This window comes from Streptomyces sp. NPDC046939 (genome assembly GCF_040644575.1).
In the GTDB taxonomy this organism is placed as follows: domain Bacteria; phylum Actinomycetota; class Actinomycetes; order Streptomycetales; family Streptomycetaceae; genus Streptomyces.
In genome coordinates, this window is the sequence record NZ_JBEYWV010000022.1 from 1 (window position 1) to 115343 (window position 115343).

Sequence of the window (115343 nt, forward strand, 5' to 3'; positions counted from 1 at the left end):
GCAGTCGGGCCTGCTGCTCACCGCGGGCAGCACCGCCGACCGGTACGGGCGCAAGAAGATGCTGGCGGCGGGGCTCGTCCTGTTCGGGGCGGGGTAAGAGCCGGAGTCGGCTACTCGGCCCAGTGCGGGACGTCGGTCACCGTGACGACGGCCGCGCTGCACAGCCAGCCAGGCCCCTGCGACACCAGCAGCACGTGGTCGCCGGGGCCGACCTGGCGGGTGCGCACCAGGTGCTCCAGGGTGATGAACACGTCGGCACCGCCCACATGCCCCACCGACCTGCCGAACTCCCAGCTCGACCGCTCCATCGTCAGACCGAGCGGCAGCATGATCGAGTACTCGATCATCCGGCCGTCCATGTTGATCGGCACGACCTTGGCCAGATCCGAGGCGTTCAGACCGGCGTCCACCAGCGAGCGCTGGATGACCTCCAGGTCGAACAGCGTCAGCTTCTCCATCGTCTCCGACAACGGCATCTCCCGTTCGGTGAACCGCTGGGCCCGCTCTGCCATGTCCGCCATCGAGCCGGTGTCCTCGCGCAGCAGGAGCGGCCCGTCGCCGCGATGCCACTTCTCCAGCTCGTGCAGCACCCCGGAGTTCAGCGACCGCACCTCGGCGAAGCCGCCCTCGTCGCTGATCAGGGCGGCCGCCGCGCCGTCCCCGAGGATGTACGCCTGCCCGAAGCCCTTCCAACGGTCCATGGTGGGGGAGGAGAAGTTCTCGCCCGTCGTCAGGAGCACCGAACCGGCCCCGGCGGCGCCGGTGAGCTTGCCGATCGCCACGTCGAGGGCGCTCAGCATGCCGTCGCAGCCCTGCTGGAGGTAGAGCGCGGGCAGCCGTCCCAGGCCGAGTTCGCGCAGCACGTACCCGGGCGGGTAGGCGCCCTCCGGGGCCTGGTAGTGGACGGCGGAGTGAATGTGCGCCCCCAGGTCCTCCGGGTCGACCTTCGAGCGGTCCAGGGCGATCCGGGCCGCCTCGACCGCCATGTCCATCGCCGGTGTGTCGCCCGCGATGTGAGCGCCCGTCAGGCCGTTGGCGGCCTGGATCTCCGCGTCCAGCTTCCCTTCCGCGACCGCCTGCTCGGCGCTCGCCCACGCGGGCAGCACCACGCCGAGCGACTCGATGTGGACGTTCTCGACACGCATCAGTTCCTCCTCCTGACCAGGTGCGACCCGGCCGTCGACGACGGCGGACACGGCACGGGCGGTACGCCACCGCTCGGTGCCGTACCGCCCGTGCCGCGAACCGCCGGCCCGCCTCAACCGGCGAGCAGTTCCTTCCTGAGATGGCGGGCGAGGCCCGCCGGTGTGGCGAAGTCGAAGACGACGGCCGCGGGCAGGGAGAGCCCCGTCGCCGACTCCAGCGCGTTGCGCGCGGTGAGCGCGGTCAGCGAGTCGAAACCGAGGTCGCGGGTCTCTTTCTCCTCCGGGACCTGCCCGGCCGAGGCGAGACCGAGCGCGGTCGCGAAGTGCGTACGCACCAGACGCAGCAGCGTCTCCTCCTGCTCGGCCCCCGTGAGCGCGGCAAGGCGGTGGCGCAGCCCGCCGGGATCGGCGACCGTGTCGCGGGCGCGCCGCCGGACCACCCCGCCCGTCAGGTCGCGCAGGAGCGCGGCCGAACCGGACAGGGGCCCGGCGGTGCTGCGCCCGGGCAGCTCCGGCCGGTCGGCGAGGAGCGCGGGCCTGCCGGTCGCGACGGCCGACGCGAACAGGTCCGCCGCTTCGTCGGCGGCCGTCCCCGGCCCGCGCACCGACACCGCCGCCACACCCGCCGCGCGCAGGGCACGCGCCCACACGTCGAACACGGCGGCCACGGCGGCGTCCGCGAGCCCGGCCGTGGCGGGGGAGGGCGTCGCGAACACGACGGAGGCCACCCCGCGCGCGGGCGCGGAGCGCACCAGCTCCAGCGCGGGGTCGATCAGCGGACGCAGCGCGGCGTCCACGTCGGCCCGCGCCCCGGCCGTCGCCCCGTCGGTGCGTACGGCGGCGGTGAACAACACGGTCCGCGGGCCCCTTTCGAGCAGCGTACGGAGCGTGCCGGCCGGGTCGACCGGCTCCCAGCGCACCGGTTCGGCCGCCCGCGAGGCGTCCGGCAGCCGGTCCGCCACGTTCTTCGCGTGCGGGCCCGCAAGAAGGGTCTCACCGGCGTCCGCCCGTGCGAGGAGCGTCTCGGCGGCGGTCGCTGCCTCGTCCCCGGCGAACAGGGCGGTCCGCTCGCCGGACGGCGCGGCCGGGGGAGCGGCGGGCACACGCACCGCGCGCGGCGTACGGGCCTGCCCCGACCGCAGCGCGACCCGGGGCTCGCCGCCGGCCACCGCGGACTCCACCCGGCGCCAGGACCGCTTGACACCGTCCGTGTCGATGAGCACGAAGCGTCCGGGCGCCCGGTCCTGGGCGGCGCCGACCAGCCCCCACGCGGCGGCGGCGCCGACGTCCGCAGGGTCGTCGTCCGTGGTGGCGACCGCGCCCCGGGTGAGCACGACGAGCCGGGTCTGCGCGAGCAGGGGGTGGGCGAAGTGCCGTACCCAGTCCAGCGATTCGGCGACGGCCGCGCGGACCGCCTCGGCCGGGTCGGTGTCCGGACCGGCCTGGGCGGGGGAGACGACCACGACGTCCGGGACGGGCGTGTCCTCCTCCGTCGCCGCCGTCAGGAGCGTCGGCAGGTCGGGATGGGTCTCGGCGTAGCGGCCCGCCGACATCAGACCGGCCCGGACGCCGTACGGGTCCGCGCCGACGACGGCCCACCGGCCCTCGCGCGACGCGACCCGCGGCAGGTCCACGTCCGCCCATGACTCCTCGAACAGACCGTCCTGCTGGGCCGCCGACGCGGTCCGTACGTCCCCCGTCACGAGCGGGGCGCAGACCACCGCACGCGCGTCGAGCACCGGGTCACCGGCGCCGTCGGCGGCCTCGACGTCCCAGGTGCCGTCCGCCGCGCGCCGCAGCCGTACCCGCAGCACCGACGCGCCCTCGGCGTGCAGCGACACGTCGCGCCAGCGCACCGGCACCGCGTCGTCGGCGCCGGTGTGCCGCACCGCGCCGGCGAGGGCCGCGTCCAGGAGCGCCGGATGCAGTGCGGGGCGCTCCTGCCCGGCCGCCCAGTCGGGCAGTGACACCTCCACGAACATCTCGTCGTCGCGGCGCCACACGCCGCGCGGCACTCGCGCGGTCTCTCGGTCCTCGTCGTCGTCCGCCTCGGTGACGCGGTGGGCGTCCTGCGGGGGCCACACCGCGAGCCCGGTCCCCGGCTCCGGCCCCGAACCGGCCGCGACCGTGGCCGTCGCGTACCGGGTCCACGGGCGTCCCGCCGCACCTCGCGCGTCCCGGCGTCCGTGCACCGTCACCCGCCGTACGCCCTCGGCGTCGGGCGCGCCGATGGACACGCGGAGCTGTACGCCCTCGTCGCGCGGCAGCACCAAGGGATCGTCGGCCGACAGCTCCAGGACCCGGCCGCAGCCGACGCGGCCCGCCGCGTGCAGCACCAGGTCGAGGAGGACGGCCCCGGCGACCACCGCCGCGCCGTCCGCGCGACGCGGCAGGGCCGGGTCGGCGTCGGCCGCCGTGATCCGCCCGGTGCACACCAGCTCGTCCCGCTCCGGCAGTTCGACCGCGGCGGAAAGGAGGGGGTGACCCGCATCGTCCAGGCCCAGGTCGGCGGCGCCCGTGTACCGGGCCGCCGTCTCGACGGGCTGCCGGGCCCTGCGCCACAGCAGCCGTGCGGGCAGCCCCGCGAGCAGCTTGCGGGCGACCTTCCCGGCCGGGTTGCGCGGCACCTCGGCGACCTCGTGGATCTCCTCGGGGAGCTTGAACGCCGACAAGTGCCGTCGGCACGCGGCCAGCACCGCCTCCACGTTCAACCCGCCCGGGGCGGGCACCACGTAGGCGACCGGGACCTCGCCGAGCGACTCGTGCGGGACGCCCGCGACGGCCGCGTCCGCGACCCCGGGCGCCTGCGCGAGCACCTGCTCCACCTCGCGGGGGTGGATGTTCTCGCCGCCGCGGATGATCAGCTCCTTGAGGCGGCCCGTGATCGTCACATAGCCGTCCGCGTCCTGCCGGGCCAGGTCGCCGGTGCGGTACCAGCCGTCCGACAGGACGGTCGCGGTCTCCTCCGGCTGGCGGTGGTAGCCCAGCATCAGGGCAGGGCTTGACACCCAGATCTCGCCCTCGGCGCCCTGCTCCACCTCGTCCCCGGTGCGCGGGTCCGTCAGGCGCAGCGTCAGACCCGGCAGCGGAACGCCGCACGAGCCGGGGACGTACGGGCCCTCGGGCAGGTTCGTGGTGATGGCGCCGCCGGTCTCCGTCGAGCCGTAGCTGTCGAGCAGCGCGATGCCGAACGCGGACCGGAACGACTCGTGCAGGGACTGCGGGCAGGACGACCCGGCGACCATGCACACCCGCAGCGGCGGCACCTCCGTCCGCCCGGAGCGCGCCAGCTCCGCCATCTGGTGGTACATCGTCGGCACACCCACGAGGAAAGTGGCGTCCTCTTCGACGGCCCGGCGCAGCACCTCGTCGGCCGCCAGGCCGTCGGTGATGCAGGCGGTGGCGCCGACCGCGACCACGCCGAGCACGCACACGTTGTGCGCCACGGCGTGGAACAGCGGCATCGGCCACACCACCCGGTCCTGCGGAGACAGGCCGAGCAGCGGCGCGTTGCAGGCGGCCGTCGCCCACAGCGACGTCCGCTGCGTGGAGACGACGCCCTTGGGCCGCCCGGTCGTCCCGGACGTGTAGAGCATCCAGGCGGGCTCGTCGAGGCCGAGGTCGTCGCGGGGCGGATCGCGCAGGGACCACGTCAGGGCGAGCTCCTCCCAGCGCGGCAGCTCCTCGTCGGTGTCCATGGAGACGGCCTCCGCGAAGCCCGGCTCGGACTCCTGGCCGACCAGGACCACCGAGACGCCCGGCCGTCCCGCGAGCACCCGGCGCACCTGCGGCAGTTGGGCGGCACCGGTGATGACGAGCCTGGCCGCGCAGTCGTCCAGCAGGTGGGCCAGCTCCGAGTCGGTCGACTTCGGGTTCAGGGGGACACCGACCGCACTGGCGCGGGTGACGGCGAGATAACTCTCCACCGTCTCCACCCGGTTCGGCAGATAGATCACCGCCGAGGCGCCCCGTTCGAGACCGAGCCCCACCAGATGTCCCGCGACCCGCGCGGTACGCCGGTCCAGCTCGGCCCAGGTGACCGAGCGGCGTGCGTCCTTGAACGCCGTACGGTCCGGCCGGCGGGACGCGTGCAGGGCGAGCAGTTCGTGCACCGGGCGGATCAGGTCGTCCCGGAACACGGCGTCCGTGGTCATGGGTTCCTCCTCACGAGCCCTCATGAGCCGGCCGAGCGGTAGCGGCGCACCGCGAGGGTCCGGCCCACGACGGCGATCAGCACCGACCAGCCGAGCGACACCAGGACCGGGTGGTGCGCGGGCCAGGCGCCGGTCGCGGTCAGCCCCGGGTTGCCGAACAACTGGCGGGCCGCCTGCACCGTGGCGCTCAGCGGGTTCCACTCCGCGGCCCACCGCAGCACGGTCGGCAGCGTCGAGGGGGCCACGAACGCGTTCGACAGGAACGTCAGCGGGAACAGCCACAGGAAGTTGCTGGTGGCGGCCGCCTCCGGGGCGCGTACCGTCAGGCCGATCACGACACCCACCCACGACAGGGCGTAGCCCATGAGCAGCAGCAGCGCGAACGCCGCGACGGCGCGCGGCAGGCCGTGGTGGATGCGCCAGCCGACGAGCAGCGCGCACAGGATCATCACCATCACCACGATGGTGTTCTGCACCAGGTCCGCGACGGTGCGGCCGGTGAGCAGGGCACCACGCGCCATGGGCAGCGACCGGAACCGGTCGACCATGCCGCTCTGCACGTCGTTGGCCATGCTGACGCTGCTGTTGCTCGCGGTGGCGAAGGCGATGGTCTGGGCGAAGAAGCCCGGCATCATGTACTCGCGGTAGGCGGTGGCGCCCTCCGCGCCGGGCAGGCTGAACGACCCGGCGAAGATGTACGCGAAGAGCAGCACGAACACCACGGGCTGCACCAGGCTGAGGACGAGCACCTCGGGGATCCGCACCATCCGGATCACATTGCGCCGGGTGACGACGAGGACGTCGCGCACGGACTTGGCGGCCGTGCCGGGCTTGAGGTCGGGTACGGGCGGTGCCGCTGCCGACACGTTCATCACTCCTTCTCGCTCGGCGCGCCGGCGCCGACCGCCGTGCGTGCGGTGGCCTTCGCTGTGCCGGTCGGTCCATCCGCCGGTGTGCCGGCCGGTGTCTCCTCGGTGAGTCCGAGGAAGACCTCGTCGAGGGTGGGGCGGCGCAGTCCGATGTCGGTGATCTCGATGCCGTCGGCGTCGAGCGCGGCGATGACCTCGGTGAGCAGCCGCACCCCGCCGTCCACGGGTACGGAGACGGTGGCGCGCGGCCGGTCCACGTCCGGGGCGCGGCTGCCGAACCGGGCGAGGAGGCTCGCGGCCGGGTCGAGCTGTTCCGGCCAGGCCACGACGACCTCGATGTGCTGGCCGCCCGCCTGCGCCTTGAGGTCGCGCGGGGTGCCCCGGGCGATGATCCGCCCGTGGTCGACGACGGCGATGTCCTGGGCCAGCCGGTCGGCCTCCTCCAGGTACTGGGTGGTCAGCAGCAGCGTGGTGCCCTGGGCGACCAGGTCCTCGATGGCGTCCCACAGCATCAGCCGGCTGGTGGGGTCGAGCCCGACCGACGGCTCGTCGAGGAACATCACCGAGGGCCGCACGACGAGGGCGCCCGCCAGATCCAGGCGGCGCTTCATGCCGCCGGAGTAGGTGCTCGACACCCGGTCACCGGCCGCGCTCAGATCGAACCGGTCGAGCAGCTCGTCCGCCCGCTGCCGGGCGGCCCGCGAGCGCAGCCCGTACAGTTCGCCGATCATGCGCAGGTTCTCACGGCCCGTCAGCCGGTCGTCCACCGCCGCGAACTGGCCCGAGAGCCCGATCGAGAGCCGGACCCGGTCCGGTTCGCGGACCACGTCGTGACCGGCCACGACGGCCGTTCCCGCGTCGGGCCGCAGCAAGGTGGTGAGCAGCCGCACGGTCGTGGTCTTGCCCGCTCCGTTGGGGCCGAGCAGCCCGAGCACGCCGCCTTCCGGCACGTCCAGGTCTACTCCGTCCACGGCCCGGACCTCGCCGAAGGTCTTGACCAGACCTCTGGCGTGAATGGCGCCCGGCATGGGCTTCTCCGTCCTCGTTCGTGTGCAGGGTGGGGGCAGAACGTTCGTGTGCGGGTGGGGGGCAGAACCGGAGGCAGGTGCGCGGGGCCCGGCAGGCGCGAGCCCCGGACACACGCCCGGGGCTCAGGTCGCGGCGATCAGCTTCAGCTCGGGGTGGGCGGTGCCGCCCGCGATCGCGGTGGAGGAGACGTGGGAGACGATCCGCTCGTCGACGGGGTCGTTCGCCGGGTCGTCGTGCACGACGAGGTGCTCGTACGTGGTGGCGCGCTGTGCGGGGACGCGGCCAGCGCCCCGGATCAGATTGAGCAGTTCGACCAGGTTGGAGCGGTGCTTGGCTCCGGCGGAGGAGACGACGTTCTCCTCCAGCATGATCGAGCCGAGGTCGTCGGCGCCGTAGTGCAGGGAGAGCTGGCCGACCTCCTTGCCCGTGGTCAGCCAGGAGCCCTGGATGTGCTGGACGTTGTCGAGGAAGATCCGCGCGATCGCGATCATGCGCAGGTACTCGAAGAGGGTGGCCTGCGTGCGGCCCTTGAGGTGGTTGTTCTCGGGCTGGTAGGTGTACGGGATGAACGCGCGGAAGCCGCCGGTGCGGTCCTGCACGTCGCGGATCATGCGCAGGTGCTCGATGCGCTCGGCGTTGGTCTCGCCGGTGCCCATCAGCATGGTGGAGGTCGACTCGACACCCAGATTGTGGGCGGTCTCCATGATCTCCAGCCAGCGCTCGCCGGACTCCTTCAGCGGCGCGATGGCCTTGCGGGGCCGCTCGGGCAGCAGCTCGGCGCCGGCGCCCGCGAAGGAGTCCAGACCGGCGGCGTGGATACGGGTGATCGCCTCCTCCACCGACACCTTGGAGATCCGCGCCATGTGCTCGACCTCGGAGGCGCCCAGGGAGTGGATGACGAGCTGCGGGAACTCCTTCTTGATCGCGGAGAAGTGCTCCTCGTAGTACTCCACGCCGTAGTCCGGGTGGTGCCCGCCCTGGAACATGATCTGCGTGCCGCCCAGTTCGACGGTCTCCGCGCAGCGGCGCAGGATGTCGTCGAGCTCCCGGGTCCAGCCCTTCTTGGTGTCCTTCGGGGCGGCGTAGAAGGCGCAGAACTTGCACGCCGTGACGCAGACGTTCGTGTAGTTGATGTTCCGCTCGATGATGTACGTGGCGATGTGCTCGATGCCCGCGTACTTGCGGCGGCGGATCGCGTCGGCGGCGGCGCCCAGCGCGTGCAGCGGCGCGTCGCGGTAGAGGGCGAGAGCCTCTTCGGGGGTGATACGCCCACCCGCCGCGGCACGGTCGAGGACGGGCTGGAGCGGATGGGGCGAGGGTCGGGACATGGGGTCCGGGCCTTTCCGGTGGCGAGGAACGGGTCAGGGGGCGGAGGGCTGGAGCAGACGGACGTGCACATCGGGCGGGAACCCCGCGTCGGCACCGCCCACCCGGCGTGCGAACTCGGCGATGCCGGCGAGCTGCTCGGCGCCGAGCGTGAAGTCGAGGGCCGTGGTGTAGTAGCGCTCCAGCGTCGCGGCGTCGAACTCCTCCCACTGCGACGCCTGTTCGCAGACCTTCGTCACCTCCGCCAGCGAGAGGTCACGCGAGGCGAGCAGGTCGGAGTGGACCCGGCGCACCGTCTCCGGCTCCCGCTCCAGATAGTCGCGGCGCGCGGCGAACACGGCGAACACGAACGGCAGACCCGTCCAGTCCTTCCACATACGGCCGAGGTCGTGCACCTCAAGACCCATCCGGGGGGCCTCGTGCAGCGCCGCCCGCAGTGCGGCGTCACCGATGACCACCGCCGCCTTGGCCTCGGACATCATGGTGCGCAGATCCGGCGGGCACACGTAGTACTCGGGCCGTACGCCGACCCGCTCGGCCAGCAGCAACTGCGCCAGGCGCACCGACGTACGGCTGGTCGAGCCGAGCGCGACCCGCTCCCCGTCCAGCTCCTCCAGCGGCACCTGGCTGACGATCAGGCAGGACATGACGTCGCCGTCGCTGCCGACCGCGATGTCCGGCAGCGCGACCAGGTCGTCGGCGTGGCGCAGGAACTCCAGGAGGCTGATAGGGCCCATGTCGAGCTCGCCCGCCGCGAGGGCGTCGTTGAGACCGTCCGGCGTGTCGGGGCGGAGGTCCATGTCCAGGAGGGTGCCGGTGCGGGCCAGCCCCCAGAACAGGGGCAGGCAGTTGAGGAACTGGATGTGGCCCACCCGGGGACGGCGTCGGCGCGCCTGCGCCGACCGCGCGGCCCCGGGGGCGAGTTGCTCGGTCATCGTGCACAACTCCCGGAACGGGTCGAGGGGGTCGAGGGGGGAGGAGGAGCGGCGGAGTGGCGGGGTGGGGGTCAGCCCTGGCGGGCGGGCGCGGAGAAGTGCTCGTCGAGGACGGCCAACACCTCGGCGGGCCGCTCCGAGAGGAAGAAGTGACCGCCGGGGAAGACCCGGACGTCCGACCCGGCCGTGGTGTGCTCGCTCCAGGCGTGTGCCTCCGGCAGCGATGTACGGGGGTCGGCATCACCGGTCAGGACAGTGATGGGGCAGCTCACGACCGCCCCGGGCTCGCACCGATACGTTTCCACCGCCCGGTAGTCGCCGCGGATCGCCGGCAGCACCATGCGCAACAGCTCCTCGTCCTGGAGGACCTGGGCGTCGGTGCCCGAGAGCGCCCGCAGCTCGGCGATGACCCCGTCGTCGTCGAGGGTGTGCACGTGCTCGTCACGGGTGCGGGACGGGGCCCGCCGCCCCGACGCGAACAGCCGCACGGGGCCGGACCCGGCGCGCTCCATGCGCCGCGCCACCTCGAACGCGACCAGCGCGCCCATGCTGTGCCCGAAGAAGGTCAGCGGACGGTCGTCGTCCCACGCCGCAAGGGCGTCGGTGACCTGGTCGGCGAGTTCGGCCACCGAGGCGGGGCCCGGTTCGAGCCGCCGGTCCTGACGGCCCGGATACTGGATCGCGGCGACGTCGACGCGGGGGCTGAGCGCGCCCGCGACCGGCACGTAGAAGCTGGCCGAACCGCCTGCGTGCGGGAAGCACACAAGGCGTTCGGCGGCGTCGGGGGAGGGCCGGAACCTGCGGATCCACAGGTTGTCGGTGGTGGAGCTCATGAAACGTACGTGTCCTTCCGGCGGAGGCGGCGGAGGCGGCGGAGGCGGTGGGGTCAGTTGTCGGCCTCGGGGCCGTACACCTCGACCTGGTCGGAGACCCGGCGCACGTGGATGCACTCGCCGGGGCACTCCTTGACCGAGTCCACCACGTCGGTGAGCAGCTCCAGCTTGACCGGAGTCGTCGCGCCCGGCGTCTGCAGCAGTTCGTCCTGCTCGCTCTTGACGTACGCGAGCCCGTCGATGTCCAGCTCGAACACCTCGGGCGCGTACTGGGCACAGATACCGTCACCGGTGCACAGGTCCTGGTCGATCCAGACTTCCAGGTCCTCGTCGTTCGTTGTCTGCGGGGACATACACACCTGCCTGGCAGTGTCGTCTTGAGTCGTCTCGGGGTCGTCTGGGCGGGTCGCTTCGGCGGTTGTCGACGGTCGCTTCAGCGGTCGCATCGGGCTACCGCGTTCCGGCGGCCCCGGGTCACACGCGCATCGGCTGCGGGGCCTCGCGGCGGGCCGGGTCGGGACCGTCGTACTCACGGATGATCTCGTAGCGGGTGTTCCGCTCGACCGGGCGGAAACCGGCGTCGCGGATCAGGTCGAGCAGGTCCTCGCGGGTCAGCTTGTTCGGGGTGCCGTAGTTGTCCGCGTCATGCGTGATCTTGTACTCGACGACCGAGCCGTCCATGTCGTCCGCGCCGTGCTGGAGCGCGAGCTGCGCGGTCTGGAGACCGTGCATCACCCAGAAGACCTTGACGTGCGGCACGTTGTCGAACAGCAGCCGGGAGACCGCGAACGTCTTCAGCGCCTCGGCGCCCGTCGCCATCGTGGTGCGCGCCTGGAGGCGGTTCCTGACCTTGCCGTCCTTCATGTCCACGAAGTCGTGCTGGTAGCGCAGCGGGATGAAGACCTGGAAACCGCCGGTCTCGTCCTGCAACTCACGCAGGCGAAGCACGTGGTCGACGCGGTGACGCCGCTCCTCGATGTGCCCGTACAGCATGGTGCACGGGGTCTTCAGACCCTTCTCGTGCGCCAGGCGGTGAATGCGGGACCAGTCCTCCCAGTGCGTGCGGTGGTCCACGATGTGCTGGCGGACCTCCCAGTCGAAGATCTCCGCGCCGCCGCCGGTCAGCGACTCCAGGCCCGCGTCGATCAGCTCGTCGAGGATCTCCGAGGCACTCATCCCGCTGATCGTCTCGAAGTGGTGGATCTCGGTCGCCGTGAACGCCTTCAGCCCGACGTTCGGCAGCGCCTTCTTCAGCTCCCGCAGCGAACGCGGGTAGTAGCGCCACGGCAGGTTCGGGTGCAGGCCGTTGACGATGTGCAGCTCCGAGAGGTGCTCGTTCTCCATCGCCTTCGCCAGCCGCACGGCCTCCTCGATGCGCATCGTGTACGCGTCCTGCTCACCCGGCTTGCGCTGGAACGAGCAGTAGGCGCAGGACGCCGTGCACACGTTGGTCATATTGAGGTGCCGGTTGACGTTGAAGTGCACCACGTCGCCGTTCTTGCGCGTGCGCACCTCGTGGGCCAGACCGCCCAGCCACGCCAGGTCGTCCGACTCGTACAGGGCGATGCCGTCCTCGCGGGACAGCCGCTCACCGGAGAAGACCTTCTCCTCCAGCTCGCGCTTGAGCCCAGCGTCCATGGCCGGGAACCTCCTCGTTCAGTGCCTGGCGGCACACGTAGTGGGTCTGCGCACGGGGCGCGGGATGCCTCTTCGGCGAGCCCGGGACGTCCCGGCGCCGGCGGACGACGGTCCCGGCCTTCGTGCCCGAAGAGGGGCGGGCACGACGGCCGGGACCGCACCACACGGACACTCCGTCGCGCCTGTGGACCATCGGGGGCCCGCGACACCGGCCAGCCGTCCGGGACACGAACCCCGGGCCCGTCGGCGGGCACCGACGCCGCGTCGGGTGGGGCTCCCTCATCCTCGCGGAGGTCAGTCTGGGGAAAACCCCACATCCGCAACGGCTTTGCTGAGGACATGGTGTTCGCCGCGTCGCGGGGACGTGGTTGCCGTGTCCGGCGGGGCTGACGGGTCGGACGGGTCCGGCGGGTTCGTCGGGGCCGCCATGTCCGTCGGGCCGCCGAGTCCGTTGGGTTCGGCGGGGCTGCCATGTCCGTCGGGCCGTTGGGTCCGTTGGGTCCGTTGGGTCCGGCGGGTTCAGTGGGTCCGCCATGTCCGTCGGGCCGTTGGGCCTGTTGGGCCTGTTGGGCCTGTTGGGCCTGTTGGGTCCGGCGGGCCCGCCATTTCCGTCGGGCCGTCGGGCCGTCGGGCCATCGGGCCGTTGGGTCTATTGGGTTCGGCGGGTTCGGCGGGGCCGCCATGTTCGTCGGGTCCGACGAGGACTCCCCGCATGTCCCACGCACACGGCCGTCACGTCTCACGAATACGTCCGCCATGTCCGCTCCGTGGACGCGCCCGGCACGTTTGACGAACGTGCCAAGCACGTCCCACGACTACGCCCGCCACGTCCCACGAGCACGCGTCCAGCACACCCCTTGGGATCGTCCCGCTGGCCCAACTAACACGTCCCGCACATGCGATGGATACGTCCGCTACGTCCCATGAGCGCTTCGCCAAGCCCCGCGAATACGTCCGCCAACACCCCCACCTACGCCCATCACACCGCCACGCACACCTCAGCTCCTCCCGCAAACACCTCCACCACGCCCCCAAGAAAGGGACCACATGTCCGCACCGCTGACCCTCGCCCACTCACCCTGCCCCAACGACACCTTCGTCTTCCACGCCTGGACCGAAGGGCTGCTCCCTGACGCCCCCGAGGTACGACTCAACTTCGCCGACATCGACGTCACCAACGGTCAGGCCCGCCGAGGTGAGTTGGACGTCCTGAAGGTGTCCTACGGCGTACTGCCGCACATCCTCGACCAGTACGCGCTCCTTCCCACCGGAGGAGCCCTCGGGCACGGCTGCGGCCCGCTCGTCCTGGTCGCCGAACCGGGCGAGCCCGCCGCCCTCGCCGGGGCCCGCGTCGCAGTGCCCAGCACCACCTCCACCGCCTACCTGCTGTTCCGGCTGTGGGCGGCCGACGCGGTGCCCGGCGGCGTCGGCGAGATCGTCGTCCTGCCGTTCCACGAGATCATGCCCGCCGTCCGTGACGGCCTCGTGGACGCCGGACTCGTCATCCACGAGGCCCGCTTCACCTACGACCGCTACGGCCTGCACTGCACCGCCGACATGGGCGAGGAGTGGGAGAAGCGCACCGGGCTGCCCATCCCGCTCGGCGCCATCGTCGCCCGCCGCTCCCTGGGAACACCCGTCCTGCGCTCCCTCGCCGAGACCATCCGCGCCTCCGTACGGGCCGCCCGCCGTGACCCCGACGCCTCCCGCGCCTACGTGCTGCGCCACGCCCAGGAGATGGAGCCCGACGTCGTCGACCAGCACATCGACCTGTACGTCAACGAGTTCACCGCCGGCCTGGGCGAGAACGGCCTGCACGCGGTACGCACCCTGCTAGACCGCTCCGCCGGACTCGGCCTGCTGCCCCGCATCCCCGAGGGCGCCCTCGACGCGACCCTGGCTCTGTGACCCGACTCCCGTGACCCGACCCCTGTGACCAGACCCGTCCGAGCCGGCCGTCCCCCGGACGACGGCCCTCCTCACGCCCGGCAACGCTAGAAGTTCTCTTAGAGCCCCCCGCCGACACCCCGTGCACCGGCCCGGCGCTTCCCATAATCGGCCGCAGGGACAGGCCCGGCACCGGGAGCGCCGCGGCCTGTCCCCACGAGGGCACCGGGTGGCACGCCCGCCCCCTCACCGGCCCTGACGCCCACCCGGGCGCCGGGGCCCGCCCGATGCCCCACGTGCCCACCGGCGAGCCAGCGCGCCCGCTGCCGAAGGGAGACCGCCCCGTGAGCGAGGACAAGCTGCGCGACTTCTTGACCCGTGTCTCCAACGACCTCCAGCGCACCCGCGCCCGGCTGCGCCACGTCGAGGGCAGGGCCACGGAGCCGATCGCCGTCGTCTCCATGAGCTGCCGCTACCCCGGCGGCGTCCGCACCCCCGAGGATCTGTGGCGCCTCGTCGACACCGGCACCGACGGCATCTCCGCGTTCCCGGACGACCGCGGCTGGGACCTCGACACCCTCTACGACCCCGACCCGGCGAATCCCGGCACCTGCTACACCCGTGAAGGCGGCTTCCTGCACGACGCCGCCGACTTCGACCCCGCCTTCTTCGGCATGTCACCGCGCGAGGCCCTCGCCACCGACCCGCAACAGCGCCTCCTGCTCGAACTCGTCTGGGAGTCCCTCGAACGTGCCGGACTGCGCCCCGCGGACCTGCGCGGCAGCGCCACCGGCGTGTTCGCCGGGGTCATGTACAACGACTACGCCACCCGCTTCCCCGAGCCGCCCCCCGGCGTCGAGGGCTACCTCGGCAACGGCAGCGCGGCGAGCATCGCCTCAGGACGCGTCTCCTATACCTTCGGCTTCGAGGGCCCGGCCCTGACCGTCGACACCGCGTGCTCCTCCTCCCTCGTAGCCCTCCACCTCGCCATGCAATCGTTGCGCCAGGGCGAGTGCGACCTCGCGCTCGCGGGCGGCGTCGCGTTCATGTCGACACCGGTCACCTTCCTGGAGTTCAGCCGGCAGCGCGGCCTCGCCCCCGACGGCCGCTGCAAGTCCTTCGCGGACGCCACCGACGGCACCGGCTGGGGCGAGGGCGCGGGCATCCTGCTGCTCGAACGCCTCTCCGACGCCCGCCGCAACGGTCACCCCGTACTCGCCGTGATCCGCGGCTCCGCCGTCAACCAGGACGGCGCCAGCAGCGGCCTCACCGCCCCCAACGGCCCCTCCCAACAACGCGTCATCCGCCAGGCACTCACCGCCGCCGGACTCACGCCGCAGGACGTCGACGCCGTCGAGGCCCACGGCACCGGCACCACCCTCGGCGACCCCATCGAGGCCCAGGCCCTCCTCGCCACGTACGGCCAGGACCGGCCCGCCGAACGGCCGCTCTGGCTCGGCTCCCTCAAGTCCAACATCGGGCACACCCAGGCGGCCGCGGGCGTCGGCGGCATCATCAAGATGGTCATGGCCATGCGCCACGCCAACCTGCCCCGCACGCTCCACGTCGACGCCCCCACCACGAAGGTCGACTGGACCGAGGGCAACGTCCGCCTCCTCACCGACCCCGTCGCCTGGCCACCCACCGACCGCCCCCGGCGCGCCGGAGTGTCCGCGTTCGGCGTCTCCGGCACCAACGCGCACGTCATCCTGGAAGAGGCCCCCGCGCCGGAAACCACGGAGACACCAGAGACAGGCGCCACCACAGGAACGGGGGAGGCCGGCGCCCCCGCCACACACCCGCTCCCGCCGCTGATCCCCTGGACCCTGTCCGCCCGCACTCCCGATGCCCTGAGGGACCAGGCCACCGCCCTGCTGGCCCACCTCGACGCCCACCCCGACACGGACTGCCGGGCCGTCGCCCACACCCTCGCCCACCGACGCTCCCTCTTCGAACAACGCGCCGTCGTCCTCGGAACCGACCGCGATAGCCTCACCGCCGCCCTCAAGACCCTCGCCGCGAACGGCACCTCCCCCGACCTCGTCACCGGCACCGCCCGCCGCGGAGGCCGGACGGCGTTCCTATTCTCGGGGCAGGGGGCGCAGCGGCTTGGGATGGGGCGTGAGTTGTACGACGCCTTTCCGGTGTTCGCGGAGGCCTTCGACGCGGTGTGCGCGGAGGTGGGGGAGGAGTTGCGGGGCGTCGTCTTTGGTGACGACGCTGAGCGCTTGGGCCGTACGGAGTGGACGCAGCCTGCGTTGTTCGCCGTCGAGGTCGCGCTGTTCCGTTTGGTGGAGTCCTTCGGGGTCCGCCCGGATCTGTTGATGGGTCACTCGATCGGTGAGATCGCTGCCGCGCATGTGGCGGGGGTGATGTCGCTGGAGGATGCGTGTGCGCTGGTGGTGGCGCGGGGCCGGTTGATGCAGGAGTTGCCTGCCGGTGGCGTGATGGTGGCCGTGGAGGCGGCGGAGGCTGAGGTGTTGCCGCTGCTCGGTGACGGGGTCTCGGTTGCGGCTGTCAATGGCCCGCGGGCCGTGGTGATCGCGGGTGCGGAGGCGGCCGTCGAACAGGTCGCCTCGGAGCTCAAGCGGCAGGGTCGGCGGACGTCGCGCCTGCGCGTCTCGCATGCCTTCCACTCGCCGTTGATGGAGCCGATGCTGGATGCCTTCCGTGAGGTGGCGGAGCGCATCACGTTTGCGGCCCCGTCAACCCCTGTCGTGTCGAATGTGACCGGACGGCTCGCTGTTGAGGGCGAGCTGGCGTCGGCCGAGTACTGGGTCCGGCATGTGCGGGAAGCCGTACGCTTCGCCGACGGCGTCGACACGCTCGCGTCCGAGAGTGTGACCCGTTTCCTGGAGATCGGCCCCGACGGCACCCTCACCGCCCTCGCGCGCACCGTTCTCGGTGACAGCGCCGACGACGCAGTTCTCGTCTCTGTCCTGCGCAAGGAGCGGGACGAGTCCCGGACGGCCGTCGCCGCGCTCGCGACCCTGCACGCGTCCGGCCGGTCGGTCGACTGGGGAGCCCTGCTGCCGGGCACCTCGGAGGCGGTCCCGCTTCCGACCTACCCCTTCCAACGTCAGCGCTACTGGCTGGACCCTGTGGCCGGTCGCCCCGGGCAGCGGGGCGAGCACCCGCTCCTCTCCGCCGGGATCGGCCTCGCGGACTCCACCAGTGTCGTGGCGACCGGACGTCTCTCGGGGCGCGCACAGCCCTGGCTGGCCGAACTCGCCACCGGCGCCGGTTCCCTCGTCCCGGCCTCCGTCCTCACCGACCTGGCGCTGCACACGGGACGCACCCTCGGCGCCCACCACCTGACCGAGCTGCACATCGACGAACCGCTGCCGCTTCCGCTGCCTGGCTCCGGTTCCGGCTCCGCCGAGACCGAGATACAGACCGTCACCGAGGCGGTCTCGGGCGAACAGCGGTGGACCTTCGCCCTGTACGCGCGGCCCCACGACCCCGACGCCGACCTCACCGACGAGTCCAGGCCCTGGACCCGGCACGCGCACGGCACCCTCACCACCCACGCAGACCCGGCGCCGGACATGGAGTCCCCCGAGGCATGGCCCCCGCCCGGCGCGACCCCCGTAGACCTGCACGAACTGTACGAAGCGCTGGACCTCCCCGGGGACGAGATACCGCACACCCTGACCGCCGTCTGGCGCCTGGGCGACGAGGTGTTCGCCGAGGCCGCGCTCCCGGAGACGAAGGCGGCCGAGGCGGCCGGGTTCGCGGTGCATCCCGCGCTGCTCGACAGCACGCTCGTGGCGGTAGGCGCGCTCGGCCGTCCGGTTCCGCACCTCGTCTCCTGGACCGACCTCACCCTCCACGCGAGTGCCGCCACGAACGTACGTCTTCACGTCATCGCTCGCTCGGAGACGGAAGCCGCGCTCACGCTCCTGGACGCCGACGGGGCACCGGTCCTCACCGCCCGCACTGTCACGACCCTGCCCTTCGACCGCGACCGACTCCCCGCCACCTCGCGCGGGCGCGGAAGCGACCTGTACACCGTCACGTGGAGCCCCGTCGGCACCGCCACCACGACACAGCAGGAGCTGCGCAGCGCACACCACACCCCGGACGAACTCCTCGCCACTCTGTCGACGGAGTCGGACGGCAGCTTCCCCGACTTGGTCGTCCTCCCCTGGGAAGCCCCCGCCACCGAATCTGCCACCGACGTGGCAGCCGCTGTGCACACAGAGACCTCCCGTGCACTCACCCTGCTGCAACACTGGCTCACCGACCCCCGAACGGCCGACGCACGTCTGCTGGTGCTCACACGAGGCGCGGCAGCCGCCCGCGACGGCGAGACCGTGACAGATGTGGTCACCGCCGCCGTGCGAGGCCTGTTCAAGTCCGCGGCCTCCGAGAACCCTGGACGGATCCTCCTCCTCGACGCCGACACCACCCCCACTGACGGCGAGCTGAAGGACGCCGTACGCCACGAACAAGTCGTCGAACTGGCCCTGCGAGACGGCCAGTTGCTCGCCCCGAACCTCTCACCTGCCCCGGACACCTCCGCCGGGCAGACGACCGTCACCTTCCCGACGGACCGTACCGTTCTCGTGACCGGAGGCACCGGCAGCGTCGGTTCGGCCGTCGCCCGTCACCTCGTCACCCGGCACGGGGTACGTCACCTGCTCCTCGTCACCCGGCGAGGCATGCAAGCCCCCGGCGCCGCCGACCTCACGGCCGAACTCTCCGCACTGGGCGCCCGGACCACCGTCGTAGCCTGCGATGCCACGGACCGCGACGCCCTCGCCCAGGCGATCCACGACCTGCCATCGGCACACCCGCTCGGAGCCGTGGTGCACGCGGCGGGAACACTCGACGACGGCATCATCACCTCGCTGACCGGTGACCGACTCGCCAAGGTGCTACGTCCCAAGGTCGACGCGGCGGTCAACCTCCACGAACTGACCCGCGCCCTCGACCTCTCGGCGTTCGTCCTGTTCTCCTCGGCCGCCGCCACGTTCTCCGGTCCCGGCCAGGGCAACTACGTCGCCGCGAACACCTTCCTCGACGCCTACGCCACCCACCTCCGCGCCGAGGGCCGCCCGGCGCTCTCCATCGCCTGGGGCCTGTGGGAAGCGGACAGCACGATGACGCGGGGCCGCACCGACGCCGCGCACCACCGCGCCACCCGCAACGGCATCGGCGCCCTGCCCACCGACGACGCCCTCGACCTCTTCGACCGCGCCCTGCCCCACACCGGCGGCACGCCGCTGCCCCTCCGTCTCGACCGTGCGGCCCTGCGCCGGTCCGCCGACGCCGACCGGCTTCCTCCGCTTTTGCGCGCCCTGGCCGGCCGCCCCGCTCTGCGTACGGCCGCCGCGTCCCCCGTGCGAGCGGGGTCGGATTCGCCTCTCCGCCGCCTGCCGGAGCCGCGTCGACGGGATGCTGTCCGCGAGCTCGTACGTACGGCGCTGGCCACCGTGCTCGGCCACGCGCCGGGTACGCGGATCAGCCCCGACACGCCCTTCACACAACTGGGTCTCGACTCCCTGACCGCCCTCGAACTGCGCAACGCCCTCTCCCAGGCGACCGGCGTACCCCTGCCCGTGACCCTGGTCTTCGACCATCCCACCCCCGAGGCGGTCACGGACCTCCTCCTCGTGGAACTGGCACCGGCCGAGCAGGCCAGCGCATCCGCCGAGGCCCGTACCGCAGGGACCGCCCCGCCCGCCGACGACCCCATAGCCATCATCGGCATGGGCTGCCGCTTCCCCGGCGGCGTCGAGACCCCCGAACAGTTCTGGGACCTGCTTCTCCAGGGCGAGGACGCCATCGGCGACTTCCCCGCCGACCGTGGCTGGGACGACCTCGACGCCATGGCTGATCCGGATGCCGCCGACTCCGGCACGTCGGCCTACACCCGACTCGGCGGATTCCTCTCGAACGTCAGCGACTTCGACGCGGAGTTCTTCGGGGTGTCGCCGCGTGAGGCGCTGGCGATGGACCCGCAGCAGCGGTTGCTGTTGGAGGCGTCGTGGGAGGCGGTGGAGCGGGCCGGGATCGACCCGCGTTCGCTCCGGGGCAGCCGGACGGGTGTCTTCGCCGGGACCAACGGCCAGGACTACCCGGCCCTGTTGAGCCTGTCGGAGGGCGACTTCGGCGGCTACGTAGGCACGGGGAACGCGGCGAGTGTGGCCTCGGGCCGGGTGTCGTACGTGCTGGGTCTTGAAGGTCCGGCGGTGACGGTGGACACGGCCTGCTCGTCCTCGCTGGTCGCCCTGCACCTTGCCGGGCAGGCGTTGCGCGGCGATGAATGCTCCATGGCCCTCGTCGCGGGCGCCACGGTGATGTCCACGCCCGCTGCCTTTGCGGAGTTCAGCCGTCAGGGTGGGTTGGCCGGTGATGGCCGGTGCAAGGCGTTCGGTGAGGGTGCGGACGGTACCGGCTGGGGTGAGGGCGTCGGCGTGCTGCTGGTCGAGCGGCTGTCGGATGCCCGCCGCAACGGGCACCGCGTCCTGGCGGTCGTGAGAGGTTCGGCGGTCAACCAGGATGGCGCGTCCAACGGCCTGACCGCTCCCAACGGTCCCTCGCAGCAGCGCGTGATCCGCGCCGCGCTCGCCTCGGCAGGACTGTCAGCTGCGGATGTGGACGTGGTGGAGGCCCACGGCACCGGCACCAAGCTGGGCGACCCCATCGAGGCACAGGCGCTTATCGCCACGTACGGGCGGGAGCGAGCCAAGGACCGGCCGCTGTGGCTCGGGTCAGTGAAGTCGAATCTCGGCCATACACAGGCGGCTGCCGGTGTGGCCGGTGTGATCAAGATGGTGGAGGCACTCCAACATGGGGTGTTGCCCGCGACCCTGCACGCTGATGAGCCGTCCTCACACGTCGACTGGTCGTCGGGAGCGGTCCGCCTGCTGACAGAGCAGCAGGCATGGCCCGTTTCGGCGGATCGTCCGCGCCGCGCGGGCGTGTCGTCCTTCGGCCTCAGCGGCACCAACGCCCACGTCATCCTGGAGGAGGCACCTCAGGAGCGCGTGGAGCTGGTTGAGCCTGTCGCCATGCCGGTGGTGCCGTGGGTACTGTCCGGCCGTGGCACCGACGCCCTGCGCTCCCAGGCCGCCCGCCTGCACGCCTACGCGCGGGCCCACACGGACATCACCCCTGAGGCCATCGCGTCGGCCCTGGTCGTGAGCAGGACGCCCTTCGAGGACCGTGCCGTCGTCCGAGGCCGTGACCGTGCGGAACTCCTGGACGGCCTCGAACGCCTGGCCCAGGGTGAACAGGCGCCCAACCTGACCTGCGGATCGGTGATGGGGCACGGCAAAACGGCGTTTCTGTTCTCGGGGCAGGGTGCGCAGCGGCCTGGCATGGGTCGGGAGCTGTACGAAGCGTTCCCGGTCTTCGCGAAAGCCTTCGATGCGGTGTGTGCGCAGGTGGGGGAGGAGCTGCGGGATGTGGTGTTCGGTGATGACGCCGAGCGTTTGAGCCGTACGGAGTGGACGCAGCCCGCGTTGTTCGCGGTCGAGGTGGCGCTCTACCGCCTGGTGGAGTCGTTGGGGGTGCGCCCGGACTACCTCGTCGGGCACTCGATCGGTGAGATCGCTGCCGCGCACGTGGCGGGGGTGATGTCGCTTGCGGACGCGTGCGCTTTGGTGGTGGCGCGCGGCCGTCTCATGCAGGAGTTGCCCGTCGGCGGCGTCATGGTGGCGGTGGAGGCGTCGGAGGCGGAGGTGCTGCCCCTGCTCGGGGACGAGGTGTCGATAGCGGCGGTCAATGGTCCGCAGGCCGTGGTGCTCGCGGGCGTGGAGGCGGCGGTTGAACAGGTCGCCGCCGAACTCAAGCAGCAGGGCCGACGGACGTCGCGCCTGCGCGTCTCGCACGCCTTCCACTCACCGCTGATGGAGCCGATGCTGGACGCTTTCCGTGAGATGGCCGAGCAGATCACCTACACGCCCCCGTCCATCCCCGTCGTCTCGAACGTGACCGGACGTCTCGCCACCGAGGGCGATCTGACCTCGGCCGACTACTGGGTCCGCCATGTCCGGGATGCCGTGCGTTTCGCGGACGGCATCGGCACGCTCACCGCCGACGGCGTGACCCGTTTCCTGGAGATCGGCCCGGACGGCACGCTCACCGCCCTCGTGCAGAACTGCGTCCTGGACGACGATGCTTCTCTCTTCGCGTCCTTCATGCGCAAGGACCGCGACGAGGTGGACACCTTCGTCTCGTGTGTGGCCGCCGGTTACACGGCCGGTGTGCCTGTCGACTGGGCCGCCCTCACCGGGTCCTGCCCGCCCGCCGGCGTCGACCTCCCCACGTACGCCTTCCAGCGTGAGCGGTTCTGGCCGCAGACCAAGCGCAGGGAGACCGTCACAAGCCTTGAGGCGACGGAGCCCGTGGGGCCCGAGGAGGCACGTGAGCTGGCCGGTCTTCTGGACATCAGCGAGGACGTCGTACAGGACGTTCTCTCCAGGTTCGCCGCCCGCCGTCGGGAGCGGACGGCGCGGGCCGCGGTGGATGGTTGGCGATACCGCGTCGACTGGGAAACGGTGGTTCCGGCCCCCGGCGGCGACCGTACGGGCCGCTGGCTCGTACTCCATCCCGAAGGCGACACGACGCTCGTCGACACCGTGACCGCGGCCCTGCCCGAACCCCTCCTCCTGCCTCTCGCTGAGCACCCCGACCGGTCGGAGCTCGCCGCCGCTGTCACCGCGACCGTGGGGAAGGCGCGGGCAGCGCAGGTGGCAGGGGTCGTGGTGCTGCCCGGCACGGTGGCGCAGGCGCTCCTCGCCACCCAGGCGCTGGCGGATGCCGGAGTCGACGGGCCCGTGTGGTGGGTGACCCGGGGAGCGGTCACCGTCGGGCGGGCGGCTGACAGCCCGCTGCGCCCCGAACAGAGCGCCGTCTGGGGCCTCGGCCGCGTCGCCGCTCTGGAACACCCCGAGCGCTGGGGCGGCCTGGTCGACCTGCCGGAGGTCTCCGACAGCGACACCGCCCGCCTTCTCGCGGATGTCCTCGTCTCCCGTACGGAGGACCAGGTCGCCGTACGGGACGGCCAGATCTTCGCCAGGCGCCTGCGGCAGGACCCGGCGCCACAGGGCACCGGCCAGGGCTGGAAGCCTTCCGGGCCGGTCCTCGTGACCGGCGGCACCGGTGCCCTCGGCGCCCACGTCGCCCGGTGGCTCGTCCGACAGGGCGCCGACGAACTGATCCTCACCAGCCGCCGCGGGGACAAGGCCGAGGGAGCCGCCGAACTGGGAGCCGAGTTGCGTGCGTTGGGAGCCCGGCAGGTGACCATCGAAGCCTGCGACCTGGCCGACCGGGAAGCCGTCGGCGCGCTGCTCGCCCGGCATCCGATCGACGCCGTCTTCCATGCGGCGGGAGTCCCGGACCACATGCCCTTCAGCGACATCGACACCGCCCACCTGGAGCGCACGATGGGCGCGAAGGCGCTCGGCGCCGTACACCTGGACGAGCTGACTCGGGACCGGGGCCGGGAGCTGAGCGCGTTCGTCGTGTTCTCGTCGATCGCCGCCGTGTGGGGAAGCGGCGCCCAGGGTGCCTACGCCGCGGCCAACGCCTGGGCCGACGCCGTCGTGGAGGCCCGCCGCGCCGCCGGCCGGACAGGTGTCTCCGTGCAGTGGGGACCGTGGGCGGGCGGCGGAATGGTGTCGAACGAGGGCGCGGCGGAGCTGCGACGGCACGGACTGCGGAGCATGGACCCGGAACGCGCCCTGCTGGGACTCACGTCCGCGATGACGGGGTCCGGCGGCGCGGTGGTCGTGGCCGACGTGGACTGGGAGCGTTTCGCGCCCGCGTTCACCGTCCGGCGCGACAGCCCGCTGCTGACCGGGCTTCCGGGCGTCGATGCCGCCGCCGCACCCGACGACTCAGGAGAGAACGACGCCCGCGCCGCCCTCGTCGCACGTCTCATGAACCGGCCGGAGAAGGAACGCCGACGCGCCTTGCACGAACTCGTCCGTACGCGGGCGAGCGTCGTGCTCGGCCGCTCGACGGGCGCGGCCCTGAGCCTCGACCGGTCCTTCCGGGACATCGGGTTCGACTCCCTCACCGCCGTGGAGTTGCGCAACCAGCTCCACGCGGAGACCGGACTGCGCCTCCCGACGACCCTGGTCTTCGACCACCCGACCCCACGCCACCTCGCCGACCACCTGTACGAGGAACTCTTTGTCGACACGCAGGCCGACGGGACAGCCGACCCACGACCCGGCGCGGCGACCGACCGGAGGGCCGAAACGGAAGCGGCACGAGGCCACGACGAGGCATCGCTGCGTACCGCGCTCGCCAAGATCCCCTTCTCCCGCTGGCAGGAGAGCGGCTTGCTGACGGCCGTCCTGTCCCTGGCAGAGGCCGGCTCGGAGCCTCGTACCGCCACCGAGGCTGGGCCCGCCGGACCCACCTCCTACGGCACCGCCCGGATCACCACCGGGCCCGACGGTGGCACATCCGGACCCGACGCGCCCGACGCACCCGACGCGATCGACGCGATGGACGTCGACGCACTCGTTCAACTGGCCCTGGGCGACTCCACCTCCTGACACACCCGCCGCCCACCGCCCTCCTCCCCGTCCGTCCGCGTACGGGCCACGAACCAGTGGAGCTGAGCATGTCCACCTCCGAAGAGCGCGTCGTCTCCGCGCTGCGCGCTTCCCTCTCCGAGAACGAGCGCCTGCGCCGGCGGAACGACGAACTCGTCCGCGCTGCCACCGAGCCGATCGCCATCATCGGCATGGCCTGCCGCTACCCCGGCGACGTCACCTCGCCGGAACACCTGTGGGACCTGGTCCTCGGCGGCGTCGACGCGATCACCCCGTTCCCGGCGGACCGAGGGTGGGAGACGGCGGGCGACACCGAGCAGAACGTCACCGGGCAGGGCGGTTTCGTCACCACCGCGACCGACTTCGACGCCGGTTTCTTCGGGGTGTCACCGCGTGAGGCGCTGGCGATGGACCCGCAACAACGCCTCGTCCTGGAGACGTCCTGGGAGGCCATCGAACGCGCGGGGCTGGCCCCCAGTTCCGTGCGCGGCAGCCGTACCGGTGTGTTCGTCGGATGCAGCAACCAGAACTATGGCGCGGCCTCCGGCGAAGACCTGCCCGACGGCATCGAGGGCCACCTGCTGACCGGCAACGCGGCGAGCGTCGTCTCGGGTCGCGTGTCGTACGTGCTGGGGCTCGAAGGCCCGGCGGTGACGGTGGACACGGCCTGCTCGTCCTCCCTGGTCGCCCTGCACCTGGCCGCCCAAGCCCTGCGGGCGGGGGAGTGTGATCTGGCGCTGGCGGGTGGTGTGACGGTGATGTCCACGCCCGACGTGTTCGGGGAGTTCAGCCGTCAGGGCGGGCTCGCGGGTGATGGCCGGTGCAAGGCGTTCGGGGAGGGGGCGGACGGTACGGGTTGGGGTGAGGGCGTCGGGGTCCTGCTGGTGGAACGGTTGTCCGACGCCCGTCGCAACGGACACCGCATCCTGGCAGTCGTGCGGGGTTCGGCGGTCAACCAGGACGGCGCGTCCAACGGCCTGACCGCTCCCAACGGCCCCTCGCAGCAGCGCGTGATCCGTGCCGCGCTCGCCTCGGCGGGCCTGTCGGCCGGAGACGTGGATGCGGTGGAGGCGCACGGCACGGGCACCAAACTGGGCGACCCGATCGAGGCGCAGGCGCTCCTCGCTACATATGGGCGGGAGCGAGCCGAGGACCGGCCGCTGTGGCTCGGGTCGGTGAAGTCCAACCTGGGACACACACAGGCGGCTGCCGGTGTCGCCGGTGTGATCAAGATGGTGGAGGCGCTACGGCACGGCGTGCTCCCCGCGACTCTGCACGCGGACGAGCCGTCCTCCCACGTGGACTGGTCATCCGGCACGGTCCGCCTGCTCACCGAGCAGCAGGCATGGCCGGCGTCGGCGGATAGTCCGCGCCGCGCGGGCGTGTCGTCCTTCGGCCTCAGCGGCACCAACGCCCACGTCATCCTTGAAGAATCCCCGGACCCGGACCCGGACCCGGAATCGCAGACCAAGGCTGCTCGTACCGGCCCAACAGCCTGGCCGCTCTCCGGCCGCACCGAGGAAGCCCTGCGCGCGCAGGCAAGGGCTCTCGCGGTCTTCGCCGACAGCCACCCCGAGATCGAGCTCAACCGGTCGGGCTCCGCCCTGGCAACGACACGTACGCACTTCGAACACCGCGCAGTCGTCGTCGCGGACGACACCCCGGCCCTTACGGAGGCCCTCGACGCCCTCGCCAACGGCACCACAAGCGCGAAGATCGCGGCCGGGTACGACCGAGGAGACCAACCGCAAGCCTTCCTGTTCTCGGGCCAGGGCGCACAGCGGCCGGGCATGGGCCGGGAACTGTACGAAACCTATCCCGTGTTCGCCGAGACCTTCGACGCCGTGTGTGCGCACATCGGCGAGGAACTGTGCGACATCGTCTTCGGCGACGACGCCGAACGCTTGAGCCGTACGGAGTGGACGCAGCCCGCGCTGTTCGCGGTCGAGGTGGCGCTCTACCGCCTGGTGGAGTCGTTCGGGGTACGCCCGGACTACCTCCTCGGGCACTCCATCGGTGAGATCGCTGCCGCGCATGTGGCGGGCGTGATGTCCTTGGAGGACGCGTGCGCCTTGGTGGTGGCGCGCGGCCGTCTCATGCAGGAGTTGCCCGCTGGCGGCGTCATGGTGGCGGTGGAGGCGTCGGAGGCGGAGGTGCTGCCCCTGCTCGGGGACGAGGTGTCGATCGCGGCGGTCAATGGTCCGCAGGCCGTGGTGATCGCGGGCGTGGAGGCGGCGGTCGAACAGGTCGCCGCCGAACTCAAGCGGCAGGGCCGACGCACCTCCCGCCTGCGTGTCTCGCACGCCTTCCACTCGCCGCTCATGGAGCCGATGCTCCACGCCTTCCGTGAGGTGGCCGAGCAGATCACCTACACGCCCCCGTCCATCCCCGTCGTCTCGAACGTGACCGGACGCCTCGCCGCCGAGGGCGATCTGACCTCGGCCGACTACTGGGTCCGCCATGTACGGGAAGCCGTGCGCTTCGCGGACGGCATCGGCACGCTCACCGCCGACGGCGTGACCCGTTTCCTGGAGATCGGCCCGGACGGCACCCTCACCGCCCTCGCTCGCGCGTGCGCACCGGAGGGCGACGCCGCCCTCTTCGTCCCGGTGCTCCGCAAGGACGACCCGGAACACACAGCCGTTCTCCGCGCGATGGCGCAGTTCCATGTGGACGGCGGAGAGATCGACTGGACTGCCGTGCTGAGGACCGGTGACGGTGCGGGTACGGGTGCGGTCGATCTGCCGACGTACCCGTTCCAGCGCCGCCGCTACTGGCTCGCCCCGAACGAGACGTCCCCCGGCGCCCCTACCGGCCCGGCGCGGGCCTCGGCGGTGGTCGACGCCGAGTTCTGGGCCGCTGTCGAGCGCGAGGACCTTCCGTCGCTGGCCGCGGATCTCGCCCTGGAACCGGAGGCACTGGGACCGGTGGTACCGGCGTTGTCGAAGTGGTACCGGCAGCGACAGGACCGGGCGGCGCTCGACGCCTTGCGCCACGACATCTCATGGCGACCGCTGACCCGGGACGACGAGACGACCCCGGCGGCCGGTCAGCCCCGTACGGGCAACTGGGCCGTGTTGATCCCCACCGGCCTGGGAGCCGATTCGCGCGGCGCGGTGGACGACCTCGTCCTGGGCCTACGGAAGCAGGGGCTCACGGCGTACGTCACCGAGGCGGACCTCACCGACCCCGCGGCCTGCGCCGAAGCCCTGGCAAGCCCTGACAGCTCCGAGGGCACGCGACGCCTGGACGGGATCCTGTCGCTGGCCGGTCTCGGCGCATCCGCCGACCCGGTCGTCGGCACCCTGTCAGCGTTGCGGGCCGTCGCGGAGTCATCGGATCTGGGCGGCGTACGGATGTGGGCCCTCACCCAGGGCGCTGTCGGCGTCGGAGGCACCGATGCCGTCGCCCGGCCCGAGCAGAGCGCCGTCTGGGGGCTGGGGCGCGTCGCCGCCCTGGAACACCCCGACATCTGGGGCGGGTTGGTCGACCTGCCGACGCAGGTGGACGACCGGGTGTGCACGCGGCTCGCCGCCGTCCTGACCCGACTGAAGCCCGGCGAGGACCAGATCGCCGTACGAGCCCACGGCATCTTCGGCCGCAGGCTGACACCGGCAACCCCACTGCCCCCGGCCACGGAGAGCTGGAAGCCCGCCGGGACGGTGCTCATCACCGGAGGCACTGGCGCCCTGGGCGCACACGTGGCCCGCTGGGCGGTGGAGCGAGGCGCCCGCACCCTGCTCCTCGTCAGCCGTCGTGGCGAGTCGGCGCCCGGCGCCCGCGAACTGCGCGCCGAACTAGAGCAGTTGGGGGCCGATGTCGTGCTGGCCGCCGCGGACATCTCCGATCGCGATCAAGTCACCGCGCTGCTCGCCGAACACCGCATCGACGCCGTCTTCCACACGGCCGGGGTCCTGGACGACGGCACACTGCTGACCACCGACGCCGACCGCCTTGAAGAAGTACGGGCCCCGAAGGCCACAGGAGCACTCCTGCTCGACGAGCTGACCCGGGACCACGATCTCTCCGCGTTCGTTCTCTTCTCCTCGCTGGCGGGCACGCTGGGGAGCCCGGGGCAGGGGGCGTACGCCGCCGCCAACGCCGTCCTCGACGCCCTCGCGGAACGGCGACGCGCCGAAGGCCTCCCGGCCACCTCCCTCGCCTGGGGCCCGTGGGCCGGCGACGGCATGGCAGCGGAGTCAGGCGGACGCCGCCGAGGCCAGGGGGCGATGACGGCACTCGACCCTCGGACCGCGCTCTCGGCTCTCGGCGCCGCGCTCGACGCGGGCGTGACCACCGAACTGATTGCGGACGCCGACTGGAACCGCTTCGTCCCCGCCTTCACCACGGCCCGCCCCAGCGCACTCCTCGCACCGCTGACCCCCACACGCCCCACCGCCGAAACACGGGAGAGCGAGGGACCCGGCAACGACCTGCGCGCAAAGGCGGCCGGCCTGTCCCGCGACGCCGGGCAGCGTCTCGTACTGGAGGAAGTGCAGAGGCTCGCGGCCCAGATGCTGGGACACGACGGTCCCGAACAGGTCGGCGCGGAGCGGCCGTTCCGCGATCTGGGCGTGGACTCGCTGATCGCGGTGGAGCTGCGCAACGTCCTGGCGTCCGTGTCGGGCGTCGCCCTCCCTGCGACGGCGGTCTTCGACCACCCCACACCTGAGGCCCTGGCCGCCCACATCTACGGCGAGCTGTTCGAGGACGACACCTCCACCACCCCCACGACTGTGGCGGCGGTGGACGAGCCGGTGGCCATCGTCGGGATGGCGTGCCGTTTCCCGGGCGGCGTGGAGTCGCCCGAGGACCTGTGGGACCTGCTCATCGACGGTCGTGACGGCATCACGGACTTCCCCGCCGACCGCGGATGGTCAGCTCTGGAAGGCGTCTACGAGCGCTACGCGCAGACGGGCGGCGGGACACCGGAGTACGGCCAGGGCGGCTTCCTGTCGGATGTCGCCGGTTTCGACGCGGAGTTCTTCGGGGTGTCGCCGCGTGAGGCGTTGGCGATGGATCCGCAGCAGCGGTTGTTGCTGGAGGCGTCGTGGGAGGCGGTGGAGCGGGCCGGAATTGACCCGCGTGCGCTGCGCGGCAGCCGGACGGGTGTGTTCGCCGGGACCAACGGCCAGGACTATCCGGCGCTGCTGAGTCTGTCGGAGGGTGACTTCGGCGGTTACGTCGGTACGGGGAACGCGGCGAGTGTGGCGTCGGGCCGGGTGTCGTATGTGCTGGGGCTTGAGGGTCCGGCGGTGACGGTGGACACGGCCTGCTCGTCCTCGCTGGTCGCCCTGCACTTGGCCGCCCAGGCGTTGCGGGCGGGGGAGTGTGATCTGGCGCTGGCGGGTGGTGTGACGGTGATGTCCACGCCGGGCGCGTTCGTGGAGTTCAGCAAGCAGGGCGGGCTCGCCGGTGATGGCCGGTGCAAGGCGTTCGGGGAAGGCGCAGACGGCACCGGTTGGGGTGAGGGTGTCGGCGTCCTGCTGGTGGAGCGGCTGTCCGATGCCCGCCGCAACGGCCACCGCGTCCTGGCGGTGGTGCGGGGTTCGGCGGTCAACCAGGACGGCGCCTCCAACGGCCTGACGGCTCCCAGCGGGCCCTCGCAGCAGCGCGTGATCCGCGCCGCGCTCGCCTCGGCGGGCCTGTCGGCCGCGGACGTGGACGCGGTGGAGGCGCACGGCACGGGCACCAAGCTGGGCGACCCGATCGAGGCGCAGGCGCTCCTGGCCACGTACGGTCGGGAGCGAACGGGTGACCGGCCGCTGTGGCTGGGCTCGGTGAAGTCCAACCTGGGCCACACGCAGGCCGCCGCAGGCGTGGCCGGTGTGATCAAGATGGTGGAGGCGCTTCAGCACGGCGTGCTGCCCGCCACCCTGCACGTGGACAAACCGTCCTCACACGTGGACTGGTCATCCGGCACGGTCCGCCTGCTCACAGAACAGCAGGCGTGGCCGGTGTCGACGGATCGTCCCCGTCGCGCGGGCGTGTCCTCCTTCGGCCTCAGCGGCACCAACGCCCACGTCATCCTGGAGCAAGCCCCCGAAACCGCGCCTCCGCACCACCCCGAGACGGACGACAACGACCGCACGCTACTGCCCTGGCTCCTCAGCGCGCGCAGCCAGGCCGCTCTCCGCGCCCAGGCGGGGAAGCTGCTCACCATGCTCAAGGAGCGCGACGAATCCGCGTCCCTACCGATGGCGCGGGCTCTCGCCACGACCCGTAGCACCTTCGAGCAGCGCGCCGTCGTGCTCGCCTCGACGCATGAAGAACTCGCCGAGGAACTCCAGAACCTCCACCTGGCCGAGCCCGGCCTACGAACCGTCGTGGGCGAGGCGCGTGGCGGTGGCCGTACCGCGTTCCTGTTCTCGGGGCAGGGCGCACAGCGGCTCGGGATGGGACGCGAGCTGTACGACGCCTTCCCGGTCTTCGCGGACGCCTTCGACGCCGTATGCGCCCACGTAGGCGAGGAACTCCGCGACGTCGTCTTCGGCGACGACGCCGAGCGCCTCAACTGTACGGAGTGGACGCAGCCCGCGTTGTTCGCCGTCGAGGTGGCCCTGTTCCGGCTGGTGGAGTCGTTCGGGGTGCGCCCGGACTTCCTCCTCGGGCACTCCATCGGCGAGATCGCCGCCGCGCATGTGGCCGGGGTGATGTCACTGGAGGACGCGTGCGCCCTGGTCGCGGCGCGCGGCCGGTTGATGCAGCAACTGCCCGCCGGCGGCACGATGGTGGCCGTAGAAGCCACCGAGGCCGAGGTGCTCCCGCTGCTCAAGGACGGGGTCTCCATTGCCGCCGTCAACGGTCCGCGGGCCGTAGTGGTCGCCGGCGCCGAGACAGCCGTCGAAGACATCGCTTCGGAACTGAAGCGTCAGGGTCGGCGCACCACTCGCCTGCGCGTCTCGCACGCCTTCCACTCGCCGCTGATGGAGCCGATGCTGGACGCCTTCCGCGAGGTGGCCGAGCAGATCACCTACGGGCCCCCGTCCATCCCCGTCGTCTCGAACGTGACCGGAACCCTCGCCACCGACGGCGAGTTGACCTCGGCCGAGTATTGGGTCCGCCACGTCCGTCAGGCCGTCCGCTTCGCCGAAGGTGTCGACACGCTCACCGCCGAGGGTGTGACCCGTTTCCTGGAGCTCGGCCCCGACGCCACCCTCACCGCTCTCACCCGCACCTGCCTCCCGGACAGTGACAGTGACAGTGACGCCTTGGCCGTGCCGGTGCTCCGCAAGGACGGCTCGGAGCACGCCGCCGTGCTCCGGGCGCTGGCGGGCTTCCACGTGGACGGTGGGGAGGTGAGCTGGGCCCCCGTACTGGGCGGCGGTGCGGACGTGGACGTGGAAGTGGAGGCGGTGGACCTGCCCACGTACCCGTTCCAGCGCACCCGCTTCTGGCCCACGGTCACTGGTGGAAGCACGACAACGGCCGGGTCGGGTTCCGAGGACGACGCGTCGTTCTGGTCGATCGTCGAGGACGGGGCCTCGGACCTGGCGGACACCTTGGGAGTGCCGCAGGACACGTTGAACGCCGTGCTGCCCGCCTTGACCGAGCTGCGCCGCGGGCACGTGGAGCGCGCCGAGGTCGACGGCTGGCGGTACCGCGTCGCATGGGAACCGGTGACGCCGCCGCCCGCCACGCCCCTCAACGGGCGCTGGCTGCTGCTCCAGACGCCCGGCACCACGCCGCTGGCGGGGATCGAGCGGTTCGTCCCCGGTCTGGAGCGGGTGACCTGCGACGCCTCGGACAGGGAAGGGCTCGCGCGGTCACTGCGAGCGTCCCTCGCGGGCGTCGAGCCGACCGGCGTGCTCTCCTGCCTGGCCCTGCCCCGTACCGACGCGACCGCGTCGGCCACCGCCACCGCCACCGCGTCCGCGTCCGTAAACGCCACCGTCTCCGAGCCGGATCACCATGGCGTGGTGACCACGATGGCGCTCGTCCAGGCCCTGGGCGACGTCGAGGCGTCGGTGCCGCTGTGGGTCGTGACCCAAGCCGGTTTCGGGCCCGAACGGGCACCCGACGACCCGGCGCAGGCCGCCGTATGGGGTCTGGGACGGGCGGCGGCGCTGGAGCACCCGGACCGCTGGGGCGGCCTCGCCGACCTGTCCCCGAACCCAAACGACGACGAACTCGCCGCACTCGCCTCCCTGTTGTCGAGCGGCGGCGAGGACCAGGTGGCCGTACGCGGCGCGGCGGTTCACGCCCGCCGTCTGCGTCCGGCTCCGCTGCCCGTACGGGCGCCGGGCTCGTCCGGCGACGACGACCGTCGGCGTACACCGCGGAGCCTCCTCGTCACCGGCGGGACCGGCGCGCTCGGCGTGCGGGTCGCCGAGTGGTTCGCCGGGCGCGGGACCAGGGAGTTCATCCTGGTGAGCCGTGGTGGGCCGGATGCCCGCGGGGCGGCCGACGCGGTCGCCCGACTGGAGGCGGCGGGTGCCGAGCGCGTCGAGGTCGTCGCGTGCGACATCGCCGACCGTGCGCAGGTGGCCGCGCTGCTCGCGGCGCACCGCGTCGACGGCATCGCCCACCTCGCCGGTGTCCTCGACGTCGGCCCGATCGACGCCATGACGCCCGCCCAGGCGGAGCACGCCATGGCGGCGAAGGCGCGCGGCACGGTGTACCTCGACGAGTTGACGCGCGACCGGGACCTCGACGCCTTCGTGGTGTTCTCGTCGATCGCCGGGGTGTGGGGGAGCGGCGGCCAGGCGGCGTACGCGGCGGCGAACGCGTGGGCCGACGCCGTGGTGGAGCAACGTCGTGCTCGCGGGACGACGGGTGTCTCGGTGGCCTGGGGACCCTGGTCGGGCGGCGGGATGGTCTCCGACGCGGGCGCGGCGGAGCTGGAGCGGCGGGGCCTGCGGGTGATGGACCCGGGGCGTGCTCTGGTGGGGCTGGAGACGGCGGTGGCCGGAAGCGACGGCCCGGTGGTGGTGGCCGATGTGGACTGGCAGCGCTTCGTCCCGGCGTTCACGAGCCGCCGCCCCAGCCCGCTGCTGACGGGCTTGCCCCAGGCCGACGCGGTGGCGACGGTGCCAGAGGTGGCGGTCGCCGCCGAGGGAGCGCTGCCGCCGCTGGTCGAACAGTTCGCCGGGCTCTCGCCGCAGGGGCGCGCCGACGCCGTCCTGGCCCACGTGCGGCGCGTCGCCGCGCAGGCCCTCGGGCACACCGACATCAGCGTCGTCGGCGCCGAGCGGTCCTTCCGCGACATGGGCTTCGACTCGCTGACCGCCGTCGAACTGCGCAACGCCCTGATCAAGGACACCGGTCTGGCGCTGCCGACGACCCTGGTCTTCGACCACCCCTCGCCCGCCGCGCTCGCCCGACACCTCGATGCCGAACTCGACGGCGACGGCGGGAGCGGGACCATGGCGGCCATGCTGGCCGATCTGGAGGCCGGGTTCACCCGCATCATGAACGCCGGCCCCGACCGGGACGCCCGTACGCTGCTCGGAGCCCGTCTCAGGGCGCTCCTGGGCGAGATCGAGGCGGCGGACGCCGACGGCGAGGCGGACGACGCGTCCCTCGGTGACCGACTGGACGGCGCCAGCGACGAGGAACTGTTCGACCTCATCAGCCGCGAGCTGGAGCAGTAGCGGCGGAGCGGGGCCGCGTACATGAGCCGGCGGCCGTACCGAAGCTGGTACGGCCGCCGTGGCACAGCGGTGACGCCGCTGAGGAGCAGGAAGTAAAAAGGTGTCAGGAGCCGCTAGTTGCGGGCTACTTGATGAACTCGGGCAGCACCCGCGGCGGCCACTGGCCGACCGACAACATGCCCATCGAATGCGCGCGTGCCACCAGGGCGGCACGGTTGGGGGCCTTGAGCTTCCGCAGCATGAGGCCGACGTGGTACTCGACGCCCTGGCGGCTCAGGTAGAGCCGTGACGCGAGCTGTACGGTGGAGGCGCCGCTGGCCACTCCTTCGAGGACCTGCGCGTCGAGCTTGCTGAGCAGCTTCTCCTTGGGGTTGAAGACGCCCTCGTCGGGGTCCGTGCCGTGCACGGCCTCGTCCGGCCGGACCTGCACGACGATGCCCGCCAGGACTCCGGTCGTGTTCTGTACGGCGATGCCCGTCAGCTCCCCGGAGAAGACCCGGCCCTCGTCAGCCAGGCCGACCATGCGTGAGGCGAATCGGCTGCAGCGTCCTTCGGAGAGGCGGGTGAAGTGGCGTTTGAGCACGGAGGGGGAGCTGGGGTGCAGAAGTTCGTAGAGGTTCCGTCCGCAGATGTCGACCGAGGTGCGGCCGAACTGTACGGAGAAATCGGGCTCCGCTGCCACGATGTGCATATCGGTGTCGATATGCGCGGTGTACAGGCGGCGATTGCCCTGGGGGTGGGGCCGGCCATCGTGCTGTGTCCGCTGAGGAGCCGAGGAAGTGTGCGGAGCCGCCGCCCTGTCTCTGTTGTGCCGGGGGCCTGCTATTCGCGTGGTCACTGCGACGCACCGTCTTTCTGCATTCACCTGTGGGGGATCACTGCCGGGGGGCAGATGTGACCGGAGGAGGTGCCGCGTGCCGGGGTCCGGGGGTTTCTCGATGGCCCGTCACGAGCGCCTCGGATCAACTGGTGTCGAGCCTAGGAATCGTCGCGCGGGCGGGTCAAGCAAACTTTTGCGTGGCTGCAAAACATTGTGGTTCGGTGGTTCGGTGGTGCGGTGGGGGAGGGGCCGGGGTGGTGCGGCCACGCCATCGGCACCCCGTCTGAGCGGGAACGGGTCACGCAGAGTGAGGTATTGGTTTCGGCTTCAATCGGGTTCGGGGTGTACGTGCGCTGTCGCGCGGAGACCTCCGGAGCGCGGTGCGTGCAATGTTTGCCCGTTTCCCGAGCAACGATGCCCGTATCGTGCCCGATTCGGGATCACTGCTCCTCGTCGAGCCTTTTGAGGGCCGCGCGCAACTCGGGGCGTCCGGAAATCCCGAGTTTTCGATAGGAGTTGGTGAGATGTTTTTCCACCATGCGTGAGGAGGTGCCCAGTTCATTGGATATCCGCGAGTTGCTGTGGCCGCTCGCCGCGAGGTGGGCGACCTTGCGCTCCGAGGGCGTGAGCCGGGTGGCGGACGCCGCGGCCCTGCCCGTCTTCTCGGCCAGTCTGCCGCGTATCTCCTCGGCCAGTTCGGGAAGGCCGTGGTCCTGGGCGAGCTCCAGGGCCCGTTTGAGGGCCGGGGCTCTCCGGTTGCGCTTCGTCTCCCGGTGGGTGCCGAGGGCGTACAGCGCCCGGCACAGGTCGTAACCGTTGGTGCCTTGCGTGAGCAGCGCGACGGCCTCGTCGAGCGCCTCGACGCCCGCTGGTCCGGCGGTGACCCTGCCGAGGACGATCAGCGAGCGGCCCAGGCGGGAGTCGGAGCCCCAGGCGCGGTAGCGGTCGACCTCGAGTCGGGCCGCGGCGACGGCCTCCTCGTGCTCGCCGAGGCGGCGGTGCATGAGGGCGGCGCACGAGGACCAGGGCAGGACGACCGGGTTGAGCCAGCCGATCCGCTCGGTGCACCGGCCGGCCGCCCGGTAGTGGTCGAGCGCGGTCCTGGGGTCGTCGCGCCGGGCCGCGAGCGATCCGCGCGCGACGTGCAGGATGGCCGCCAGGTGTGGGTTCTCGGTGTGCAGCCGGTGCTGGGTGAGGATCTGCTCGGCCAGTTCCGGGCGGCCGGTGTTCATCGCGACGATCGCGAGGACGGCCGCGCACACGGTGGGCAGCCCGCCGGTCTCCGGGCCCGCGAGGGCGTCCGCCTGGATGATCTTGTCCCGGGCGTAGGCGCGGTGGCCGTCGGCGAGGGCGACCAGCGCCTGCTCGCAGCGGATGACGGCCTGTTCCACGTCACCGCCGCGCCGCTGCGCGAGCCGGTTGGCCTCGCGCAGCCAGGCGGCCGCGCCCTCGACCTGCCCGGCACCGGCCAGGATGTTCACGGCCAGCGGCACCGTGGTGTGGACGTGCTCGGGCGTAGGCGGTTCCCGTTCGAGGAGACGAGTGGACAACGATGTCAGGTGCGGAGCGGTGGCCGCGTTGGCCACGAACGCGATGTGCATGAGGGAGGTGACCAGTTCCCGCTCGCCCGTGGTGGCGAGGCGGGGCGCCGGGCCCAGGTCGCGGAAGCGGCGCAGAGCCCGCTGGATGTGCCGGGGGTCCTGCGCGGACAGGATGTGTTCGCGCGCCTCCAGGCGCAGGGCCAGTTCGTGCTCCGTCCGGTCCGTGTCCTCGGTGCCCGAGCGCCGCAGTTCGTCGGCGACGGCGGCCCGGATGGTGTCGATGCGGAAGGCCGGCGGGTCCATCTGGAGCGGCCCGAGCCGCACGATCGCGTCGGCCCGCTCCCGTACCGAATCGAGGAGCGGCATGGCCTCCACGACATGGCGCAGTGAAGCGGCGGTGGCGAAGCTCCGCTCGGCGGTCGCGAGGTCGACGAAGAGCAGGGCCCGGTCGTGTCCGGAGAGCGAGGCGTCGAGCAAGGCACGGCGCAGATAGCGCGCCGCGTCCCGGGGCGAACCGCGGCGCAGGGCGCTGTCCGCGGCGGTCCGCAGGATCTGTACCGCCTCCGGGCCGCGCAGGGAGATCGCGCCCATGAGGTGCTCCGCGGCGAGTTCGGCCGGGTGGCCGGTGCGGTGCAGCAGCTCGGCCGCGACCCCGCGCATCGCGGTGCGCTCCTCGGCGGGCATGTTCTCCTCAAGGAGGTCCCGCAGGACCGTGCCGGAGGTAAGTCTGCACGCGCGCGGGTCGGCGAGTCCGACGCGGCGCAGCACGTCGAGCGCCTCGGTGAGCCCCGCGCTGTCGATCTCGGCGAGGCGGGCGGCGAACCGCGCGTCCGCCGCCGGGCCGAGGACGGTCAGCGCGTAGGCGGTGCGCCGCACATGGTCGGGCTGCGACCGCAGGAAGGCGTCGAGGCGCTCACGCACGCGCTCGGGGCGCAGCGTCGCGGCGACGGCCGCGTCCGCCGCCGTGGGGCACAGTCTCAGGTAGTGCGCCTCGTCCAAAATGGCGCGCAGCAGCAGGGGGTTGCCGCCGGAGCGGGCCGCCACGGTGTCCACGAACACTGCGTCCGGCGTGTCCCCGAAGGTCTTCTCCACGAGCAGGCGCACGCTGCTCCGGCCGAGCGCGGACAGCTCCAGGGCCTGGTCGTACGGCGCGTCGGCGGCGGGCTCGCAGGCGCGTTCGGCCGGCGACGGCCCCGCCGCGCCCGGCAGCGGGGCGAGGAGGTCGCGTACGTGCTGGCGGTTGCCGCGCACGTCGCCGGGGAGCACGGAGAACACGAAGAGGATCCGTCTTCGCGCGCGCTGCGCCAGCGGCAGGGCGAGTGCCTGGAGCGAGTCGATGTCCGCCCACTGGAGGTCGTCCACCATGAGGACGACGGGCCGGTCCTCGGCGAGGGCGCCGAGGAAGGCCGCCAGCCACCGGGGGGCCTGCTGCCAGGTGAGGGCGGACCAGGGCGGGCGGCCCGCGACCAGGTCCTCGGGCGGGATCGCGGGCAGGCCCTCGGGCAGCGAGCCGGCCGCCCGCCGCAGCAGGTCCGCGATCTCCTCGGGCGGGGTGACCCCGCGCAGGGAGTCCACCAACTGCCGTACCACGCCGAGCCGGAACCTCTCCTCGGCGGCCGACGCCTGGGCCCTGAGCAGCAGGACGTCCTGCTCGTGCAGGAGGCCGGCCAGGGACTCCAGGAACGTCGACCGGCCCACGCCCATGGGGCCGTGGACGACGAGGAGCGAGCCCTGTCCGTTCGCGGCGCGGCGCAGGGCCTCGGTGGCCTGCGCCAGGGCCGACTCACGCTCAAGCAACACGGTGCCGGTACTCCCTCTCGGCGTGCTCGGCCCCGTCACGGACGGGCCGCCGGTGCTCCGGGACGGCCGGACGCGGGCGATTCCAGGAGTAGCTCATGCCAGGTGAAGTCCCGAAGGTGCACTGATTGTTGCTTGAAGTCTTGAACGTCAGCAGATCACGGCAAGAGGTCTACCAGCAAGGGGAGAAAGAAGGGCAATGCACCCATATCGTTTTGCGCCAAATTGCAGAAAGCGCATACAAACGTCACTCTGTCGGCGTGCCGGCGAAATCGACAGCATACCGACAGCATTTCGACAGGTCGATCACGTCCCGCGCGTGATGCGCCCCGCGTCCGCCGCTTCCAGGGCGTCCCGCAGTTCACGCCGCCCGGACAGGCTCAACTTGCGGTACACCGAGGTCAGATGGACCTCCACGGTCCGCTGCGTGACGAACAGCGTTTCGGCGATCCACGCGTTGGAGCGGCCGTCCGCCGCGAGCCGGGCCACCTGCGACTCGCTCTGCGTGAGCGCCCCGAGGCCCCGGGAGACCGGACGGCGAGGCCGCGCCCCCGTCGCGAGCAGCGCCCGGTGGGCGACCGTGTGCAGGGACTGGGCGCCGATCGTGTACGCCTCCTCCCAGCCCTGGCGCAGTACCTCGCGGGCGGCCTTCTTGTACCCGAGCCGCTGGAGCGCCTGCCCGCGCGCGACCCGGACCCGGGCGCGCTCCAGCGCCGCCCCGGTGCCCGCGAGCACCTGCTCGGCCTCCTCCAACAGCGGCGCCCGCTCGTCGTCGCCGACCGCCTGCGCCCACAGGCCGAGCCCGGCGCCCAGCGCGCACGGCAGGTTCGCGGCCCGCGCCCGGCCGACCGCCTCCTCGGCCAGCGCGAGGGCCGCGTGGCGGTCGCCCAGGGCGAGATGGGCGTGCCCGGCCCAGTACCACCAGGACGAGAGGGCCGGGCTGACGCGCTGCCACTGGCCCTGTCGGCGGCCGCACTCCGCGAGGTGGTGCAGGGCCCGCTCGGGATCGTTCAGCGCGAGGTGCAGTCGGCCACGGGCGCACAGCACCTCGTTCCACTGCCAGGCGTCGTGCTCGACGGGGTCGGGGATCTCCTCGTCCAGGAGCGACGCCGCCTTCACCTCACCCCGGTCGAGCAGCGTGTGCAGACGCACCGCGAGCGGCAGCGCCTGTTGCGCGGTGGCCCGTGGGACGGACACGTCCTCCAGGGCCGTCGCGGTCATGCGCAGCGCCTTGTCGAGCGCTCCGAGGCGGTGGTGCGCCTCCGCGCTGAGCGCGAGCAGGATCGTCTGGGTGCGGTCCAGCAACGGGTCCGTGCCGTACAGGAGTTGGCGGTAGACCCGCTCCGCCTCGTGCGGCAGGTCGGCGTAGAGGAGGGCGGACGCTGCCGAGCCGAGGAAGGCGGCGGCGTCGGTGGTCGCCGAGCCGCGGCCGGTGACGAGGCGGGCGGCGGCGACCGATGCGGCGACGCGGTCGAGGCGGGAGACGCAGATGACGGCGCGGGCCGCGAGCAGGGCACGCGCCTCGGGGGTGTCGCCGGGCAGCGAGAGGTCGAAGCTCACCGTCCGCAGGAGTTCGCTGTAGCCGGCGCGGTGGACCGTGGCCGCCATCAGCAGTCGCGCCTCGATCAGATGCCGGGCGGCGACGCCGGACGCCGGTGTCTCCGCGTCGGGGCGGTGGCGGTCCAGCAGGGCCACCGCGCGGGCCACCTGCCCCTGACGGGTGTACGCCTCGACGAGAGCGCCCAGCGCCGTCAGCCGCAACTCCGGCCGCGACGCCCGCTCCAGACCTGCCGTCAGATGGCGGACCCCGGCCCGCGGGTCGACGCGTGCCTCCGCCACGCCGAGTTCGACCAGCAGGCTCGGCTCACACGTGTCCTCGGCGCCCTCCGGGACGCAGGGCCGCAGCAGCTCCGCCGCCCGCTCCGGCGAGCCGCGCAGCATCGCCTCACGGGCCGCTTCCCGCAGCACGGCGCGGGCCCACGGCTGCGGCTCGGTGTCCGGGGCGCGGCACAGGTGCTCGGCCACGTCCGCGGGCCGCGCCCCGCTGTCGTGGAGCAGGCGCGCGGCCCGGCGGTGGGCGGAGGCGAGTTCGTCCTTCGGCATGTCGCCGAGGACGACGTCGCGCAGCAAGGCATGGGAGAAGGACCAGGTGCCGTCGTCGTCGGAGGTGACGAGCCCGATGGAGATGAGTACGAGGACCGCGCGGGCGAAGGCGGTGCTGTCCAGATGGGCCAGGCGCGCGCATGTCTCCGAGGACGCGCCGTCGCCGAGCACGGCGAGGGCCCGGGCCGCCTGGACGGTGGCCCGCGGCTGGCGGTGCAGCAGCCGCGCGGCCCGCAGTCGGAAGGCGGGGACGTGCTGTTCGCCCAATGACGTGAAGTGGGCCGCGGTGAGCGGCAGTTGTTCGTCGCGCAGCGCCATGAGCAGTCGGGTCACCATCAGCGGGTTGCCGTTGGTGGCGGCCAGGCAGGACTCCTGGAAGTCGGTGTCGGTCTCCGCCCCGATGAGTCTGCGGGCCAGCAGGCCGATGCCCGCGCTGGTGAGCGGGCGGGGCCGCAGGATGTGGCAGAGGGGCAGGGCCGCCACCTCGTTCAAGGGCGGCACGTGGGAGCCGCTGCGTCTGACGAGCGCCAGGAGCACCGGCAGCCCGGCCAGGCGGCGCGCGGTGTGGGCGAGGAACCGCAGCGACGCGGAGTCGGCGTCGTCGGCGTCGTCGACGGCGATCACCAGCGGTCCGTCGGCCGCGGCGGAGCGGACGGTCTCGTGGAGCTCGGCCAGGACGCCGAAGGAGACCGTGGAGGTGTCGACGTCGGAGCAGGGGAGTCCGCGCGGGTGCGGTGCGGAGCCGCCGGGCGCACTCGGGCAGGCGGTCAGGGCCGACGCGGCCGGGCCGTCCGCGCCGAGCCCGGCAAGCAGGGAGTGCGCGGTGCTCAGCGGCAGCCGGTGTCCCGTCTGTCCGGTGCGGGCGTGCGCGATGCGCAGACCTTGCTCACGGGCCCGGGCGAGCAGCGCGTGCAGCAGGGTCGTCTTGCCGATGCCGTCGGGGCCTTCGAGGAGCACCAGGGAGGGGCCGCCCGCCGCGGTGTGCCGGGTCAGCTCGGCGAGGAGGGCGAGTTCGCGCTCGCGCTCCACCGGTTCCGGGTCCGGCTCGTCGGGCTGCCGATCCCCGGGGCTGCTCCCGTGCGCAGCGGTCATCGCCCTGTCCTCCCTCCCGGAACACCGGTGGCGGCGGCCCGGGACGCGCGTGTGCGGTCTGAGGGGCGATCGCGTGCACACCGTCCGCCCGGCCCCGTACCCCCTTGCTGCCGCTGTCCTGCCCCTGCCCCCGCCATCCTGGCCCATGCCGAACTGGGGGAAGCCCTAGATCAGTTCTTTCGATGACCGACCGCCGATCCACTGCGCGCGTGCAGCCGCTCGCGCCAGGGCGGGCTCACTCTCCACGCGGGCGGCGTCTGCCTCGGGCAGGCACAGACAGACGTCCCGGCTCCCGTCCTCCCCGGACGTCGTGGCCACGGTGTTGGACTCCAGACAGCGCCGCACCTCCCGCGCGACGGCGCCCAGCGGCGCCTCCCGCAGCGCCCCGCCGCGAACCGGGTCGTGACGGTGGCGAGCTTATTGCTGCCCGCCCGCAGTGTGGTCGCCAGGTGCCGCAGGCGGCCGACCCAGCTCGTAGGGGGCCTCACGGTCGTGCGAGGGGGCGTCCCACCCAGGAGCGGGTAGCGGCGCAGGGTGCGGGCCAGGGAGTCGCGCAGCGCCGCGCCGTCGAGCGTGTCGCGGTAGAACGTCAGCGGGGTGTACCACGGGCCGGTCAGCAGGTCGTAGCCGGTGAGCCGGGTCCGGCGGCCGCACCGGCGCGGACGGTGTGCACCCACTCGGCGCGGCTCTCCACGACCGTACGGAACGCCCGGCACCCTTCTTCGCCGCCGGACGCGATGGCCCTCCTCGCCACGGCCGCCTCAGTCCCAGGCCACGAGGAGCCGGTCCACGCCATAGTGCACGGCGCGGTCGCGCAGCGGCACCTCCTCGGCCGGGGTGGCGAGCCGCAGCGTCGGGAACCGCTCGAACAGGGTGCGCAGCCCGATCCGCATGCTGGCGCGGGCCAGGTGCTGGCCCAGACACTGGTGCGCGCCGAAGCCGAGCGCGAGGTGCTTGCGCGGGACGCGGGTCACGTCGAGCCGGTCCGGGTCGTCGAAGACCTCGGGGTCCCGGTTGGCGGCGGGCAGCGACAGGACCACCGTCTGACCGGCCTTGATGGTCGTACCGCCGATCTCGACGTCCTCCAGCGCGCACCGGCTCGACCCCATCTGGGAGATCGTCAGGTACCGCAGCAACTCGTCCACCGCGCCGGCCTCGTACAGCTCGGGCCGCGCCCGCAGCAGGGCCAGCTGGTCCGGGTGCTCCAGGAGCGCGAAGGTGCTCAGGGCCAGCATGTTGGGTGTCGTGTCGAGCGAGCCGCCCAGGGTGAGGACGGCCAGGTTGACCAGCTCCTCCTCGGTCAGCTCGCCGGTCGAGGAGAGCCGCCCGAAGAAGTCCTCGCCCTGCTCCGCCATCCGCTCCTTGACCATCGGTCGGATGAGCGCGTCCATGGACTCCACGTGGTGGATGAACTCCTCCAGTGTGTACGTGAGCGTCATCAGCGCCGAGAAGTGCTCCTGGATGCCGTCCATCAGCTCCGGGGAGACGTCCATGAGGGAGCAGACCGAGCGCAGGCTGACCTTCTCCGCGAAGTCGGTCACCAGGTCGGCGGGGGAGCCCTTGGCCGCCATCTCGTCCAGCGCCTCGTCGACGATCCGCGTCAGGTGCGGCTCGTACTGCTGGATGCGGCGCAGCGTGAAGTGGCCCGCGAGGAGGCGCCGGTACTTGGTGTGCTCGGGCGCGTCCATCTTCGCGAACGAGCCGGGCGGCGAGGGCTGCGGCGCGTACTCGGTCATCGGGAACGGCGGCGCGACCACGTGCGCGAGGAGTTCGTTGCGGTGGCTGAAGCGGTCGTCGGCGAGGATCTGCCGGACCAGGTCGTGGCGGGTCACCAGCCAGCCGGCGGTGTCCTTGGGCGCCACCTGGAAGGTGACGGGGCTGACCGGCTCCTCGGCGCGCAGCCGCGCGTACGCGGCGGGCGGGTCGAACGGGCACTTCCCGCGCTCCGAGGGGATCACGGGCGGGTCGGGCCTGGTCTTCATGAACTCACTCCGTCGGCGAAGGGGCGGGGGCGGTCAGGGGCGGAGGGTGCGGTCTCAGGTCTGAGGTCTCAGGTCTGAGGTGTCAGGTGTCAGGTCTCAGGCACGGTGCACGCGCAGCGGCAGGTGGCGTGCGCCGAAGACGTTGGTGCCGTGCCAGGAGAGCCGCACCGTGGGGTCGACGCCGATGCGGTCGTAGCGGTCGAGCAGGGCGTCGAGCGCGATCCGGCCCTCAAGGCGGGCCAGCGGAGCCCCGATGCAGTAGTGGATGCCGTGGCCGAACGCGGCCTGCCGGGCGTTGGAGCGGCCCGGGCGGAACTCGTCCGCGTCCTCGAAGACGGCGTCGTCGCGGTTGGCCGAGAGCAGCCACAGGTGGATGAGGGTGTCGGGGGCGATCTCCGTCCCGGCGACGGTCGTCGCGGTCGTGGTGACCCGCTCGATGCGGGTGAAGGGCGGGCGCAGCCGGAGCGTCTCCTCGATCACCGCGGGGATCAGCGTGCGGTCCGCGCGCACCTTGGCGAGGAGTTCCGGGTCGCGGTCCAGGCACAGCAGGGCGTTGCCCACGAGCACCGACGTGGTGATGTGCCCGGCGAGCAGCAGCAGGGTCGCGAAGCTCGCGATGTCCTCGTCGTCGAGGCGCTCGCCGTCGACCTCGGCGCCGACGAGGGTGCTCAGCAGGTCGCCGACCGGTTCCTCGCGCCGGGCCTCGATGAAGCCCTGGAGGTAGGCGGAGATGGTCACCGCCGTCTCCTCCATGCGGCGTACGCTCTCCGGGTCCTCCGGGTCGGTGGACAGGAGCTGGTCCGCCCAGCCCTGGAAGCGGTCGCGGTCCTCGGTCGGCACACCCAGCATCCGTGCGATGACCGTCACCGGCAGCGGGTTGGCCAGCGTGTCCACCAGGTCGAAGGCGTCGCCGTCGGCGGCGTCCAGGAGCTGCCCGGTCAGTTCGGTGATCCACGGTTCGAGACTGGCGATCAGACCTGGGGTGAACGCCTTGCTGACCAGGCGGCGCATCTTGCCGTGCAGCGGCGGGTCGAGGAGCAGCAGGGTGCCGCGCGGGGCCTGCTTCTCGCCGCCGGAGAGCCGGCCGACCGTGTCGGAGGAGAACGTCGCGGGATCGGCGAGGATGCGCTGTACGTCCGCGTGGCGGAAGACGTGCATGTTGCCGCTGCCGTCGCGCCACACCGGCTGCTCCGCCCGCATCCGGGCGGCCCAGGCGAGCAGTGTGGTGCCGCCGTCCGGTTCGACGGTCGGCGGGCGCCGGTGAAGGGAGTCGGCCTCGGGTGCCGGGTCGAGCACGTCCGAGGTGCTTTGCTGCGCCACCCAGGTTCCCCTTTCACAACAGGTGTCGTACGACGGCTTCGGCCACGGAGCTCCGGCGGAGGGTGGGCCCGGCTCGTCGGATCGCCCGGTCACTCCAGCACGGCGGCCGCGCGGCGGGCCAGCGCGGGCCGCGCAGTCTAGGGATTCACCGAGTCCTCGCCGTCCCGTCCTCGCACGGGGTCTCCGTCCGGCGTCGGGCGAATGTCTGGAGGAAACCCCAGTCACCGCCCCTCGCGCGGCCGAACCCCTGTACCGGCGTCGCAAGATGGGCTCGCTCCGGCATCCCGTCGAAGCGGCGAGCACGCAGGAGGGCCGCATGGACATCGCGATCGACCACGACAAGTGCATCGGCGCCGGGCAGTGTGCGCTGATCGCCCCCGAGGTCTTCGACCAGGACGACGACGGACTGGCGCTGCTGCTGGTCGACCGGCCCGGCGCCGCGCACGCCCCCGCCGTGCGGGAGGCCGCCGAGTCCTGCCCGCTGAGCGCCATATCCGTGGCGGAGGGGCCCGCGGCGGAGGGTGTGGGCACCGCCGCCGGGCGCCCCCACGGATCCGACTAGGAGAGGAACCCATGCGCGTCCTGTTCGCCGGCCTGCCGGAGAAGTCGCACGTCTATACGATGGTGCCGCTGGCCTGGGCCCTGACGGCCGCCGGGCACGAGGTGCTGATGGCCAACGCACCGTCCCTGAACGAGGTGGTCACCGGCGCGGGCCTCGTGGCCGCGCCCGTCGGCGCCGACCACCACGTCCACCGGGACATGGCCGTCGCCCGGGACTCCCAGGACGCCGACGTCGCCAACTGGAGCCGCCTCGGCTACGGCGACGTCGACCACGCGAGCCTCGTCGAGCGCTACTCCATCAGCGTCCCGTACGGGTTCGCCCGCTACAACGACCCGATCGTCGACGACCTCGTGGCCCTCGCCCGCGACTGGCGCCCCGACCTCGTCGTGCGCGACCCCATCGCCTACGCGGGCGCCATCGCGGCCCGCGCCTGCGGAGCCGCCCACGCCCGCCTGCTGTGGTGCGCCGACGTGTACGGCCAGGCCCGCAGCACCTTCGTCGAGCTCGCCCAGGACGTCCCCGAGGACCAGCGGGCCGACCCGCTGGCCGACTGGATCGACGAGCGGGGCCGCGCCTACGGCGTCTCCTGCGACGAGGAGCTGCTCAGCGGCCAGTTCACCCTCGACACCCTCCCCGAGAGCCTGCGCCCGCCGAGCGACCTGCACCAGGTCTCCATGCGGTACGTGCCCTACAACGGCGCGGCCGTGCAGTGGGACTGGCTGCGCGAGAAGCCCAAGCGGCCCCGCGTCTGCGTCACCCTGGGCCGCACCAACACCGAGGCGTACGGCGGCGACTACGTCGACGTCGACGGTGTGCTGCGCGCCCTGTCCCGGCTCGACGCCGACATCGTCGCCGCCCTCATGCCGGAGCAGGCCGAGCGGCTCGACGAACTGCCGTCCAACGTCATGGCCGTGAGCGGCGTCGCCCTGAGCACCCTGCTGCCCACCTGCTCCGCGGTGGTCCACCACGGCGGCTGGGGCACCTTCTCCACCGCCCTGGTCAACGCCGTGCCGCAGCTCGCCCTCTCCACCCTCGTCGCCGACCAGGAACTGCGCGGCCGGAGCCTTCAGGACAGCGGCGCGGGACTCTTCCTGCACCACAGCGACGCCGATCCCGAGCGGGTCGCCGACCTCACCCGGCGGCTCCTGGAGGACCCCTCCCACGCCGAGGCCGCGGCCCGCCTGCGCGACGAGTCCGCGGCCATGCCCACCCCGCACGCCGTCGTCGGAGAACTGGAACGCCTCGTCGCGGCCCGCTGAACCGCCCCGGCACACCCCTTCAGGAAGGAGGACGGCGCCCGCTCGGCACGCCCGGTGACGCGCCGCACCCAGATGAGTAAGACGCGCATCCTGGTGACCGGCGGGGCCGGCTTCATCGGCTCCCACTACGTCCGCACCCTCCTCGGCCCCCTCGGCCCGGACGACGTCACGGTCACCGTCCTCGACGCCTTCACCTACGCCGCCAACCCGGCCAACCTCGACGCGGTGCAGGACTGCGACCGCTACCGGCTCGTCGTCGGCGACATCTGCGACCGCGACCTGGTCGACCGGCTGATGGCCGAACACGACCAGGTCGTCCACTTCGCCGCCGAGTCCCACGTGGACCGGTCCCTGGCCAGCGCCACCGAGTTCGTGCGCTCCAACGTCCTCGGCACCCAGACCCTCCTCGACGCCGCGCTGCGCCACGGCGCCGACCGCTTCGTGCACGTCTCCACCGACGAGGTCTACGGCTCCATCCCCGAGGGCTCCTGCTCCGAGGAGCAGCCCGTGAACCCCAACTCGCCGTACGCCGCGTCCAAGGCGTCCAGCGACCTGATCGCCCTCGCCTACCACCGCTCCCACGGCCTGGACGTCCGCGTCACCCGGTGCTCCAACAACTACGGGCCCCACCAGTTCCCCGAGAAGATCATCCCCCTGTTCGTCACCCGCCTCCTCGCGGGCGAGAAGGTCCCGCTCTACGGCGACGGCCTGAACGTACGCGACTGGCTCCACGTCGACGACCACGTGACCGCCGTCGAACTGGTCCGCACCCGCGGCCGGGCCGGCGAGATCTACAACATCGGCGGCGGCACCGAACTCACCAACCGCGACCTGACCGAACTCCTCGTCGAGGCGTGCGGCGCCGGCCGGGACAGCGTCGAGTACGTCACCGACCGCAAGGGACACGACCGACGCTACTCCGTGGACTGGCGCAAGGCCCACGTCGAACTCGGCTACAAGCCGCGGAAGAACTTCACCGACGGCCTCGCCGAGACGGTCGCCTGGTACCGGGACAACCCCGACGTGTGGGGCCGGACGAACCAGACGAAGGGGAGTGCGCCTTGCTGACGTGGCACACCCTCGGCGCCCTGCGCGTCACGGCCGACGGCCGCGACGTCACCCCCACCGCGCCCAAGGTCCGCCAGGTCCTCGCCGTGCTGCTCGCCCGCCGCAACAGCGTCGTCCCGCTGTCGGTGCTCACGGCCGAACTGTGGTCGGGCCGTCCGCCGCGCAGCGCCACCGCCACCGTGCAGACCTACGCGTACCAGTTGCGCAAGGCGCTGCACGGCGGCGAGGACCCGGGCCCCGGCGAGGACGGCCCGCTCGCCACGCACGCGCACGGCTACGCGCTGCGGGTGCGGCCGGGGGAGTGCGACGCGGAGGAGTTCACGCTCCTCACCGAACAGGCGCGCGCCGCCCTGGCCGACGCCGACCCGGCCGGCGCGCTCGCGCTCCTCGACCGGGCCCGGCAGCTGTGGCAGGGGCCGCCGTTCGCGGACGTCGCGCACGGCCCGGCGCTGCACGGCCACACCCTCCGCCTCGAGGAACTCCAGCTCCAGTCGGAGGAGTTGCGCGTCACCGCGGGCTTCCGCCTGGGCCGCCACCGGGAACTCGTCGGTGAGCTGAAGGAACTGGCCTGCGCCCATCCGCTGCACGAGTGGTTCCAGGGATCGCTGATCATCGCCCTGGAGCGGTGCGGCAGGCGCAGCGAGGCGCTGGCGGTCTACCAGCGCCTGAGCGCGCTGCTCCGGGACGAGCTGGGCCTCGACCCCTCACCCGGCCTCCAGCGGCTGCGCCAGCACGTACTGACCGACGAGGTCAGCACGGCCGACCTGGATCTCCTGCCCGGCTGACGCCACCGGCCCGACCCGGCCCGCGGCCTGCCGCTCACCCACCGGCGGCGGGCCCGTCGTGCTGCTCCGCCGCGGCCCGCCACAGGTCCTCCACCATGTCGCGGGCGGTGCGCCGCGGCTCCCAGCCGAGGAGCGTGCGCGCCGCCGACACGTCCACGGCCATCCAGTCGGCGTCCGGCAGCGCCCGCGCGCCCGGCACGGGCCGCTCCACGAGCCGGGCGGGACGACCGCTGATCGAGATCAGCAGGTCCACCATGTCCCGCACCGGCTGCGAGGTGCCGCTCGCGACGTTCACCACGCGCCCGACCACGTCCGGGGCGCGCAGCGCCGCCACGACGGCCCGCGACACGTCCCGCGCGTCGACGAAGTCCCGGCTGCTGCGCAGCGGGGAGACCCGCACCTGCGGGGGCCGCCCCCGCGCCGCCTGGTCGAGCAGTTGCGCGGCCACCTGGCCGAGGAGGCTGCCGCGCGGGGTGCCCGCGCCGATCACGTTGGACAACCGCAGCACCACCGCCTCGACGGCGCCCGTCTCGACGGCCCGCAGCACGGCGCGGGTCCCCCGCAGCTTCGTCCGCCCGTAGTCGTTCGCGGGCTCCTCCGGCGAGGACTCCGTCAGCCACACCCCTCGGGGCTGCGGCATGTACTCGTGCACGGACCCCAGTTGCACGAGGCGCGGCCGGTGGCCGGTGGCGCCGAGCGCGCACAGCAGGCGGTCCACGAGGAGCTGGTTGCTGCGGCGCATCCGGTCGGCGGTGGGTGACCACACCTCGCCCGCCGCGTTCACGACGGCCACGGGGCCCGCCTCGTCGATGAGCTCGACCAGCGCGCGGGGTCCCGAGTCGACCAGGTCCATCGGGTGGAAGCGCCAGGAGGCGGGCGTCTTGCCCGGACGACGGGCGACGGCGAGGACCTCGTACCCGGCCTGTTCCAGAGCGGCGCCCACGTGGCGGCCGACGAAGCCTGTCGCCCCGAGCACCACCACACGCCCGGACCTCCTGCCCGCGGCGTCGGGCCGCTCCGGCGCACCGGCCTCCGCCATCTCCGTCTCTCCTCCCGAATCCTGCGCGGCGCGCGCCCGTGGGGCGCGCGGGTGTGACCCCTCCACTGAAGCAGCCGCCGTTCGAGGATCGCGCGAGGACGCATCGAGTGGAGCGTGCCACCGACCGTCCTCGATCGGCCCCTGACCTGCCCTCGAAGACGACGCCTTACGGTGGGGGCACCATGAAGGTTCGAGAGATGGCTGTCCCGGACGCGTACCACATCACCCCGCACCAGCACCGTGACGAGCGCGGCAGCTTCTACGAGTCGTTCCGGCACGACCGGCTGGCCGAGGAGATCGGCCGGCCCGTGCCCGTGGCGCAGGTGAACTACTCGGTGTCGCGCCGCAGCACCCTGCGCGGACTGCACGGCACGCTGCTGCCGCCGGGGCAGGCCAAGGTGGTGTGCGTGGTGCGCGGCGCGGTCCTCGACATCGTCGTGGACCTGCGGGTCGGCTCCCCGACCTGGGGCGTGCACGAGGCGAACTGGCTGTCCGCCGAGTCGGGGGAGACCCTGTTCGTCGCCGAGGGACTCGTGCACGGCTTCCTCGCCCTCACCGACGACACCTGTGTCTCGTACCTGTGCTCCACCGAGTTCGTGCCCGGCACCCAGGTCGACATCGACCCCTTCGACCCGGAACTCGATCTGCCCTGGCGCCTGTCGGAGGCGCCGCTGATGTCGCGGAAGGACGCGTCGGCGGTCTCGGTCGCGGGCGCCCGCGAGGCCGGACTGCTCGCCCGCTACGAGGACTGCCTGGCGTACTACGAGGCGCTGCGCGCCAACGCCCGCTGAACACCCAACTGGCCGCCCGGCCCCGGCGGGCCGGCAGACACCCACCGGAGAGCCGATGCCGCCCGGCACCCCCACACCCGCCCGTCACTACGCCCTGCTGCTCTTCGCCGACTTCGGCCACATCGCCCCCACCCTGGGAGTGACCCGCGAACTCATCGCCCGGGGCCACCGCGTCACCTACGTCGTCGACGAGCGCTTCGCGCCGCTCGTCGAGGAGTACGGCGCCCGCGCGGTCACCTACACCTCGGCCCGCGGCCTCTTCTACCGCGCCGCGGACCCGAACCCCGACCGGCTCGCCCGCGACGGCTACGACCTCCTCGTCGACACGATCCGCACCGTCTTCCCCGCCGCCCGCGACGCCCTCGCCGCCGACCCGCCGGACGTCCTGCTCTACGACTACGAGACGGTCGCCGCGGGCCGCGTCGCCGCCCGCCTCCTGGACGCCGTGCCGGTACAGGTCTGCCCGAGCCACGCCGCCAACGAGACGTTCTCGCTGCGCGCCCAGATGTGGGACCCCGGGCATCCGCTGATGGCCGAGGGCGCCAAGGTGATCGTCGACTTCATGGGCGAACACGGCATCGGCCTGGAGGAGATGGGCCGCTACGGCAGGGAGTGGGACGAGCGCAACCTCGTCTTCCTGCCGCGCGCCTTCCAGATCGAGGGGGACAGCTTCGACGACCGCTTCGTCTTCGTGGGCCCCACCCTCACCGAGCCCGCGCCGGAGCTGTGGACGCCGCCCTCCGACGGGCGCCGCGTCGCCCTGGTCTCCCTCGGCACGGAGGCGGGGGACCGCGGCGACTTCTTCCGGCTCTGCGCACAGGCGTTCCCCGCCGAGGACTGGCATGTCGTCATGACGCTCGGCCGGGACGCCGACCCGGCGGCCCTCGGCCCGCTGCCTCCCCACATCGAGGCCCACCCCTGGCTGCCGCACCCCGCCGTGCTGCCGCACGCCGACGTGTTCATCTGCCACGCGGGCATGGGCAGCCTGATGGAGTCCCTGGCCCACGGCACACCCGTGGTGGCGCTGCCGTACGCGCACGAACTCGCCCTCAGCGCCCGGAGGCTGGAGGAGTGCGGGGTGGGCCGCGCCCTGCCCCGGGCCGGCCTGACCGCCCAGAGCCTCGCGGACACCGTCGCCGGGCTGCTCGCCGACCCCGCGACACCGGCCGCCCTCGCCCGGATGCGGAACGCCGTGCGGGAGGCGGGCGGCGCCGTCCGCGCCGCCGACGTGCTGGAGGAATGGGCGGTCCGGGCTCCGGCGATCCCCACGGCGGGCTGACTTCCGCAAGAAGCCCAGCAGGGGCCGACACCGTCCGGGTGTCGGCCCCCGCTGTCTTGTCCGTCGCGTCAGTGCGGCAGCGTCACGTACTCGATGACGGTGTTGATGCTGTGGTCGATCATCTCGTCGGTCAGACCCGGGTACACCCCGATCCAGAAGGTCCGCTCGGTCGTGATGTCGCTGTTGGTGAGCGGCCCGCTGACCCGGAACTCCCGGTCCTCGTAGGCGGGGTGACGGGTCAGGTTGCCCGCGAAGAAGCGGCGGGTAGCGACCTTGCTCGACTCCAGGTGGTCGATGAGGGCGCCCGGCGCGAACGGCGCGTCCGGCCGGACGGTGAGGGCGAACCCGAACCAGCTCGGATCGCTGCCCGGCGTCGGCTCCGGCAGCAGCAGGTGCGGCAGGCCGTCGAGCCCCTCGCGCAGCCGCGTCCAGTTGCGTCGCCGCGCCGCACCGAACTCGTCGATCCGGGTGAGCTGCTGCAGGCCGAGCGCCGCCGAGACGTCCGTCGACTTCAGGTTGTAGCCCACGTGCGAGAAGATGTACTTGTGGTCGTAGCCCTCGGGCAGGGACCCCATCCGGTGCTCGAACCGCTTGAAGCAGCGGTTGTCCTCACCCGGTTCGCACCAGCAGTCGCGGCCCCAGTCCCGCATCGACTCCACGATCCGCGCCAGGATCAGATTGTCCGTCAGGACGCAGCCGCCCTCGCCCATCGTGATGTGGTGGGCGGGGTAGAAGCTCTCCGTCGCCAGGTCGCCGAAGGTGCCGGTCAGTTGTCCCTCGTAGGTGCTGCCCAGGGCGTCGCAGTTGTCCTCGATCAGGAACAGGTCCCGGTCCTGGGCCAGTTGGGCGATCTCGCGCACCTGGAAGGGGTTGCCGAGGGCGTGCGCCATCATGATGGCCCGGGTGCGCGGGCCGATCGCCTGCTCCACCCGCTCCAGCGAGGCGTTGTAGGTGCCCAGTTCGATGTCGGTGAAGACCGGAACCAGACCGTTCTGCAGGATCGGGTTGACGGTCGTCGGGAACCCGGCCGCGACCGTGATCACCTCGTCGCCCGGCTTCAGCCGGTCCTCGCCGAGCTGCGGGGAGGTGAGACTGCTCAGCGCCAGCAGGTTCGCCGACGAACCGGAGTTGGTGAGATGTGCCTTGCGCAGACCGAAGTACTTGGCCAGCTTGCGCTCCAGCCTGCGCGAGCTGACACCGGCGGCGATCCGCATGTCCAGGGCGGCCTCCACCAGCGCCACCCGGTCGTCCTCGGTCAGGACCGCCCCCGAGGCGAGCACCGGGGTGATGCCCGGCACGAACCCCGACGAGACGGTGGAGCGGTGGTACTCGCGGACCAGGTCGAGGATCTCGGTGTTGTCGTTCCCCACGGCTGATGGCCTCCTGTGTGTGCCGGTGGGGACGAGGCGGACGGCCGGCTCGCAGTCGAAGCGGGTCCCCACGCCCGTATCGTTCCGAGGAGTCCAGACCAGCACGCGCTCCCGCCCCCCGGCCAGGGACGCCGCCCGAATCTAGGGATCCACCAAACATTGGCCGCCGCAAGCACCGCCCGCACGGGTTCTAGGGAATTCATCGACCCGGGCACGACAGCCTGGAGCGGCGGGCCACGACGGGCCCTTCGCCCTTTTCCCCTGGAGACGCCCATGCGATTCGGACGCTCGTCCGGCAACCCGGAGCGCACTGTCGTCCTGCGCTCGGGAGGACCGTCCGGCGAGCGCGTCCGGCTCGGTGTGCACGACCTCATGAACGGCACGTTCGCCACCTCGCGCACCTTCTTCTACCGGCAGACCCTGGACGCCGACGCCGTCGAGGACTCCCTGCGCCGCACGCTCGCCCACTACCCGCTGCTCACCGGACGCCTCGAACGCGACGCGGACGGCGGACTCAGCGTGGCCTGCGACGACGCCGGAGCGGTCTTCGCGGTCGCCCGCTCCGACCGGCCCATGCCCGACTACGGCCCCGACCGGCCCGCCCGGGCGGACCTGCGCCGCTACCTCCACTCCGTCAACGCCTTCCGCGTCGTCGGCCACGACACCCCGCTGCTGGCCGTCAAGGTCACCCACATGCGCGGAGGCGGCTCCGTGCTCGGCGTCTCCATCAACCACGCCGTGGTCGATGGCGGCGGTTACCTGGACTTCCTGCTCCACTGGTCGCGCACGCACGCGGGCGAGGAGCGCCCCGCCGCGCCGTACGACCGGTCGCTGCTCGACGGCCTCGCCGACGGCGTGCCCCCGGCGCCGGACGACCCGCAGTACGACGTGATCACGGGACGCCAGAAGTTCGGGTTCATCTGGAAGGTCAACGCGGGCGCCCGACGGATGCGCACCCTCACCGTCCGCTTCACCGCCGACGAAGTCCTCGGCCTGCGCGAGACGGCCCGGGCGGGACAAGGGAGCGACCAGCAGGCCGCCTCCAGCGGGGACGCACTCGGGGCACACCTGTGGCGCGTGCTCGGCGCGCTGCGCGACCGGGAACCCGACGCGCAGGAACGCCTGGGCATCGTGGTCGGACTGCGCGCCGTGCTCAAGGACCGCCTCCCGGACGGCTACTGGGGCAACGCCGTCTCCAACACCACGGCCACCCTCCCCGCCCGCACACTGCGCGAGGAGCCCCTCGCGCACACCGCCACGGCGCTGCGCACGGCCCTGGACCGCGTCACCCCCGACCGGGTGCGCCAGGAAGCCGCCTACCTGGAGGCCCAGCGCACGCGCGGCCGCTCGGGGCGCGTGTTCAGCCGCATGGCACTGGACGCCTTCGAAGACACGGTCGCCCTGAACAACTCCAGCCGCCTACCCGTCTACGCGGTCGAGTTCGGCGCCGGACGCCCGTTCTGGTTCGAGTACCCGGCGAGCCCCATCCCGTGGACAGTGCTCATCACGCCCACACCCGACGACGACCACAGCCGCGACGTCCACCTGAGCATTCCCCGGGACGCCGCCGACGCCCTGCGCGGCCCGGAGTGGACCGCACGCCTGCACGACCCTGCGGGGCGTCTGGGCGGACTCTGAGCACGGACCTGCCTCCCGGCTCGGCCGGGGTCACACCTTGCGGGCCGTCAGGCAATCCAGTGCGGGGATCACGGCGCGCAGGTCGTCGCCCTCCACCGGGTGGGCCGCACTGGTGTCCGCTCCGGCGCGGGCGTTGAAGGCGACGCCCAGGCCGACCGAGCCGAAGAGGGGAACATCGGCTTGGCAGGCGCCCACCGCCGCGCACTGCCGTGCCGTCAGGCCGAGTTCGTCCGCGCGCCGCACCGCCCACTCCGCCTCGCTGGGAAGGGCGGACACAGAGGTGCTGTCGCCCGTGAAGCGGCCCCGCACCGCGTCCAGGGGCCGCCCGAAGTAGGAGTGGAAGCCGTAGCGCTCGGCGAGGTGGGCGCCGATCGGTGCCCACGTGAGGCTGGAGACGACCGGTACGAGGCCGTTGTCCCAGCACCAGCGGGTGGTCTCCTCGACGCCGGCAAGCACGGGCACGTCGGCGAGTTGGGTGTGCAGGTCCCGCTCGGGAAGGCCCGCCCAGCGTTCCGGTGCGGACTCCTCCGCTTCGTGCATGCTCGCGGGCCCGCGCAGCCCGAGGCGTTCCTCGACCAGGCGGGTCAGGCTGTCTCCCGGGACCACGAGGCAGTCCACGGAGAAGAACACGGCAGCGATGTGAGCAAACATGACAGTTATTCGAGTATGCCACCCGTGCGAGGACTCGCACCAGGCATATTCGTGATCGTTGCCTGCCGTTTCCCCGGCCCCGGCGGCGCACGCTCTAGGGATCTCCTCGTGTCATGAACGCAAACATGGGGGACGGCCGTCCCCTCGCGGCCGACCGCCGTCCCTCCCCCCTGGAGAACCAGAGAACCGGAGAACCGGAGAACCGTGAGCATCAACTACGTCCTTCTCACCGTCGTCCTGTCGCTGGTCCTCGTGGGCTCGGCGCTGGCCAAGCTGAAGCGGCAGGAGGCTCTCGTCGCGAGCATGCGGGGGATCGGCGTGCCGGACGCCTGGCTGCCACGGCTCGCCGCGCTGGAGATCGCGGGAGCGGTGGGCCTGCTCGTGGGGCTGGCGTTCCGGCCGCTGGCGGTGGCCGCCGCCGTGGGGGTGATCCTCTACTTCGCCGGTGCCGTCGTCTTCCATGTCCGGGCGCACGACCGCAAGGGGCTGATCGCCCCGGGGGCCCTGGCCGTGGTGGCGCTCCTCGTGGGCCTGCTGGCCCTCCAGAACACCTGATCACAGCCCGCCCACAGGCCCGTACGGCCGCCCGCTCGCGGGCCGCCGCGACAACCACTGGAGAGATGTGTCCCGTCGCCTGTTCACCTCCGAGTCCGTGACCGAAGGTCACCCCGACAAGATCGCTGACCAGATCAGCGACACGATCCTCGACGCGCTGCTGCGGGAGGACCCGTCCTCCCGCGTCGCCGTCGAGACGCTGATCACCACCGGCCTGGTGCACGTGGCCGGTGAAGTCACCACCAAGGCGTACGCGCCGATCGCGCAGCTCGTGCGCGACAAGATCCTGGAGATCGGCTACGACTCCTCGAAGAAGGGCTTCGACGGCGCCTCGTGCGGGGTGTCGGTGTCGATCGGGGCACAGTCCCCGGACATCGCGCAGGGTGTCGACACGGCGTACGAGTCGCGGGTGGAGGGTGCCTCCGGCGGCAAGGAAGGTGACGAGCTGGACCGGCAAGGCGCCGGTGACCAGGGGCTGATGTTCGGCTACGCGACGAACGAGACGCCGACGCTGATGCCGCTGCCCATCTTCCTGGCACACCGCTTGTCGAAGCGGCTGTCGCAGGTCCGCAAGGACGGCACGGTCCCGTATCTGCGCCCCGACGGCAAGACGCAGGTGACCGTCGAGTACGACGGGGACACGGCGGTGCGCCTCGACACGGTGGTGGTGTCCTCGCAGCACGCCACGGACATCGACCTGGAGTCACTGCTCGCCCCCGACATCCGGAAGTTCGTCGTGGAGCCGGAGCTGAAGGCGCTCGTCGACGACGGCATCAAGCTGGAGACCGAGGGCTACCGCCTCCTGGTCAACCCGACGGGCCGCTTCGAGATCGGCGGCCCGATGGGCGACGCGGGCCTCACTGGCCGCAAGATCATCATCGACACGTACGGGGGCTACGCCCGCCACGGCGGCGGCGCCTTCTCCGGCAAGGACCCGTCCAAGGTCGACCGCTCGGCCGCATACGCGATGCGCTGGGTCGCCAAGAACGTCGTGGCCGCGGGTCTGGCCGCGCGCTGCGAGGTCCAGGTCGCGTACGCGATCGGCAAGGCCGAGCCGGTCGGTCTCTTCGTGGAGACCTTCGGCACGAACACGGTCGACACGGACAAGATCGAGACGGCGATCTCCGAGGTCTTCGACCTCCGCCCGGCCGCGATCGTCCGCGACCTCGACCTGCTCCGCCCGATCTACTCCCGCACGGCCGCCTACGGCCACTTCGGCCGCGAACTGCCCGAGTTCACCTGGGAGAGGACCGACCGCGTGGACGCCCTGCGCAAGGCGGCGGGCACCGCGCTCGGGCCGAACGGGCACCCGACGGCCGAGAACGCGCCATGCTGACCCCTGCCGGGTGCGCGGACCGGTGATGTGAACGAGGAGCCGGTGACATGATCGAACACATTCTCCCGCAGGGGGTCGCGGTCGCCGAAGCCTTCCACGACCCACCGGAGGCCACGGACCTCTACCCGCAGGAGGCCCGGCTCGTCGAGCAGGCCGTGGACTCGCGCCGACAGGAGTTCGCCACGGTACGGCGGTGCGCCCGCGAGGCCCTGGCCCGGCTCGGCCTGCCGCCCGTGCCGATCCTCCCGGACCGGTACGGCGCCCCCCGCTGGCCCGCGGCGGTGCTCGGCAGCCTCACCCACTGCGCCGGCTACCGGGCGGCGGTCGTCGCCCCCGTCGCCGACCTGCGACTCCTGGGCATCGACGCCGAGCCCGACGCCCCGCTCCCGCACGGCGTACTGGAATCCATCGCGCTCCCCTCCGAACTGCGACTCGTACGGCACCTGCTCGTACGGCGCCCGCACGTGCGCTGGGACCGCGCGTTGTTCAGCATGAAGGAGGCCGTGTACAAGAGCTGGTACCCGCACACCGGACAGCGCCTGGAGTTCGAGGACGCCGAGCTGGCCTTCGACGCGGACAGCCCCGTCTTCACCGCGCGCCTGCGCGTCCCGGCGGCCCCCCTTCTGGAGGGCCGCTGGATGGCGGAGAAGGGCCTGCTGGTCACCGCCATCGCGGCGTGATCGTCAAGCGAGTGTGCGAGGCGCGTCTCAGCCGGCCGGAGGTGACGTCCTGATCTCATGCGGCATCTCATGGGGCGGCGTCGCCGGTATCCGCTCCAGGATCCCGCCCGCGAAGACGTCGTACAGCGGCAGCGTCTCCAGATGGACGTAGCCGATGTGGCAGTCGCAGACCGCCAGCGGGCACGCCCGGGGGCCGAGCGCCGCACGCCAGGAACCGTCGTACAGATTGCCCAGTTCGCCCCGGACGAAGTGGCAGCGGCGCACCCTGCCCTCGCCGTCCACCGAGACGACCGAGGAACCGGTCCGGCAGGGCAGCCCCGCCGAGCGGTGCGGATGCCTGCTGTACGGGAAGAGGGGGTCGACCGCCGTCCACGCATCGGCCTCCTCGTCCGTGTAGGTGCGGCCCTCCGCCGCGTTCACCCACAGGTACACCTCGGACGGCAGCGCCTTGCGCAGTGCGCGGGCCTGCTCGAGATGGTCGGGGAAGCCGACCACGCCGACGCTGAACCGAACACCCCGCCGCGCCAGTTCACGTGTCTTGCCGAGGAAGCGCTCGTACGGCGTCTGCCCGGGGTGGAACGTGCACCACAGGGCCAGCGTCTCCAGGTCCGCCTCGGCGAGCCACTCGGTGCGGCAGCTCAGATTGGTCTGGATGGCGACGCGCGCGACGTGCTCGTGGTGCGACAGCTCGACCATCGCCTTGCGGTACCAGGACCGCACCAGCCCCTCGCCCCACGGCGTGAAAAGCACGGACAGCCGGTCCTCGCGCTGACCGGCCGCCCAGTCGGTGAACCGCCCGAGCGCCGCCCGGTCCGCCCGCAGCTGGGCGGGGGAGTCGCGGCGCTTGGCGAACGGGCAGTACGGACAGTCGTAGTCGCAGGAGGACAGCGGCCCCCGGTACAGCAGCGTCAGGTCCATCGGCCGGTCACCTCGGCTCGTACGCGGCCATCGCGGCACGCACCTCGGGGGAGAACAGCTCAGGACCGAGCGCGTCCGAGTGCGCCAGGCCCTCCGGCGTCAGCCGCAGCCGCCCCTCGTCGTCGGACGCGTCGTACGGTTCCAGCCAGCCGCGCGCGGCGAACGCCGCCAGCTCGGCGGGGAAGTCGTCGAACGGGTCCGTGCCGAACCGGTCTCGGTAGTCGTCCAGCGGCGCGCCGACGGCCTGCAACAGCGACTGCAGCAGATGGCGGCGGCGCGCCTCGTGCCCGTCGACGCGGCGCCCGTGGCGCGCCCGCGCGAACTCCCGCGACGGGGTGGCCGTGTAGTCGTCGATGATCGCGCGGATCTTCCGCATGTCGACGGCGTACTCGAAGGAGTAGTGCAGGGACGAGGTGTACGAGCGGGCGCCGCAGCCCAGGCCGATCATGCCGTCGGTCTGGCAGGCGTAGTCGTCCGGGCCCTGCGCGGGGGCGTCCGCGCGCCGGAACATGCGCATCGACACCTGCTCGTAGCCGTGCTCCAGAAGGTGGTCGCGGCCCTGCCGGTAAAGGCGGAGGCGCTGCTCGTCCCAGGCCCGGTCGGTGAGCGGGGCTGCGCCACGGTCCAGGCCGGTCAGCGGCCGGACGTAGAGCGGGTAGAGGTACAGCTCCTCGGGGCGCCAGGCGAGCGCCGCGTCGAGGGAGGCGCGCCAGCTCGCCGGGGTCTGGCCGTCGATGCCGTAGATCAGGTCAATGTTCAGGACCGGGACGTCCGTGTCCCGGATGCGGGTGAGGGCCGCCTCCACGTCCGCGCGGCGCTGCGGCCGGACGGCGGCGCGGGCCTCCGCGTCGACGAAGCTTTGCACGCCGATGCTGAGCCGGGTCGCGCCGCGCTCGGCGAGGACCGCGAGCCGGTCGGCGGTGGCCGTCGCGGGGGAGGTCTCCACGGACAGCGGCACCGTCCTGAGGTCCGCGCCCATGCGCAGCTCCGCGATGTCGCACAGCCGGGCCAGCTCGTCCGCGTCGAGGAACGTGGGCGTGCCGCCGCCGAACGCCGCGTTGGCGAAGCGCACGTCCGGGCCGTCCCCGAGCGCCTCGCGCACCGCCACCGCCTGCCGCTCCATGGCGTCCAGGTAGCGGCCCGTCAGCTCGTCCGGGGCGCCGATACGTGTGAACAGGTTGCAGAAGCCGCAGCGGACCTCGCAGAACGGTATGTGCATATAGAGGGAGAGCGCGCCCTTGAGCTCGTCGCGCCAGAGGTCTCGGAGCGCGGGGCGGTCCGGCAGCGGCCGGTACGCGGTCTTGTGCGGGTACGCGTAGACGTAGCTCTGGTACGGGCGCGGGACGTCGACGGGCGCGCTGCCGGTGTGTCCGGCCGCTTCGGTGCTGAGGGCGGTCATGCGGTCGGCTCCAGGAAGAAGTGGGCGTAGGGCACGGTCCAGACCGCTTCATGGCCGAGGCGGTGGCCGGTGTAGCCGTCGTCCCCGTACGTCGTGCCGTGGTCGGAGCAGACGATGGCGAAGCAGCGGCGGCGCGTGCTCATCGCCGCGAACAGCCGCCCCACGTGCCGGTCGATGTACTCCAGGGCGGCGGCATGGCTCTGCCGGGTGTCGCCCGACGCGCGCGTGGCGCCCGGCAGGTGGAACCAGTTGGGCTGGTGCAGCGCCGCCGCGTTGACGAACAAGAACAGCCGCTGCTCGTGCGGAAGTCGGGAGACGACCTGCTCCGCGCGCGCGACCTGCGACTCGAACGACGTCGGTGAGGCGACCCCGAACTCCGGCTCCCAGTGGCTCTCCTGGAACAGGCCGGGCAGGACATTGCCGAGGGCGCCCTGCCGGTTGAAGAAGCCGACGCCGCCGATGCACACGGTCCGGTACCCGGCCGCGGCCAGGCCCGACACCAGGTCCGGGGTGTCGAAGACATAGGTGCGGCCCGCCGTGGTCTCACTGCCCGCGAACCGCGCCGCGAACAGCCGCGGATGCGGGCCGGGCGTCGCGGGAGTGGGGAGGAAACCGGCGAACATGGCCTGGTGGGAGGCGTACGTGAAACTGCCCGGGGCGTGCCGCTTCTCCCAGGTGCCGCCCGGCAGATGCCGTGCCAGATGGGGGATGCGGCCCGCCTCGGCCAGCTCGACCGCCACGTCGTGGCGCAGGGTGTCGAGGGTGAGCAGCAGGAGGTCGTCGCGGCCCACCACCTCGTTCATGTCGGGATCGGCCAGCACACCGTCCGTGGTGGTCGAGGAGGCGGCGGCGGGTGGCGGCGAGGTGGTGTCAGATACGGGCATCGAGGGTCCTTGCGAGCGGGTGTGCGGCGGCAGAATTCACCTGGCGCGGGGTGCCGAACGCGGCCGGCGCTGACGCGGGGTGCTCGACGTCGCCGAAGTGACGGAGCACAGCGGCGACTTGGGCCGCGTAGGTGTCCTGACCCTCCGCGCCGCTGCCGGGTAGCCCGGTCAGGCGCGGCAGCAGATCGCCGAAGGCGTTGACCTCACCGACGGCGAAGCGCCGCCAGCCCACGGAGGGCAGCAGATCGACGCCGACGCAGAGAGTGCGGGGGAAACAGGCGGCGGCGCGCTCGCACAGCTCCAGGGCGTGCGCCCAGGACGCGCCCGCCGCGGCCTGCGCGGTGGAAAGCTCCCCGCGCAGACCACCGAGGTGGAGGTTGGTGAGAGGGGTCCGGCTGGTGCGCACCACCGCGTGCGTGGCGCGGCCCGCGACCACGACGACACGCAGGTCGGCCGCGCGTCCGTGCAACGAAGCCTTCGGCAGCCAGCGCTCGATGTGCAGCCCGTCGGGGGCCAGCGCGTCGACGATCGCCGCGATGTCGCTCTCGCGCGTGTAGCGCCGTACGCGCAGGGAGTTGTGCAGGGCACCGTCCGCCAACTCCACGGATGTCGTGGCGCGAACGCGGCCGGGCCCGGCCGTCTCCAGGGCGAGCACACCGGAGGCCGAGGAACCGTGGGCCGGTTTGACGAACACCCGGGGCATCCCGTGCTCCGCCATCAGCGCCCGTACGTCGTCCCAGCCGCGCACCCGGACGGCGCCGCCGGACGTGGGGGAGGGCGGGACGGCCACCCCCGCAGCGGCGAGGACGCGATGGCAGCGGCGCTTGTCGAAGAGCACGGCGACGTCGTCGGGGTCGTCGAGCCGGACACCGCCGTCGAGGGAGCGCACAGCCGTCAGGAACCGCCGGTACCACCGGGCGCCGCCCTCCACGCGCGTCGGATCGGACACGCCCCGCAAGGCGCGCTCGACCTCCTCGTCCTCGCCCGCCGAGTCGATCCGCACGATCTCGTCGGAGGCGAACGAGGCCCCGCCGTCGCGCAGGACGTCCCGCCACGCGACCACGCGCGGCGCCGGCAGCCCGGCATCCCGCACGGCGGCCGTGAACAGCGCCACCCGGCGGTTGTCCGGGTTGCCGACGACCGCGAGACGCAGCGGCGCCGGGCGGGGCGCCGCCGCGCCTGCCACGTCCCGGGCGCCGTCCGGCCCCACCGGTGTGCTCCGCCCGTTCCGCCCGGTCATTCGCCGACCGAGACGTACCGCCACACGGTGTCCCCGTCCTGGTCCTCGTCCGCGTCGTCGGCGTCGAGGTCGACCTGTACGCCCGCGGGCACCAGAGTGTCCAGGAAACGCTGACGCAGCCCGTCGCTCAGGTAGTTGTGGTGCAGATCGAGCTTGCTCAGATGCGTGAGCGGCTGACCCGCGAGGAGCGCGGTGGCGCCCTCGTCGGTGAGGACGCCCATCGACAGGTCGAGCGTGTCGAGCCGGGCCACCACCGGGGCGGCCGCCACGGCCGCCGCGATCTCGTCCTGGATCTCGCTGTCGCACAGCGCCAGGTGCTTCAGCGCCGGGAGCCGACTGCCCGTCAGGAAGGGCTCCAGGTCGGCCACGGTGGAGTCACCGCCGTAGTCCGAGGTGCCCAGCCACAGGGTCAGCCGGGTCAGGGCGGGCAGGTCGCTGGCCGCGATGCCGCGCACCACCTCGGCGGGCAGACCACCCGTCTGCACGGTGAGGGAGCGCAGCCGCTCGTGGCGCACCGCCGGGAACGCCAGGCTGGTCCCGCCGCGCACCCCGAACTCCGTCAGCTCCGGGAAGCCGTCGAGCAGCGGGGACACGTCACCCTGGATGATCCAGGAGATCTCGCACTCCTCGAAGACGATGTCCCCGAGGAACAGCGCGCGCAGCGCCGTCAGCCGCTCGCGCGCCTCGAGCAGCGCCGCGACGACCGGCTCGGGACCGCTCTCGAACGGCTCGCTCCACGAGCCGACCACGAGCGCCCTGACGCGGCCGAGGTCCACTGCCTCAGCGAACCGGGCGAACGCCTCCGGCCACGACTCCTGGCTGTCGTAGGAACCGACGGAGACCCGCCACGCGACGGCGTCGGCGGCGGGCAGCGCCGAGGTGTGCTTCGCGTCCACCGCCGGGAAGTCGAAGACGGGCAGGCCGTGCAGCTCCCGCAGGTGGTTTCCGATGGCCATGTCCGCCCCGTTCTCGATCCGTTCACGCCGTCCGCGATATCCGATGGAATGAAGTTGTATCAACCGGCACCGACAACGCCCGCCGCGGGGCGCCGCCCGGCCGCCGTTGTCAGACCCTGCCTCTACGGTCGGTGACGACGCGGCCGCACTCGGCGGACCGCGGGACGGGAGAGCCATGTTCCGGCAGGGAGACGTGCTGATCGTGCCGCTCGCGGAGGGTGCGGTGCCCCCGCACGTCGCGGACGCCCCCGACGAGCCGCGGGACGCCCGCGGACGGATGGTGCTCGCGCTGGGCGAGGTCACGGGCCACGCCCACGCGGTCGTCGGCCCCGGCCGCCTGGTGCGCGAGCCCGGCCCGTTCGGACCGCTGCTCCTCCAACTGCCCGACGGCGGACGGGTGGTGCACGAGGAGCACGCGGCGATACCGCTGCCCAAGGGCTGGTACCGGGTGATCCGGCAGCGCGAGTACGTGCCGGGATCGGTGCGGATCGTGGCGGACTGAGCGGCGGCCGGGACGACGGGTGAGCGCGGACGGGAGATGCGGGGGATGACCGACACGATGGGGGCACGGCAGATGACGGCGACGACGGCGACGACGGCGATGGCGGGGGCGACGGGAACGGCGGCAACGGCGGCAACGGCGGCAACGGCCATGGCAGGAGCGACGGGAACGGCGGCAACGACGGGAATGACTGGAACGGCGGAAGCAACGGCCATAGCGGGAACGGCGGAGACAACGGCCATGGCGCGAACGGCGGGAGCGGACTCACCGGTCGGGGTGGACGAGGCTCAGGAGGACGCGGGGAGCGCCAGCGCTGACCTGGCGCACTGGCGGGCGGTCGCCGCCGCCACCGGGCCCGCCGACCGGGCGGCGGCCGAGGCCGGTGTGCGGCACGCCTACCGCGCGGCCGGGCTGCAAGAGCCCGCGCGCATCCTGTGGGCGGACTCGCCGCGCGCCGCCGTACTGCTGCTCGTACAGCTCGCCGAAAAGGAGGAGCTGGGCGCCTCCGTACGCGACGCGGTGCGCAACAGGCCATGGGCGCAAGCCCGTGACCGGTTGCACGCGCGGCTGGGCCCGGGCGGCTGGGGTGCACACTGGAACGCCACGGGAGGCCGCCTGTGGGACACCACGCAGATGCTGGTCGACCGCATCCGGACGGGCATCGTGGAGGAGCTGGCCGCGCCGTCCAGAACCGTGGCGGGCGCACGGGACCGCAGGAGCGAGACCGCGATCCGGCTGACGCTCCTGGACGCGGTGCTCGGGCAGCACGAGGCCGCCTGGCTCAGCGCGTTCGACTCGTCCGGCGCGGAGTCGGAAGCCCGGCTGGCCGGGCTGGCGCAGGTGGCCCGGTCGGCCGGCTGGTGGTGGCCGTACGAGCGGGTGGCCGTGGTGTGCGAGCGTCCCACGGAGCTGCACCGCGACGAGGCGGGCCGCCTCGACAGCGCCACCGGCCCCGCCCTGGCCTTCCCCGACGGATTCGCGCTGCACGCCTGGCGCGGCATGCCGGTGCCCGCCGACTTCCTCGCCGGGCTCGCCGGACTGACCCCGCAACGCATCCGGGACGAGGAGAACGCGGAACTGCGCCGCGTGATGCTGGAGCACTTCGGGTACGACCGCTATCTGACGGAGTCGGGCGCGGAGCCCGTGCACCGGGACGAGACCGGCGTGCTGTGGCGGGTCCAGCTCCCCGGCGACGAGGACGTGGTGATGGTCGAGGTCGTCAACTCCACCCCGGAGCCCGACGGCACGCACCGCACGTACTGGCTGCGCGTGCCACCGCGCACGAGAACCGCGCGCGAGGGCGTCGCCTGGACGTTCGGGCTGCAACCGGAGGCGTACGAGCCCCAGCGCGAGACGTGAGCCCGGAAGTCGCCCTTGCGCTCGCACAGGTCGAGTGCGGCCGTCACCTCGTCGCCCGTGACCCTGCCCGGGGTGTGGCAACCAGCCAGGCGGGAGGGGTATGAAAACCTCGGCGCCGACGGCGTCCTACCCGTGGCGCTCCCGGCCTCGGGCCAGAAGTGTCGTACCGGCGACGACGGAGCCGATGGCCAGGACTTTGGCGGCTCCGTAGTACTGGGACCAGTTGTCACCGGCCGCGCTGCCCCACACGAGCCACAGCAGCAGTGCCAAGCCGATCGCGACGAGGACGACCCCGCCCAGCGGACCGAGACCGGCCCACCAGGGGGCGTCCGCGGTCGGCGGGGCCTCGGCGCCCCGGTCTTGTTCGCGCTGGCCCATCGTGGTTCCTCTCCTACGACCATGATCTTTCGCCAGAAGACGCCGACCGTCACGACGAGGTTCCCGATGAGATCCGCGGAACCTTTCCTGAGCCAGGGATAAACAGTCCCCGGTTAAGGGCGGCCTTCATGGGGTTTTCGGCATGCGCCAGTATGGGCGTGTCGAACAGGGGAGGGCGGGCGATGGACCGGGCGTTGCTGGCGGATTTTCTGCGTGCGCGTCGTGAGGTGTTGCAGCCGGAGGATGTGGGGCTGCCTCGCGGGCCGCGGCGGCGCACCGGTGGGCTGCGGCGCGAGGAAGTGGCGGCGCTCGCCGGGATGTCGGCCGACTACTACAGCCGGATCGAGCAGCAGCGTGGTCCGGCGCCGTCGGAGCGGATGCTCGTCGCACTGGCCCGGGCGTTGCGGCTCAACCTGAGCGAGCGGGACCATCTCTTCGCCCTCGGCGGGATCGCGGCGCCGCAGCGGATCGTCCGGGACGACCATGTCGGTCCCACCATGATGCGGATCGTCGCCGGGCTGTCGGACGTGCCCGCCATTGTGCTGTCGCGGTTCGGTGAGGCGCTTCTGCAGACGCGTCCGGCGGTGGCGTTGCTGGGTGACTTCACGCAGTACTCGGGGCTGTCCCGGTATCTGGCCTATCGCTGGTTCACCGGTGATCCGCGGATACGTGGGCTGTATCCGGCGGAGGATCATGAGGTGCGGGGGAGGGTGTTCGCCGCGGAGGTCCGGGAGGCGTACACGTCCGACCCCACGGGGAAGGCAGGGGAGATCGTCGCGGCCCTGCTGGAGGCGAGTCCCGAGTTCGCGGAGATCTGGAAGCGGCATGAGGTGGGGGTGACCCACCACCACGACCTGAAGCGCTACCTGCACCCGGAGTTGGGGGAGTTGGAGCTCTACTCCGAGATGCTGGTCGACCCCGAGCAGTGCCAGCAGTTGCTCGTCTTCACCGCCGAACCCGGTTCCCCGAGCCATCAAAAGCTCCAGTTCCTGGCAGCGGTCGGCCACTGAGGACTACCACCGGCATCGCCCCAGCCCCCACCGGCTACCGCCGACCCGGGGCTCCCCTCAAGACCGCCTGATCCGGTCCTGCTGCACGTCGAAGCAGACCAGCCCCAATCAACGGCCTGACCGACCAGGGCGAGGTCGCCATACGTGAACGGCACCGGGAACGGTGAGCGCCGGACGGGTCAGGGTGGTGCGGGAGGCGACCGGCGCGTTCCGCCTCCCGTAGCTCACCTTGTGCGGGTGATGCCATTGCGGTCGTCACGCCGCTCAATGGCAGGCAACTGCCGCGGAGAAGGTGCAAGGTCGCGATGCCGCTTCGGTGGTGTTCACAACCCGGCAGGCCCGCGGCAGCACACCGTTCGGACGAACGGTGTCAGGAAGGAGGAGATCGTGGCTGATTCCGTCACCCTCGCGTACGACTATCCGATGCTCGGCGTCTTCTGGACCACGTTGTGGCTGTTCCTGTGGATCCTCTGGTTCTTCCTGCTCTTCCGCATCTTCGGTGACCTGTTCCGTGACGACGAGCTGAACGGATGGGCCAAGGCGGCCTGGATCATCTTCGTGATCGTGCTGCCTTTCCTCGGGGTCTTCGTCTACGTCCTCGTCCGGGGCCGCGGCATGGGCCACCGCGAGACGACCGCCGCACAGGCCCGCCAGGAGGCTTTCGACGCGTACGTACGCCGGACCGCGGCGAACGACGCATCGCGCGCCACGCAGGCCGACGAGCTGACGAAGCTGTCCCAGCTCAAGGAGCGCGGCGACATCTCGGAGGAGGAGTTCCAGCGAGCCAAGGGCAAAGTCCTGCACTGACCCGCTGACGGCAACGGTTGCGATCCCCGTACGAGTCACCCGGCCTCGGCACAGGCACCGCGAAGGGTCCGCCTCTGCGGCGGCCCCTTCGCGGCGCCGACCGGCTCAGATGTGCTGGACGTGCCCGTGCCGCAAGTGCCGGTGCGGCCGGGGCAGGACGGCGAGGGAACGGACGGCTATGGCGCCGATCAGTCCGGTGGCCAGAGCGAGGATCGTCCAGCTCAGAGCGGTACTCCAGGCCGACGTGGACAGCGAGAGCATGCGCAGCCCGTAGGTCGCGCTGGCGGCGATGGTGAACGTGAAGGCCCAGAAGCCGAGGGTGAAGTCCATCCGCAGGTAGCGGGGCAGCAGGAAGAGGTGGGGGAGCAGGAGGGCGGCGAGGGTGCCGAGGAGGGCGGTCTGTACCTCGTCCCGGACGGGTCCGGCAATGGCCCACCAGGCGTTGCCGGCGACCGCCGGGGGCGCGGAGAACACCGCGAGCGTCGGCAGGAGCGGGACCGGGATCGCGGGTCCGGTGGCGAAACGTGTCAGGAGCAGTGCCCCGATCAGCACCCAGAAGACGATGCCGACGGCGAACAGGGCGGTAGCGGCCTCCCGATGACCGATGGCGGCGACGGACTGGGCCGCGATCAACGAGGCCGCCACGGTGGGCAGCAAGTACGCACCGTGCAAGGACACCGCTTCGCGCGGCACGGTCAGGAGCGTGGCCACGAACCAGGCCCCGAACGCGGCACTGAACGCCAGCGCGATCCAGACCAGGAGTCGGCCCAGCGCGGGCTGCTCGTCCGCCAGCCGGGCGCTCAGCAGTGACGCGACGGCGGGCGCCAGCGCCGCGAACGGACCGGCGACCGGGTTGCGCAGGTCTTCCGCGAGCCCGTGCGGCCCAGCGGTCGTGAGGTAGCGCGTGAGGATGAGCGCCCAGACCACGGCTGCCACGACCCAGAGCGCGTCGCCGACCACGGCAGGTGCCCCCAGGAGCCCGTCGGCCGCGGTCCAGGTGCCCGCGAGACCGGCCAGACCGAGCCCCGCACCCAACGTGTTCAGCGGAAGTCTGGGGCCGGGACGGGCGGCGGTGTCTTCTGCCATGGTCTCTTCCTTTCTTGTGGCGTCGGCGGCGAGGCCGATCGCTCGGCAGGACAATATGACCGGTCGTCTTAAAGGTCAAGCGGCACCGCTTGACGGGCCTAAGGCGACCGGCCATATTGGGAGACATGCCTCGAGTGAGCGTCAAGGAAAAGCTGGTCGAGCACGCGGAGACCGTGTTCCGTCGACAGGGGTTTAACGGAGCGAGCGTGCAGGACATCACCGACGCTGCCGGCGTGCCGAAGGGCTCGTTCTACAACCACTTCAAGAGCAAGCAGGCGCTGGCCGCGGAGATCGTCCGCCGCTACAGCGGTCGCACCGACTTCACGATGCTGGAGGCGGCGGACGAGCGCCCGGCGGTGGAGCGGCTGCGGGCACACTTCGCCGGGCAGGCGGCCCGTACGAAGGGGACCGGCATCGAGTTCGGCTGTCTGCTGGTCACCATGGCGAGTGAGGCCCCGACGGCGGGCGAGGAGGTCGGTTCGGCCGTCCGCGGCAGCATCACCGACTGGATCGACGCCTTGACGGGCATCATCGAAGAGGGCCAGCGGGCCGGGGACATCACGTCCTCCGCGCCCGCCCGCGACCTGGCGGCCTTCCTCATCGACGCCTTCGAGGGAGGCGCCCTGCGCGGCAAGGTCGCGAAGGACGCCGACGCCTCCATGCGGTCGTTGGACCTGGCCCTGGGCGCCCTCACCCGCTGAGCCGCCCGGCCCGGTCGGGGTGGCCCGTCCGCCTGTGACGGGCCCTGTGCGAGTAGCAGGCGGCAACGAACACCCGGGCGCCGTACATGGCTCCCGCCCAGCCATGTACGGCGCCCGGGTGTGCACACGTGTGAGTCAGGCGGCGTCGACCGAGCCGCCGCGGGTGTCACTGGCACGCCCCTGCATGACGTACGTACGGCGTGTCATCGCGGCCGTCGTCCTGAGAGAAGGCGGAGGTCGGCCGTCACGGCGACCGCTGTTGGCAAGGGTCAGGCCGCCGTGGTGAGGGCGAGGCGGCCCGCCTTCATGGCCGCCGCGTGACGGCTCACCCGCGCGCCGAGGTGTTCGGCGGTGGCGATGTCGGCGGCGTGAACGGTGTCGACCCCGCCGTCCATGGGTGTCTGCGCGCCCGCCCCGGCCCAGAATCCGAGCCGGTTCAGGTCGTTCTCGGAGGCGGTGGTGCTGTTCCAGCCGGGGGCGAGGCCCAGGCTGACCCAGAGCATCTGGTGCTGGGCCGCGAGTGCGGCGAAGAAGGCGAGCGTGTTGCTCTTGTCGCCGCTCTTGGAGGCGGAGTTGGTGAACCCGGCGGCGAGCTTGTCCGCCCAGCGTCCCTCGACGAACCGGCGGCTGGTGGCCTCGGCGAAGGCATGGAAACCGGCGGAGGCGCCGCCCATGTAGGTGGGGGAGCCGAAGATGATTGCGTCGGCCCCGTCCAGCTGTTGCCATTGCTCGTCGCTGATGTCCTCCACGTTCACGAACGCCACGTCGGCGCCCGCGTCGACCGCTTCGCGTCCCCGCCGCCCACAAGGAGCCCGCCATGACCGGAACTTCGTCCCAGCGCCCGACCGTCGCCGTCGCCTATCACTCGGGCTACGGCCACACCGCGGTACTGGCCGAAGCCGCGACAGACCACCGGTCCGCCCGTCCACGGACAACTTGTCCCTGGTTGAAATGAGCCTTCATCCGCCTCACCGGCCACGTCAGGATCGACGTGTCGAACAGGGGAGGGCGGGCGATGGACCGGGCGTTGCTGGCGGATTTTCTGCGTGCGCGTCGTGAGGTGTTGCAGCCGGAGGACGTGGGGCTGCCTCGCGGGCCGCGGCGGCGCACCGGCGGGCTGCGGCGCGAGGAGGTGGCGGCGCTGGCCGGGATGTCGGCCGACTACTACAGCCGGATCGAGCAGCAGCGTGGTCCGGCGCCGTCGGAGCGGATGCTCGTCGCGCTGGCCCGGGCCTTGCGGCTCAACCTGAGCGAGCGGGACCATCTTTTCGTCCTCGGCGGGATCGCGGCGCCGCGGCGGATCGTCCGGGACGACCACGTCAGCCCGACGATGATGCGGGTCTTCACCAGCCTCTCCGACGTACCGGCGATATTGCTGTCGCGGTTCGGTGAGGCGCTTCTGCAGACGCGCCCGGCCATCGCGTTGCTGGGTGACTTCACGCAGTACTCCGGCCTGGCCCGGTACGTGGTCTACCGCTGGTTCACCGGCGATCCGCGGATCCGTGGCCTGTATCCCGTCGAGGACCATGCGCTGCGGGGGAGGGTGTTCGCCGCGGGGATCCGGGACGCGTACACGTCCGATCCCACGGGGAAGGCCGGGGAGATCGTCGCGGCCCTGCTGGACTCCAGTACGGAGTTCGCACGGGTCTGGCGGCTGCACGAGGTGGGGGTGACCCATCACCACGACCTGAAGCGCTACCTGCACCCCGAACTCGGGGAGTTGGAGCTGTACTCCGAGAGGGTGCTGGATCCCGAACAGCGCCAGACGCTCCTGATCTTCACCGCCGAACCCGGCTCTCCCAGCCAGGCCAAGCTGCAACTGCTGGTCGCCGTCGGCCGCCCCTGACCGGCGGCGGCTCCGCCCCACCCACTACCCGAGAAAGCCGATACAGCCATGTCTCTCAGCCTTGACCCCGAGTTCGCCCGCGTGTTCGCCCCCATGGCCGAGGCCATGGCGGGCGCCACCCCTCCGCCGGTCGGCGACATCGCCGCACGGCGTGCCATGTGGGAGCCGATCATCGGCGCCGCCTCGGCGGCCCAGCCGACGCCGGCCGACGTCACGACGACCGAGTACTACGCCACCACCGACGACACCACGCGGATCACGATGCGCTGGTACGCCAAGACGGGCGCCCCGGCCGGACCCGCCGCGCTGTTCTTCCACGGCGGCGGCTACATCTTTGGGCACATCGACCTGTTCGACGGGCCCGTCGCCCGCTACGTCTCCGCCAGCGGGGTGCCGATGCTGTCGGTCGAGTACCGCCGCGCCCCCGAACACCCCTTCCCCGCCGCGCTCGAGGACGCGTACACCGCCCTGCGCTGGCTGCACGAACACGCGGACGAGCTGGGAGTCGATCCCGCGCGGATCGGGGTGATGGGCGACAGCGCGGGCGGCGGTCTGGCCGCGGGGCTGTCGATCCTCGCCCGGGAGCGCGGCGGCCCGGCCGTCGCCCGGCAGATCCTGCTCATGCCGATGCTCGACGACCGCACCCCCGCGCCCGACCCGCACATCGAGCCCTACCTCCTGTGGTCCTACGACGACAGCCGCACCGCGTGGCCGGCTCTGCTCGGCGACGCCGCGGGCGGACCCGACGTGCCCGCCGCGGCCGCCCCGGCCAGGCTCGACGACGCGACCGGTCTGCCGCCCGCCTACATCGAGGTCGGCCAGCTCGACGCCTTCCGCGACGAGAACCTCGCCTACGCCCTCGAACTCAGCCGCGCCGGCGTACCCGTGGAGTTCCACCTCCACCCGGGCGTCCCGCATGAGTTCGACTCCATCGCCCCCACCACCGACGTCGCCCGCCGGGCCTTCGCCGACCGCGTGCGCGCCCTCGCCTCCCTCTGACCCCGCCGGCGCCACCCCACACACGTACGGCTCCGTACGTGTCCAGCGCAGAAAGCACTTCTCACATGGCTCTCTGGACCCCTGTCGCCGTCGGCGCCGTCGGCGCCGCGGCCCTGGCCAACCCCGACCTGCCGCACCGCATCCGTACGGGCGCCCCGCTCAACGAGCCCGACCCGGCCACCTTCTACGGCGGCTACCACCGCGGCTACACCGACTACCCGGCCCTGTCCACCGTCCCCACCGCCCTTGCGAGCTGACCATGACCACTCTCCTCATCGGCCCCGACGACCGCACCGTCACCATCACCGTCCAGCAGCGCACCCGCGTCGCGCCCCGGGACGCGTTTCCCGTCCTGGTGCCCATCGACCTCCCCACCGTCTTCCGCCCGGTGGCCCCCTTCCCCGGGATCAGCAGCGTCGAGAACCAGACCGAGAGCTGGGACCACGTGGGGGCGCGAAGAAACCCCCAGTTCGACGACGGCTCCCAAGCCGATGAAGAACTCACCGAGTACGTACCGGACGCGAGCTTCGCCTACCAACTGACCAACTTCACCAATGTCCTCGCCCGTCTCGCGGCCGGGGTCCGTGGCGAGTTCAATGTCAACCCCGACGGCGACGGCACCCTCATCCGCTGGACCTACGAGTTCAAGCCGCTGCCCGGCCGCCGCTGGATCCTCGCCGGTCCCTTCGCCCCGCTCTGGCGCCGCTACATGACAGCCGCCCTCGACCGGTGCGTCCACGTCATCGAGGCGCAGAACAGCAGCAGGCGGATGCCGCTCAGCGCCGGGTGACGGCACGAGGCAGCGCCACTGCGCTCCCGTCCGGACGACGCGTCCCGGCACATTCCTTGAAGCTCACCACACCACTCAACCACTTGGGAGTTACGGTCATGAAGGCCATCGTTTTCGACACGTTCGGCGGCACCGAGGTCCTGCACGAGGCGGACCTGGAGATCCCCCAGCCCGGCCCCGGCCAGGTCCGCGTCCGCATCCGCGCCATCGGCGTCAACCCGGTCGACGGCAAGATCCGCTCCGGCGCCATGGAAGCCATCTTCCCCACCACCCTGCCCGCCGTCCCCGGCGGCGAGATCGCCGGCACCGTCGACGCCCTCGGCGACGGCGTGCACAACCTCAAGATCGGCGACGACGTCCTCGGCTGGTCCGACACCGGCTCCTACGCCCAGTACGCCCTCGCCGACGCCACCGTCCTCGCCCCCAAACCCGCCACCCTCACCTTCCCCCAGGCCGCCGCCCTCCCCGTCGCCGGCGACGGCGCCGACCGCGCCCTGGACCTCCTCAACCTCACAGCCGGCGAGACCCTGCTCATCCACGGCGCCTCCGGCGCGCTGGGCACCATCGCCGTCCAGCTCGCCGTCGCCCGCGGCGCCCGCGTCCTGGGCACCGCGAGCCCCGCCAACCAGGACTACGTCACCTCCCTCGGCGCCACCGCCCTCGTCTACGGCGACCACCTCGTCGACCGCGTCCGCGCCCTCGCCCCCGACGGCATCGACGCCGTCCTGGACGCCGCCGGCAAGGGCGCCCTGGAAGACTCCATCACCCTGCGCGGCACCACCGACCGCATCGTCACCACCGCCGACTTCCGCGCCCGCGACCTCGGCATCGTCTTCTCCGAAGGCCCCCAGCGCCGCGACGCCACCCGCCTCGCCGAACTCGCCCGCCAGGCCGCCGACGGCACCCTGACCGTCACCGTCGGCGCCACCCACCCCCTCACCCACGCCGCCACAGCCCAACAGGCCAGCGACGCCGGACACAGCCGCGGCAAGCTCGTCCTCACCGTCGACTGAGCACACACCCGCGGGATACCGGCCTCACACCACAGGGCCGGTCTCCCGCGGCCAAGCCACGCCCGACGCCCCGTCAGGGCTTGATGCCCACACCCGCCAACAGGCTGATCTCCGCGTCCGCGGGTTCGGTGCCGTCGGGCGGAGTGGCGGGGCGCCAGCGGTGGCAGCAGCAGATCCCGGGGGCGATGAGGTCCAGGCCCTCGAAGAAGCGGGCCACGTCGCTGTGGGAGCGGAACCGGACCGGTGTCCCGGCCGCGGTGTACGCCTTGGCGACGTTGTTCCAGGTCTCGGGGTCGAAGTCCGGGGTGCAGTGGTTCATGGCCAGAGCGCTGCCGGAAGGCAGGACGTCGAGGAGCCGGCGCACGATGGCGTAGGGGTCGTGCGGATCGGTGACGAAGTGCATGAGCGCGTTGAGGGAGAGCGCGATGGGCCGGTCGAAGTCGAGGACCTCGGCGTCCTGCACGGCGTCGATCAGCGTCTCGGGGTCGGTGACGTCCGCCTCGACGTAGGCCGTCTGTCCCTGGGCCGTGCTGCGCATCAGGCGCTCGGCGTACTTGAGGACGAGGGGGTCGTTGTCGGCGTACACCACGCGCGCGTCGGGAGCGACGGACTGGGCGACCTGGTGCAGATTCGGCTCGGTGGGAATGCCGGTGCCGATGTCCAGCCACTGGCGGATGCCGTGTTCCTGGGCCAGCACGCGAGTGGCCCGGTGCATGAACGCCCGGTTCTCGCGGGCGGTCACCGGCAGGCCGGGATGGGCCTTGGCGGCGAGCAGAGCGGCTTCCCGGTCGACGTCGAAATGGTCCTTGCCGCCCAGAAAGTAGTCGTACATCCGTGCCGAGTGCGCCCTGCTGGTGTCGAGATCCCGGCCGTCTTGCCTTGTCATGTGCTCCCTTTCGCGTGGCTGGTGGTCGGTTCGCGGGCCAGGGACGAGGAGAGGCGCCGACGGTCCTCGTCACGGTGCGGTCGCCCGCGTCACCCGGTGATCAGGTGGTCGGCCAGGCCCTCCTTGACGCCGCGCACGAACGCGGCGATCTCCTCGGGCTCGCAGATCAGCGCCGGTCCGGCAGGGTCGGTCGACTGGCGCAGGGCCACCCGGCCGTCGGCGAGCCTCTTGGTCTCCACGCACTGGCCGCCGTTCGGCCCGCTCCAGGGCCGCAGCCAGCCCCTCTCGCCCAGCTCCAGAGCGGGCATCCCGTTGTAGATGTCCTCATCAGTGCGTCTCACGCGTACTCCTTGCGCATGCGTTCCAGAAGCTTCCTGCTGTCCCGGGAGGAGGTGAGCAGCGCCATCCGGGAGTGCGCCTCCAGGTGGGCAACGACGTCCGGACGCTGGTCCAGGTAGACGGCGGCCGAGAGCAACTCGCTGTAGACGATGTCGGGCAGTTCGGGTTCCTCGAAGCGGAAGTACGTGAAAGGGGCGCACGCCCCGACGTGCGCCCCCGCGGTGAACGGCACGATGTCGACACTGACGTGCGGGAGTTCGGAAGCGTCGAGCAGCCGGTCGATCTGTTCGCGCATCACCTCGGGTCCGCCCACCTCGCGGTGCAGGACGGCCTCCTCCATGACCACCCACAGCGTGGGGGCGTCCTCCCGCTCCAAAAGCGACTGGCGGCGCAGCCGCAGCTCCACACGGCGGGTGATCTCTTCGTCGCTGCCGTTGGGCAGCCCGCCGCGCAGGACGGCACGCGCGTAGGCGGGGGTCTGCAGAAGGCCGCTCACGTACTGCGGTTCGTACGTGCGCAGGGTCTTGGCGCCGGTCTCCAGGCTGACGTAGGCGGTGAACCAACTGGGGACCGCGTCACGGTAGGAGTGCCACCAGCCCGGCTTGTTGGCCTGTTCCGCCAGGTCGACGAACTCCTCGATCTCACGGCGCTGCGCACCGTAGGTCTCCAGCAGCTTCTCCACGTACAGCGGTTTGAGAGCGACCTCGGCCTTCTCCAGCCGACGGATCGTCAGGGTCTTCACCCGCAGCGCCTTCGCCGCGTCCTCCAGGGAGGCGCCGGCCGTGAGCCGCATGTCCTGCAGCCGACGGCCCAGGATCATGCGCAGGACGGTCGGCGCGCTGGTGCTGGTGCCGGACCGGGCATCGCTCACATCCCACCTCCTGAGCACACGTCAACAGCAGCATTGTGACCCTGACTTGATGTCGACGCCAGGGTGATACCCATCTGCTGAAATTATCAGGAAGCAGGTTGCGGCGTGAGGTGATCACGCGCATAGTCGGCGTATGCGCGGCCACGCCCATCGTCCTGACGCAGCGTCCGGCCACCAGGCCGGGGGCCGCACGCGGATGCTCCCGCCGGTAGCCACGGCACGGCGTCCGACGGGCCAGACGCACCGCACCGCTCACGCCGCAGTCCGCACCCTCAGACCGCGCCTGCCCCACGACAGGCCCTGGAAGGCGACCCCTGTGACCTGGCCCCCGACCCCGGCCTCCACGGCAGCCTTGGCCACCCCCGCACCGTGCTACGAGTACTGGTTCGTCCTGCCCGCCCTGTCCACCAGCGCGAGAGACGCCCGCAACACCGTCCGTGACCGGCTCGGCGCCTGGCAGGTGCCCGAGGACACCTGTGACGACGCGGTCCTGATGGTCTCCGAACTGGCCACGAACGCGGTGCTGCACACGGACAGCGAACAGATCCTGTGCGGCCTCACCCTGAGCGGCGAGCGGCAGCGCCTGCGCATCGAACTCCACGACGGCGGCCGCACCCCGCTCCGGCCGCCCGAGCCGCACGCCGACTTCTGCCAAGAGGGCGGCCGGGGCCTCATCCTCGTCCGGGAACTCGCCGACCGCTGGGGCACCGCTCGCTCGACACGCGCCGAAGGAAAGGTCGTCTGGGCGGAGCTGAACTCCTGCTCCTGACCGAGGTGTTCCGCACCTGGAACGCCCCTCCATCCACCTGATCGACTTGATCGACCCGATCGACCCGATATCCGTGATCTCCACTTGAAGAAGGCAGCCATGAGCCCCTACGGCGCAATCACGCTTCATGCCACGCCGTACGCCTGGACAGACCGCACGTCGGCCACGCACGGGACGGCCGCGCAGCGCGAGGTGGGTGGCGGGTCATGAGGCACTTCGAAACGCCGGGCTACATGCAGGGTTCAGCCATGGGTCTGCGGGTGTTCCCCCAGAACGGACAGGACGAGTACCGCACCTATTTGGACCACCTGATGAACTGCGCGGAGTGCGACACGCTGCCCGGCCGATGCGGCGTGGGCCAGGCGCTGCACCACGCCTATCGGGCGGCGCGCGGCGACGAGCAGCGGTAGCGGCGTGGCGCGCCGAACGGCACGGACGGGAAGGCGGGCAGAGGGCCGCTAGTCGAGGGCCCGGTACTCGGGGGACGGGTTGGTCCGGGGGAGCGGCCATGGTGACCGTTCCCCCGAACGAGTGATGGATGGTGTCCGCAGGTCAGCAGGTCCGGCCGGTGTACCAGGCGCCGTCGACGTCGGACGCGGAGCCGATCCAGGTCACGCCCGGCCCCACGCACATCTCACTGTTGGGTCCCCAGTCGTCGACCTCGATGACGATGTGGGAGCCGTCCGAGGTGCAGTGGTTGTAGTAGGCGTCGGAGTGGGTCTTGTAGAAGCCGCAGGGGTCCGCCGCGGCGGGAGCGGCGTTGAGGGTCACGGCTCCGGCGGAGGCGAGGGCGAGAGCGACGGCGCTGAGAGCACTGGTCGCGAGACGACGAAGGCGCATAACAAACTCCAAACCGTGGAGATGGGCCGAACCGCGGGCGTATGCCGGTCCGTTGGCGACGACTGAGATTCGCAGCTCCGGGCAGGTCGTCCGGTCTCCGTGGGCGCTGTTCACCCGGCGGATCGATTCCCTTGTCGACCGATCGACTGATTTTCGGTGGGTGCCGGAATGATGCGCGGGCGAGGCGTGTGTGCGCGGGGGTGAGAGAGCTGGTTCGCCTGTGACAGAACGGAGACGGGGCGGTGGGCCCGCTGTAACTCGATGCGGGATACAAAGATTGCAGACCGCATGCACCACGCTGCTCTTGTTGGGGGAAACATGAAGTACACCCGCACCGCCGCTGTCGCCGCCGTCGGCATGGCCGCCGCGCTCTCGCTCACCGCGTGTGGCAGCGGCAGCTCCTCGGGGACGAATTCCTCGGCCAAGGGCGCCTCGTCCTCGTCCGGCTCGTCTGGCTCGTCTGCCTCATCCGAATCGGCCGCGCCTCCGGCGGGGAACGCGCAGTCGCCGGGCAGCACCTCGGACTCCGGTGGCGACACCCGGACCGGCAACGACGTGAAGACCGACTCCGGCAAGGGTGCCGACAGCGGGGCCGCCGCGAAGGGCGCGTCGCAGACCGCAGGCAAAGTGACCTTCTGCAAGACCGGGAACCTGGCCATCAGCGCCGTCGATGCCGCGCCCGACAAGACCGAGGGCCGCATCGACATCACCATGGTCAACCGGGGGTCGACGACCTGCTCGGTGACCGGTTTCGCGGGCGTGGACATCACGGACGCCGATCACACCACCAGCCCGATCGAGCGCGGCCACGCCCAGCCGCGCATCACGGTCCTGAAGCCCGGTGAGGCCGCCATCTTCAACCTCGCCTACCCCATCGACAACAGCGGCAACAGCCTCACCTCCCCGACCAAGCTCCTCGTGACGCCCCCGAACGAGACCCACACCGTGACCCTGAAGTGGCCGGCGGGCGCCGGTGCCATCAAGGGGGCCTACACCGATGTACAGGTGTATCCGACGCACACCACCAAGTGACGGTGCCGCTGGCCGGCCCTGATCGGGGTCGGCCGGCGCGGTGCGGTGGATCCGTCCTTCCGTGAGATCGTCGTGCTCGTGATCGAGACCTGGGCACTCCATGACGACGACCGTCTCCCCGTGTCGTCCGAGACAGTGACGGACGTTCTCCGGTCGAGGATCGAGAACGGCCGGTTCGAGACGTGGCTGATCAGCTCGACAGGGCGGTCACTGGCCTTCGCCACGAACACCCGGCGCGCCCTGCTGATCCTGAGTACGGAGGAAGGCGATCCCGGCGAGCGTGCCGTGGAGCCCGGAGCCGAGGGGCTGAGTGACGGGTTCGTTCTGTCCAACGGGCAGCATGACGCGTACCCGGACCGGGACACCGTGCTCCTCGGCGAGGCGTTCAGGGTGGTGGAGCACATCGTTGGCACGGGCCTGTGGCCTGCGGACGCACGGCGGGTCGTCGACCGCTGACGGCGGCCCCGGGCACCGGGATCGAGTCCCTCAGCCGACCTCGTTCCGCAGGAACTGGGCAAGCGCCGTACCGGGACGGAACGCAGCCGTCTCACCGTCCATGTGGAAGCTGCCGAAGCTGCCCACGACGACGGTCTCGCGCCTGCTCAGCGCCTCGGCGATGGACCCCGGGTGTTCCACGGTGCCGAAGAGGGAGTCGAAGACCCGCTCGACGTTCTCGGAGGTGAGCTGCCCGCCCTGCCCTCCGTTCGCCGCCGCGTCGGTGGTCGTCTCGACGAGCTGCTTCTTGTCCATGCGTCCTGCCTGACGGTTGAAGACGTGAAGGTGAGGCCGAGCAGTTCAGTCCTGGTCGTCCCTGGCGCGGCCCGAGGGCAGGAGTTGGCCGATGTCGGCCGGCAGCGCGGCCGCCAGCTTCTCCGTCAGCTCCGGGGTGAGGGCGGCGTCGAGCACCTCAAGGACGCCCGCGGCTTCCCGCAGCGCGGTGTCCTCGTCCGTCGCCGCGCGAACGGCAACGCGACCGGCGAACACCGTGAGGTCGAACCGCTCCCCCGACCCGGTCTGGTGGCCGTCGGCGGAGGGTTCCGTCACCGGCTCTACGGCGGCGGCAAGGGTGGGCGGCAGCTGGGCGGCCATGTGCTTCGCGAGCCCCGACGGCAGCCGCTCGGCCAGCGTCTCCAGCACGGCCCGCGTCGCCCGCTCGGCCGATCCCCGGTCCGGAAGCTGAGTGAGCGCCTGAACCTTGCCGATGATCTCGTCGTGATGCATGAGGTCGATGTCCTTCCTCTCGCTTGCGCCGAGCCCGGGCCACGCCCATCGGTGTGCCCTCGGGCCGCCGTTCGAGCCGAGCGGCGGCCCGAGGGCATGGTCGGGCCGGACTGCGGTACCGGTCGGAGTCAGCGCGCGGCGTAGAGCAGGACAGGTGAGACCGGCGTCTGCGGGTGTGGTCAGGGGAGCAGCTTGTCCAAGGCGGCCCGGCCCTCTGTGGCGAGCTTGTGCTCGGCCCAGGCGAGGTTCGCCGGGGTGATGTCGCGTCCGGCGGCCAGCACCAGGTCCTCGGGCGAGACCTCACCGTCGGAGCCGGTGTGCGTCAGCGCGTCGGGGGTGGTCGCGTCGGGCTGCGGGGTCGAGTCGGAACGCTCGTTCACAGGGGTCCTCCTATGGTGCCCAGCGGGGACAGACTCCCTTCACCCCACACGGCGCCATGGCGCCCCGCAACCCGGGCGCGACGGGCGCAACGCGGCACACCTCGGCCATCCCACCCGTCCTGCCCCGTCCCACCCGTGCAACCGCACCTGTCGTCACACTGGGTCTGGACGTCACGCGCACGGACCGAACCGCCGACCAGATGCAGCCATCCGAACGACGAATGACGAACGACGAAGAACCGAGGACTTGCGAGCCATGCACCCAGACGACGACGCCGGAGCTCCCGTCATCCGAAGCGACGAACACGGATCCTTCGCCCGGAGCGTGCTGGCCGAACGGCATCCGGCCCTCATCCAGAAGGTCCGCGACGCCTTCCCCTACGAGCCGGAGCAGCACCGGGCACTGGACGCACTCCTGGAGAACGCCATGCACGGCGTGATCGAACCGCTCCCACCCGGTGCTCACGACGCGTCGCAATGGCAGGACTGGGGACGCGAGTACTTCGGCACGTCCTGGTTCGACGCGCCGTTCCTGTGGGCGGAGAGCTACTTCTACCGCAGGCTCCTGGAGGCGGTGGGTTACTTCCCGCCGGGGCCCTGGCAGGGCGTCGACCCCTTCCGCCCGTTCAAGCAGGCGGAGCTGCGCACCGAGGAGGCCGACGCGGAACTCGCCGCCCTCGACCGGCTCGCCCCGCTGCCCGCAGCGGACCAGGCACAGGCGCTGCTCCTGAGTTCGCTGTGGGGCAACCGTGCCGACCTCGGTTTCCGTATCTCCGCAGGCGGTGAAGGTGTCGCGGACGTCGACTCCCGCATCGTCGCGGACGACTCGGCGCTGCTGTGGTCCCTGTTGACCGCCGGAGCCGCGGCCACCGTGTGCCTGGTCGCGGACAACGCGGGCCGCGAGCTCCTGCCCGACCTCGTCCTCATCGACCATCTGCTCCGGCACCGGCTCGCCGAGCGCGTGGTCCTGCACGTCAAGCCGTACCCGTACTACGTGTCCGACGCCACCACCAGCGACGTGATCGATTGTCTCCGCCGCCTGCGGAAGGCCAACGGTGCGGCGGCATCGCAGACCGGCGAGCGTCTGTGGTCCGCGATGAACACCGGTCAGCTCATCATCCGCGCCCATGCCTTCTCCTGCGCCCCGCTCCCTTACGCGGACATGCCCGACGACCTGCGCGCCGACTTCGCCGGGGCCGCGCTGACGGTGTTCAAGGGCGACCTCAACTACCGGCGCCTTGTCGGGGACCGACTGTGGCCGCCGACCACCCCCTTCGCCGAACGCACCGCTTACTTCCCCGGCCCGGTGGCCGCACTGCGCACGCTCAAGTCCGACGTCGTCGTCGGGCTCGACGCGGCCACGGAGGAGGCGCTCGTGGCAAGGCATGAGCAGAAATGGCGTACGAGCGGCACGCACGCGCTCATCCAGGTCCGGCCTTGAACCCGCGCCACCCCCGCTCTCGCGGCGGCCACCGGAGCCAGGAGGGCGTGGCTCGGCTAGAGTGCGGCGCCAGTGTTGGCCGGCAGGGGAGGGGCAGGTACGACGATGGCGGTGTTCCGCACGGACGACGGCATACGGATCGCGTACGAGATCTACGAAGCCCACGAAGCCCATGACCTCCACGAAGCCCATGGAGTCCGGGAGGCCCATGGAGTCCACGAAGCCCATGGAGTCCGCGAAATCCCGGGAGGCGAGTCGCGGTCGCGCCTGCCGTTGATTCTGTTGCACCACGGGTTCATCGCCTCCGGGCGGACCAACTGGGAGATGCCGGGCATCGTCGACGCGCTGACCAGGACGGGCCGTCGCGTCGCCACCATCGACGCACGCGGACACGGCGCCTCGGACAAGCCGCACGACCCCGCCCTCTACGGTGAGGCGAGGATGGCGCGGGACGTGACGGCCCTGATCGACCTGCTGGACGAGCCCGCCTACGACCTGGTCGGCTACTCGATGGGCGCGATCGTGTCCCTGCTCACCGCGGTCGGCGACCGGCGGGTGCGACGCCTGGTCGTGGGCGGGGTGGGCGCCGGTGTGGTGGAGTGCGGCGGTGTCGACACCAGGGTGATCGGCGGACAGACGCTCCAGCACGCCCTGCGCACCGACGACCCGGGCTCGGTCACCGATCCGACGGCCGCCGCGTTCCGCGCGTTCGTGGACGCGGTCAGCGGCGATCGGCTGGCCCTCGCCGCGCAGGCCGCCGCGGCCCACGCCGAACCCATCGCGCTGGAGAAGATCTCCGCACCTGCATTGGTCGTCGCCGGCCGCGAGGACCCCCTCGCGGTCCGCCCGGAAGTACTGTCGACGGCGCTCCCGCGAGCAACCCTGCGCACCGTGGACGGCGACCACCTCGGCGCACTGCGCGACCCGGAGTTCACCCACGGGATCGTCGAATTCCTGAACACCTCCGTCAGCGGCGATGAGTTCGGCGTCGTCCACCGGTCTACCTGCTGACATCACCCTGAAGCGGAAGGTTCACTGCAATGGCGAAGCTCATCTCCAGCCTCTTCATCTCGGCCGACGGCGTGGCCGAGATCGACCCGGACTGGCACTTCCCGTACTTCGACGCGAACATGGGCCGCGCCGTCACCGAGGACTACGAGACCTCCGACGTGCTCCTCATCGGCCGCGAGACCTACGACAGCTTCGCCGGTGCCTGGCCCGGCCGCGAGGCCGCGGGCGGGGAGGACGCGCCCTTCGCGAAGCAGCTCGGCGACGTACGCAAGGTCGTCGTCTCACGGCAGCCGCAGGAGTTCGCTTGGCGCAACTCGGAGCTGATCGAGGGCGACCTTGTCGACGCCGTCACCGCGCTCAAGGTCGACAGCGCCGTCCGGGGCATCCTCATCCCCGGGTCGCTCTCGGTCGTGCAGCAGTTGCTCGCCGCCGGGCTGATCGATGAACTGCGCCTGCTGGTGCACCCGGTGGCGGCGCGCAAGGGCCGCAGGTTGTTCGACGAGGGCGACGCGCCGTACCACCTGCGCGTGACATCGACCGAGGTGTTCCCGACGGGCGTCATCCGCGTGATCTACGCGCCGACCGAACCGCCCGCCGAGGCCGGCTACGACGAGGCCAAGGGAAAGATCAGCGGCGACGAAACCGAATGAGGCGGCACGTTCGAACCGGCCCGGAGGACCGGCACAGAGGACCAGCCCGGCGGAGCATCAGAAGTGAGTCAGGAACTGAGGATCCGCGCCTTCTCCGTGGCGAACTCCTCGTCCGACAACAGCCCTTGTGCCTTGAGGTCCGCGAGCGCACTGAGCTGAGAGACACGGTCCCTCGCGGCCGGAACCGCCGGGGCCGCCGGTGGTGCCGGGGGCGCCGGCGGTGCTGCGGCCTGTGCCGCCCCCTGGTCCATCCACGCCTGCTGTTGCGCCTGCGCGTCCATTTGGTGCCGCATCTCACGCTCGCCCATCCGCCGGTTCACCCGGTTGGAGACCGCGGTGGCGGTGGCGGAGACGGCCGCGGTGCGGGCCACCGTTCCGAGCAGGCCGGGGCGTCCGAATCGCTGAGGCATGCCGTCGTGTCCCTTCGTGACGTCTCGCGGATCATGTCCAGTCCCGGCCGTCGGCGCTCCCGGGCGCCGATGCCCGGGGTGCGCCGCCGGAGTCGAGCGCGGCGATGGCCTCGACGACGGTCTCCCGGGGGATGCGTTCCAAGAGCAGCAATTGGCCGTTGGAGCGACTGATCGCCGTGGCCAGCCGGGCCGCCCACGTGTTCTCCCAGGCGACTATCAGCGCTGCGGAGTCGTTCGGCAGGTCATTCGCGACGGTCCGCAGGTCCTCCTCGCTGAGCAGGTCGAACTGTGCGTCGGTCACCTCCTGGAACGCGTCCGCCACTTCCTTGTCGGCCAGCTCGAAGACGTCGACAGCGCCGTCGGCCGCCTTCCTGACGAAGGTCAGGTCGAGGATGTGTACGGTGCCGCTGTCCTGCAGCTCCCGCAGGGCGGGCGCGATGTCGCCGTTGAGCTGATCGCCCTCGAAGGCCACTACAGCGACGTCCACGGGTCCGACACGGTCGGGATGAAGACCACTGGGCACGGGCGGGGCCCCCTCTTCCAGAGGTGTGTCGCAGACACTACGGAGGATAGGAGGGCCCTCGTCGGGTGCGCCAGCAGCGCGAAGAGGTGTGCCATGCATCCAGCCCCTCGTGCGGCGGCAGTCGTGGTCCGGTGACGAGTTCACCCCGGGCGGACATTCGTCCCGCTCTGGAGTCGATCTGCTGATGGCGTGGAAGCTTGCACCATGGCGCACCTGCCGTCGGGGGATGACGACCGCATTCTCGAACTCGCCGCCGCCCTTCTGGACGACGTCCACACCACGCTGCCCTGGGAGCAGATCGTCCGCGAGCTGGTCGAGCCACTGCACGCCTCGATGGGAGTGGTGGTGGTCCTGCGGTGGGCGGCGGGCGAGGGAAAGATGGTGGCCGGCACGCCGGGCAGTCTCGGGCAGAGCCGCATGGACCGCCTGATCAGCGAACACATGCGGGCCCATCCCTTGATGCGGCTCTACGCCCGGCCCGGCCGGCACGCGGCTCTCACCCTCGATGAAGTCGTCGACCGGACATGGCGTCGCACCGCTACGCACCGGGCGGGCGCGGACATGGGGGTGACTCAGCAGTTGGCCATTCCGCTCGACGCTCCGGCAGGTGTCGTACGCAGTGTGGTCCTCGGCCGTGACGGCGGGAACTTCACCGACCGCGACCGCCGCTTCGCCCAGCGGTTGCAGCCGCTGCTGGTCAGGATCGACCACCACGTCCGGGAACTGGAACGGCTGCGCGCCGCCCTGCCCCCGCCGTTCACCGACAGCGCCGCGACGGCCGACGCGTACGCCATCACGCCGCGGGAGATGACGGTCCTGGGCCTGCTGAGCGAAGGGCTCACCGCCGCGGCCACCGCCCGGCGTCTCGGGGTGTCCGAGCACACGGTGCACCGGCACCTGGAGAACATCTACCGCAAGCTCGGCACACATGACCGGGTGACGACGGTGCTGCTCGCGGCACGGTTGGGCCTGGTTCCGGTGTGCGCCCGGTTGCCGTCGGCCGGTCACTCTGACTGATCGCCGAGCGGGCCCCGACGCGTCGGTCTGCCCGCTGTCCCAGGGCGACGGCAGCCGGCGTATGGGTAGTTCTTCCTATGGCCCCGTCATCGGCGACACCGGAGCGTGGCACCAAGCCACACACGTGTGCCGGACGTCCCGCACTCTGGAGCGAACACGATGACCTCACCTGTCGATCCGTCCCGTCCACCCACTGCCGCGTCCGAAGCACCAGGTGGCTTCAGGCAGTCGGGTTGTGAGCTGAACGCCCTGTCCACCGAGGAGTTGTTCTACCGCTACCGACGCTCGCGCTTCCTCTATCCGGCCAAGCAGCGATGGCTGGCCCCCTACGGAGCCGAGATCCTGGACACGTGGGACAGGACACGACGGGCGGGCAGTTTCCTGCACCGTGTGGTGACCTTCGACGCGCCTGACGGCGGATGGTCCTCTCTGACGATGTGGCGCAGCACCCAGCGCGGCTGGCACACGCAGCACCTCGTCAGTTCCGGCTCTCCGGGCGCGGCACGGGTGGTCATGCTGGCGACCCAGGCCGAGACGACGTACGAGGGCCGTATCGCCGCGTGCCAGAACTGGTTCCAGCCGCGAAACCCCTTTGCGGCACGGGCATTCGGGGGCATGACCGCGCGGATCGGTACCGAGTCCGCCGCTGTCGTGCCGGGACGGTTCTACATGGTCCCCCTCGCCGCGTGCGCGTCGCTCGCGCGGACGCCGGAGGTCGAGGAACTCGACGGCGGGTTCTCCCTGGAACTGGCGCGACTGGCCACGAAGACCCGGGGCTGGGTCTACCTGTGCGCCGAAGAACTCGACCGGGACGACCTGCGCCTCACCGAGGTGGATCACCTCTACCGGCTCGTGGGGCTCAGGCGGTACCGCCGTCTCTGGGCCCAGCGCGTCAGCGGCGGGCGCATGCGCGCCGCGGCCATCGCGCAACGCGGCCCCATCGGACTCAACTTCAGCTTCCTGGAGAACCGCTGCGACCTCCTGGTCGACCCCGCCGCCAAGCCCGGCGAGGCCCGTCGGGCGGTACGGGCGCTGCTCGCCGCGGCCGGCGCGGAGTACCGGTCCTTCCCGCCGCAAGCCGTACCCGTGGTCTGTTCCGCGCAGGTCGCGCCCTGGCTGCAAGAACTCGGGGCGACGCTCGTCGCCCCCTACAGCCAGGCGATGTGGCTGGCCGCCGCCTACGACGACTGGTACCGCCACATAGAGGAGACCTACGCGCGACGTGCTGGTACGAACGTGGGTTCCGGCCCCGCCCCGGAGAGGGAGCGGTGACGACAGCGCGGGCGTCGGTCCTCGACGTGGGCGCGGGGCCGGGCCATGTCGCGTCGCGGTCGTGGCACCCTGATCCGAGGGCCAGGTGGTCGCTCCCGACGCGAGCCGGGACCGGCTGACCGCCGCGTCCGTCGACGGGGGCGCTCAGGCCCGACTGCGCCGGGTGCTCACCGCGCCTCCAGCAACTCGCTCGACGGCTGGAACCCGGCGCGCCCGTAGAGCGGCGCGCCCGTAGAGCGGCGCGCTGCGCTCGGAGGGCCAGACGATCAGCACGTCGACGCCGTTCGCCCGGGTGTGTTCCCGCAGGGCCGCGAGGAGTTGGCCACCGGCGCCGCGGTTGCGCAGCGCGGGGACCACGTAGAAGTTCGTCACGTAACCGATGGGCGTGTTGTCCTCGAAGGGGTCCGGCACCCGCTCCACCAATTGGAGGAAGACGTGGTCGCAGACCTCCCCGTCGCTCTCGGCGACCCAGGCCGGCCAGCGCCCGCCGGCGAGCCGGTCGCTGATCCACCGCTCGGCCGGCTCAAGGGGACGCGCGGCACCAGGGGCGTCGTCCCCCTCGTGGCCCTCGCACGGGTGACCAAGACTCCGACGAGACGCACGCGAAACGCACGAAGGCGCACGGCATATGTTGCGTACGCTCGACCTGCCGTGCGTCCGCATGGGCGACCGCGAAACCCGGCCCGAGCCGGGTGTCCGCGGCGGCTGCCCGGCGGGAGCACGACAGCACCGGTACCAGCGTTCTGCGCGGTCAAGAGGAGGAGAGTCATGAAGCACATCAAGCTCGGTGACTTGGAGGTGGCCCGGATCGGTCTGGGCGCCATGGGCATGTCCCACGCCTACACCGGCGCCGGCAGCGATGACGCCGAGTCCGTCCGCGCCCTGCACCGCGCACTGGAACTGGGCGTCAACCTGATCGACACCGCCGAGGTCTACGGCCCCTACACCAACGAGGAGCTGGTCGGCCGGGCGCTGAAGGGACGTCGCGACGAGGTGGTCCTGGCCACCAAGTTCGGCCTGATCTCCCACACCGGCCGCGACGGCGGCACCGACAGCAGCCCCGCCAACATCCGTACCGCCGTGGAGGGTTCCCTCGCGCGGCTGGGCACCGACCACATCGACCTCTACTACCAGCACCGCGTCGACCCCGGGACGCCCATCGAGGACGTCATGGGCACCCTGGCCGAGCTGGTCGCGGAGGGCAAGATCCGCCACATCGGTCTGTCCGAGGCCGGACCGGACACCATTCGCCGCGCCCACGCCGTCCATCCGGTGACGGCGGTGCAGTCCGAGTACTCCCTGTTCACCCGCGACCCGGAGGCCCATGTACTGCCGGTGCTGCGCGAACTGGGCATCGGATTCGTCCCGTTCTCCCCGCTCGGGCGCGGCTTCCTGACCGGGACGATCCGCTCCACCGAGCAGTTCGCCGCCGACGACTTCCGCGCCGACAACCCCCGCTTCACCGCGGAGAACTTCCAGCACAACCTGCGCCTGGCCGACCAGGTCGCGGCCGTCGCCGCTCAGATCGGCGCCACCCCGGCGCAGGTCGCGCTGGCCTGGCTGCTGGCTCAGGGCGAGGACATCGCGCCCATCCCCGGCACCAGGCGCGTCGCGCGAGTCGAGGAGAACGTCGCGGCCGACGCCCTCCAGCTGTCCGACGAACACCTCACCCAGCTCACCAGCCTCCCACCGGCCGCGGGCGACACCCACACCGAACCCCAGATGCGCCTGATGGAACGCTGAACACGGACCCGGTGGGCCCGGCCCCCCGCGTCGTTTCGGCGAGATCGCCGCAAGGGAGGGCCGAACGGCCCTAGGCCGGTGGTGGATGTTCCGCGACACTGGACAGCAGCATGCCGTGAATAGTCGGAACCGGCGTGCGGAGCAGCCCGTTTCGGCAGTGAGACGGGCTGCCCGGCTGTCGCTGGGCGACGTTCACCGCCCCAGGCGGCTCAGCGCGGACATCGCCTCGCGTTCGATCTGAGCCAGGTCCCGGAGGGTCGAGCCCGCCTCGGTGAGGCACTGCTCATCGCCTGTCTCGCCGGCCTTTGCGATCAGCGCGGCCACGTGCGTCCACAGGGCGGCCGCTTCGGTGTACAGGGTGTGGCCCGTGCGCAGGTGTGGGCTGTCGAGCGATTGCGTGCTCTCGGCGAGGAAGTCGCGGTAGAGGTTGCGGAACAGCGCTCCGCCGGTGCCCGCGTGCTCCATCAGCGCGGCGGCCTGGGGCAGGTCGTGCCTCGGGTCGTCGGTGCGCTCATGCCACGTGGGTACCAGCTTGGCCGCCTTGTCGATGCCGCGATGGCCGAGGTTGGCGATGGGCGGGTGGAGGAATGCTTCGGCGCAGGCGGTGACGGCGGCCGTGATGTGTGCGCGTGGGTCGGGGAGCGGGCGTGGTGCGGTGAGCGTGAAGGAGCGGTGCCTGGCGGTCATCGGGCCCCGCGCCGCCCTGGCCCGGGCGAGGCTGTCCCGGCTGACGGAGACCGCCCCGCCTTGCTGCTCAGTGTCCACCAGGTAGGCGGTGTGGTCGTCGTAGCCGTACAGGGCGACGACGTGGCCGCCGAAGTGGACCTTCGAGGTGAAGTAGTCCAGGTGGTAGCTGTCGAGCTGAAGTCCCACGGGGCGGCCCGCGTCCAGGGCGGCCGTCACGTGCTCCCATGCCTTGCGCCCGGAGGTGGTCTCCTTGACCGCCAGTTCCAGCCCCAGCCTGCCCGCCAGATTCTCGGTCAGGGCGAAGGGCTTCACCCGGCCCCCGAGGAAGGGGAACGCCATGGCCTTGCTGTCCCAGTAGATGAAGGACAGGCCGGAGCCGAGACCGAACATCATCGGTTCCGACAGGTCGAGCCCTTCATGCCGGAGCAGCACTCCCAGGGCGGTCGTCTCGCAGTGCCGCATGCCACGCGCGTCGATTCCGGTCACAGTGGTCATGCCGCGCTCTCCTCGACGGGGACGATCAGCCGGGTCGTCAGCTCCTCGCGTGGCGCTTGCTCCGGTCCCACGAGGTAGGCCTCGCGTACGGGGGCGAGCGGGCGCAGGCCGCGTTCGTGGACGGCGGCGAAGAGCGCGTGGTAGGCGAGGGGTAGGTGGGCGTAGGGCCCGACGTGCACGGTCTCGGCGACAGGCCCGCCAGGAACCGTCTCGTACCGAAGTCCGGGGATTTCGGGCCCCGGCGGCACCTGGGCCCCGACCCCGATCTCCATCCGCTCCTCCAGATCGAGCGGGTACAGCCCCCACAGCAGCGGCGGCTGCCCCGCCGGCCTTCCCGCACCGAGCCCGGCAAGGAGCCGTCCCATGCTCTCCTGCACCGTGGTGCCGATCTCCGAGGGCGTGCACACCGCGCGCACCACCGCCAGGTGGAGCTCCGGCTCCCTGCCCAGCGTCACCTCGTAGCTGGGCAGCCCGTCCTGTGCCAGCCGCTCCAGCACCTGGAGACGTGCCTGGTCCCTGCGGATCTGGTCGGCCAATCGGTCCCGGGCGGCGCTTAGGATCCCCGCCCTGCCCCCGGGCCCGGCGGCCAGGGTCCGGGCGATGACGGCCAGTGGCAGGTCCATCTCGCGCAGCAGCGCGATGGTCAGGGCGTCGCGCGCCTGCTCGGGTGCGTAGTAGCGGTAGCCGGAGGCGGTGTCCACGCGGCGGGGGGCCAGCAGCCCCAGGTCGTCGTAGTGCCGCAACTGCTTGACGCTGAGGCGGCACAGCCGGGCGAAGCGTCCGATGGTGAGGAGTCCGTCTTGCATGTCGCCATGGTGGACTCTCCCACCGTGGGAGAGTCCAGGCGCCCCGGGTCGCGGTCGGCCGATCAGTCCAGCAGGGCTCCGGTGATCGTGAATCCGATCACCGCTCCGCCGCCCTCCCGCCGCGCCGCGAACGGTGCTCCGCCGTGGGCCGTCGCCACGTCCCGGACGATGGACAGGCCGAGGCCCGAGCCGGGCAGGCTGCGGGCGGCGGGGGCGCGGTAGAAGCGGTCGAAGACGCGCTCGGCGTCGACGTCCGTGAGGCCGGGGCCACGGTCGAGGACCTCCGCGCGGACGCTACCCCCGGAGACCCGGGCGATGACGATCTCGATGGGCTCCGTGCCGTCGGTGTCGAACTTGGCCGCGTTCTCGACCAGGTTGGACAGCGCGCGTTGCAGCTGGGGCGGGCGGCCCATGACCGTCGTGTCCGCCGAGGAGCGGACCGTGATCGTGCGTCCGGTACGGCGCCGGGCAGGCGCGGCGACGTCCTCGGCGATGTCGGCGAGTGCCACCGCGACGGGCGGTTCGTCGTTCTGGTGGCCCGCCGCGAGGTCCACCAGGCCGTTGACGAGGTCGGTGAGTTCGCGGGACTCGAGGGTGAGGTCATCGACGAGTTCCGCGCGGGCCGCCCGGGGCAGTTCGTCGATGCGGCGCAGGAGGGAGATGTTGGTCCGCAGGGAGGTGAGCGGTGTCCGCAGTTCGTGGCCCGCGTCCTGGACCAGGCGGCGCTGGTCCTCCACGGAGCGGGCGAGCCGTCCCAGCATCCGGTGGAAGGAGCGGCCCAGGCTGGCGACCTCGTCGCCGCCCGTGACCGGTACCGCGACGTCGAACCGCCCGGTGGACGCCACGTGTTCGGCGGTGTCGGCGAGGCGGACGAGCCGTGAGGTGATGCGGCCCGCCAGCCACCAGCCGAACAGGCCCGCCGCGAGGACGACCGCGGCCGCGAACAGCAGCGTGCGCTTCTGCAGCTCCTTGAGGAGGTCCTCGGTGTCGCTGAACTCCTGCGCGACCTGGACCGCGCCGCGCCGGCCGCCGAGCGCCACGGTCGCCACGCGGTACTCGTCGCCGCCGATCCGTACGTCGTCGGCCTTCGCGAGGGTGCCCGCGGTCGCGGCGTCCGCCATCCGGCGGGATTCGGCGTCGACGGGGAGCGGGGGGCGGCCCTCGTCGAGCGGGTCGCCGTGGGCGTCGAGGACCTGCACGTCGGTGCCCGCCCGGCGGGTCAGCTGGTCGCGTGGGCCGTCGTGGTCCGGGTCGCCGGAGGCGAAGTCGTGCGGGGTGAGGACGTGCTGGCGCACCTGGACCCGCAGATCGTGCACGACCTCGTCAAACACGGCCTCCTGGTCGACGCGGACCAGCCGGGCGGCGGAGCGGTAGGACAGGACACCCACCAGGGCGGTGACGCCGATCGCGACCAGGACGAACGCGATGGCCAGCGTGGTGCGCAGGCTGCGGGCCCGCCACCGTGCGAAGTGCCTGGGGTGCGGCGCGAGGGCGCCGGTGTCCTCGCGCCGGAGCATCTCAGGCCTTCCGCAACACGTAGCCCACGCCTCTGACCGTGTGGATGAGGGGGACGCCGTCCGGTTCGTCGACCTTGCGGCGCAGGTAGCCGACGTAGACGGCGAGGTTCTTGGAGCCGGGGCCGAAGTCGTAGCCCCAGATGCGGTCGTAGATGGTGGCGTGGTCGAGGACGATGCCCTTGTTGCGGACGAGGAGTTCCAGGAGGTCGAACTCGGTCCGGGTGAGCGCGAGTTCGCGGCTGCCGCGCCAGGCGCGCCGTGCGGCCGGGTCGACGCGCACGTCGGCGGCGGTGATCTGCTGGTCCGTGGGTTCGTCGGGCAGCGGGGCGGCGCGGCGCAGCAGGGCGCGCAGGCGGGCGAAGACCTCCTCCACGTCGAAGGGCTTGGCCACGTAGTCGTCCGCGCCCGCGTCGAGCCCGGCGATGCGGTCGGGGGTCTCCACGAGCGCGGTCAGCATCAGGATGGGCGTGCGGTTGTCCTCGGCGCGCAGCACCCGGCACACCTGGAGGCCGTCGATGCCGGGCATCATCACGTCCAGGACGAGGATGTCGGGCGTCGAGCGGTGCGCGGCGGCCAGGGCCTCGATGCCGTCGGCGACGGCGGTGACGGCGTAGCCCTCCAGGGTCAGGGCGCGGGCGAGCGCGTGGCGGATCGCACGGTCGTCCTCGGCGAGCAGCACCGTGGCGGAGGGCACCGTGCGGGAGGGGGCGGCGGGTGACAGGGCTGGTCGCGACACGTTCCCAGTCTGCCCCCGCGGCCTGGCCGAATCGAGTGTTCGGCGCCTGTTCCGGGGGCTTCTTACCAGCCTCTCACCAGGGGGTCTGCCGGTCGGCCGGTCGCCCGGGGCCGTCCTCACGGCCCCGGGCAACGGGCGAACACCGTCTCCGGCACGGCAGCGGGGGCGGCCCGCTCATGAGCCGGGGCAGGGCGGGCATCAGCCGTGCCGGACGGGGCCGTCGGCTCGTGCCGCGCCGCCGACGCGCGGCGCGGAGCCGGGGGCGGCCCGTGGCCGGGTGTTCGCTTCCCATGCTGGCGGCGTCGGGCAAGCGTCGGACCAAGGGACGGCAAGACTACGGTGAGAGTTGCTCGGCGCCCGGGGTCTCGGGGACGGCCGCTTCGGCGCGGGCCCCCGGGAAGCGGCGCCGCGCCCATTGCCGTAGCCGCTCGGCGGGCCTGGGCAGGACCACGAACGCCTCGGCCTGGAGGCAGGCCCAGCCGATGCGGGGCAGGTCGCGGGCGGCCGGGTAGACGACGAAGCGGGGCTGCCAGCGGGGTCGGAACTTGGCGTTGAAGCGGTACAGCGACTCGATCTGGAACCAGCGGGAGAGGAAGACGAGCAGGGCGCGCCATCCGCGCAGGACCGGCCCGGCGCCGATGCGTTCGCCGCGGGCGAGGGCCGCGCGGAAGACGGCGAAGTTGAGGGAGACGCGGGCGATGCCGAGGCCGGGGGCGGCGCGCAGCGCGGCGACGATGAGGAGTTCGTTGAGCCCGGGGTCGGCGGTGCGGTCGCGGCGCATGAGGTCCAGGGAGAGGCCGTCCTCGCCCCAGGGGACGAAGTGCAGCAGCGCCCGGACCCGCTGGGTGCCGTCGGCGGCGGTCTGGTGGGCGGTGACGACGACGCAGTCGCTGTCGGCCGGGTCGCCGAACCGGCCGAGCGCCATGGAGAAGCCGCGTTCGGTGGCGCTTCCACGCCAGTCGGCGGCGGCCTTGCGGAGCTGCTGCTTCTGCTCGTCGCTCAGTTCGCGTACGCGTTGGACCCGGCACGTGTAGCCGCTGCGTTCGATGCGGTGGACCATCTGGCGCACGTTGCGCATGGTGCGGCCCGCGAGGGTGAAGTCGGCGCAGTCGACGATCGCCTCGTCCCCCAGCTCCAGGGCGTGCAGGCCGCCCTCGCGGAGCCAGATCTGCGCGCCCAGTTCGCTGCACCCCATGACGGCCGGGGTCCAGGCGTGCCGCGCGCACTGTTCGAGGAAGTCCTTGATGGCGCCCGGCCAGGCCTCCGGATCGCCGAGCGGGTCGCCGCCCGCGAGGGCGACACCGGAGACGACGCGGTAGGCGACAGCCGCCTTGCCGGTCGCCGAGTACAGGACGGACTTGTCGCCGCGGAGCGCGAAGTAGCCGAGGGAGTCGCGCCGGCCCTCCCGGGCGAGGAGCGCGCGCAGCCGTGTGCCGTCGTCGTCGGCGGCGAGCCGGACGGGGCGCAGCGCCAGGTAGACGGTGGTCGAGGCGGTGAGCAGACCGAGGGCGAGCAAGGAGGCGCCGACGATGTCGCCGATCCGGTCGTCGTCGTACGTCAGCGGACCCGCCATCCCGACGAGCCCGTAGAGGACCTGCTGGAGCCGGTCGGTGAAGGCGATGCCGTGCCCGGCCTCCTGATCGGCGCGTACGCCGACGATGAGCAGGCCGAGGCCGACACTGACCGTGCCGAGGAGCAGCAGGTTGCCCAGCGCGCGCGCCCTGCCGCGCGGATCGCTCTCGGCGTGGAACTCACCGCGCAGCAGGACCAGGGCGGCGCACAGCAGCGCGGAGACCGTCGCGGCGATGAAGGCGTGGTGGCGTACGCCCTGGACCAGGGCGCTCACGGCGAGGAGGACGACGGCGGCCTCCCACGCGCGTCGTTTGCGGCGGCGCAGTCCCCGGGCGAGCAGGACGAGCAGGACGCCCGCGACGAGGGTGGCGGCACGCGTCACGTCCTCGGTGAGGCCGGGGACGTAGGGCGCGACGCGTTCGATGCGACTGGCGCGCATGTGCGGGGAGACAGCCGTCGCGATGTCGACGAGCCCGATGAACAGGCACGTGTGACCGGCCACGGTGGCGGGGCGAGGTTTCACGGCCGCTGAGCGTAGGCGCGCAGGTCACCAGCCGGGTAAGAGCCGGTGAAAGGAACGGTGAGAACGCGCGGGGGAGGTAACCGGTCGCGCGTCCCGTGCCTCTTCTCGGAGGAAAGCTGCCTTCTGGCGGCAGTGGCCCGGCCCCGACGAGAGGTGGAGCAGACATGGGTTTGACGAGTCGGGCGCTGGAGTGCGCGACGGTCCTTGCCGCGCTGGCGTGCGTGGGGTTCACGGTGTGGGTGTGGCCGCGGCTCGCCCGGCGCGGCCCACGGGCCGTGCTCGGCAGGCTCGGGGCCATCGCGGTGACGCAGGCCGTGGTCCTGACGGCGTGCGCGGTCATGGTCAACGCCCACTTCGACTTCTACGGCACGTGGGGCGAACTGGTCGGCCACGTCCCCACGGCACCCGGGCACGTCACGCAGTCCGGCGGCGCGGGCGGTGTGTACGGGGTACGCGGCGGGCTCGTGGAGCCCGCGGGACCGCAGGGCCTCGACCGGGTGACGGGCCTGCCGTCGGGGCCGTCCGCGCGGGCGGGCCAGGTCGAGTCGGTGCGGATCGTCGGGCGCCGCTCGGGCGCCGTCGTCCCCGCGTTCGTCTATCTGCCGCCCCAGTACTTCCAGCGCCAGTACCACCGCCAGCGGTTCCCGGTCATCGTGGCGATCAGCGGCTACCCCGGCGGCATCGTCAACCTCGGCCAGCACCTCCAGGTACCGCAGACCGCCGCCCGTCTTGAGCGCGGCGGCAGGCTCCAGCCGACGGTCATCGTCATGGTGCGCCCGACGATCGCACCGCCCCGCGACACGGAGTGCGTGGACGTGCCGGGCGGACCGAAGGCGGAGACGTTCTTCACCAAGGACCTGCCCGCCGCTATGAGGTCGGCGTACCGCGTCGGGCACGACCCCAGCGCGTGGGGCGCCCTCGGCTACTCCTCGGGCGGCTCCTGCGCGCTGCAGCTCGCCATGCGCAACCCGACGGTGTACACGGCGGCCGCCGCACTCTCCGCCGACTACAAGATCAAGGACGATCTGACGACCGGCAGCCTCTTCGGGTCGGGCCCGCAGGCGCGCCGCCGGCAGCAGAGCCACGACCTGATGTGGCGGCTGCGCCATCTGCCGGTGCCGCGCGTCGCGGTCCTGGTGGCGAGCAGCAGGCACGGCGAGCGCGACTACGGGCCGACGATGCGGTTCCTCGGGGCCGTGAAACCGCCGATGACGTCGGCCCGGATCATCCTGGGCAGCGGCAGCCACCACTTCACGACGTGGCGGCGCGAGATCGGCCCCGCCATCGAGTGGATGGGCAGGCAGCTGACCTTCCCGCAGGACACCGCACCGGCCGCGAAGCAGCGGCACACCGCCCAGGCGGCCTCGCCCCGCTCCCGGCCCGTCCTCGGACGCTGAGCGGGCGGCCCGTCTTCGTACCGTGCTCTGGCCTCGCTTCTGCCGTGCTCTTACCCTGCGTCACCACCTTGGACCGGGTTCTGTCGCGTTCACCCCCCAGACCCCGGGACCCCCATGAAGCACGCAGACCCCTTCGCACCCGGACGCGTCAGCGTCGTGGTGATCGTCCACAACGACGCCGGGTGCGTCGCGCACGCGGTGCGTTCCGCGCTGGCCCAAGGAGAGTCGGTGGCCGAGGTCGTGGTCGTCGACGACGCGTCGGCCGACACGACCCCGGACACGCTGCGCGTCCTCGCGGCCGACAGCCGGGTGCGCGTGGTGACCAGGGAGCACAACAGCGGCGGCTGCGGAACCCCGCGCAACGACGGGCTCGCCGCCGCGCGCGCCGAGTACGTGATGTTCCTCGACAGCGACGACGCGCTCGCGCCCGGCGCCGTCGACGCGCTGCTCGTGGCGGCGGCCGCGCACCGCGCCGACGTCGTGGCCGGCCGCTGCCTGCGCCGGGAGCTGCCCGACGGACGGACGACGGTGTGGCAGCCGCAGCTCTTCGACCGGTCCGCGGGCGCCGACCTGCCCGGTCGGGTCGTCGAGGGCATCGGGCAGCGGCCGGAACTGCTCTGGGACACCCTGGCGGTGAACAAGCTCTACCGCCGGGACTTCCTCACGCGGCGCCGCATCCGCTTCCCCGAGGGCGCCTTCCCGTACGAGGACTTCGTCTTCACCGCCCGTCTCTACGCCGCCGAGCCCCGCCTCGCGGTCGTGGAGCGCCTCGTCTACATCTGGTACGTCCGCAGGCAGGCCGCGGACCTGTCCGTCTCGCTGCGCCGCGCCACGATCGCCAACTGGCAGGAGCGGATCGCGGCGCACCGCCAGGCGGTCGAGGTGCTGCGCAGCGCGGGACACCGCGGTCTGGCGGCGACCGCGCAGGGCAAGTTCCTCGACCACGACGTGCCCATGTACGCCAGGGAACTCCCGCTGCGCACGCGGGCGTACCAGCACGAGTGGTGGCGGCTGACCGCCGACTATCTCGGCACCTTCGACGCCGTCGGGTACGCCGCCGCGCGCGTGCCGCACCGGTGGCTCAGCCGCGTCATCGAGGCACTGGACGAGCCCGCCGACCTGGGAAGGCTGGTGGAGCTCGCGGCCCGGCCGCCCCGTCTCGCCCCGCCGTACAGCGAGGCCGGGTCCGCGCCGGCGTTCGGCACGGGCGCGGCCGCCGTACCGCTGGCCGGACTCGACCAACTGGCGGCGCACGAACTGCCGATCGCCGTGGACGGCCGGCTCACCCTGGGCCGGGTCGCCCGGCTCGCCCTGCGCGTCCACGACCTGTACGGCCGGCTCGCCGCCCTGGAACCGCGGACGGTGCGGGTCGTTCTGCTCGAACGGTCCGGAGCACTGCCCGAGTACGCGGTCGAGGCGACCCTGGTGCCGGAGGAGGGCGGCTGGCGCGCCGAGGCGCCGCTGCGCATGACCGAGCTGACCGCCGCGAAGGAGCTGACGGCCTGGAGCCTGTCGGCGGAGGTGCGGTGCGCGGGCGGGGAGGTCGTGCCGGCCGGTGTGCGGGCCCCGGCGGCCGGTCAGGCGCGCCGCCGGGTCGTCGTACGGCTGGGGCGTCCGCTGTTCGTGCAGGTGCACGTGGCGCCCGGGTCGGCGCTCGTACTCCGGGTGGTCGACAGCGCCCGCGGTCTCGGCCGCCTCGCTGAAGGGCGCGTCCGCAGGCTGCGGCGGCGGTTGCGCGGTTGAGGCCGTGGACCGTGCCGGGTGCGCGCGTGGCGGGCGCCCGGCACGGTCGCGTCGTCACGGGGTGCGGTGCGCGAGCGCGCGCAGCCTCGTCAGATGGGGTTCGGTCCGCGCCAGCAGGCCGGTGCGCCTGAAGGTGATTTGCAGGCGGCCGCTGCCGTGGCCCTCAGGCTCGACGGTGACGAGGTGCCCGCCCGGCCCCCGCCGGCGCAGGAGCTCCTTCTCGAACGGGGGGAAGTCCAGCGGGGCGAGCAGGATGCCGGTGTGGTGACGTCCGTGCTCGTTCAGGACGAGCACCGGATGGCGCCGCCCGGCGAACCCGTGCTGCGGCAGCGGGACCGCCGCGAGATCGAGGGTGACCGTCCCCTCGAAGAGGCCGGGGCGGACCGGTCCCAGCCGGAAGGAGGTGCGCAGGCGCTTCTTGCCCGGCGCGAGACACACCGTCGCCGCGACCGGTCCCACCGGCAACTGCAGCCCGGGGTCGTAGGTGCGCACGTCCAGGACGACGCGGGACCCCGTGCCCGGGGCGACGCGGGTGATCTCGTGCCGCAGCAGAGCCGTGCGGAACGGCCGGGTGCGCAGGCCGAGATCAGTGAGGTCCAGTTCACGGGCCGCGTCCGGACCGGCGGGGCGGACCGGCCCCCAGTGGACACGCCCGTCGGAGCCCCATGTCACCTCGCGCGGGCCGACCTGACGGCCCAGACCGCGCGCGGCGAGCCGGGCCTCCTCGTACCGTCCGTCGCGCACGAGCTGGACGACGACGCGCTGGTCGCGTGGCAGGCGCTGGAACGCCTGCGGGGCGAGCGTGGCGAGATAGGGCGTGATCTCGGCGCCGAACTCCTCGATCCACTCCGTCGGCCGGTAGGGGAGGTCGCCCAGGTACATCCGCAGGTCGTGCTTGAGGAACTTGAAGTCCTTGTCGACGGCGATGTCTTCATGGCCGCTGTCGCGCAGGAAGGCGTCGACGCGCCGGGCGACGGCGATCCGGTCGCGGACGTTCTCGATGCGGTGGCGCTGGTTGGAGAGGGACCGCGCGCCGGCGGCCTCGTACGGTGCGATGTGCCAGCGGTAGACCGGGTCGGGGACGACGGTGAAGGCGCGGGCCAGGCAGTACGCCTGCGCCGAGAACAGCTGGTCCTCGTAGTGGAGGCCGACGGGGAAGCGCAGCGTGTGCCGGTCGATGAACGCCTTACGGTACATCTTGTTGGTCGACAGATGGTCGAAGAGCACGCCCGGTTCCTCCCGGACGCCGCGCACGGTGCGCCGGTGGCCGAACAGGTGCGGGTGCCAGAGCGTGCGCGAGCCGGTGTCGGTGCGGACCCGCTCGGTGGCCCCCATCGCGAAGTCGGCCTCGTCGTCGGCGCGCAGCGCGTCCAGGAGGATCTCGCAGGCCCGGGCGGGCAGCACGTCGTCGCTGTCGAGGAACATCACGTACGGCGCCCGGGCCCGCTCCAGTCCGGCGTTGCGCGGGGCGGAGCAGCCGCCGCTGTTGCGCGGCAGCCTGTGACAGCGGATACGGGCGTCCTGCGCCGCCAACTGCCGTGCGACCTGCGGGGTGTCGTCGGTGGAGTGGTCGTCGCAGACGATGATCTCGATGGTGCGCAAGGTCTGGTCGCGGCAGGACTGGACGGCGCGCCGCAGCCGCTCGGCGTCGTTGTAGCCGATCACGATGACGGTGACGTCGGGGGCAGCCCCGGACATGGATCCTCCGGTGGGGAGCTGTGGACGAGGGCGGCGGCCCGTTCAGGGTCCGGGGCGGGCGTGCGCCGGTCGAGCGGGGTGATCGGGGGGACGCCCGGCTGTCCGAGGAAGACGTGGCGCACGACCCGCTCGGCGGCGTGTCCGTCGTCGAACTCGCAGAACCGGCGCCGGAACGCGGCGCGCCGCAGCGCCGCTTCCGCACCGTTCCAGGAGCCGTCCTCGAAGAGCCGCTCGATCGCGTCCTGGGACGAGGCGACGGCGCCGGGGGCCTCGCGGGGGAGGTCGAAGTAGACGCCGCGGGTGACCGCGTAGGTCTCCCAGTCGTCGACGTGGAGGACGATCGGGCGGTCGAGGTTGGCGAAGTCGAACATGACCGAGGAGTAGTCGGTGATGAGCGCGTCCGACGCCAGGCCCAGCTCCTCCACGGAGTCGTAGCGGGACACGTCGACGATTCTCCCCTCCCGGTGCAGCTCCGTGAGCGGCGAGGGGCCGCGGTCGTAGAAGTAGTGGCCGCGCACCAGCAGCAGGAACTCCTCGCCCAGGGCGCCCGCCAGCCGTCGCAGGTCGAGGCGCGGGGTCCAGGCGGACTCGTAGTCCCGGTGCGTCGGCGCGTAGAGCAGCGCCTTCCTGCCCGGTGCTATGCCCAGGCGCTCGCGGACGCGCAGGACGTCCTCAGCTCCCGCGGTGTAGTAGAGGTCGTTGCGCGGATAGCCGTAGTCGAGCGAGGTGAACGGTACGGGGTAGGCCCGCGTCCAGACCTCGGTGGAGTGCCGGTTGGCGGAGACGCTGTAGTCCCAGCGGGCGCACCGCTGGAGCAGCGCCTCGTAGTCCACGCCGCGTGAGGTGGCCGGAAAGGGCGCCTGGTCGACGCCCATGCGCTTCAGCGGGGTGCCGTGATGGGTCTGCAGATGGATCTGGCCGGGCCGCTTGACCACCGAGTCGGGGTAGTTGACGTTGTTGACCAGGTACTTCGCGCGTGCCAGCACACTCGCCCACCTACGGGAGCCGGGCGCCACGCAATCGGTGCCCGGCGGAACCAGCGGCATGTGCTCACGCCGGACCACCCACACCTGCCGTATCGACGGCGCGAGTTCACCGAGGCGCGCGGAGATCGCGGCGGGGCTGCACAGGACACCCCGGTCCCAGTACGCCGAGAACACGGCGAGGTGCTCGTCGAGCGGGCGGTGCAACTGTTCGCGGTACAGACCCTCCCGCGCCGCCTCGGCGCCCTTCCGTTTCGCGGTGGCGGCGAGCGTGCGCACGTCCCGGCGTCTGCGGTTGGCCACCTGTGAGGCCCGGTAGCCCGCGTACGAGCCGCGTTCGAGCAGGGCGTGGCGCACACCGTTGAGACCGGCGGGGCGCTGGTAACCGGCGGGCTTGTAGCGCGCGAAGTGTGCGCCGGCCCGCCGGAGGAAGGCCGCCTGCTCCGCCGCCGGCGTCCCCGGCAGGGCGAGGACCTTCAGGTAGCGGCGCACCATCCCGCTGAAGACGATGCGGGCCTCCTCGGTCCTCGGCGGCCCCGAGGCGAGCAGCCGCCACACCTCCTCGTACTGCGGGAAGAGGTTGAAGTACGTGTCCGCGACCGGTGGTGGCTCGTGCCGGGTGCGGGTCAGCAGCACCGCGTCGGTGACGGCGATCCGTTCGGCGGCGAGCAGTGAGCCGAGCGCGGGAAGGACCTCGGTGCAGGCGTCCTGGCCGAACAACTCCCGGTGCGCGGCGTAGAAGTCGGCGCGCAGGGCCCGATTGGCGAGGGTCGGCGTCAGGTGCAGGGTGCGGGGGCGGTCCGCGAGGGCGAAGGCCGCACGGTCGGGGGTGCACAGCAGCCGCTCGTCCTTCCCGGCGGTGATCCGCTGGTTCCAGGCCACGTCGGCGTGGTCGAAGGCGATCACATCGGGGTTGCCGGTCTCCTCGGCGCGGCGGGCCAGCACGGTGAGCGCGTCCGGCGCGAGCGTGTCGTGTCCCTCGATGAACAGCAGGTACGCGCCGCCGGTCAGCAGCGCACCGACCGCTCGCGCGGCACCGGCCGGCCGCCTATGGGGGAGCCGCACCGCCCGCACGCGCTCGTCACGCTCCACGTACTCGTCGAGGATGGCCCCGGTGAGATCCGTCGAGCCGTTGTCGACGACGACGACTTCGACGGCGCCCACCCCGGGGGAACCGTTCAGGGCACTGTCGAGGCACGCGCGGAGGAAGCCCTGTGCGTCGACGGCGGTGACGACGACACTGAACCCGCCTGTCGCGTTGGCTTGTTCGATGATGGGTTCTCCTAGGGGGGAGGCTGGGCGGTCGGTCTCAGGCGCGGGGCGCGAGCTGCGGACGCCAGATCCACGGCGTGGCGTCGGGCGCCATGCCCACGACCGACGCGGGTTGTCCGGGCGGCGCGAGGAGGGACGGTGAGCCCACGGCGAGCGGATGGGCCGGATCGAGCAGCGGGCGGTCGTGCGGGGACGTCCCGTACTGGATCTGCGGCCGGCCTCCGTCGGCAGTGCCAAGGAGCACGGTGACGGCACGCCGCTCGCCGGGCGGTACGGCTGTCCGCGCGGTGATGTCCCCGTAGCCCGCGAAGTGGGGGAGCGCGGTGCCCGCCGGACGGGCGGAGGCGTCGTACGCGTACGGGGTCGCGGTGGCCGAAGCGCGGTAGACGAGGTCGATGTGTCCGTCGGGTCGCAGCACGGCGGACGGCGGACCGTCGGGCGGCGGATGCCCGGTCGGCGCGCGGAAGGTGACCGGCCCGCCGGGACGGCTCTGCGCCCAGTGGTGCACCGCATCATGACCTGCCGCGTACACGTGGATGCGTTCTGCCCCGTCGAGGAGGACGGTGAGTCCGTCCTGGACCTGCCCGCCGCCGAGGTGCAGCCAGGGGCCCCAGCGCCCGGAGGTGTCGCGTATGCGCGTGGCCAGGCCCTGGGCCGCGGTACGGGCGAAGACGTGGACGCGGTGGTCCGGTGTGGCCACGGCGACGGGGCAGCCCACGTGCCGCCCCCTGACGGCGTCGCGCTCAGGGGCGCCGAGCCCTCGCCAGGCGGCGAAGCGGCCGTCCGGTCCGCGCTGCTCCAGGACGACGACCTCCCGCGTGTCGGCGCGGCCCTGGCCGTCCAGGGCGGAGAAGCGCAGGCCGAAGAGGAGATGCCGGGCGGCCGCGTCGGTCACCGCGGACAGGGCGGGGGCGAGCGGTCCGCCGCCGAGGTCGTCCGGGGCGCCGAAACGCCCGCTGCCGGGCCTGGTCTCACGCCACCGGACGGCTTTGGTGCCGAGCACCCCGTAGGCGACGGTCCTGCCCGAGCGGTCGACGAGCGGTGCGGGGGACGGGCCCGGGTAGCGGGGGTGGGTGCTGCGCGCCCAGCCTTTGCGGCTGGTGAGGGCGTGGGTGCCGCCCTGGCTGTAGTCGCCGCAGCCGGCCGGGTCCTCGCAGGGCCAGTTCGGGGCGCCTCCGTAGGCGGCGATGTAGTGGACCTTCCGTGCCAGCACGGCGGGCGGGAGGTTGTGGGGCCAGCGCTGGTTGTAGTAGCCGCGGTAGGAGGTGGTGGTGAAGCGCGGGGTGGGTCCCTCGCGACGGTCGGAGTCGGCCACCCACTGCGCGATCGCCTTCCAGGTGAACAGGGCCGTCGGGGTGTGGTCCCGGTGATCGGAGAAGTGCGGCTGGTCGCTGCCCTTCGGCTGGGCCGCGTCGTGCACCTGGTAGTCGGGGTCGGGGTCCATGGTGTGGATGACGGTGGGCCGCAGCCGGGCCATGAGCCAGGCGAGGACGTCGACCAGGGCTTGGTGGTCGTAGGTGTACGTGTGCGGCACGGGGGAGTCGGTGGCCCGCAAGGTACGCATGACGGTGCCGGGTATCTCCCACAGCGCGGGCAGGCGTGTGCCGTGGGCGCCCCGCATCGCGATGTTGAGGAAGACGAGCTGGGCCCGGCCGCCGCCCGTCGCGAGGCTGTCGGTCTCCGCCGCGATGCCGTGCGGCAGGGCGAGGACCGTGCGCTCCCAGGTGGTGAAGGGGTCGCGGCCCAGCATCTCGGCGTAGGCCTGGCGCATGCCTTGCTGGCGGGCGCCGGAGTACCCCGGCTTGTCGGACGTCCCCGGCAGCGGCTCATGAGCCGCCCGGTTGCGGCCCGCGGCCTCCCCGGCCGTGACCACGACGGTGACCACCGGCACCCCTGCGGCGAGGAGTTGCAGGCAGTCGGGGTTCATGAAGAACAGGTCGTCGTCGGGGTGGGCGATGACTTGAAGGAGCAGGCTGCGACCGGCGGGGGCGAAGGCGTTGGTCGCCCGTGGGTCCTCGGCCCGCACGGGCGTCACTCGGGCAGTGGGACGCCCGGGTCCGCATGAGACGAGCACGGCGGCACCGAGCGCGCCGAGGCCCCCCGCGAGCACATGTCTGCGTGTCGCCGGACGCGCCAGAGCGCCGGACGCCTCGTCATCACCGGGGCCTCCCGCCCGCTGTGGCGCCGTCATGAGCTCTGCGGCTCGTGGTGGCGGTCGCTCTCCAGCGGACCGGGGTCACTGGGCACGAGCATCCAGTTGGTGTCGTGGCGACGGGAGCGCGCGGTACCGGAGTCGATGGCCCAGCGGGCGACCAGGAAGGAAAGGGGCGTGGCGAGAACGCCCGCGCCCAGAGCCGTCACGTTCTTCCCCGTCCCGAGAAAGTGGACGCCGAAGAAGAGCAGCACACCGCTGGCCGTCATGGTGACGAGACCGGAAAGCGGAAAGCGGAGAAACGCCTGCCAGGTCGGCTGTGTGCGGCAAGTGAGATAGCTGTTCAGGAGGAACGACCCGACGAGACTGACCGCGAAGGCGACGACATGCGCGATCAGATACGGAATCCGCTGATTGAGCCAGGCGTACAGCGTCAGGTACACGGCTGTGTTGAGGACGCCGATCATGACGAACGTCAAGAACTGCCGTACGGTACGGACTTTGTCGGACGGCCGATTGATTGACGGGAGCGGTGCGGACGTCCGTACGGCCGACGGCCCGTCGACGGCGGCTGCGGAGTCGATGTGGTTCCCGAGTGGATATGCATCGGTTTCGCGTACCACGTAGAGCGGACGGCGTTTCGCCTCTCCGTAGATGCGGCCCACGTATTCGCCGATGACACCGAGCGTGGCGAGCTGAATTCCGCCCAGCGCGACAATGGCGATCAACAGGGTGGCGAAACCAGGCACCTCCACGCCGTGCAGGACCACGTCCCCGGCGATCCACAGCGCGTACGCGAAAGCCGCGCAGGCCAGGGCGATCCCGGCGTAGATGACCAGGCGCAGAGGGCGGCTGTTGAACGAGATGAGGCCGTCGATGCCGTAGTTGAGAAGGTGCCGACCACCCCATTTGGAGCGCCCCGCGGCACGGTCGACATTGTGATAGGTGAAGCTGGTGGTGTCGAAACCGATCCAGGAGAAGATCCCCTTCGAGAACCGGTTGGCCTCCGGCAGCGCGAGGACCGCGTCCACCGCCCGGCGCGACAGCAGCCTGAAGTCCCCCTCGCCGTCGACGACATCGACGTCCATGCAGCGCCCGACGGCCCGGTAGTAGGCGCTGCTGAGCGTCCTGCGCAGCATTCCCTCGCCCGACCGGTCCCGGCGGGCCACGACCTGGTCGTAGCCGTGCGCGCGCAGTTCCAGCATGCGGTGCAGCAGACCGGGCGGATGCTGGAGATCGGCGTCCATGAGGGCCACGGCATCGCCCTGCGCCATGCGCAGCCCGGCGAGCATGGCCGCCTCCTTGCCGAAATTGCGACTGAATGACGTATAGCGAACACGGGGGTCCGCTGCGGCGAAAGAGCGAAGGCGCGTGCGGGTCGCATCGCCGCTGCCGTCGTCCACGTAACAGACCTCGAAAGTCCGTCGGGTGGAATCCAGGACCGACATCAACGCGCTGTGAAATGTATTGATCACCTCCTCCTCGTTGAAACACGGCACGACAACGGAGATCTCACACGCTTCCATCGGTCACCTCAGCCGGTGCGAGTGCGGCCATTTCCCGGCCGCGAGCGTCATCATGGCGCGGCTCGTCAAGACGAAGGTAAGAAAACGGTCCGGGTTGGTGTGACCTCTGCGCGCCCGCTGGAGAGGAAACGCTCCGGCGTGATGAAACCGAGGACATCGGCAAACAATGCCGCTACCGGCTGAGCGAAGGGGGCGGCCTGTGGTCCAGGCGCCGCAGTCATCTGTTGAGGTCCGAACCGGCGAGAGCGACGGCGACGTCCGGCCGACGCCGACGGTGGGTCGGACGAGCCGGGCCGGGGGATGGGCGAGGGCTTCGGGGAGGTCATGGGCGGGTGCCTGGACGGGAGCCTGGGCTGGGCTGCTCTGCCTCTTGCCGCTCGGCGTGCTCGCCTTCGCGGGCGCCAACGCCCGCTTCGTACGCCCCGGCGGCGACGACTGGTGCTTCCTGCCGGTGGTCCGGGACGGCGGACTCCCCGCGATGGTGCACAAGTTCTACTTCCTCGACAACGGACGCGTCACCAACGCCGTGCTGGTCTGGGCCTACGCGCGCTTCGGCGACCCGGGGCAACAGTGGTTCGCCCCCGTCAGCGGCGCGCTCATGCTCGTACTCCTCTGGGCCTTCGCCCTCGCCGTCCTCCGCGCCGCGCGGCTCACGGTGCCCCGGGGTGTGCCCCTCCTGGCGGCCTCCATGACGTCGGCCCTGTTCCTCCTCGGCTCACCCAACACGTACAAGACGTTCTACTGGCCGGCCGCCTCGGTGTCCCACACGCTGCCCCCGGTGTTCGCCTGCGCCGCGGCCGTCCCCGTACTGCGGGCGGCGTCGCGGCGCGCGAAGATGCTTGCCCTGCTCGTGACCGCCCTTGTGGGGATGGCACTGGGTCTTCTCTCAGAAGAAACCAGCGTCGTCGTGTCGACCGTCCTGGCGTGCGCGCTGCTGGTGAGCGCCCCCCTCTTCCCGGAGGCGCGCCGCCGGTTCCTTCGATGCTGCTGCTCCGCCGGGATCGTCGGCGTCCTGCTCGGCACGTGGATCCTGTACACGTCACCGGGGTCGTTGAACCGCCGGACGCGGAAGCACTCCTCGACGATGTTCGACTCCGACTCGCTGCTCGCGTCCCTGCGCGGCTTCCGGGAGATCCTGCACGCGCTGCTCACCACATGGCCGTATCTGGGGGCGGTCGCGGCGGGTGTCGTGCTTGGTGTGCTGGCGCGTGGCTCCGGGCGGGGGACGGGTGGACTGGGCGCACCGGATGGATCGGGCATCGGGAGGAAGGACGGCCTGGTCGTGGCAGCGGGTGTGTGCGCCTTCCTGGTCTCCGGTTACGCGTGCACGGTCATCACCTATCCGGTCTTCAAGCAGGAAGTGGTGACCTCGACGCGGCTGTGGAACGACTACCTGCTGCTCTACGTCCTGCTCCTCACCCACCTGGGCTTCCTCGCCGGCCGCATGCTGCGCGGCCGTCTCCGGTACGCAGGACCGGCCCTGGCCGCCAGCGCCGTGACGTACACGGTGGTGTGCGCCGCCCTCGCGATGTCACTCGCGGGACTCGAATCCCGGATGGTCACACGTGCGCACGACTTCGACCGGCAGAACCGCTGGATGCACAGTCAGGCGGCCGCCGGCGTACAGGTCCTGCCGTACAAACGGCTGCCCTTGAGCGAGATGACCGAGCCGTTCCGCCACGGCGGCAGGGCGACGTGGCCCGCGTCGTGCATCGCCGACTACTACGGGGTCCGGCGCATCACGCAGGCTTCCGAGCTGCCCTGAACGGCGTGAAGGCGGTGGGTTGTTGGAAACACCTGCACCACAGCCCGCAAAGGCCTCGCAAAACGGTTGGGGGCACGCACCGGCTGCCGTGCCAGGGTGCGGGTCATGAGCGCACAGCACGTCCTCAACCACCGGGACGATCCTTCCTCTGCCGCCGCCCACGCCCGCCGCATGGCGAACAAGGTGCCGGAGGTGACGGCGTACTTCTGGATCATCAAGGTGCTGACCACCGGCATGGGGGAGACGGCGTCCGACCTCCTGGCCAAGACCCTCGACCCGGTCCTCGCGGTAGCGCTCGGCGGGCTCGGGCTGGCCGTCGCCCTGACGCTTCAGTTCACCGCGAGGCGTTACGTGCCGTGGCTCTACTGGACGGCGGTCGTCATGGTCAGTGTCTTCGGCACGATGGCCGCCGACGTGCTGCACGTCCTGCTCGGCGTGCCCTACGACGTCTCGGCCCCGCTGTTCCTGGGCGCCCTGGCCGCTGTCTTCGCACTCTGGTACGCGAGCGAGCGGACCCTGGCTGTCCACACCGTCCGCACCCGGCGCAGGGAACTCTTCTACTGGGCGGCCGTCCTCGCCACGTTCGCCCTCGGCACCGCGACCGGGGACATGACCGCGTCCATGGGGCTCGGCTACCTGGGGTCCAGCGCCTTGTTCGCCCTCGCGATCTGCGTTCCCGCACTCCTTCGGCGGGTTGGTGTGCTTGGCGCGGTGGCAGCGTTCTGGAGCGCCTACGTCATCACCAGGCCGCTGGGCGCCTCCCTCGCCGACTGGATGGCTCTTCCCTCCGCCCGCGGGGCTCTCGCGCTGGGGCTCGGGCCGGTCACGTTGTCGTGGGCGGTGGCCATCTGTGGGTTGGTCGTCTACTTGAGCGTCTCGAAGAGGGACGTTCGGTAGTGAGGGCGTCGCGGGGTGGGGCACGGTCGCTCGCCCTGCGACGACTCAGAGGTTTCGAAGCGAGTGATGTGGGGTGATGCCGGAGCAATTTCGGAGCGCTTCTGGAACGATTCCGGAGCGCGTCCGGCGCGACGAGTCAGTCGAAGAGGGAAACCAGCCCGATCACCCAGACCACCAGGAACAGAACCACCAGCACCAGACAACCGACGCCCGCCAGCACACCGCCGACCGTCCACCGCTCGGAGACATCGTCCTGCCCCGCTGGATTGCCCTGGTAGGAGGCGGGGTCGTCCCAGTCGACGGGGCGCCCCAACTCCTCGGCGCAGGCGTCCCGTACGGCGGCGAGTTGCTCCCGCGCGAAGAAAGTGGCCGCGTCCGCCTCCCGGCCGCGCCAGGCGAGGGCCGTCATCCGTCGCCCGGAGGGCCGGTACCGTGCCTCGAACGCGGCGGTCTCATCGGCCGCACGGTCCTCTTCGAGATACATCCAGCGCCCTGCCTCGGCGGCGTCACCGTAGAGCCGGTACACCTCAGCCAGCCGACGACGGAGCGACAGGTCGTGCGGGAAGGACGAGACGAGACCGCGCAGTCGTTGGCGGGCGAGGGGAGTTCGGCCGGCGGTCAGGTCCGCGTCGACCTGGGCCAGGGTCTCTTGCAGGGGCATGTGCACATGATCAACTACCGTGCAGATCCACGTCGACCGGATTTGGCGGGGCTGGTCGGTCGATTCAGTCCGTTCCGCAGCGGCGCCTTCCTCTGCAGAACACGCTCGAGCTCGGTACGGCGCGGTCGCCAGTGCGCCCTCACGAACGCCTCTCCGGCCGGTGGTCGTCGCGGTACAGCACGAGGTGTTCGTGGTAAAGGACGCCGTCCCGGATGTCGCCCGTGGCGGTGAAGCCGGTGTCGTCGACGTAGTCGAGATGGTTGCCGCGGACCGTGTACCGACCTGTGTACGCGCTGCGCCGCTCCCCGCGCGCCTCGTCGTAGCGCCCGTCGGGCAAGAGCTCCTGACGGATGTAGCCGTCGGCGGTGACCCACATGCCGACGACGTCGGCGTTCTGGATGTCCCCGATGCCCTCGGTGTCGCGGCCGCCACGCGTATCGCTTGCCATGAGGTTTCCCTTCGTCGGTGGAGCACAGGTGTGATGCCCGACCGAGTCTGCGCAGGTCAGCGAAGGGCCACCAGGGCGCGTGCTGCCTGGGTGCGACACACCCAGCCTCGCCAGGCAGATGGCTGGCGGCGGCCGTCAGCACCTAGCTGTGACTGGACCTCAACCGAACTTGACGTTCTACGTTCGTCGCCGTCCCCGTAGTCCCGTTGTCCCGTACGGAAAGGGCCCACGATGAGCGCAGCCGACACGAATTCCCCTCCGCCGGGGGCTAGCCCCGGCATGACGCTCGCCGTCGTGCTGCTCGGTGTGCTCGTCGTACCCATGTCCATCTCTGGAGCGGCGGTCGCGCTTCCCGACATCGGTAAGGATCTGGACACCTCCGGTGCCCCGCTGATGTGGGTGGTCAACGTCTACAACCTCCTGTTCGCGGCGGTGACGCTGGTGGCGGGTTCGCTGGCCGACCTGTTCGGGCGGCGCCGGGTCTTTGTCCTCGGCGGTGGCCTGTTCGCCTCGGGGTCCTTGGTCAGCGCGCTGGCCCCGTACATCCTGCTGCTGGATGCGGCGCGGGCCGTCGCGGGTGTCGGCGCGGCCGGAGTGCTGGCCAGTGCGGGCGCCATCCTCGCGACCACCTTCGACGGGGCGGCGCGTACCCGGGCGTTCGCGGCGATGGGCACCGTGGTCGGCGTCGGCATCGCTTTCGGTCCCACGCTCTCGGGATGGTTGGTCGGCAGCCTCGGCTGGCGTGCCAGCTTCCTGTTCTACGTGGTGGTCCTCGCCCTCGTCCTGCTGGGCTCGGTGCGGATCGCCGAGTCACGGGCCGACCGGCGGCCGCAGGTCGACGTGCCCGGCGTGATCACCTTCGTACTGGGCCTGGCCCTGGTGATGGTGGGCCTGGTCCAGGGCCCGGAGAGCGGCTGGGGCCATCCGCTCATCGTGACCAGCCTGCTGCTCGGCGTCGCTCTGCTCGGGGCATTCACTCAGGTGGAGCGGCGCAGCGACCACCCGGTCCTGGACCTGACGTTGATCAAGAACCGGCGCTACACCGCCTGGTGCGTCAGCACCCTGATCACCTCGGTCGGCTTCGTCGGCACGCTGACGTTCTTGCCGACGTACTTCCAGGGCGCGAGCGGTGCCTCGGCGACCGAAGCGGGTGTGACCATGCTGCTGATGACGGTGCCGGTGCTGATCGCGCCGCAGTTCGGTGGTTGGCTGATCACCCGGGGCTTTCCACCACGGGTGCTGATGGCGCTCGCGCTGTTGCTGATCGCGGCGGGCAGCGGCTGGCTAACAGTCCTGGAGCCCGGAATTGGCGCGGGCCGCCTGTTCGGCCCGCTGGTCATGGTCGGCGTAGGGATGGGCGTCTCCTTCGGCATCACCGACGGGCAGGCCATGAGTCAGGTCCAGCCGGAGCGGGCCGGCATGGCCGCGGGCTTCCTCAACACCGTCCGGGGCGGCGCCGAGGCCCTGGTCCTCGCCGTCTTCGGCTCCCTCTTGGTCAGCCTCCTCCACAGCCGGGTCGGCTCACTGCCCCTGGCCAAGGAGATCGCGTCCGGCAACCTGCCCGACGGCCCCGAACACGCCGCCCTCGCGGGCCACTTCACCAGCGCCTGGCACATCGCCCTGTGGTGGGTGGCGGGCGTTTGCGCCCTCGGCGCGGTCCTGGTGTTCGCACTGCTCGCCGGTCCCTCCAGGCGTGAGCGGGCGGGACACTTCTCCGAGCAGAGACGCGAAGACCGCGTCGAGGCCACGGTCCCGGAGCCCTGATCGAGTGCTCGATTCCCGGCTGGAACCGACGGCGACGGTTGGGCGCGGGAGCGCGGCTCAGTTCGCCGCTGACCTCAGCCGTTGAACGAGCGCGGCAACCTCCGGCTCACCGCCTCGCGGCGCAGAGGGCCACTCGTCGACGCGGTCCCACCAGAACTCACGTGGAGTGCCCGGATAGCGGGGAAGGAGGTGCACATGAAGATGAGGAATGTTGTCGCCGATCACCGCCGCATACACGTGCTGGGCGCCACAGATATCGCGCAGCGCTCGGGCGCCCCGCATGCACCAAAGCCCCACGCGCTGCGCCTCCTCCTCGGTGAGATCCGCCAACCCACTCGCGTGCCGGCGCGGCTCGACCAGCAAGTGCCCCAAGTAGACCTCGCCTTGCGGTCCACGAGCGTGAGGCGACTGGTGGGAAACCACGACAAGGTCGTCTTCCCATACCGATCCTCCAGGCATGAGGGCCTGGCTGCGGTGGATCCTGCAGACCAAGCATTCCGCCGACGTGCCCTCGTCCGTCATGGCGCAGAGCATGCCCGTGGTGGAGGCGTGACGGCCAGGAGTGCTGCCGGTCACCCGTGAACCTTTCAGGACAGCACCACGTGGACCACCCACACCAATGGGAACACCATCCAGCTCTACCAGTTCGTTCAGCGGAAGTGGCGCTGCCGCTGTCTGTTGACTGGTTGGCCGACGTGGTCGCCTGTGTCAACGGCCAGTTGGCGCCGCTGCTCGGCGCGAGGGAGATCGCACAGTCGCGGCACCGGGCAGTCGAGGTCGGCGGTCTCGTGCGGGCGTCAGCGACGGGGGCCGGAGGCCTGCCGCGCGGTTACGAGCTTTCGGGCCCCTCGTAGTTGGCCAGGGCGAGCCCCAGCGCGAAGAACGTCGGCGCCCATTCTCCGACGAAGATCCCCCACCGGTCGGCGCGCTCCGTACATTCGCTGCGGTTGGAGGTCACCCAGGAGGCGATGGCCAGCCCGATAGAACCGACCCCGGCACAGTAGGCGTGCTCGCTCGTGACTCCGGCCTCGTGCAGCTTCTTGACGATCATGATCTCTCCAGCGGTGTGGGGTGGGCTCGTGCACGGCGTACGCGGTGACGAGTACCTGCGCTACTTATTCGGTACGAAACGGTCATATGGATGCATCAAGAGGATCGGCGCTGATCGCCACATTGCGGGATCTCGGATGAACGGTTGGTGGGACTGCCTGGAGGAACGCACCCGCCGGGAGGTCGACGCCGACGTGCTGCGCAACCACCGGTTGGCGGCCGTCCGGTCCGTGTGGAACGCCCTGCGTTCTGTGGGAGTGGGCCTGCATGAAGCCGAGCGGGTGGTAAACGCGCGCTACGAGGCTCTGAGCTACTGGGTGCAGCGCACGCCGCCCGATCCGCTGGACCTGCCCTACCGGCCAGCCGCCGTCGGGGGCTCCAGCGCCTGAGGCCCGGCCACTGCGGCTTCGCCCTGCATGCGGACGGACTACCGTCCGACCTGCCGACGCCGAACGTCAGTCGACGCAGGCGCTGTTGCGTCGGGTTTCCGTGAGGTGGACGTCGATGTATTGCGTGAGGATCGATGCGTCCTGCGGCTCGTCGGCCTGGAAGGCGACCCGGCGCAGCAGGCGGACTCCATCGAGGGCGACGCCCTCGCGAGCCAGGACGAAGACGAGGGCGAGGAACGCGGAGCGGGCGTTGCCGTCGTCGAAGGGGTGGAAGAAGCACACGTCGAGGTAGGCACGTGCGGCCCGGGCGGTGAGGGGTACGGGCCGCTCGGCGTGGCGCGCGCTCTCGGCCAGACAGGCGTCGAGGCGGACTCGAGTGTCCGGGCCGACGCCGTAGCGTTCCCGGCCCCCCTTGGCGAACGCCGGCAGGTGACGGAACGGCGGCGGCTGCGGTGTGCCCAGGACATGCTGTTGCCAACGCTGGAGCAACTCGAAGTCGAGCTCGGCGCCGCGCGCCGCGTCTGCTCGCAGCAGCTCCAGCGCGGCAAGCATGCCCCGTGCACGAGCGGGATCCAGAGCGCCGTCGAAGGCACGCACGTCGTCCGCGGCGCCATCGCGCGACGGGGTCAGCGGCGCGTCCCCACCGCCGTCCGGTGCCTCCTGCCATGGCACGGTCTCGCGCACGGCGAGCCAGCGTTCGAGGTGGTCCGGGACGGGTTCGGCGGATCGTGCGCCGTCGTCCGGCCGCAGCGAAAGCGCGAGCCGCTCCGCGACGTCATCAACCAGCACCGTATCGGGGGCTGTCCAGCTCGCGAACCGCCCGCCGATCGCCTCGTCGACCAACTTCTGGGCAACGTCCGGCGCGACGTCCCAGCGACTGAGGAACCAGGTGAGCACTTGACGGCAGTGCCTGTGCCAGCCGCTGCCGCAACCGGTGCGGTCGCTCACCTGCAGGATCAGGTTCCGGGCGGCACGCTCCCACAAGATCCGCTGGTCCTCGATGTCGGCCAGGCCCAACGAGTACGCCTCGAACCACCCGGCCAGAGCCTCCAGCCATGCGCGCCACTCGCACAACGCCTCCACGACTCGGGTGAGCGTCTCCTCAGGCACGGTGATCGAGTGCTGCGGGCAGCACCAGTTACCGACGGGCCCTCCGTCGAAGTCGCACTCATCGTGCGCCCAGCGCCAACCTGCGGTCCTGCGACCGTAGTGCTCGGCGAGAGCGTGCGACATGGCGTCGGCCCAGGGCTGTCCCTCGTCCCAGCTCCAGGCACTCATAGCCGGGTCGCCGAAGGGGGCGTCGGGGCGGCTGGGGACTTCCCGGGCGGGCCCGAGCGACCGCACCACTTCCGGTGCCGACGCGCCGTCGAAGAGATGCTGGGCCGGATCCACATCTTCCCAGGTCAGAGAAGTGGGGGCCAGTTCGACAATCACCGCGCGAGCCTGCCTGTTCACCCGACTGCTGTTCAAGCGATTTATCGCGAGACCCGGGAAGGTGTGCGGGGTCCCCGCAGGCGGACGGCACTCCACTGCCTTGGAGAACGGGACGACAACCGCTCGCGGTCACACACCTGCTGCGCGGTGCTCAGTCCCACCAGAAGTACCAGTTCTGAGCGCCGGCGATGCGCTCGGCGTATGCGGCCAGTGTGTATGGCGCGTGGCCCTGCCAGATGGTGTCCGGGCAGAAGGCGAAGTGCTCGGCCGCGACCCGGAGAGCCTCGTCCTCATCGGCAGGCGGCGAGGCGACGCTGAGGTGCAGCGTGGAGAAGCCGACTGCGACGACCCGGGCCCCGAACCGGTGCTCCCAGTCGCGGACGACCGCGGAGAACTTCGCGGTGTCGTCGTAGTTGCAGGGGCCCGACCAGCCCACGGCCGTCAGCGCCTCAGCACCGGTTGCCGCCGCGACCAGCCCGAGTCGCGCCTGGGGGCGGTCTTCGAGGAAGTGTTGAGCGAACTCGGCGGCCAGTTGATCGGGGTTGGTCGCCGACTCCCGTCTCGGCGCCGGACCGGGCCAGGTCTGTCCGAAGGGAGCCGTGACGGCAGGGCGCCTGTCGGCGTCGAGCATGTCGTCATCCTCATCATTCTCACCGTCCTCGTCGTCCTCGTCGACCGGCGTATAGGCATTCCACCACCGGGCGAGGAGGCCGGCAGGGTCGTGGCTTGCCGGGGAGGACATCTGGTCGGGGAAGAGCTCTCCGGAGCCCCACGGACGGAAGTCACTGTCGTCCGGGTTCAGCGAGTCGAGCAACAGCGGCCACAGACCGGAGCGTTGGTGTTCGGCGTGCAGTCGCGTCCACAACCCGCTCGACGCCGGTCCGTCGCTGAGCCACAGGGGCTGTACGTCTCCGTCGCCTTCGTTGGACGTGACCAGCCGGCCGGGCGGGAGGGTCCCCACAGCGAAACCGGCGAGCCGTTCGGTCAGATGTCCCCTGCGCATGGTGGGACCCTAACCGCGTGCACTGACAAGCACCCCGAGCAGCGAACAGCGGTTGCCGAGGGGGCGGCCACTCAAGTGGGTGAGGCGTTTCCGGACTATTACGTTCCGCTGGACTGGTACGGCTGCACGGGTGTCGGCCGCCTATTGCGGGCAGTATCCGGCTCCCCTGTGCCCGGTGCTGCGTGAGGCAACGCGGGAGCCCCAGGGGTTTTAACTGAAAGCGTTCGCACAGTCACGTCTAGTGACTCCCGTTGGGTTGGGGGTGACAGGTGCGGTGATCCTCTCCTTACGCCGGTCCGCGTGAACTCCGTTGTCGAGAACGGCGGTTCACGCGCCGGGTAGCAGCCTTCCGCGCCGAAGAGGAGCAGCACTCATGAGCACGCCTCCGCAGACCTCGTCCTTCCGTATCGCCGGAGCCCCGAACGTCACCTACGCCACGTGGGACGACGACCGCTTCGAGACCGGCAGCGACTCGTGGACCGATGTCCCGGGCGCCTCCATCGACCTGCGCCTGGGCCAGGGCGCCCCCTCCTACGGTGCGATCTTCGTCGCGACCTTCTCCGCCGAAGCCCTGTGCTCGGACCTGAACGGTGACGGGCAGGGCGTGCTGCGCGCCACCGTCTTCTTCGGTGAGGAACAGGCCGAACCGCTCAGCAACAATCACCGCTACATCACTGCCCGGGGCAATCCCGAGTGGTCCAGCCACACCTTCCTGCGCGTGGCCCGTTTCGAGCCCGACTTCGCCGCCCGGCAAGTCGACGCCCAGGTCAAGCTTGCGGTGCTCGGTAGTGACGGAGGTGGCGTGCAGAACTGGGTGCTGAAGATCGAGCGCTACAACCTCTGAGCAGGCGCTTCACCGTCGGGCCCGGTCCTCAGGCTGGGTCCGACGGCGCGATGCGCTCCCCGGTGACCTCGCCCCGAGAGCTGGCGGAAAG

89 protein-coding genes and 2 pseudogenes (1 of these 91 running past the window's edge) are annotated in these 115343 nt (G+C 71.9%); 40 read left to right on the top strand and 51 right to left on the bottom strand.

What is annotated here, in order from left to right; genetic code table 11:
* Nucleotides 1–110: 110 nt before the first annotated feature.
* The 9 genes from ABZ877_RS23630 to mqnE all read right to left on the bottom strand — a co-directional run bounded on the left by ABZ877_RS23630 (nucleotide 111) and on the right by mqnE (nucleotide 11929).
* Nucleotides 111–1196, bottom strand: a complete 1086-nt coding sequence (locus tag ABZ877_RS23630) for a ketoacyl-ACP synthase III family protein (RefSeq protein WP_361074382.1) — start codon at nucleotides 1194–1196, stop codon at nucleotides 111–113.
* A 62-nt stretch (nucleotides 1197–1258) separates the two neighbouring features.
* Nucleotides 1259–5299, bottom strand: coding sequence for an AMP-binding protein (locus ABZ877_RS23635; protein ID WP_361074384.1), 4041 nt, complete (start codon nucleotides 5297–5299; stop codon nucleotides 1259–1261).
* A 20-nt stretch (nucleotides 5300–5319) separates the two neighbouring features.
* Nucleotides 5320–6171: an ABC transporter permease gene (locus ABZ877_RS23640; protein ID WP_361074386.1), complete on the bottom strand. Its 852-nt coding sequence runs from the start codon at nucleotides 6169–6171 to the stop codon at nucleotides 5320–5322.
* A complete protein-coding gene (locus ABZ877_RS23645; RefSeq protein WP_361074388.1) occupies nucleotides 6171–7196 on the bottom strand; it encodes an ATP-binding cassette domain-containing protein in 1026 nt (341 codons plus the stop codon). The genes ABZ877_RS23640 and ABZ877_RS23645 overlap by 1 nt, the downstream gene beginning before the upstream one ends.
* A gap of 123 nt (nucleotides 7197–7319) precedes the next feature.
* Nucleotides 7320–8525 (bottom strand): cyclic dehypoxanthinyl futalosine synthase, encoded by a 1206-nt coding sequence (mqnC, locus tag ABZ877_RS23650; RefSeq protein WP_361074390.1) that lies wholly within the window; start codon nucleotides 8523–8525, stop codon nucleotides 7320–7322.
* Between the two features lie 33 nt (nucleotides 8526–8558).
* Nucleotides 8559–9458: a menaquinone biosynthesis protein gene (locus ABZ877_RS23655; protein ID WP_361074392.1), complete on the bottom strand. Its 900-nt coding sequence runs from the start codon at nucleotides 9456–9458 to the stop codon at nucleotides 8559–8561.
* Nucleotides 9459–9529: 71 nt separating this feature from the next.
* Nucleotides 9530–10291 (bottom strand): alpha/beta fold hydrolase, encoded by a 762-nt coding sequence (locus tag ABZ877_RS23660; RefSeq protein ID WP_361074394.1) that lies wholly within the window; start codon nucleotides 10289–10291, stop codon nucleotides 9530–9532.
* Nucleotides 10292–10344: 53 nt separating this feature from the next.
* Nucleotides 10345–10644 (bottom strand): ferredoxin, encoded by a 300-nt coding sequence (locus ABZ877_RS23665; protein ID WP_361074396.1) that lies wholly within the window; start codon nucleotides 10642–10644, stop codon nucleotides 10345–10347.
* A 121-nt stretch (nucleotides 10645–10765) separates the two neighbouring features.
* A complete protein-coding gene (mqnE, locus tag ABZ877_RS23670; protein WP_361074398.1) occupies nucleotides 10766–11929 on the bottom strand; it encodes an aminofutalosine synthase MqnE in 1164 nt (387 codons plus the stop codon).
* A 1047-nt stretch (nucleotides 11930–12976) separates the two neighbouring features.
* Here mqnE and ABZ877_RS23675 point away from each other — a divergent pair.
* From ABZ877_RS23675 to ABZ877_RS23685, 3 genes are all read left to right on the top strand, one after another.
* Nucleotides 12977–13837 carry a 1,4-dihydroxy-6-naphthoate synthase gene (locus tag ABZ877_RS23675; RefSeq protein WP_361074400.1) on the top strand — a complete coding sequence of 287 codons (861 nt, stop codon included), beginning with the start codon at nucleotides 12977–12979 and terminating at the stop codon, nucleotides 13835–13837.
* A gap of 323 nt (nucleotides 13838–14160) precedes the next feature.
* Nucleotides 14161–24336, top strand: a complete 10176-nt coding sequence (locus tag ABZ877_RS23680; RefSeq protein ID WP_361074402.1) for a type I polyketide synthase — start codon at nucleotides 14161–14163, stop codon at nucleotides 24334–24336.
* A 68-nt stretch (nucleotides 24337–24404) separates the two neighbouring features.
* Nucleotides 24405–33929 (top strand): type I polyketide synthase, encoded by a 9525-nt coding sequence (locus ABZ877_RS23685; RefSeq protein WP_361074404.1) that lies wholly within the window; start codon nucleotides 24405–24407, stop codon nucleotides 33927–33929.
* 124 nt (nucleotides 33930–34053) lie between these two features.
* Here the strand turns inward: ABZ877_RS23685 and ABZ877_RS23690 are convergent, their stop codons facing one another.
* From ABZ877_RS23690 to ABZ877_RS23710, 5 genes are all read right to left on the bottom strand, one after another.
* Nucleotides 34054–34620, bottom strand: coding sequence for a LuxR C-terminal-related transcriptional regulator (locus tag ABZ877_RS23690; protein WP_361074406.1), 567 nt, complete (start codon nucleotides 34618–34620; stop codon nucleotides 34054–34056).
* A gap of 569 nt (nucleotides 34621–35189) precedes the next feature.
* The gene (locus ABZ877_RS23695; protein WP_361074408.1) at nucleotides 35190–38090 is read right to left on the bottom strand and encodes an AAA family ATPase; all 2901 of its coding nucleotides are present in this window, start codon (nucleotides 38088–38090) and stop codon (nucleotides 35190–35192) included.
* 303 nt (nucleotides 38091–38393) lie between these two features.
* On the bottom strand, nucleotides 38394–41282 hold the full coding sequence (locus ABZ877_RS23700; protein ID WP_361074410.1) for an AAA family ATPase: 2889 nt from the start codon (nucleotides 41280–41282) through the stop codon (nucleotides 38394–38396).
* A 761-nt stretch (nucleotides 41283–42043) separates the two neighbouring features.
* Nucleotides 42044–43264 (bottom strand): cytochrome P450, encoded by a 1221-nt coding sequence (locus ABZ877_RS23705; RefSeq protein ID WP_361074412.1) that lies wholly within the window; start codon nucleotides 43262–43264, stop codon nucleotides 42044–42046.
* Between the two features lie 96 nt (nucleotides 43265–43360).
* Nucleotides 43361–44584 (bottom strand): cytochrome P450, encoded by a 1224-nt coding sequence (locus tag ABZ877_RS23710; RefSeq protein WP_361074414.1) that lies wholly within the window; start codon nucleotides 44582–44584, stop codon nucleotides 43361–43363.
* Nucleotides 44585–44900: 316 nt separating this feature from the next.
* On the opposite strand from ABZ877_RS23710, the gene ABZ877_RS23715 reads away from it, so the two are divergent.
* The 4 genes from ABZ877_RS23715 (at nucleotide 44901) to ABZ877_RS23730 (ending at nucleotide 48258) form a co-directional block, all read left to right on the top strand.
* Nucleotides 44901–45146 (top strand): ferredoxin, encoded by a 246-nt coding sequence (locus ABZ877_RS23715; protein ID WP_361074416.1) that lies wholly within the window; start codon nucleotides 44901–44903, stop codon nucleotides 45144–45146.
* A gap of 11 nt (nucleotides 45147–45157) precedes the next feature.
* Nucleotides 45158–46405, top strand: a complete 1248-nt coding sequence (locus ABZ877_RS23720) for an activator-dependent family glycosyltransferase (RefSeq protein ID WP_361074418.1) — start codon at nucleotides 45158–45160, stop codon at nucleotides 46403–46405.
* Between the two features lie 72 nt (nucleotides 46406–46477).
* On the top strand, nucleotides 46478–47473 hold the full coding sequence (gene rfbB / locus ABZ877_RS23725) for a dTDP-glucose 4,6-dehydratase (RefSeq protein ID WP_361074420.1): 996 nt from the start codon (nucleotides 46478–46480) through the stop codon (nucleotides 47471–47473).
* Nucleotides 47467–48258: an AfsR/SARP family transcriptional regulator gene (locus ABZ877_RS23730; RefSeq protein WP_361074421.1), complete on the top strand. Its 792-nt coding sequence runs from the start codon at nucleotides 47467–47469 to the stop codon at nucleotides 48256–48258. The genes rfbB and ABZ877_RS23730 overlap by 7 nt, the downstream gene beginning before the upstream one ends.
* Before the next feature lie 34 nt (nucleotides 48259–48292).
* Here ABZ877_RS23730 and ABZ877_RS23735 read toward each other — a convergent pair whose 3' ends face one another.
* Nucleotides 48293–49297, bottom strand: coding sequence for an NAD(P)-dependent oxidoreductase (locus ABZ877_RS23735; RefSeq protein ID WP_361074423.1), 1005 nt, complete (start codon nucleotides 49295–49297; stop codon nucleotides 48293–48295).
* Nucleotides 49298–49494: 197 nt separating this feature from the next.
* On the opposite strand from ABZ877_RS23735, the gene ABZ877_RS23740 reads away from it, so the two are divergent.
* Both ABZ877_RS23740 and ABZ877_RS23745 read left to right on the top strand, forming a co-directional pair.
* The gene (locus ABZ877_RS23740) at nucleotides 49495–50088 is read left to right on the top strand and encodes a dTDP-4-dehydrorhamnose 3,5-epimerase family protein (protein ID WP_361074425.1); all 594 of its coding nucleotides are present in this window, start codon (nucleotides 49495–49497) and stop codon (nucleotides 50086–50088) included.
* Between the two features lie 55 nt (nucleotides 50089–50143).
* The gene (locus ABZ877_RS23745) at nucleotides 50144–51367 is read left to right on the top strand and encodes a macrolide family glycosyltransferase (RefSeq protein WP_361074427.1); all 1224 of its coding nucleotides are present in this window, start codon (nucleotides 50144–50146) and stop codon (nucleotides 51365–51367) included.
* A gap of 68 nt (nucleotides 51368–51435) precedes the next feature.
* Here ABZ877_RS23745 and rfbH read toward each other — a convergent pair whose 3' ends face one another.
* Nucleotides 51436–52737 (bottom strand): lipopolysaccharide biosynthesis protein RfbH, encoded by a 1302-nt coding sequence (rfbH, locus tag ABZ877_RS23750; protein WP_361074429.1) that lies wholly within the window; start codon nucleotides 52735–52737, stop codon nucleotides 51436–51438.
* 273 nt (nucleotides 52738–53010) lie between these two features.
* Here rfbH and ABZ877_RS23755 point away from each other — a divergent pair, with 273 nt between their 5' ends.
* Nucleotides 53011–54375: an acyltransferase gene (locus ABZ877_RS23755; protein WP_361074431.1), complete on the top strand. Its 1365-nt coding sequence runs from the start codon at nucleotides 53011–53013 to the stop codon at nucleotides 54373–54375.
* A 30-nt stretch (nucleotides 54376–54405) separates the two neighbouring features.
* Here ABZ877_RS23755 and ABZ877_RS23760 read toward each other — a convergent pair whose 3' ends face one another.
* On the bottom strand, nucleotides 54406–55026 hold the full coding sequence (locus ABZ877_RS23760; RefSeq protein ID WP_361074433.1) for a haloacid dehalogenase: 621 nt from the start codon (nucleotides 55024–55026) through the stop codon (nucleotides 54406–54408).
* A gap of 204 nt (nucleotides 55027–55230) precedes the next feature.
* Between ABZ877_RS23760 and ABZ877_RS23765 the strand changes: the two genes are divergently transcribed.
* From ABZ877_RS23765 to ABZ877_RS23775, 3 genes are all read left to right on the top strand, one after another.
* Entirely contained in the window at nucleotides 55231–55581 is a 351-nt protein-coding gene (locus tag ABZ877_RS23765; protein ID WP_361074435.1) for a DoxX family protein, read from the top strand.
* A gap of 67 nt (nucleotides 55582–55648) precedes the next feature.
* Nucleotides 55649–56917 carry a methionine adenosyltransferase gene (gene metK, locus ABZ877_RS23770; protein WP_361074437.1) on the top strand — a complete coding sequence of 423 codons (1269 nt, stop codon included), beginning with the start codon at nucleotides 55649–55651 and terminating at the stop codon, nucleotides 56915–56917.
* Nucleotides 56918–56964: 47 nt separating this feature from the next.
* Nucleotides 56965–57597, top strand: coding sequence for a 4'-phosphopantetheinyl transferase superfamily protein (locus ABZ877_RS23775; protein ID WP_361074439.1), 633 nt, complete (start codon nucleotides 56965–56967; stop codon nucleotides 57595–57597).
* Between the two features lie 27 nt (nucleotides 57598–57624).
* Here ABZ877_RS23775 and ABZ877_RS23780 read toward each other — a convergent pair whose 3' ends face one another.
* The 5 genes from ABZ877_RS23780 to ABZ877_RS23800 all read right to left on the bottom strand — a co-directional run bounded on the left by ABZ877_RS23780 (nucleotide 57625) and on the right by ABZ877_RS23800 (nucleotide 62994).
* A complete protein-coding gene (locus tag ABZ877_RS23780) occupies nucleotides 57625–58515 on the bottom strand; it encodes an STM4011 family radical SAM protein (protein WP_361074441.1) in 891 nt (296 codons plus the stop codon).
* 7 nt (nucleotides 58516–58522) lie between these two features.
* On the bottom strand, nucleotides 58523–59914 hold the full coding sequence (locus ABZ877_RS23785; RefSeq protein WP_361074443.1) for an STM4012 family radical SAM protein: 1392 nt from the start codon (nucleotides 59912–59914) through the stop codon (nucleotides 58523–58525).
* The gene (locus tag ABZ877_RS23790) at nucleotides 59911–60717 is read right to left on the bottom strand and encodes an STM4013/SEN3800 family hydrolase (RefSeq protein ID WP_361074620.1); all 807 of its coding nucleotides are present in this window, start codon (nucleotides 60715–60717) and stop codon (nucleotides 59911–59913) included. Before ABZ877_RS23790 ends, ABZ877_RS23785 begins: the two co-directional genes overlap by 4 nt.
* Before the next feature lie 67 nt (nucleotides 60718–60784).
* The gene (locus tag ABZ877_RS23795) at nucleotides 60785–62038 is read right to left on the bottom strand and encodes an STM4014 family protein (protein ID WP_361074446.1); all 1254 of its coding nucleotides are present in this window, start codon (nucleotides 62036–62038) and stop codon (nucleotides 60785–60787) included.
* Complete coding sequence (locus ABZ877_RS23800; protein ID WP_361074448.1) at nucleotides 62035–62994, bottom strand: STM4015 family protein; 960 nt, start codon at nucleotides 62992–62994, stop codon at nucleotides 62035–62037. Before ABZ877_RS23800 ends, ABZ877_RS23795 begins: the two co-directional genes overlap by 4 nt.
* Before the next feature lie 175 nt (nucleotides 62995–63169).
* Between ABZ877_RS23800 and ABZ877_RS23805 the strand changes: the two genes are divergently transcribed.
* Together ABZ877_RS23805 and ABZ877_RS23810 are read left to right on the top strand one after the other, a co-directional pair.
* A complete protein-coding gene (locus tag ABZ877_RS23805) occupies nucleotides 63170–63496 on the top strand; it encodes a hypothetical protein (RefSeq protein ID WP_361074450.1) in 327 nt (108 codons plus the stop codon).
* A 240-nt stretch (nucleotides 63497–63736) separates the two neighbouring features.
* Nucleotides 63737–64855 (top strand): DUF6745 domain-containing protein, encoded by a 1119-nt coding sequence (locus ABZ877_RS23810; RefSeq protein WP_361074452.1) that lies wholly within the window; start codon nucleotides 63737–63739, stop codon nucleotides 64853–64855.
* A gap of 126 nt (nucleotides 64856–64981) precedes the next feature.
* On the opposite strand, the gene ABZ877_RS23815 is transcribed toward ABZ877_RS23810, so the two are convergent.
* Nucleotides 64982–65233, bottom strand: a complete 252-nt coding sequence (locus tag ABZ877_RS23815) for a hypothetical protein (protein ID WP_361074453.1) — start codon at nucleotides 65231–65233, stop codon at nucleotides 64982–64984.
* Nucleotides 65234–65415: 182 nt separating this feature from the next.
* Here ABZ877_RS23815 and ABZ877_RS23820 point away from each other — a divergent pair, with 182 nt between their 5' ends.
* Complete coding sequence (locus ABZ877_RS23820) at nucleotides 65416–66243, top strand: helix-turn-helix transcriptional regulator (RefSeq protein WP_361074455.1); 828 nt, start codon at nucleotides 65416–65418, stop codon at nucleotides 66241–66243.
* Between the two features lie 387 nt (nucleotides 66244–66630).
* Nucleotides 66631–67050, top strand: a complete 420-nt coding sequence (locus ABZ877_RS23825; RefSeq protein WP_361074457.1) for an SHOCT domain-containing protein — start codon at nucleotides 66631–66633, stop codon at nucleotides 67048–67050.
* Between the two features lie 105 nt (nucleotides 67051–67155).
* On the opposite strand, the gene ABZ877_RS23830 is transcribed toward ABZ877_RS23825, so the two are convergent.
* Nucleotides 67156–68136 (bottom strand): C4-dicarboxylate transporter, encoded by a 981-nt coding sequence (locus tag ABZ877_RS23830; protein ID WP_361074459.1) that lies wholly within the window; start codon nucleotides 68134–68136, stop codon nucleotides 67156–67158.
* Between the two features lie 125 nt (nucleotides 68137–68261).
* Here ABZ877_RS23830 and ABZ877_RS23835 point away from each other — a divergent pair, with 125 nt between their 5' ends.
* Entirely contained in the window at nucleotides 68262–68837 is a 576-nt protein-coding gene (locus tag ABZ877_RS23835) for a TetR/AcrR family transcriptional regulator (RefSeq protein WP_361074460.1), read from the top strand.
* Nucleotides 68838–69106: 269 nt separating this feature from the next.
* Here ABZ877_RS23835 and ABZ877_RS23840 read toward each other — a convergent pair.
* Nucleotides 69107–69622: pseudogene (locus ABZ877_RS23840) on the bottom strand (flavodoxin family protein); the annotation flags it as partial.
* A gap of 230 nt (nucleotides 69623–69852) precedes the next feature.
* Here ABZ877_RS23840 and ABZ877_RS23845 point away from each other — a divergent pair.
* From ABZ877_RS23845 to ABZ877_RS23865, 5 genes and pseudogenes are all read left to right on the top strand, one after another.
* Entirely contained in the window at nucleotides 69853–70683 is an 831-nt protein-coding gene (locus tag ABZ877_RS23845) for a helix-turn-helix transcriptional regulator (protein ID WP_361074462.1), read from the top strand.
* A gap of 48 nt (nucleotides 70684–70731) precedes the next feature.
* Complete coding sequence (locus tag ABZ877_RS23850; RefSeq protein WP_361074464.1) at nucleotides 70732–71682, top strand: alpha/beta hydrolase; 951 nt, start codon at nucleotides 70732–70734, stop codon at nucleotides 71680–71682.
* An 89-nt stretch (nucleotides 71683–71771) separates the two neighbouring features.
* Nucleotides 71772–71939, top strand: a pseudogene (locus tag ABZ877_RS23855) (alkene reductase); the annotation flags it as partial.
* 2 nt (nucleotides 71940–71941) lie between these two features.
* The gene (locus ABZ877_RS23860; RefSeq protein ID WP_361074466.1) at nucleotides 71942–72472 is read left to right on the top strand and encodes an SRPBCC family protein; all 531 of its coding nucleotides are present in this window, start codon (nucleotides 71942–71944) and stop codon (nucleotides 72470–72472) included.
* Between the two features lie 98 nt (nucleotides 72473–72570).
* Complete coding sequence (locus tag ABZ877_RS23865) at nucleotides 72571–73485, top strand: NADP-dependent oxidoreductase (RefSeq protein ID WP_361074468.1); 915 nt, start codon at nucleotides 72571–72573, stop codon at nucleotides 73483–73485.
* A 73-nt stretch (nucleotides 73486–73558) separates the two neighbouring features.
* Here the strand turns inward: ABZ877_RS23865 and ABZ877_RS23870 are convergent, their stop codons facing one another.
* From ABZ877_RS23870 to ABZ877_RS23880, 3 genes are all read right to left on the bottom strand, one after another.
* Nucleotides 73559–74371 carry an SAM-dependent methyltransferase gene (locus ABZ877_RS23870; protein ID WP_361074469.1) on the bottom strand — a complete coding sequence of 271 codons (813 nt, stop codon included), beginning with the start codon at nucleotides 74369–74371 and terminating at the stop codon, nucleotides 73559–73561.
* A gap of 89 nt (nucleotides 74372–74460) precedes the next feature.
* A complete protein-coding gene (locus tag ABZ877_RS23875) occupies nucleotides 74461–74679 on the bottom strand; it encodes a DUF397 domain-containing protein (protein WP_361074622.1) in 219 nt (72 codons plus the stop codon).
* Between the two features lie 29 nt (nucleotides 74680–74708).
* Nucleotides 74709–75581 (bottom strand): helix-turn-helix transcriptional regulator, encoded by an 873-nt coding sequence (locus tag ABZ877_RS23880; RefSeq protein WP_361074471.1) that lies wholly within the window; start codon nucleotides 75579–75581, stop codon nucleotides 74709–74711.
* Nucleotides 75582–75897: 316 nt separating this feature from the next.
* On the opposite strand from ABZ877_RS23880, the gene ABZ877_RS23885 reads away from it, so the two are divergent.
* Nucleotides 75898–76350 (top strand): ATP-binding protein, encoded by a 453-nt coding sequence (locus tag ABZ877_RS23885; protein ID WP_361074473.1) that lies wholly within the window; start codon nucleotides 75898–75900, stop codon nucleotides 76348–76350.
* Nucleotides 76351–76556: 206 nt separating this feature from the next.
* A complete protein-coding gene (locus tag ABZ877_RS23890) occupies nucleotides 76557–76760 on the top strand; it encodes a hypothetical protein (RefSeq protein ID WP_361074475.1) in 204 nt (67 codons plus the stop codon).
* Nucleotides 76761–76902: 142 nt separating this feature from the next.
* Here the strand turns inward: ABZ877_RS23890 and ABZ877_RS23895 are convergent, their stop codons facing one another.
* Nucleotides 76903–77190 (bottom strand): DUF6355 family natural product biosynthesis protein, encoded by a 288-nt coding sequence (locus ABZ877_RS23895; protein WP_361074477.1) that lies wholly within the window; start codon nucleotides 77188–77190, stop codon nucleotides 76903–76905.
* A gap of 318 nt (nucleotides 77191–77508) precedes the next feature.
* Between ABZ877_RS23895 and ABZ877_RS23900 the strand changes: the two genes are divergently transcribed.
* Both ABZ877_RS23900 and ABZ877_RS23905 read left to right on the top strand, forming a co-directional pair.
* Nucleotides 77509–78222 (top strand): DUF4232 domain-containing protein, encoded by a 714-nt coding sequence (locus ABZ877_RS23900; protein WP_361074479.1) that lies wholly within the window; start codon nucleotides 77509–77511, stop codon nucleotides 78220–78222.
* 120 nt (nucleotides 78223–78342) lie between these two features.
* Nucleotides 78343–78678: a hypothetical protein gene (locus ABZ877_RS23905; protein ID WP_361074480.1), complete on the top strand. Its 336-nt coding sequence runs from the start codon at nucleotides 78343–78345 to the stop codon at nucleotides 78676–78678.
* A 30-nt stretch (nucleotides 78679–78708) separates the two neighbouring features.
* Here the strand turns inward: ABZ877_RS23905 and ABZ877_RS23910 are convergent, their stop codons facing one another.
* From ABZ877_RS23910 to ABZ877_RS23920, 3 genes are all read right to left on the bottom strand, one after another.
* Nucleotides 78709–78972 carry a hypothetical protein gene (locus ABZ877_RS23910; protein ID WP_361074482.1) on the bottom strand — a complete coding sequence of 88 codons (264 nt, stop codon included), beginning with the start codon at nucleotides 78970–78972 and terminating at the stop codon, nucleotides 78709–78711.
* A gap of 45 nt (nucleotides 78973–79017) precedes the next feature.
* A complete protein-coding gene (locus tag ABZ877_RS23915; RefSeq protein WP_361074484.1) occupies nucleotides 79018–79443 on the bottom strand; it encodes a DUF2267 domain-containing protein in 426 nt (141 codons plus the stop codon).
* A gap of 179 nt (nucleotides 79444–79622) precedes the next feature.
* Nucleotides 79623–79823: a hypothetical protein gene (locus tag ABZ877_RS23920; RefSeq protein WP_361074486.1), complete on the bottom strand. Its 201-nt coding sequence runs from the start codon at nucleotides 79821–79823 to the stop codon at nucleotides 79623–79625.
* Between the two features lie 256 nt (nucleotides 79824–80079).
* On the opposite strand from ABZ877_RS23920, the gene ABZ877_RS23925 reads away from it, so the two are divergent.
* The 3 genes from ABZ877_RS23925 (at nucleotide 80080) to ABZ877_RS23935 (ending at nucleotide 82925) form a co-directional block, all read left to right on the top strand.
* A complete protein-coding gene (locus ABZ877_RS23925; protein WP_361074488.1) occupies nucleotides 80080–81264 on the top strand; it encodes a damage-control phosphatase ARMT1 family protein in 1185 nt (394 codons plus the stop codon).
* 105 nt (nucleotides 81265–81369) lie between these two features.
* Nucleotides 81370–82275: an alpha/beta hydrolase gene (locus ABZ877_RS23930; protein ID WP_361074490.1), complete on the top strand. Its 906-nt coding sequence runs from the start codon at nucleotides 81370–81372 to the stop codon at nucleotides 82273–82275.
* Nucleotides 82276–82304: 29 nt separating this feature from the next.
* A complete protein-coding gene (locus tag ABZ877_RS23935) occupies nucleotides 82305–82925 on the top strand; it encodes a dihydrofolate reductase family protein (RefSeq protein WP_361074492.1) in 621 nt (206 codons plus the stop codon).
* A 68-nt stretch (nucleotides 82926–82993) separates the two neighbouring features.
* Here the strand turns inward: ABZ877_RS23935 and ABZ877_RS23940 are convergent, their stop codons facing one another.
* Nucleotides 82994–83335, bottom strand: coding sequence for an SHOCT domain-containing protein (locus ABZ877_RS23940; RefSeq protein ID WP_361074494.1), 342 nt, complete (start codon nucleotides 83333–83335; stop codon nucleotides 82994–82996).
* A gap of 31 nt (nucleotides 83336–83366) precedes the next feature.
* On the bottom strand, nucleotides 83367–83822 hold the full coding sequence (locus ABZ877_RS23945) for a DUF6325 family protein (RefSeq protein WP_361074496.1): 456 nt from the start codon (nucleotides 83820–83822) through the stop codon (nucleotides 83367–83369).
* 240 nt (nucleotides 83823–84062) lie between these two features.
* Between ABZ877_RS23945 and ABZ877_RS23950 the strand changes: the two genes are divergently transcribed.
* Complete coding sequence (locus ABZ877_RS23950; RefSeq protein WP_361074498.1) at nucleotides 84063–84875, top strand: LuxR C-terminal-related transcriptional regulator; 813 nt, start codon at nucleotides 84063–84065, stop codon at nucleotides 84873–84875.
* Nucleotides 84876–85034: 159 nt separating this feature from the next.
* A complete protein-coding gene (locus tag ABZ877_RS23955; protein ID WP_361074500.1) occupies nucleotides 85035–86147 on the top strand; it encodes a hypothetical protein in 1113 nt (370 codons plus the stop codon).
* Between the two features lie 144 nt (nucleotides 86148–86291).
* Here the strand turns inward: ABZ877_RS23955 and ABZ877_RS23960 are convergent, their stop codons facing one another.
* Nucleotides 86292–86810 (bottom strand): GNAT family N-acetyltransferase, encoded by a 519-nt coding sequence (locus ABZ877_RS23960; RefSeq protein WP_361074502.1) that lies wholly within the window; start codon nucleotides 86808–86810, stop codon nucleotides 86292–86294.
* Between the two features lie 105 nt (nucleotides 86811–86915).
* Between ABZ877_RS23960 and ABZ877_RS23965 the strand changes: the two genes are divergently transcribed.
* A complete protein-coding gene (locus ABZ877_RS23965) occupies nucleotides 86916–87890 on the top strand; it encodes an aldo/keto reductase (RefSeq protein WP_361074504.1) in 975 nt (324 codons plus the stop codon).
* A gap of 192 nt (nucleotides 87891–88082) precedes the next feature.
* Here ABZ877_RS23965 and ABZ877_RS23970 read toward each other — a convergent pair whose 3' ends face one another.
* The 5 genes from ABZ877_RS23970 to ABZ877_RS23990 form a co-directional block, all read right to left on the bottom strand.
* The gene (locus ABZ877_RS23970; RefSeq protein ID WP_361074506.1) at nucleotides 88083–89072 is read right to left on the bottom strand and encodes a BtrH N-terminal domain-containing protein; all 990 of its coding nucleotides are present in this window, start codon (nucleotides 89070–89072) and stop codon (nucleotides 88083–88085) included.
* A complete protein-coding gene (locus ABZ877_RS23975) occupies nucleotides 89069–89878 on the bottom strand; it encodes a MerR family transcriptional regulator (protein WP_361074508.1) in 810 nt (269 codons plus the stop codon). Before ABZ877_RS23975 ends, ABZ877_RS23970 begins: the two co-directional genes overlap by 4 nt.
* A 62-nt stretch (nucleotides 89879–89940) precedes the next feature.
* A complete protein-coding gene (locus ABZ877_RS23980; RefSeq protein WP_361074510.1) occupies nucleotides 89941–91395 on the bottom strand; it encodes a HAMP domain-containing sensor histidine kinase in 1455 nt (484 codons plus the stop codon).
* Between the two features lies 1 nt (nucleotide 91396).
* Entirely contained in the window at nucleotides 91397–92089 is a 693-nt protein-coding gene (locus tag ABZ877_RS23985; RefSeq protein ID WP_361074624.1) for a response regulator transcription factor, read from the bottom strand.
* 376 nt (nucleotides 92090–92465) lie between these two features.
* The gene (locus ABZ877_RS23990; RefSeq protein WP_361074512.1) at nucleotides 92466–94226 is read right to left on the bottom strand and encodes a phosphatidylglycerol lysyltransferase domain-containing protein; all 1761 of its coding nucleotides are present in this window, start codon (nucleotides 94224–94226) and stop codon (nucleotides 92466–92468) included.
* Nucleotides 94227–94390: 164 nt separating this feature from the next.
* On the opposite strand from ABZ877_RS23990, the gene ABZ877_RS23995 reads away from it, so the two are divergent.
* Together ABZ877_RS23995 and ABZ877_RS24000 are read left to right on the top strand one after the other, a co-directional pair.
* Nucleotides 94391–95623 carry an alpha/beta hydrolase-fold protein gene (locus tag ABZ877_RS23995; RefSeq protein ID WP_361074513.1) on the top strand — a complete coding sequence of 411 codons (1233 nt, stop codon included), beginning with the start codon at nucleotides 94391–94393 and terminating at the stop codon, nucleotides 95621–95623.
* Nucleotides 95624–95737: 114 nt separating this feature from the next.
* On the top strand, nucleotides 95738–97366 hold the full coding sequence (locus ABZ877_RS24000) for a glycosyltransferase family 2 protein (RefSeq protein ID WP_361074515.1): 1629 nt from the start codon (nucleotides 95738–95740) through the stop codon (nucleotides 97364–97366).
* Between the two features lie 54 nt (nucleotides 97367–97420).
* On the opposite strand, the gene ABZ877_RS24005 is transcribed toward ABZ877_RS24000, so the two are convergent.
* The 4 genes from ABZ877_RS24005 to ABZ877_RS24020 all read right to left on the bottom strand — a co-directional run bounded on the left by ABZ877_RS24005 (nucleotide 97421) and on the right by ABZ877_RS24020 (nucleotide 104997).
* Complete coding sequence (locus ABZ877_RS24005; protein ID WP_361074517.1) at nucleotides 97421–99064, bottom strand: glycosyltransferase family 2 protein; 1644 nt, start codon at nucleotides 99062–99064, stop codon at nucleotides 97421–97423.
* Nucleotides 99028–101322, bottom strand: a complete 2295-nt coding sequence (locus tag ABZ877_RS24010; protein WP_361074625.1) for a bifunctional glycosyltransferase family 2 protein/CDP-glycerol:glycerophosphate glycerophosphotransferase — start codon at nucleotides 101320–101322, stop codon at nucleotides 99028–99030. The genes ABZ877_RS24005 and ABZ877_RS24010 overlap by 37 nt, the downstream gene beginning before the upstream one ends.
* Nucleotides 101323–101356: 34 nt before the next feature.
* The gene (locus ABZ877_RS24015) at nucleotides 101357–103354 is read right to left on the bottom strand and encodes a PIG-L family deacetylase (RefSeq protein ID WP_361074519.1); all 1998 of its coding nucleotides are present in this window, start codon (nucleotides 103352–103354) and stop codon (nucleotides 101357–101359) included.
* A 152-nt stretch (nucleotides 103355–103506) separates the two neighbouring features.
* Nucleotides 103507–104997: a glycosyltransferase gene (locus tag ABZ877_RS24020; RefSeq protein ID WP_361074521.1), complete on the bottom strand. Its 1491-nt coding sequence runs from the start codon at nucleotides 104995–104997 to the stop codon at nucleotides 103507–103509.
* Between the two features lie 370 nt (nucleotides 104998–105367).
* Here ABZ877_RS24020 and ABZ877_RS24025 point away from each other — a divergent pair, with 370 nt between their 5' ends.
* Both ABZ877_RS24025 and ABZ877_RS24030 read left to right on the top strand, forming a co-directional pair.
* Nucleotides 105368–106762, top strand: coding sequence for a DUF6056 family protein (locus ABZ877_RS24025; protein WP_361074522.1), 1395 nt, complete (start codon nucleotides 105368–105370; stop codon nucleotides 106760–106762).
* Nucleotides 106763–106867: 105 nt separating this feature from the next.
* The gene (locus ABZ877_RS24030) at nucleotides 106868–107659 is read left to right on the top strand and encodes a hypothetical protein (RefSeq protein WP_361074524.1); all 792 of its coding nucleotides are present in this window, start codon (nucleotides 106868–106870) and stop codon (nucleotides 107657–107659) included.
* A 136-nt stretch (nucleotides 107660–107795) separates the two neighbouring features.
* On the opposite strand, the gene ABZ877_RS24035 is transcribed toward ABZ877_RS24030, so the two are convergent.
* Nucleotides 107796–108320 (bottom strand): DUF6584 family protein, encoded by a 525-nt coding sequence (locus tag ABZ877_RS24035; protein ID WP_361074526.1) that lies wholly within the window; start codon nucleotides 108318–108320, stop codon nucleotides 107796–107798.
* 139 nt (nucleotides 108321–108459) lie between these two features.
* Nucleotides 108460–108768, bottom strand: a complete 309-nt coding sequence (locus tag ABZ877_RS24040) for an Atu4866 domain-containing protein (RefSeq protein WP_361074527.1) — start codon at nucleotides 108766–108768, stop codon at nucleotides 108460–108462.
* Nucleotides 108769–108999: 231 nt separating this feature from the next.
* Here ABZ877_RS24040 and ABZ877_RS24045 point away from each other — a divergent pair, with 231 nt between their 5' ends.
* On the top strand, nucleotides 109000–110532 hold the full coding sequence (locus ABZ877_RS24045; protein WP_361074529.1) for an MFS transporter: 1533 nt from the start codon (nucleotides 109000–109002) through the stop codon (nucleotides 110530–110532).
* Nucleotides 110533–110589: 57 nt separating this feature from the next.
* Here the strand turns inward: ABZ877_RS24045 and ABZ877_RS24050 are convergent, their stop codons facing one another.
* Both ABZ877_RS24050 and ABZ877_RS24055 read right to left on the bottom strand, forming a co-directional pair.
* Nucleotides 110590–110895, bottom strand: coding sequence for an HIT domain-containing protein (locus ABZ877_RS24050; protein ID WP_361074531.1), 306 nt, complete (start codon nucleotides 110893–110895; stop codon nucleotides 110590–110592).
* 466 nt (nucleotides 110896–111361) lie between these two features.
* Nucleotides 111362–111583 carry a hypothetical protein gene (locus ABZ877_RS24055; RefSeq protein WP_361074533.1) on the bottom strand — a complete coding sequence of 74 codons (222 nt, stop codon included), beginning with the start codon at nucleotides 111581–111583 and terminating at the stop codon, nucleotides 111362–111364.
* A gap of 136 nt (nucleotides 111584–111719) precedes the next feature.
* Here ABZ877_RS24055 and ABZ877_RS24060 point away from each other — a divergent pair, with 136 nt between their 5' ends.
* A complete protein-coding gene (locus ABZ877_RS24060; RefSeq protein WP_361074535.1) occupies nucleotides 111720–111971 on the top strand; it encodes a hypothetical protein in 252 nt (83 codons plus the stop codon).
* Nucleotides 111972–112037: 66 nt separating this feature from the next.
* Here ABZ877_RS24060 and ABZ877_RS24065 read toward each other — a convergent pair whose 3' ends face one another.
* Together ABZ877_RS24065 and ABZ877_RS24070 are read right to left on the bottom strand one after the other, a co-directional pair.
* A complete protein-coding gene (locus tag ABZ877_RS24065) occupies nucleotides 112038–113405 on the bottom strand; it encodes a Fic family protein (protein ID WP_361074536.1) in 1368 nt (455 codons plus the stop codon).
* A gap of 151 nt (nucleotides 113406–113556) precedes the next feature.
* On the bottom strand, nucleotides 113557–114408 hold the full coding sequence (locus ABZ877_RS24070; RefSeq protein WP_361074538.1) for a DUF4253 domain-containing protein: 852 nt from the start codon (nucleotides 114406–114408) through the stop codon (nucleotides 113557–113559).
* Between the two features lie 373 nt (nucleotides 114409–114781).
* Between ABZ877_RS24070 and ABZ877_RS24075 the strand changes: the two genes are divergently transcribed.
* Nucleotides 114782–115252 carry a hypothetical protein gene (locus ABZ877_RS24075; RefSeq protein WP_361074539.1) on the top strand — a complete coding sequence of 157 codons (471 nt, stop codon included), beginning with the start codon at nucleotides 114782–114784 and terminating at the stop codon, nucleotides 115250–115252.
* A gap of 28 nt (nucleotides 115253–115280) precedes the next feature.
* Here the strand turns inward: ABZ877_RS24075 and ABZ877_RS24080 are convergent, their stop codons facing one another.
* Nucleotides 115281–115343, bottom strand: partial view of a MerR family transcriptional regulator gene (locus ABZ877_RS24080; protein WP_361074541.1) — the end only. It continues 888 nt past the right edge of the window; the window shows 63 of its 951 coding nt (coding positions 889–951); its start codon lies off the right edge, out of view; the stop codon is at nucleotides 115281–115283.

Excerpts from the sequence above, each read along its gene's own strand:
- ABZ877_RS23635 (WP_361074384.1), bottom strand. The coding sequence starts at position 5,299 with ATGACCACGGACGCCGTGTTCCGGGACGACCTGATCCGCCCGGTGCAC.
- ABZ877_RS23640 (WP_361074386.1), bottom strand. The coding sequence starts at position 6,171 with ATGAACGTGTCGGCAGCGGCACCGCCCGTACCCGACCTCAAGCCCGGC.
- ABZ877_RS23645 (WP_361074388.1), bottom strand. The coding sequence starts at position 7,196 with ATGCCGGGCGCCATTCACGCCAGAGGTCTGGTCAAGACCTTCGGCGAG.
- mqnC (WP_361074390.1), bottom strand. The coding sequence starts at position 8,525 with ATGTCCCGACCCTCGCCCCATCCGCTCCAGCCCGTCCTCGACCGTGCC.
- ABZ877_RS23655 (WP_361074392.1), bottom strand. The coding sequence starts at position 9,458 with ATGACCGAGCAACTCGCCCCCGGGGCCGCGCGGTCGGCGCAGGCGCGC.
- ABZ877_RS23660 (WP_361074394.1), bottom strand. The coding sequence starts at position 10,291 with ATGAGCTCCACCACCGACAACCTGTGGATCCGCAGGTTCCGGCCCTCC.
- ABZ877_RS23665 (WP_361074396.1), bottom strand. The coding sequence starts at position 10,644 with ATGTCCCCGCAGACAACGAACGACGAGGACCTGGAAGTCTGGATCGAC.
- mqnE (WP_361074398.1), bottom strand. The coding sequence starts at position 11,929 with ATGGACGCTGGGCTCAAGCGCGAGCTGGAGGAGAAGGTCTTCTCCGGT.
- ABZ877_RS23675 (WP_361074400.1), top strand. The coding sequence starts at position 12,977 with ATGTCCGCACCGCTGACCCTCGCCCACTCACCCTGCCCCAACGACACC.
- ABZ877_RS23685 (WP_361074404.1), top strand. The coding sequence starts at position 24,405 with ATGTCCACCTCCGAAGAGCGCGTCGTCTCCGCGCTGCGCGCTTCCCTC.
- ABZ877_RS23690 (WP_361074406.1), bottom strand. The coding sequence starts at position 34,620 with ATGCACATCGTGGCAGCGGAGCCCGATTTCTCCGTACAGTTCGGCCGC.
- ABZ877_RS23700 (WP_361074410.1), bottom strand. The coding sequence starts at position 41,282 with ATGACCGCTGCGCACGGGAGCAGCCCCGGGGATCGGCAGCCCGACGAG.
- ABZ877_RS23705 (WP_361074412.1), bottom strand. The coding sequence starts at position 43,264 with ATGAAGACCAGGCCCGACCCGCCCGTGATCCCCTCGGAGCGCGGGAAG.
- ABZ877_RS23715 (WP_361074416.1), top strand. The coding sequence starts at position 44,901 with ATGGACATCGCGATCGACCACGACAAGTGCATCGGCGCCGGGCAGTGT.
- ABZ877_RS23720 (WP_361074418.1), top strand. The coding sequence starts at position 45,158 with ATGCGCGTCCTGTTCGCCGGCCTGCCGGAGAAGTCGCACGTCTATACG.
- rfbB (WP_361074420.1), top strand. The coding sequence starts at position 46,478 with ATGAGTAAGACGCGCATCCTGGTGACCGGCGGGGCCGGCTTCATCGGC.
- ABZ877_RS23735 (WP_361074423.1), bottom strand. The coding sequence starts at position 49,297 with ATGGCGGAGGCCGGTGCGCCGGAGCGGCCCGACGCCGCGGGCAGGAGG.
- ABZ877_RS23740 (WP_361074425.1), top strand. The coding sequence starts at position 49,495 with ATGGCTGTCCCGGACGCGTACCACATCACCCCGCACCAGCACCGTGAC.
- ABZ877_RS23745 (WP_361074427.1), top strand. The coding sequence starts at position 50,144 with ATGCCGCCCGGCACCCCCACACCCGCCCGTCACTACGCCCTGCTGCTC.
- ABZ877_RS23755 (WP_361074431.1), top strand. The coding sequence starts at position 53,011 with ATGCGATTCGGACGCTCGTCCGGCAACCCGGAGCGCACTGTCGTCCTG.
- ABZ877_RS23760 (WP_361074433.1), bottom strand. The coding sequence starts at position 55,026 with ATGTTTGCTCACATCGCTGCCGTGTTCTTCTCCGTGGACTGCCTCGTG.
- ABZ877_RS23775 (WP_361074439.1), top strand. The coding sequence starts at position 56,965 with ATGATCGAACACATTCTCCCGCAGGGGGTCGCGGTCGCCGAAGCCTTC.
- ABZ877_RS23780 (WP_361074441.1), bottom strand. The coding sequence starts at position 58,515 with ATGGACCTGACGCTGCTGTACCGGGGGCCGCTGTCCTCCTGCGACTAC.
- ABZ877_RS23785 (WP_361074443.1), bottom strand. The coding sequence starts at position 59,914 with ATGACCGCCCTCAGCACCGAAGCGGCCGGACACACCGGCAGCGCGCCC.
- ABZ877_RS23790 (WP_361074620.1), bottom strand. The coding sequence starts at position 60,717 with ATGAACGAGGTGGTGGGCCGCGACGACCTCCTGCTGCTCACCCTCGAC.
- ABZ877_RS23795 (WP_361074446.1), bottom strand. The coding sequence starts at position 62,038 with ATGACCGGGCGGAACGGGCGGAGCACACCGGTGGGGCCGGACGGCGCC.
- ABZ877_RS23800 (WP_361074448.1), bottom strand. The coding sequence starts at position 62,994 with ATGGCCATCGGAAACCACCTGCGGGAGCTGCACGGCCTGCCCGTCTTC.
- ABZ877_RS23805 (WP_361074450.1), top strand. The coding sequence starts at position 63,170 with ATGTTCCGGCAGGGAGACGTGCTGATCGTGCCGCTCGCGGAGGGTGCG.
- ABZ877_RS23810 (WP_361074452.1), top strand. The coding sequence starts at position 63,737 with ATGGCGCGAACGGCGGGAGCGGACTCACCGGTCGGGGTGGACGAGGCT.
- ABZ877_RS23815 (WP_361074453.1), bottom strand. The coding sequence starts at position 65,233 with ATGGGCCAGCGCGAACAAGACCGGGGCGCCGAGGCCCCGCCGACCGCG.
- ABZ877_RS23820 (WP_361074455.1), top strand. The coding sequence starts at position 65,416 with ATGGACCGGGCGTTGCTGGCGGATTTTCTGCGTGCGCGTCGTGAGGTG.
- ABZ877_RS23830 (WP_361074459.1), bottom strand. The coding sequence starts at position 68,136 with ATGGCAGAAGACACCGCCGCCCGTCCCGGCCCCAGACTTCCGCTGAAC.
- ABZ877_RS23835 (WP_361074460.1), top strand. The coding sequence starts at position 68,262 with ATGCCTCGAGTGAGCGTCAAGGAAAAGCTGGTCGAGCACGCGGAGACC.
- ABZ877_RS23845 (WP_361074462.1), top strand. The coding sequence starts at position 69,853 with ATGGACCGGGCGTTGCTGGCGGATTTTCTGCGTGCGCGTCGTGAGGTG.
- ABZ877_RS23850 (WP_361074464.1), top strand. The coding sequence starts at position 70,732 with ATGTCTCTCAGCCTTGACCCCGAGTTCGCCCGCGTGTTCGCCCCCATG.
- ABZ877_RS23860 (WP_361074466.1), top strand. The coding sequence starts at position 71,942 with ATGACCACTCTCCTCATCGGCCCCGACGACCGCACCGTCACCATCACC.
- ABZ877_RS23865 (WP_361074468.1), top strand. The coding sequence starts at position 72,571 with ATGAAGGCCATCGTTTTCGACACGTTCGGCGGCACCGAGGTCCTGCAC.
- ABZ877_RS23870 (WP_361074469.1), bottom strand. The coding sequence starts at position 74,371 with ATGACAAGGCAAGACGGCCGGGATCTCGACACCAGCAGGGCGCACTCG.
- ABZ877_RS23875 (WP_361074622.1), bottom strand. The coding sequence starts at position 74,679 with ATGCCCGCTCTGGAGCTGGGCGAGAGGGGCTGGCTGCGGCCCTGGAGC.
- ABZ877_RS23890 (WP_361074475.1), top strand. The coding sequence starts at position 76,557 with ATGAGGCACTTCGAAACGCCGGGCTACATGCAGGGTTCAGCCATGGGT.
- ABZ877_RS23895 (WP_361074477.1), bottom strand. The coding sequence starts at position 77,190 with ATGCGCCTTCGTCGTCTCGCGACCAGTGCTCTCAGCGCCGTCGCTCTC.
- ABZ877_RS23900 (WP_361074479.1), top strand. The coding sequence starts at position 77,509 with ATGAAGTACACCCGCACCGCCGCTGTCGCCGCCGTCGGCATGGCCGCC.
- ABZ877_RS23910 (WP_361074482.1), bottom strand. The coding sequence starts at position 78,972 with ATGGACAAGAAGCAGCTCGTCGAGACGACCACCGACGCGGCGGCGAAC.
- ABZ877_RS23915 (WP_361074484.1), bottom strand. The coding sequence starts at position 79,443 with ATGCATCACGACGAGATCATCGGCAAGGTTCAGGCGCTCACTCAGCTT.
- ABZ877_RS23925 (WP_361074488.1), top strand. The coding sequence starts at position 80,080 with ATGCACCCAGACGACGACGCCGGAGCTCCCGTCATCCGAAGCGACGAA.
- ABZ877_RS23930 (WP_361074490.1), top strand. The coding sequence starts at position 81,370 with ATGGCGGTGTTCCGCACGGACGACGGCATACGGATCGCGTACGAGATC.
- ABZ877_RS23935 (WP_361074492.1), top strand. The coding sequence starts at position 82,305 with ATGGCGAAGCTCATCTCCAGCCTCTTCATCTCGGCCGACGGCGTGGCC.
- ABZ877_RS23940 (WP_361074494.1), bottom strand. The coding sequence starts at position 83,335 with ATGCCTCAGCGATTCGGACGCCCCGGCCTGCTCGGAACGGTGGCCCGC.
- ABZ877_RS23950 (WP_361074498.1), top strand. The coding sequence starts at position 84,063 with ATGGCGCACCTGCCGTCGGGGGATGACGACCGCATTCTCGAACTCGCC.
- ABZ877_RS23955 (WP_361074500.1), top strand. The coding sequence starts at position 85,035 with ATGACCTCACCTGTCGATCCGTCCCGTCCACCCACTGCCGCGTCCGAA.
- ABZ877_RS23960 (WP_361074502.1), bottom strand. The coding sequence starts at position 86,810 with ATGCGGACGCACGGCAGGTCGAGCGTACGCAACATATGCCGTGCGCCT.
- ABZ877_RS23965 (WP_361074504.1), top strand. The coding sequence starts at position 86,916 with ATGAAGCACATCAAGCTCGGTGACTTGGAGGTGGCCCGGATCGGTCTG.
- ABZ877_RS23970 (WP_361074506.1), bottom strand. The coding sequence starts at position 89,072 with ATGACCACTGTGACCGGAATCGACGCGCGTGGCATGCGGCACTGCGAG.
- ABZ877_RS23975 (WP_361074508.1), bottom strand. The coding sequence starts at position 89,878 with ATGCAAGACGGACTCCTCACCATCGGACGCTTCGCCCGGCTGTGCCGC.
- ABZ877_RS23980 (WP_361074510.1), bottom strand. The coding sequence starts at position 91,395 with ATGCTCCGGCGCGAGGACACCGGCGCCCTCGCGCCGCACCCCAGGCAC.
- ABZ877_RS23995 (WP_361074513.1), top strand. The coding sequence starts at position 94,391 with ATGGGTTTGACGAGTCGGGCGCTGGAGTGCGCGACGGTCCTTGCCGCG.
- ABZ877_RS24000 (WP_361074515.1), top strand. The coding sequence starts at position 95,738 with ATGAAGCACGCAGACCCCTTCGCACCCGGACGCGTCAGCGTCGTGGTG.
- ABZ877_RS24005 (WP_361074517.1), bottom strand. The coding sequence starts at position 99,064 with ATGTCCGGGGCTGCCCCCGACGTCACCGTCATCGTGATCGGCTACAAC.
- ABZ877_RS24020 (WP_361074521.1), bottom strand. The coding sequence starts at position 104,997 with ATGGAAGCGTGTGAGATCTCCGTTGTCGTGCCGTGTTTCAACGAGGAG.
- ABZ877_RS24030 (WP_361074524.1), top strand. The coding sequence starts at position 106,868 with ATGAGCGCACAGCACGTCCTCAACCACCGGGACGATCCTTCCTCTGCC.
- ABZ877_RS24035 (WP_361074526.1), bottom strand. The coding sequence starts at position 108,320 with ATGCCCCTGCAAGAGACCCTGGCCCAGGTCGACGCGGACCTGACCGCC.
- ABZ877_RS24040 (WP_361074527.1), bottom strand. The coding sequence starts at position 108,768 with ATGGCAAGCGATACGCGTGGCGGCCGCGACACCGAGGGCATCGGGGAC.
- ABZ877_RS24045 (WP_361074529.1), top strand. The coding sequence starts at position 109,000 with ATGAGCGCAGCCGACACGAATTCCCCTCCGCCGGGGGCTAGCCCCGGC.
- ABZ877_RS24055 (WP_361074533.1), bottom strand. The coding sequence starts at position 111,583 with ATGATCGTCAAGAAGCTGCACGAGGCCGGAGTCACGAGCGAGCACGCC.
- ABZ877_RS24060 (WP_361074535.1), top strand. The coding sequence starts at position 111,720 with ATGAACGGTTGGTGGGACTGCCTGGAGGAACGCACCCGCCGGGAGGTC.
- ABZ877_RS24070 (WP_361074538.1), bottom strand. The coding sequence starts at position 114,408 with ATGCGCAGGGGACATCTGACCGAACGGCTCGCCGGTTTCGCTGTGGGG.
- ABZ877_RS24075 (WP_361074539.1), top strand. The coding sequence starts at position 114,782 with ATGAGCACGCCTCCGCAGACCTCGTCCTTCCGTATCGCCGGAGCCCCG.